Genomic DNA, 115343 nt, shown 5'->3' on the forward strand with positions numbered 1-115343 from the left:
TTATGATCATCCCGACTCCTTCCTCACGCTGGCCCTGGTCTCTAAACCAGACATAGTCTACGGGCTTCACTTGAGCCTTCGCCCTTATCTAATCAACCTTTAGCGGAGTGTACGACTCCCGGCTAGGATGGAATGCGCTACGCCCTCTTCCTATTTAGCTTTTCAGTCTTGAGGGACTGCTGGCGCATCAGGCTAGGAGAGCGTCGGGATCGACCGTTGTGCCATCTCATTGTTCGCCAGCAGACCTGGCAGGGAAACTTGTTCAAGCGTCGTGGGTGGGTTGCGGAGAATCGCAAGGCTATTTCCAATAGCCTGCCTCAAGCAGGCGTCATGTGCAGACCACGCGGCTTGGGCTCTTCATCCACGAGCAGAGCGGGCCGGTAAGCCTCTCCTTTTGACAAAACTACCCAGGCGATTCGGGCCATTTTGTTCGCGAGAGCCACTGCCGCGACGTTATGGTGCTTCCTTAGTGCGATGTTCTCAATCCAAGTTCTGAGGCCAATCGATTGCTTGGTCCCTCGCAGCATGACTGCCCGGGCTCCCTGGATGAAGAGCTTTCGCAGGTAGGGATTGCCCCGTTTGCTGATCCCCAATAGCTTCTGCTTTCCTCCTGTGGAGGATTCACGCGGCACCATGCCAACCCAGGCCGAGAACTCTCGACCCTTGCGAAACGCTGCTCCGTTTCCGATCGCCGCGATGAGCGCTGTTGCAGTCGGGGCCGATGCCGGGAACGGCGAGCAAGCGCCGACAGGATTCGTTCTCACGCGATGTCCGCTCCATGGCGCCGTCCGCCTCCCCGATGAAGTTCGCCAGCTCCTCCAGTTCGTGCTCGAGTTGCGAGATCAGCATGCGAAGTGCGCTGGAAAGCTTTGCTGTGGCATCTTCTAAAATTCCAGGTAAAGCCGCCTCAAGGGGACACCTCAAGAAAGGGAAATTTATGTACGCTAAGGGCCCCACCGCCTCGCGGCCTGTTCCCTAAAGCGAACGCCTCCGGAGTCTTAGGTCGGGCAAGCAACTGAGCTACTGGTTATGAGTCCGTCGGCCGGGGCTTTCGAGAACGGCTTTCCACGTACGCCAAGGGACCGTCTTAGGGTCACCAGATAGCCGATTATTCCAAGCTAAGCATCATACCGTGAAAATCGAGGGTGATCACATGAGCCTGGTTGAGTAGATCCATGCCGAGATTCCCCGCCGCCCAACTGCTCGTGTCGCTGCTCTGTTTGACCAGCACATGAGCAGGCTCCAAGCTCACATTGTGCCCACCTACCTGAAGGGTCACCGAGGGCAGCAAAACGGAATCGTAGCTGGAACTCCCACCCACGCCCGTCAGCTTGTGAGATTCTTTTTGCCCTGAAGACTTCAGGAGAGCGGGAAACTCCATGGCAAACGGAGGGCTCAGTACGGTGTGCGTAGCTCCGGTATCGAGAGTGAAGTCGAGCGACTTGCCTTGGAAGAAGACTTGCGTAACGGGAAACGATTCCTCGAAGGATAAATTTGAGGTTGAGAGATCAGTGTGTCTTGGGTTAAAGCCAAAAGCAAAAGTGCCATTTGGTTCCCAACGCAAAGTCTGCATCGCAAGCAGAACAGGAATTCCAAGAATACCGCGCTTGCCCTCCGGTAATTCGGCGAATGGCTCCTGCGTATCCGGCAGAACGCCAAAGGCAACGTTCTTCAAATGAAGTCCGCCGATGGTGACGTCCTTCGCCACCGCAACGCGAACACCGAGGTGCGCTCCGCTACTGTCACCAAGTTGGGTGTCTACATTCCGCACCATTAGGCTAAGTCTCTTGGCCTCTGATTCGCTCATGATGGAGAAGTTGGCGCCGGAGTCGAATACATAGTTCGCCTCTTTCCCAACAACGGCCAGCGGGAGGTACAAGTTTCCGTCTTCCATACGCATCTGAAGCGTGGATGCCTTTTTTCTGAGCACGATCTGGTTGGACTGACTCAGTGCGCTGAATAATGGGCGCATATTCTTCACGTCTTCCTCGGCAGGTTTTTCAGCAAGCATCGCGTCGATCTGGGTGAATGCTTTGCTATACAAGCCGTTTCTGAAGTAGAGGCTTGCCAGCAGTTCATGTGCTTTGTAGGCGTCCGGGGAATGTGGAGCGGCCTGGATCACGGCATCTAGATGCTTCTGTGCTGGCCCTATCCGATTGAATGCGGCTTCAACAGCAGAGCGATAAAAAAACGGAGCCTTGGTGTGTTCAGTCGCTTTGCGCAGCGAGAACCATTGATGCGACTCATATAGTGCTTGTAGCTGCGAGGCCGGGGCAGCCTGGCCGAAACAAGTGGAGATCAGAGGCACTACACAAAAAGCCATCCAGGCCCTTCTCGCGAGGCGCTTGCAACTTATACTGCCATTACAAGGAACATTTAGCATATTCGAATTCCTCGGGTGACAACAATGGACTCAATCGTTACTGGACGGAAACGGCGCGGTACAGTGTAGACCGGGCGACGCGGAACCGGGCAGCGATCTCAGCGACCGGAATATCAGCGGTTTTGAGCAGAGCACGGATGGTCTTCACCTCTTTGGGGGAGAGTTTTGCTGGACGGCCTCCCTTGCGACCGCGAGCACGTGCCGCTCTGAGACCAGCACATGTCCTCTCGCGGATCAGATTGCATTCAAACTCGGCGAGCGCCGCAAAGACGTGGAACACGAGTCGGCCTGCCGGTGAACCGGTCTCAATTTTTTCGGTGAGCGACACAAAATTGATCTTGCGGTGCTCCAGATCGGCGATGAGCGTCACAAGATCGGCCAGATTTCTGCCCAGCCGGTCCAATCTCCAAACGACCAGCATGTCGCCTTCACGCAGGCTCTTGAGACAACTTTCAAGATGTGGCCTGCCGGTGTTCTTTCCGCTGGCCTGCTCTTCGTAAATCTCGGCATTTGGCTCGCTTCAATGCGTCTCTTTGCAAGTCGAGAGTTTGGTCGTCTGTCGAAACGCGGGCGTAGCCGATGCGCATGTCTCGAATCTTATCAAGGCCGGGGTATTTCGGACACAGTTTATCGGACAAGTTGTGAGACACTTCTGAGCAGCGAAACAGCGCTTATCGTGGCGTGCTGCTCTTGTCCTGAAAACCTCCGTATTCGCTACACTCCTCGATCATGCCCCGTCGCGAGCTGCTGACCTCTTCAGAGCGCCTTGAACTGCTCGCCTTCCCAACGGATGAGGGAGAGCTGATTCGCCTGTACACGTTGACGAAGACTGATCTGGCCTTTGTCAGACAGCATCGCGGGGACCACAACCGCCTTGGCATTGCGGTGCTGATGAGCTATCTCCGCTACCAGGGAAGAGTGCTGGCGGGTGACGAAAGGCCGCACGGTCCTGTTCTCGATATCGTCGCCGGACAGCTCGGAATTCCGGTCGATGTGTGGGATGTCTATGCGGAGCGCGATGCGACGCGGCGAAGCCATCTGCTTGAGCTGCTGCCTCGGTTGGGAATGGAGCAGTTCGGGACCAGGCACTACCGATCCATCTCGGTCTGGCTTGATCCGACAGCCTTGCAGACGACGCGGGGGATCGTTCTCGCGCAAACCGTTGTAAATGAGCTTCGGAGACGGCTGATCGTTCTTCCTCCGGTTGCGGTGATCGAACGTCTCTGTGCCGAAACGATGACACGTGCACAGAGGAAGGTTTTCGCTCTTCTCACCGAGGACCTCAACCTTGAACAGCGCACCAAGCTGGATCAACTACTGGAACAACGCGAGGGAAGCCCGTACAGTGCGCTCTCGTGGTTACGGATGCCGCCGGGAGCGCCCACCCCGAGAGCCGTACTCGGCCATATCGAGCGGCTCAATGCGATCCGGGATCTTGGGTTATCTTTGGAGGTAGGTCATAAACTGCATCAGAACCCTCTCCTGCAGCTCGCCCGTGAAGCCGGCCAAACTGCGGTGTATCAACTCAAGGAGTACGAGCAGGCTCGGCGTCACGGCACACTGGTCGCGCTGATGATAGAAACGGCGGCGACGCTGATCGACGAAATCATCGACCTCAATGACCGACTGATCGGCAGTTTCTTTACCAAGTCGAAGAACAAATACGAACGAGCCTTTGCCGAACAGGGCAAAGCCATCAACGATAAGGTTCGGCTCTACGCGAGAGTTGGCGCGGCTCTGGTCGATGCCTGGGAGCAAGGGCGCGACCCGTTTGCGGCGATTGAAGCGATCGTACCCTGGGACTCTTTCTCTGCCAGCGTGAAAGAGGCAGCGGAACTCGCGCGGGATCAGGACTTCGATGCGCAAGACTTACTAGTTGAATTTCGGCGCCTGGAGAAAGAAGCAGAAAAACTGCTGACGGGCACTACTTAACTGTCAGGTGGACCTTTGTTTCACAGTTCATGCTGCCCTCACAATGTGGTCTCTCGAAACTGCCCCTATTGGGGTCAGCGGGTAGGTGTCGATAATCGACAAGACAGCAGCTCATGATATTTCGGAGCCGAGCTTTTCATATAGCAACCTGCGATGAACGCCCAGCGCCCGGGCCGCCTCTGCCTTGTTGCCCCCTGCTGCTTTCAGAGCCCGCTCAATCAACAGCCGTTCCCAAGCTTGTATCGACTCTCTGTATGGCAGTTCCAGCAGTTTTTCTAACCCGCTTCCTATTGATAATTCAGTTGTCGCCAGTTCATCGACCACGATAAGGTCGCAGGTGATGGCTCTCCCTCCGGCTCTCACCACCGCTCGTTCTACAATGTGCTCCAGTTCCCGGACATTGCCGGGAAATGCGTGACGCTGGAGCTTGAGAATTGTATCCTCCACAAAACCCGTAGCTCTCAGGCCGTGTTTCTCGCTGTATGACTGAAGAAAATGCTCTGCGAGCGGCAGGATATCCGAGCGGCGTTCTCGGAGTGAGGGCAGTCGAATAGGAACAACGCTCAATCGAAAATACAAATCGCTGCGAAAGTGGCCTGCTGCAACCTCTTCTTCCAGGTCGAGGTTTGTTGCTGCGATTACTCGAAAGTCTGCGTCAACCGATTGCGTCCCTCCCAGCCGCTCGAAGGTATGCTCCTGGAGAACCCGCAAGAGCTTCGGTTGAGTTTCGAGAGGAAGTTCGCCGACTTCATCGAGAAAAATCGTTCCGCCCTGTGCGCTCTCGAACTTACCGACCTTCCGATTGAGTGCTCCCGTGAAAGCACCCTTTTCGTAGCCAAACAGCTCTGATTCAATCAGGTTCTCTGGAAGGGCTGCACAGTTCACGACGACAAAAGCTGCATTGCGTCTTTCGCTGTGCGCGTGGATTGACTTCGCAACTAACTCCTTACCCGTGCCGGATTCTCCCGTTATCAGCACGGTGGAGTTGGTCTGGGCGACTCTCCCTATTTCTTTAAACACGTTGAGCATGAGTGGGGAAGTTCCAATGATCTCTCCTCTACGCGGACTTGGGTCGCCGACTTGCCGACGCAATTGCTTCACTTCCTTTTGAAGTGAGGAGTGTTCAAGCGCGCGGCGAATAGTCACAATCACGTCGTCCAAATCAAAAGGCTTGGTTACGAAGTCATAGGCGCCAAGCTGAATCGCATCGATCGCATTGTTGCTCGTGCCGTGGGCCGTGATGACAAGTGCGGGGAGATCAACGAGTCTTCCTTCTTCGCGAAGAAGATTCAGGAGCGTAGCTCCGTCCATCTCCGGCATTCTCCAGTCGCAGAGGAGGAGGTCGAGCTCTTGCTCCTGGATCATCGAGTAAGCTTCCTTGCCGTCCGAGGCCGTCAACACCTGATAACCGGCCTGGCTTAATGCTTCGGAAAGACTTTCTCGCAAATTGCGCTCATCATCGACGATGAGGATTCTTTCTGTCATACGCTGGCTCCACTTCGTTCCGATGCAATTGGTTCGCGCGGATGCTCCGCGAAACGAGGCAGAAGGAGGTCTGCAACTGTACCTCCGCCCGGCGCGCTCTTCAGCGTCAACGTCCCTTGGTGCGCACGGACCATTTCGTTGGCGATCGAAAGACCGAGTCCTGTGCCTCGTGCTTTCGTCGTAAAGAACGGGTCGAACGCTTTTGCCGAGATGTTGTTAGGCAAACCAGCCCCGTTGTCCTTGACCGTTATCCTGACATTCGTTGGAGTTGACGTTATGGATACTAGAATCCTCTTCTGCAAATCCCTCGTTCCCTCGAATGATTCCATCGCATTGCGGACGAGATTTTCCATGACCTGGCGCAACTTCAACGCATCGCCAAACAGATCGGCGCTGTCCGAATCGTTGCACACGAGTTCAATGGACGCACTTTCGGCCTCTGGCCGCAATGCCGCCAGCAAGTCTTCGCACATTTGCGCCGGATCGAAGCGCTTAACTTGAAGCTGAATTGGCTTGGCGAAGTAGAGGAGCCGGTCGAGGACTCCGCTGAGTCTGTCGATCTCTTCTAAAGTCAGCTTTGCGGATTGGTCTAGTTGCTCGGGGTCTTTGCTACGGAGAGACATCTGTGCGCGAAGGCGGATGGTCGCAAGAGGGTTCCGCAACTCATGCGCCACGCCTGCTGCGACTTGGCCGAGAGCAGCGAGACGTTCTTTGTGATGAAGCTGCTCGATGAGCTGACGTTCTGTCTCGATCTTCTGTTGCAGTGAAACTCCGAGCACATCTATTCCGCTCAGGATGCCATCCAATTCGGCGGAGCTTACACTACCCCGACGAGGCTGATTCAGATCCACTTCTAAATCCTTAAGGCGTCCTTGGATTGTCGAGACATCCGCCTGTACATTCCGGGTAATCCAGAATGCAACGCCAACACAAGCGATCGCGGCAAGCGCGAGACAACTCACTCCGAAGAGAGCCTGAAGATCTCTTCCAGTGTCCACATCGTGAATTCGCTGCATAGCCCAAACGCTTCCCAGAACCTGATTATTTCTGGAGAGGGGGACAGCTTGAAAGAGGATTACGTCCTTTTGTCCTCGGAAAACGAAGGATGACGGTTTGTCGCTGGATGCTGCTTGTTGGGCGACAGACAGGATCGTAGGGTGTTCGCGCGGGGGAATGTCGTTCTTCGGCCCTGGCCCGTCATTCGTCGGAAATGCGTATCCAAGCAAACTGTCCGTTGTCGAAGAGTAAAAACCTCCCTCCACTCCGGGGTCCCGGCGGAAGGCGCTCACGCTGAAGGCCGCGAGGATAGAATTTGCGCGGGGATTCGGTTCTGCCGCCAGAGCCTGAACGGCCTCACTGTTATTCGAGGAGCCCGTTGCGGTGAGATAGTCTTTCGCAAACGTGTTGACTACGGTGAAGAGGTGAGTAGCCGAACCACTGATGATCGTGGATTGCGTATGACGAAGGAGCAGGAAGAAGCCTGTCAGTGCCGACGCCAGCAAAACGCAGACCAGCAGAGTAAGCAACAAAATACGACTGCGAAGGCTGCGAAGCAGGCGAGTTGGAGTTAGCTGGCTCATTCACGGATTGCGTCCACGACATTCAATGCTGCCGCCCTCCTTGCAGGATAGATGCCGTAGAGGACAGCTACCATTGTCGCGGATAAGAGAGCGGTGGCGATACCGCCAAGCTGAACTGGCGTGTGCCATTGTAGTGCAAGGCCTGCTACGCCAACGGTGATGACAGCCAGAGCGACGCCGACCATCCCTCCGGCCAGGCTCAGGACGATGGATTCCAGGAGAAACTGCAATAGGATGCTAGTTCAATCTGCCCCAACAGCTCTTCGCACTCCTATCTCCCGCGTTCGTTTCGATATTGCGACGAGCATGATATTCATGATGCCGATCCCTCCCACCGCAAGCGAACCGCCGGCTGGAACATGATCCCCTTCCTTCACCTTGAGACCTTCAACGATCTCCTGTCCGTCAAACTTGATGTCTACACTATGGCTTGGATAGAGAGTGCCCGTAGACTTGACTGCGGTTTGAAGGTTGCCCACAACCGGCTTCACAACAGCCAGCACGGTTGTCGATTTCTTGTGGGTCGTGTTCAACCGCCTTGCCGTGAGCGCGACGATTGAACAGATGAGCGCAAGGATTGTCAGCGATCGTTTCATAGGGATGCCGTTATGAAGCCTGCTCATGCGTTGACCGTTGAAGCAGCTTGTGGGGCTTCCATCGACTGCGTATTTGGTACCAATAGTTGGAAAATTGCAGCGGCGAGTAGCGCGAGCACTGCAAAACCGAGAAAGGTCATGTTGAAGCCGAAGTGCTGCAGCACGAGTCCCGAGACGATGGGGCCGACGACTCCGCCGATGGCTTGTGCTGTTGCGAAGATTCCGAGCAGCGAGTTGAACTGTCCCTTGCCGCGCGTCAGATCTGCTGCAAAGGCGACGATGGCGACGCTGTAAATCCCAGCGCCGATGCCATCCAGCGCTTGAAGAGATACCACCATATGCGGGCTGTGGGCCAAGATATAAGAGAAGATTCGGAAGGGCAGAACCCAGAAAGCGATGGCCATGATAGGTTTTCTTCCCCAGGAATCGCAGAGTCTCCCCGTAGCCCAGGCCACAGGCACCATTACCAATTGCGCTGACAGCACGGTGAAGGTGGTGAGAGCGCTCGATCCTCCGAGTTGTTTGATGTAGAGGGCGGTGACTGGAAGGATTGGGGCATTTGCCAAGTGAAACAGCGCGACTGCGGCCAGCAAAAAGAGTACGGGGCGATCATGCAAAATCGTTCCCCATTTCACCTTAGGCTGCTTGCCGTCGCCGGATGCGACCTCCTCATTCAGTTCTTCCTTCCGCATCCAGTAGACGGAGAATGCACCAACCAGCGACGCGATCGCCACCGAATAGAAGATGGATGCGCTGCCGAAGTACCGGACGGCTACGAACGCCAGGAGCGCGGCAACGATATTTCCAACGTGGTTCCAGCCCTGATTTTCGCCAAGTGTGCGATTGAGAGCCTTGTAACCCACGAGTGCGAGAGCCAGCGCACCAAGGACAGGGATGAAGATGCTCTGTGCCACGCCAGAGAGGAAGAGTAACGAGTCAATCCAGAGCGCGCTACGGGGAACAAAAGGGATCACGCCAAAGCAGACACCAACGACGATAGAGGCGACAAAGAAGAGCAGTCGGCGGTTTTTGAACCGGTCAACCAGAACTCCGGCAGGCGTTTGGAAGAGGAGGGTTCCCAATCCAAGCAGTGCAGTGGCAAGTCCGATCTGGTCGTAACGCCAGCGCGCTTCTTTGAGAAAGGTGTTGAGGATGGGCAGGACGACGCCGACAGCTTCGGCCTGAAAGAAGTTAGCGGCATTGAGTCCAAAACGACTTTGGCGCGATGGAGCCCTGTCGGATGGATCGCTTTTTGCGTTCTGAACCATGCCAGTCTAAAAGGCACATTCACAGCCATTCCAGATCCTGTCGATTCGTAGTGTTTTGAGGGGCTTGGTGCGTTGCAGCGCGCCTAGAGTTCTTCAATGTGTTCGCTTTCCGCTCACGTGGTGAGCGCTCAGCGTACACATCGGGCCGTTCTTGGAATCGACCTGAAGTTCGAGATCGAATGATTTGTTGCAGTTGTGGAGGGCACGAGTTTGGCGAGAAGGTTGCCCTTCTCCATCGTGCAAGAAGGAGAAGCCCATGAAATCTACTCGTATATTTCTCATCGCGGCCCTCAGTCCAGCCCTTGTTCTGGCTGCAGCTGCTCAGGCCCCACCTCCAGCACCCCCACCCCCGCCCCCTGGAGCAGCCGCACCTCCTCCACCTCCCGGGGCTTCGGTGCCTGTACAGCAGGGAGTAACCGCAACTCATAACAGCCGTGTGAACGCCGTTGTGTACGGCCCGCAAGGAGAGATCCAAGCCTTCACACTGCGGAATGGCATCGCGGTCAGCCTGCCGCCTGACGTTGGAATGCGACTGCAATCGAGCGTCATCAGGGGAACGCGCGTTCAGGTCAGCGGCATACAACAGGTCATCGCCGGCCAAACGAGCTTGATCGCCCAAAGCATCACCACGAATGGCCAGACCTTTGTAGCGGCGGCGCCTGCGCCTCCTGACCTGGGGCCGGGCGTTGCGCGCGGGACACCGCCTCCTCCGCCTCCCGCAGGGCCGCAGGGGCCAAGAGTACCGCGTGGTCGGCGTGCTCCGGGAGCACCTCCACCTCCGCCTCCGGACGGAGCAGCCCCAGCTCCGCCAGACGGCGCAGTACCACCGCCTGTAGGTACGCCCCCTCCCCCTCCACCTCAGATGTAGAGGAGCAACGTCATGAAAACTCTCAAAGACTTATCGAAGCTTTCTGTTCTGATTCTGTTTGCAGGGTGCGCGGGCCCGATGGGCCCGCTGCTCGGCCTCGGACCGGGATGGGATGAAGTTGCGGGAATAACAGTCGTGGCAATAGTTGTTGCTCTCGCTTATCGACCGATCCGGAAACTCTTCTCGAATCGACTCAACGCAGCTGATTTCGCCTCACCGCAAAACATCGTAAGGGAGCGCTACGCGCGAGGAGAGATTAGCCAAGAAGAGTTCCAGCGCATCATGCAGCTTCTTTCTGAACGGTAGGAGAAATTCGTATGACCGATACACCACCTTTGCAGCCCTTCCATCAACGGTTGCCCGATGCTGCTGGAGTCCTCTCCTGGATTCATATCGGCGATCTCCACATGACCAAAGCCGGCGAGCAGAACCACCTTGACCTTGTCTCTATCGTCGAAGAGATCAATCGAGCCTTCACGGGTTCGTTAGCTTTCGTCTATATTCCCGGCGATGTTGCAGACGACGGGAGCGTAACTGAGTACAGAGTCGTGCGCGAGGCGCTCGACCGCCTTCAGGTCCCGTGGTGCTCCATCATCGGAGACCACGATGTCCATGAAAAGAGCTTCACCAATTATCTTGCCTTCATGGCTCATGCTAAGCACTATTCATTTCAAGTTGGATCGGTTCGCTTCGTTGCTCTTAACGCATTCGATATTCCCGATCCCGGCTCCTTCTGTCTTCTTGACGAACAGCTTGACTGGCTGGAGGAAGACCTTCGACAAGCGGAGCAAGAGAAACAATCCATCGTTCTTCTACTGCATTGCTATCCAACTGACCTCAAGCAAGGGGGAGACAGGTTGCGACGACTTGTCGAACGTCCTTCAGTCCGCCTCATCGACATGGGCCATACCCACTACAACGAGTTGGCAAATGACGGGCGAACCCTCTACACCGCAACCCGCTCGACAGGCCAGATTGAAGAGGGACCGGTAGGTTTCTCGGTGACGAACATCGACGGCCAGGTCATCAGTTGGAAGTTTCTTGCCCTAAACGAACTCCCATCTGTAGTGATTACGTCTCCCGCCGATGAGCGCTTCATCACAGACGCTGCTATGAAAGGCCACATCGCCGACGACGGAGTTTTGATTCGGGCCAAAGCATGGGGAAAGACTGAGATAAAGAATGCAGTCGCTACGCTTGAAGGCCAGTTAGTGCAGTTGTCGCAGATTGCGGAGAGCAACGTGTGGCAGGGCGAATTACATCGCTCAAGTCTTCCCGACGGCGTGTGCTCGCTCACCGTATCGGTAGAAGATGCACACGGCCAAACTGCGGAGGACAGCATTCGCTTAGTTCTTGGCGCTTCTGCTTACAACTCCCCGAGTCGTTCTGAGCGAGACCAGGACAACGCTGTCGCGGCCTGGCCGGAGCGCGGCCTGCTGGCGACCCAGCTCGGACCGAATAAGAACGGGAGGAAATGGTAGGTGCCCTCTCACATTCTTCTCCCCTTGATCGTCGGCGTCAGTATTGTGCTGATGCTCCTTCGACCGCGCGGCATCCCCGAGGTCTACTGGATCGGCGGCGGGGCGTTACTGCTTATCCTCTTGCAGTTGGTTCCTCTCAGGCTTGCGGGAAAGGCGGTCGCCGAGGGTTCAGATGTATATCTTTTCCTGATCGGCATGATGCTCCTCTCGGAACTGGCCCGCGAGCATGGCGTCTTCGATTGGCTCTCCTCCGTTGCGGTTCGAGGAGCAAACGGGTCAACTGCGCGGCTTTTCACCCTCATCTATGGAATCGGCACGCTCGTAACGATCTTCATGTCGAACGATGCCACCGCCGTCGTGTTGACGCCAGCCATCCTGAACGCAGTCCGAAAAGCCAAAGTACGGCCGCTTCCGCACCTCTTTGCCTGCGCTTTGATTGCGAACGCCGCCTCGTTTGTCCTACCCATCTCGAACCCTGCAAACCTCGTCGTGTTCCATCAGGGTATGCCACCTCTCAGTCGGTGGCTCCTTTCCTTCGGTGTACCGTCGATCCTTTCAATCGTCGCAACCTACGCGGTCATGCGTATGGTCTTCAAGAAAGATCTGGCCGCGCAAATTGAAGAGACGGTCGGCGCAAGGCCGCTCACTGGCAACGGAAAGATGGTTCTCATCGGCCTGGGTGTGGTGACTGCGGTGTTGCTGACGGCCTCAGCGCTGAATAAAGATCTCGGCCTGCCGACGTGTCTTGCTGCTCTTGCGATCACAGCAGCCGTTTCCATCAAAGCTCGCAGCAATCCGCTTGCGCTGGCAAAGGAGATCAGTTGGGGAACGATAGCGCTTGTAGCGGGACTCTTCATCATGGTGGATGCTGTCGAAAGCATCGGCGCCCTAAAGTTCACGCAAGCGGCGTTACAGTGGGCGCAAAGACTGGCTCCCGCACTCGGAGCGTTCGTGACAAGCGTCGCTGTAGGCATCGCAAACAACCTCTTAAATAACTTGCCGCTTGGATTGATCGCCGGGGGCACCTTGCAGGCAGCTCATGTAAAGGGATTGATTGCCAACGCTGTAATGATCGGAGTCGATCTGGGACCGAACCTCTCCGTCACAGGTTCATTGGCGACGATTCTCTGGTTGATCGCACTTCGCAGGGAAAAGCTCGATGTGAGCTTCTGGGGTTTTCTCAAGGTTGGAGCGATAGCAATGCCTATTGCGTTGTTTGTCTCCGTTGGAGGAGCCGTCCTCATGCACATGCTGTTCAAAGCATTTTGAACGCTTTGACCCGAAGAAAGTTTGGCTAAGAAAGGAGAATTATGAACTCAGGCTGGATTATCCCCTTCATCATCATCGGAGGTGCGCTGCAGACGTGTGGTGCCGCCATGAATGGACAACTCAACAAGCACATGGTCAACCCATGGCTGGCATCCGCGATTTCGTTCGCACTGATTACGTTTTTCTTCGTCGGAGCGTTCCTCATCATCCCTCATCCATTACCCACTACCGAGAACATCGCTTCGATGCCTTGGTGGGCAGTCATCGGAGGTCTTGTGGGAGCAGTCCAGGTGTATGCCGGATTGACACTAGTGAATCGAGTCGGAGCGGGACCATTCATGGGCTTCACCGTCACCTCGGCGCTTATCATGTCCTTGGTAGTCGATCACTTCGGCTGGTTTCGTATGGACACTCACCCAATCACCCCGCTGCGAGTACTTGGCGGCCTGCTTCTGATTGGCGGGGTGACTCTGATCGCGAAGTTCTAGATGCAATATTCTTGACGTTTGGTGTAGACCCAGATAGCTAAAGATGGATTAGAAAATTGGTGGATGAGGCGATGGCTTGTCATTCCAGCTCTGCGGAATTGAGTCATTCCTTCGATTGCTAAAGGAGCTGAGAATCTAGGCAACCCTGGGATTCAAGTCGAGGATCCAATGCTCCCATTCGTCGTTGCACAACGTGATCAGCATGAGGTCTGTGGCATCGGGTCAGTAGAAGCGGGTTGGTCTTTACGATCAGCAATAAGAGGCGACAGCTTATTGGAGGCCACGCCCAAAAGCTCAGTCGGGTGTACGGGCTTGGCAAATATCTCGAAGGAATGACCGTCCTGCTGCGCTTGCTCCAACATTTGACCTGTTGCCGCCTGCCCGGAAAAAAGGGCTATGTGGCAATCGGGGCATAGCGCTCTGAAAAGAACTGCGAGGTCAATGCCATTCATTCCTGGCAGGCACACATCAATTATCGCCAGCTGCGGGCACCACTCGGCAGATTCCACGATCGCCACTGCCTCTTCTGCGGAATAACCGCCACGGGCTTCATAGCCAGAATTCGAGAAGATTGTCACTAGAGTGTCCGTGATCACACGTTCGTCATCGACGATCAGCACCTTTGGTTTTTGTGAGCCCAACATCTGAATATTCCCCGTTTCTAAAACATTCTTTTGAAGGCACGCTGGTCAGGAGCGCATTTAAAGACTAGGGTCAATCTAGGCCAATCGGGTGAGCCTTTTGAGGAACCGCGCAAGTCAGTTTCGAGGCGGTAGGGATCGTCTCCCCTTCTCCCTGATTGTTTGCACTATTACATATCTCCATACCTCCTTCCTGCTGAACCGAATCCTGAGGTCAACACACACGCGTTACGTGCACCATATAGCCGCTGATAGCATACCGGATGTTGCTTGTAAGCGCTTGATTTCATTGAGTAAATTGCATGAGTGAAATCGAGAGCCGGAAGGAGTTTCGATGTCCGATCAAGGAGTCTCGCTGCCGGAATGGTCGGCCCGAATCCGTGGCCTTCTGGTTCGGTTGAAGCTCTCACAAGCAGGATTGGCAACGCGTGTTGGCGTTTCTCCTGCGACGGTTACGCGCTGGATGAAGGGCAGCCATCAACCGAACAGCGCCGCTTATGCAGCTATCGGAAATCTGGCGGGCGCCCCGGATGGAATCTACTTCTGGGAACGCGCCGGAGTCGATCCGGCTAACTTTCCAGATACGAATTTGCGCATTACGTTATCCTCGCTGCAGGTCAATTTAAAAGACTTCAATCTGGTGAGTTCAAGAAAGCTTTCGAGCAAAGTGATTGCCGAGAGATCTACGGCGGTCGTCCTTCCTCTCCTGTACGTCGTCGCCTATGGAGATCGTGTGCCGCCTAAACCGCATGTGCCGCTTTCCGAAGCAGAAGTTGAAGATGTTCTTATGGCTCCCCTTCGCTGGTGCCCACACCCGGAGAGCATGATAAGCATGCGAGTTGCTGGGGACTCCATGGCTCCCATCATTCCGCCCGATGCCATTATCGCAGTAGATACCGCGGTAACGGAGCGCGACGCCCTCAATCAAAGGCTCACTGTATTTTCTCATCGCGATCTCGGCTTCAAGGTGGCTCGGCTACAAAGACTGCCTTCCTCGGACATTCTTGTGTCAGCAAACCACAAATACCTGCCCGTGGACGTCAGCGATCATTCGAAGTGGAAGGTTATCGGCGCAGTCGTGTGGTGGGTCTCGAAAGATCCTATGGAATCCGACGTTGTAAACGCACAAGAGAACTGAGCAGGTCTTGTGGTCCTTACGAAGAGAACTTTCAGTCGCTACCTAATTGGTCCGATCTGTCGTGCTCTTTAAGAAGGCACGCTGCGGCAGGAGGGCCAACCCAGCCAAATGGAAGCTGAAAACCGTTCCTCTGCCGAGAATGCTTTTTACGTATATCTTGGAGCCGCACTTATTGATGATCTCCTGGCTGAGCCAAAATCCGATGCCATTTCCGGTCGCCTTCTCGGTTGTGTAGAATGCCTCGAAGATCCTTGGTATAACCTCTGCTGGTATGCCCACGCCCGTGTCGGCAACGGTCAGGCGGACCCCCTTTTGGGCATAGCGTCCAGCGCATTTCCAATCAGATTAGTATGACTTGGCGCAACTCACCTGGCGGTGCTTCTACCGAGATGTTTTGGCTCTATTTTTCCGGGTAATTAGGACGACCGGAGTGCCAAACAGGTTTATGATGTCGGGTATACGACATAGAGCCTACCTAAGGCATCTAATCGAAAGGTTGAGCTGCCGTAAAACGCATTCCATTCAGGCTGAGAAGTACGAGAGGCAATGCGATGACCGATCTGTCAGCCACAAAATTCGATGTTGAGATCTTTCTGAAGACAGCAGGAATAGGACGAAAAATCGTCCAATTAAAGGCCAAGCAATCCTTCTTCTCCCAGGGAAATCCGGCCGACTCCGTCTTCTATCTTCAACACGGCCGCGCAAGACTCACTGTTGTCTCGAGCGCCGGTAAAGAAGCCACCATCACGCTCCTGTCCCCAGGCGACTTCGTCGGAGAAGAATCAATTGCGGCGGTGAAAGGTCTGCGTTTGGCGACCGCATCGGCCATTATTGACTGTATTGCGCTCAAGATCGAACGCGATGAGATGATCCGCATCATGCATCAAGAGCACGCTCTTTCTGAGGTGTTCATGGCTTACCTGTTGACCCGCAGTATGCGGGTCCAGGCCGACCTCGTTGATCAACTCTTCAACTCCAGCGAGAGGCGTCTTGCGCGAATCCTCTTGCTGATGGCCGAGTTCGGCCAACCGGGCGAAGAGCAAACGTTGATTCCTCCGATTACGCAGGAAACTCTCGCGGATATGATCGGGACTACCCGCTCTCGCGTCAGTTTCTTCATGAATCGCTTTCGCAAGATGGGCTTCATCGAATACAACGGTCGCATCCAGGTTCACAAATCGCTGCTAAATGTGATCCTCCACGACCAACCGTCCGAAGAAAATGCTACAAGTGCTCCACTTTTGAGCCCTTCAAAGAAGTGACATCAGACAATTCCACGGAGGACTGCACAGATGATCCTTGTAAGCTCCCCGGGTTGTCCTCTCTTAGACTGGGGACGGAAGCGATCTCCGCATCCAGTTTGACGATACGTTTTCGGTACATTTCCTGAAGCCCCCGCAAGCCCTGGACTTGATCCGGCGAGATCGAAGACTCGTTCTGTTTGACGAGGTGCATTTCGGTGGACTCGATATCATGTTTGGCATCTGCAATTCGATCTTGGAGACGCTTAACCACTGTGTTGGGCATACTCATTAAGCTTCGCAGAAATAAAGTGCGCAGCATGAGCAAAACAGAACAGACCAGGGATTTTCCAAAGTGAGATGCTTACCTTGGGTATGTGTCGGAGTGCCCTTGAGGCGTGCGATGTCCAAGATCGAGATTCTGCTTGTGGATGATGACGAAGTTGTACGCTACAGCCTGTGCAAGATATTAGAGGCGGACGGCTTCGTTGTGACCACGGCAGCTAATGTCTCGGAAGCTCTCAAGCATATCAACTCAACTGTCTTCGATGTGCTACTGACTGATCTTCATATGCCTGGAGCAGGAGATGGGTTGACGGTTGTGAGCGCGATGCGTCACTCCAATCCAAAAGCTGTCACGATGGTTTTGAGCGCTTTTCCGGAGATGGAGGCAGCAGCTCGTGCCATTTTGCAGCAGACCGATCAGATTCTGGTAAAACCTATGGAAGTAATGGCGCTCGTCAAGGCGATTAAGCAGAGGGTGAAGACCGGAGCGCCTCTTCCACAGGTGGTGGAGACGGTCGCGGAGATCCTGCAACGCTCGGTAGAGGAGACCATTCAGGCATGGTATGGCCGCATCAAGACTGACAAGAAGGTGATGGCAGTTTCGATGACATTCGAGCAGCGCACCAGTCATCTGCAACAAGTTTTCAGGGATCTGGTGTCTCGACTTGAATCCAGCAAGCCGATTGGGAGCAAGGAACTGGTGTCAAAAGCAGCTAGCGATCATGGAATCAACCGGCAAGAGCAGGGATATACCGCAGCCATGCTGGTGGAAGAGTCACGGATGTTGCAGGTCTGCATCTTCGATACCTTGCAGAAAAATCTGGCAACTATCGATTTCAGTGTGCTGCTGATTGGCGTGATGACGATCGCAGACGAAGTAGATTCCCAGCTAAGCCAGGCGATGGATAGTTTCATCGCGGAGTCGGTTGCAGATGCGCTACCTGCTTAAGGGCCAGACAGGAATGGCGATATTACCTATCCATTCATTTGTGGGAGATCGTGACCTCCACTCCGAAGGGCTGACAGCGTGAACAAACCAAACCCCGTCTCGACAGTGGCACTTATTGAGGTGGTCAACTCAGTCGAAGGCCTGGTCAATTTGGCTTATCTCATCGAGCAGAATCGGCACAATCCCGACGACGTTTTGCGATACATCAGAATGGTAGATGTCACGTTAAAGCGTATGACGAGCCTCATCATTCAAACTCAAATCTTAGAGACGTTGGAAACCGCTACGCAGTAAGACGGGTCGTTAGATTCTGATCGGTATCATGTATGTTCTTAGATTCCAGGGAACCTACTCCCGAATCATCCCCGATCTCCCCACGTCTCAACCAACTGAGGCCACGTCGTCACCGGAAACTTCGTGCCGCCGCAGACCAAACGCATGCCCGCCCTGGGCGTACAAATGCATCTCCCGGAAACCCCCGCCTTCTTCGGCGCAATGTAGTAAGCCAGCGAGTCGTCTACGTTATCGACGTGGTCATCCTCGCTCTGCAGCAAGAACGTAGGCGGCGTCGGGGGTCGCTGGCTTTTCGGGAATTCCTCCGTCCGCTTCTCCGTAAAAAGCTAAATGCGACAAATTCCCGCAGGGAGTTCTCGTGGGACACGTATCTCGTCCCTATTGGAGTTGGGTTCTTCCTCTCCGCTTTGATGGTTTCGGCGTTCTAGGTTCCGCAACTTCGCCTTCTGGATGTGCTCCAAGCGACGATTTATGTGGCTGTTCTCACACTGACTCGACGAAACAACCCTTGGGAGTTTGGCATTGGGGTCATCATATCGATGGCCTGGAACTGCCTCAATTTGTTCGTGACTCATCTCTCCCGAAGGGAGCGGCGCAGTTCTGGTTGTTGGTGCACACGCGCATGTGAGTAAGCCCGATAGGCTGATGGTGATGGTTGGGTGCGTGGCCCATTTTCTGCTCATCCTCGCTTGCATGGCGGGTTTTCTTCGGCTGCAACCTAGTGGGAAGCAATGGGGTCAGTTCTCCGGGGAGGCATTTTGGCTTTGGCCTACTTCGCTCTGATAATCGCCATCGCACGACCAGGGCAGCGTTCATCATGAAGGGCCGGATGAGAAACCAAGTATTGAATTACTATGTCGAAAGTAGGCCGAACGAAGGCGGTCCTTTCCCAAATGCCGCCGCTCTCGCTTGAAACTTGGCCGGGAGGAGCATTCCGATGGTCGCGAACAGACTACATTGTGGGTCGCGCTTTCCAAACGAATGGAAGACTTCGCTCTTTTGGTTCCCCCCTGACGAGAAGCATCCCTACAGCGAGTCGTGCTAGACTTTCGCCCATGCCTCTCATCATCATTCTGATCATTCTCCTGTTGTTATTCGGCGGCGGCGGCTATTATATGGGCCCCGGCATCGGCTATTACGGCGGTGGTGGCATTAGCCTTGTCCTCGCGATTGTGATCATCTACCTGTTGTTTGGTAGAGGCCGAAGCCGCTTGTAGGATTGGCGATAAATCTCTATGGGTCAGTTGACAAAGGGAAAGTCTGCCTAACTGGAGGCTCTCCCAGGGTCGGTACCTCAAACTGTGGACTTTTATTATTCCGGATCGGCTGCACCGCCAACCAGAGGAGTTGGGCGCGCTCGCGTCGTCGATGTCCTGATCAATTTCCCCGTTGCTGCCACTCTTCTCAACGCTTGGATAATTGCAGCAGGACCCGAAGACTACTGACTGTGGCGCCGGCAATGAAAGCCTCGATCTGCTCCTGCGGTTGTTCGCCGTCCCTGCGCTGATCCGAGTGTGCCTATTCCTGTGCGTCGGCCCACCCGCGATGCCAATCCACCGTTTTTCCGTCGCTAGGTTTACCCTCTTTGCCTGCTTGGAACCCTGCTTTGTACTCGGCGGAATCTTCGTTTGCAGAGGGAAGTTCGTCCGCATCTGGAAGTTGATTGATCTTGTCTATCTCTGCCATGCCACACCTCGTTGTATTGGTCGCATAAAGCGCCGTGATGACCAGGGCCACCTAAGCACCATTAATTTCTTTGATGCGGTCCGCGGTTCTTCTGTGCTGATGTTGCGCGGCATCTAAAAGCACCCTAGTTTCGGTTCCGAGCAGAGACGCGAGCGCCCGTGAACGACAACCTGGGCTATGACTAAGGGCCTGCCTGCCGCGCATCGCTCTCTCAGCGCTTGTGTGTTGGCCCACCTGGTTGATGTCGACAAGAACCACCCTCTTGCCTTCGCAGTGTCTCCTTCAATTTCTGGCATCCAACCTTTCATGGAAACGAGGAGAGTGCATCACGGACGCAACACAGGAAACAACACGAAAGAACGACATGGCTCCAGAATCAAATCCAACAAAAATCGAGCGCAATGAATTTGTCGGAGGGGAAACATCACTCGGAAGTAACGCGACACCGTAATCGAGTCAGTACTCTCGGTGCATCCGCAACTTCGCGAGTCTCGTGGCCCTCATGGCATAACATTGCGGGCCCACGCTGAGGTAGGCGCCAAGAATGGTGTGGGCGGGTGCATGGAAATCATAAGTTATCTCGACCGGCTTGATCCCGCATAGGTCGGTAGACTGGACCATCCGCACCCGTCAAACCATTTTGGCTAAAACCTTGCGCTACGGTTCGTCTCCCATCCGCTTGCCGTCGGTGACTCATAGCCCCTCGCGTCCCGTGACAACGGACTCGCCATGATCCCCGCACTGTTCACGAGTATGTTCAGTGGCTTGCCGGAGGCGAGGAACCTCTCGGCAAAGGCATCGATCGAAACCGGATTGAGCAGATCCATCGCCTCGATCTCGACGTCGAGACCGTGCAGGGCGCGTACGGCCTTGTCGTGATCGCGAGTCGGGACGATGACACTGGCGCCGGCGGAACGCAGAACTCGCGCGGTGTCCAGGCCAATACCGGAATAGCCGCCGGTGACGATTGCAACCTTGCTAGACAGGTCGATGCCCTAGATAACCTCGGCCGCAGTAGAAGCGGCGTCAAAGCCGGAATGGATGGGCTTTTGCAAAGGCGGCTTTCACACAGAAACTGGCATTGCAACTTTAACCACGGTACTTCATCGGCGTAACGCCAACCATCCGACGAAAAACCTTTGTGAAATGACTTTGGTCAGCGAAGCCTACCGCAGCGCCCGCCTCGCCGACGCTAAAGGTCGGATCGCGAATGTACTGCTTCGCACGTTCGATTCTGCACTGCAGGACGTATTGATATGCAGTCAGTCCAGTACTCGCCTTGAATAACTCACAGAAGTAATGAGGACTCATTCCCGCTAATTCGGCAAGCTCCCATAGACGAAGGTCCTGGGCAAAGTTCTGGTTGATAAAATCAAGGACTCGATTCAGACGGGCTGTAGGCATACCCCCACGAAATTGGGCGCTATTGTTTGTTCGAGCCGAATAACGCCGGATGAGGTAGAGGCCGAGCGTCAAACCAAGAGACTCACCATACAGAGGGCCAGCCGGAGAGCCATCTTCCAGGTCGGCATGCATAGCGAGCATCAATGATTGAATATGACGATCGCGAAGATTCCAGTGTGTCCTTAACTCTAACTCATTGAGATGCGCAGTGTTCTCAATTGAGCGCGCGAGGAAACCTCGCTCCATGACCAGGACGATCCGAGTTGTTGGACCCGACCAGGTGAGCCGATCACGAGTACCCGCCGGTAACAAATAGATTGTGCCAGGACTGTTGGCTGCACTGTGAGTCCGTCCTTCGGTAGTCCACTGAGCCTTGATTTCTCCCCGAGTAAGAAGGTTCACAAAATGGGTTGGATGCTCATGATCCGGGATGGCGACGCCCGGGATGTCACTGAACGACTCCAGGGCTATTCCATTCCAACCGGCTCCCTTACTTGTAATCGAAGAGCGGGTAGGAAAAGGGCACATGGCGCACCCTCCACGCATCACTTCTACGGCGTCGACAGGAAGAACCCCAGAATTAGCCACTGCTTAACCTCCCCATACGGAAGATCAATAGGAACAGCATACCCCCGTTTCACCATTGACCGGTTCTTTAGACCAATTAAATCGGAATAACTGACCAACACCGGAACATTTGACCAACCTTTTCGCGGTACCGTGTTCCTCATCAGCTGAGAAACCGAAAGGGGTCCAAGATCACCACGGAAGGTTTCCCAAGGGTGCTCGAATACATCCACGCGAACGATAGTGGAAACATCAGCCTGGCAGCCATGGCCAAGATCGCCGAAGTGACGCCGCACCATTTTGCGTCCTTGTTTACGAAAGCGACCGGACTGAGTCCGCACCAGTATGTTCTGCGGGCAAGAATCGAGCGAGCGAAGATCCACTTGCAAGATGAAATGCTGAGCGTGGCGCAGGTGAGCAAGCTCACTGGGTTTAGAACCCAGGAACACTTTACGAAGGTATTTCGGCGAATCGTCGGCGTAACTCCGAGCAAGTTCCGCGAAAGACTAACTAACAAATGCTAGTGGAAACACCCTCTTAGCTTGGGTATCACCAGAGAAACTAGGCGCAACGTAATCAAGAGAGGTCCACCGTGAGTGTCCTATCCACGACCCTCCTAGTGATCCTTTGTCTCTATCTGGAGTATCTGATGAACCGTATAGGCGAAATGATTTACCTGGTGGAAGACGCCCCCCAACTGCGAGAGGCTCTCTCAGGCTTCCTCGCCGCGATGGAGTTTGAGGTGTTGTGTTTCGGATCAGCGGCAGAATACCTCGCTTACGTCAGATCTGACGTAAGCGCATGCCTGATACTTGAAATGGGACTGAAAGACATGCACGGCCTAGAGCTGCAGCGTCGGCTAGCTGGGGAATTGTGCCCGCCGATCATCTTCATCAGCGAACATGGCAGCGTCATATCGATAGTGAGTGCGATGAAGGCCGGTGCGGTGGAGTGCCTAACTAAGCCTGTAGATTATGAGGCATTGCTGATGGCTATTGAGGCAGCCCTCGCACAAGATCGGAGGGTGAGGCAGAAGCAGGCTGATAAAGCAAAGCTCCGAGAACGACTTCGCTCCTTGACTCCTCGCCAACGAGAGGTATTTTCACTTGTTGTCGGAGGGCTTCTTAATAAGCAAGCCGCGGCCATTCTCGATATCAGTGAAGTAACTTTACAAATCCATCGAAGTCAGATCATGCGGAAGATGGCCGCGGACTCGTTCGCAGAGCTTGTCAGGATGGCGGTAAAGCTCCACATCCCATACTGGCGGGCGGCCTCTACAGGTGAATGCCTCCCATCGTTCAAAGATCTTCTCAACAGATAGCTGTGATTGTGCGTACGATGACCTTCGCGAACAAGAATAGGTCCGCATCTAATCGACGGCCCTGTCACCACAGCTAGTGGCGCGACTTAGGCTTTTGTGGATCGGGCACCGTGAACTTCACCGTTTCGCTGGTGATTACCTTTGTGGGTGGGGTCTGCCAGTTCAATCAGCACCTTATGAGGGCCAGGTTCCAGGCCGACCAGGGTGATCGTTTCGCCGCTAGCGTCGACAAAGTGCCAGGGTGCGTCATCAACGGTGATGTGGATATGACCGATGCGCGGCGACACGTCGAGGGCTCCTTTGCCGAAGACCGGCACGACGCGCAGGTTTTCCGTCCGGTACTGGATGAAGACGCGCCCCTGAGCCAGCGGCTCGGGAAGCGGTGGATCGACAATCAGCTTTGGGGGTGGCTCGTTTTCGATGGCGACCAATGGTGATGGACCGCGAATGTCCTTGGCGCTCTGGGGAGAGGCTCCGGCGACAGGCAAGCTGCAGGGCGGCCATGGCGGCTATGTACCTGAGAGATGCGCGCATCATGCTCCTTTCAAAGAGAGTTTGGTGGAGGAGCGTGCCAGCAGAGGCGTCGGGTCACAGCTCCTGAGAATTCGTCGATTTCTTTTTCGCACAGGCTCCAGGGCCGCTACAGCGAACGCTTGCCTCGATCCTTTCGATTGAACCTCGATCCCATCAAAAAGCCGATGTGCGCAGTCTGCAGCTCAATGCTGCCTTCGCAGAGTCTGCAAGTGTCGCCACTGCCGCGGCCAGCATGATGAAATCTTTGACGATCAGCCGGCCTACACCCGAGAGATACGGGAATCCGTGATTGGCATCTCCGAGCGCGGGCACCCAGGCCTCCGGGGTACTAATCAGAAATGACAGGGTCGTACACGACATCAGGATGAGTAGGCCGCTCCCAAGCGCAGATAGCTCCGGTTTGACGGGATAGAGAGCAATAAGAATACCGATGACTATGATGACGGCGCCCAACGCGTGTGAAAACGCGTATGTGCCATTTTCCTGATGCCAGGCTCTATGCTGCAGGTTCAGTTCCCCTTCTTTATTCATGTGGGTTCGATACTCTGACGGCCGATGATAGAGAAAGCTCATCACTGGACTGTTCGCAACGAGAGGAACAATGCTATCCGCTTCGTAATCCACGAATTTGAGTCACCCAATCCAGAGTAGGACGATCACTAAAGCGCCCCGCAGCATGCTCATCGCCACACGATCAAGTTTCGAGGCAGCAGACAAGCCTGACAATAACCAGCGGCCGGGCAACGATGTTTCATCTTGAGGCGATTTCTTGTCCATCGAGGAGGCTCCTGTCCGACGTGCCAAAGTGCAATCATTCCCTAATCAGGCAGAACCGCAGATACTATTCATGCGATGTCAATTTGAGAGCCGGAACTTTTACCGCCGCGGACGCCACAGAAGCGCCTGTAGGTCCCCCACAGAGATGGGTCGTCGTTGCCACTTTGTTCCGCCGGTTGAGGACGGCATTGGTTGAGGAGTACCCCACGGTCATAGCAAGAACCAGGAGCGCTCCGGGAATCATAGGTGGACTTGGAACCGGAATGTCGAAGAACCGGCAACCTGCACCGACTATGAAACTGATCACGAGACCGATCATGACTTTCATTTGACAGCTCCGAGAGCTAAGAATTGCTAGGCCTGGCATGAGCATTCAGAAGTTGTCGGCTCATAGCGCTCCGAACCCGAATCTCATATGCCCTCGCTGCAAGGAACACTAGCCAATAACAGATCGGATTGCTATCACGTATTTACGTTAGGGTCGTCGCGCCAGCACTTTTCCTGAATCGCAGGAGTCCTGGACTAATGATGCGCCGCCGCTCAGTGCGCTCTGGTTCCAAACCGATCCAAATATTCCCTAATACAAACACGTGATAGGCAAGCTCCGAGGTGCTCACTATTGTTGAGAGCGAGACGATCCTTCGTCCGCACATTTTTCCTAAGGAGTTGCTTATGTCCACGACTTTAGTTCCGTCCGTATCAACCTCCGTACACTACAACACGATTCGCATAGGGGACTTGGATATCTTCTACCGCGAGGCCGGCGCTCCGGATGCACACGTGCTGATTCTGCTGCATGGGTTTCCGACCTCATCTAACATGTTCCGCAATCTTGTTCCTCGTCTGGCCGGTTCGTTTCGAGTGATCGCACCCGATTATCCAGGATATGGGTTCAGCAGCATGCCGGATCGCTCGAGCTATTCCTATACTTTCGAGAAGATGGCAAAAATCGTCGAAGAGCTCACAATTAAGCTGGAACTGTCAAAGTATTCTCTTTACGTCATGGACTACGGCGCGCCTATCGGATATCGGCTCGCGCTACTCCACCCGGAAAAGATTGCGGGGCTTATTGTGCAGAACGGTAACGCGTATGAGGAAGGACTTCTGGAGTTCTGGGACCCGATCAAGAAGTATTGGAATGATGCCACACCGGAGAACCGTGCGGCTCTGAATTTCCTGGTGTCGCCCGACGCAACCAAGTGGCAGTATCAGAACGGAGTTAGCGATCTCTCACTTCTCGATCCCACGACATGGACACTGGATCAACTCGGATTGGATCGCCCGGGCAACGGGGACATCCAGTTGGATATGATGTATGACTACCGGACGAACGTACCGCTATATCCCGACTTTCAGGCGTTTTTCCGCAAATATCAGCCCCCGACTCTGATCGTCTGGGGCAAGAATGACCACATCTTCCCGGCAGAGGGTGCAGCTCCTTACAAGCGTGATCTTCCGAATGTTGAGACTCACCTGCTCGACACAGGTCACTTCGCCCTGGAAACTCACGGTGAAGAGATCGCTTCCCGTATCGAGAAGTTTTTCGCACGCCGCGGTTGACTGTTCGTGCCGCCTGACCGGGTATTAAAGGGCGGTCCGCCTACACGCTTCGACAGAAAGAGGCTCTATGAGCTTTGGTTCGCTGCTCTTCACACCCGAGGTCAAGAAGCTGCAAGAGCGTTTTGGGAGCCGGCAGCAGTACGAGCGGATGGAGAGATCCGGCCCGTCGCACGATCGCCTCACCGCTTTTGAGTCGGAGTTTCTGGCTGAACGAGATAGCTTTTACTGGGCGACAACAGGAGCCACCGGTTGGCCCTACGTCCAGCATCGCGGTGGGCCCAAAGGGTTCATCAAAGTGATCGGCGATCGCACTCTCGCACTGGCAGATTTTCGCGGGAACACACAGTACATCAGCACAGGAAATCTGCTTACTGATGGTCGTGTCGCCCTCATCATGGTCGATTATCCGCGGCAGGCCCGTCTTAAGATACTGGGACGCGTAGAAATCTTCGAAGGCGAGAAGGCTGCCGACTGGATAGAGCGCGTTCGTATGCCTGGATACAAGGCAGTCATCGAAAGGGTGTTCGTCATCCATATTGAAGCCTACGACTGGAACTGTCCGCAACACATCACGCCGCGTTATACGGCAGAAGAGGTCCACGACGCTGTGCATGCGACGGAAGAGCGGTTGCGCAGCGTGGAACTGGAAAATGCTCGGTTGCGGAAAGAACTCGCACACTTGCGGGCCAGCTAAACCCGATGGTGAGAACAATTGAGCTGACTTAGGAAGGGCCTAACGTCATGACCTCACGTCCGCCATTACCTCCGTTCACACAAGAGACCGCAATTCAAAAGGTTCGTCTGGCCGAAGACGGCTGGAACACGCGTGACCCCGAAAAGGTCTCTCTCGCCTACACTGTCGATTCAAGTTGGCGGAACCGTGCTGATTTTGCAAACGGTAGAGGGCAGATTGTCGCACTCCTTTCACGAAAGTGGACGAGAGAGTTAGACTACCGACTCATAAAGGAGTTGTGGGCGTTCCATGGAAGCCCTATCGCAGTACGGTTCGCGTACGAATACCACGATGACTCGGGAAACTGGTTCCGCGCCTACGGTAATGAGAATTGAGACTTCGACGAGCAGGGTTTAATGTTTGCGCGACATGCGTTATCAATGAGTTACCGATCACGTCAGCCGATCGCAAGTTCCATTGGCCCCTGGGAAGACGGCCCGACGAACATCCGGGCTTGAGTGCTCTGGGCCTCTAGTAGTCGACCCTGCTGTCAGAGATCCAATTCAACCTCTGACAGGGGAGTCGAACAGCAGATCAAAACGTTCCCCTCAGAAGGCCGATCAAGCGGCTCGGGTGAGTAGTCGACTCTGCCGTCGATCAGCCCGGACTCGCACGTGTGGCATACACCAACCCGACATGACCACCTGACAGGAATGGCGCAGGCTTCAGCGAATTCGAGAAGACTCCCATACCGCGAGTTCCACGGAACTGTGAGACCGCTCCGCGTGAAGGAAATCTTCGGGCCGGCGCCCGCGATTCCGGCAGGTTGATGGGGCGTCAGCGGTATAGTGCTCGCGATTCCCGGCGTCACTGATGGTCCCGCGCCGAATATCTCTGAATGTACGCAGGAATCACCAACATCCCAGGACTTCAACCCAGCAGTGAGATCCGCAAGGAAGGCGACTGGCCCACACAGATAGAAGTCAGCTGTTTTCGGTACGTTACGCTGTTCCAATAACGCGAGATTAAGGTGCCCTCGGACGTCGTAGTCCTTCCCCGCCTGATCTCCATCCTCTGGCTTGCTGTAGGCGACCAACGAACGGCTCCGGGAAAGGCTCTTCAAGAGCTTCCGTGCTTCCGCCGCAAATGGATGTTCTCTGCCATTGCGTGCTCCGTAGCACCACCAGATTTCGCGCTTAGAACCTGCTTCCGTGGCCGCAAGCGAATGAAGCATGGAGAGCACCGGCGTCGCCCCGATACCCGCGCTCAGCAGCACAACGGGTCTATCGTTCGGTGCAAGCGTAAAGCTACCTCGCGGCGCGCTTACCTGAAGTAAATCACCAACCTGAATGCGTTCATGAAAGTAGTTGCTGCCTGCACCATCCGCACGCTTCACGCTGACGCGATAGGTTCCCGCATCCTGTGGACCAGACATCGAATAGCTTCGCAGGATTGGAGCTGAGTTCTTGTCGAGTTCGAGCTTGAAGACCAGAAACTGACCAGCCAGAGGCGCCGGCAACGGGCTCCGATCCTCTGACTCGAGGTTAAACGAGCGCACGTCAACACTCTCTCGTTGCACCGCTGCGACTCGCAGTGGCCGAAACCCACTCCAGGCCGACGGGGGCGCGGAGGATGGGGCGAGGCCGGCATTGCCGCCCTGCTTGTCCGCCTCGACCAGAGCTTCCAACGATCCTCTCCACCCTGCACTAAGTGAAGGAATGCGGAGGGCACGTTCCAGTTGATCGCGCGGATGGCCAGGCAAGTAAAGCAGCGCATCGATCTCTGCGACACTGACTCGTTCCGGCCCATCAGCAACCTTGACGATCTCATCCCCCGCGCCGATTTGCCCTTCTTCAATCACGCGGAAATAGAAGCCCGGTCGCTTGTGCGAAACAAGCAGCGAGGGCATCTGGGGGCTATTCATCCGTATGCCGACGCGATAGCAGGTAACCCGCGGCTGAGTCACCTCGAACAGCGCAGCACCAATTCGATAGCGATCACCAATGCAGACCCCATTATCTGGAAGACCATCGACCGTTAAGTTCTCTCCGAACTGCCCGTACTCAAAATCACGCCGCTGAAAGTACGCCTCCCAGTAGCGATAGGAGTCGAGTTGATACACCATCACTGCTCGATGCTCTCCGCCGTGGCCCGCAAGATCGCCCTGCCCATCGCCGTCGAGGTTAAGACGCCGCGCCATCACCCTGCCAGGCATAGATCGTTTCCATATAGCTGTGCGCACGACCTTGCCTTGCCACTCGATGTCGCGTGGAAGACCGACGTTCACTGAAATGAGCGACGCCATTTGTACTCCCCCTGTGCTCTGAGGCTAAAACAAATTGCTTCTCGCAAATAGCTATGTGTTTCTATGAGTACCCGAACCGCTCCTTCCTTCCTGAGCACGCGCGGTGCACCACTAATAGAAAGACATAATAGGCGGCGCGGGCAATTCACGGCTACGATCCCATTACTGATGCAACAGTCGCGTCGATATCCGATGGTTAAATGGTGTCGATGCGTGCATCGTCAGGAGCGACATGAAGACCATCGGTATGCCGAACACTTCGCGCCGAAATTTTATCGCCGCCGCCAGCGTTTCCACTGCTGCTGCACTATTTTCCCCGCAACAGCTGGTGTCAGAAGACCACGGGGCCGTTCTAACTGACACAACTCCGCCGACAAAGTCGCTAGCGATGAAACTCCAGAGGAGCGACACGGCGGTAGTATTTATCGACCCTCAAAATGATGTGTTGAGCGAAAAGGGTCTCTCTTGGCCTCTGGTCCATGAGAGTCTGAAGGAAAACAACACCATCGAGAACATGGAACGCATCTTCAAGGCCGCGAAGGCTCAGGGATTCGAGGTGTTCATCTCTCCTCATTACTTCTTCCCCACAGACAAAGGATGGAAGTTCAACGGGCCTCTCGAAGCCGATGAGGCTACCTCCGGCTTGTTCGCACGCAAAGGGCGTTTGAATCTCGACGGATTCAAGGGGTCCGGGGCAGACTGGTTGGAGCGATTCAAGCCGTACATCGAAGACGGCAAAACCATCGTCGTTTCGCCGCACCGCGTATGGGGTCCAGAGACCAATGACCTCGTGCTCCAGCTGCGCAAACGCAGGATCAACAAGATTATTCTCGGTGGAATGCTGGCCAACATGTGTGTCGAATCGCATCTACGGGAATTGCTAGAGCAAGGATTCGAGGTAGCCGTCGTGAAAGACGCTACGGCGGGGCCGAAACACCCGGAATGGGGCTATGGCTATACGGCGGCTCTCATAAATTACGCATTTCTCGCCCACGCAGTCCTAACAACGGACGAAACGGTCAAGGCGATGGAGAGTGGTCAGCGATAGATTTCAAGCGAAGGTGAAGAAACTCAGTGAAAATTGCTATCGCCTCCGACCACGCAGGCTTTCCGCTTAAGCAGGAGATACTTGAGTATGTTTCACGGCTGGGTCACGATGTGCTCGATCTTGGCGCTCACAATACCGAACCTTCGGACTATCCGGACTTTGCGGCGGCGGTAGGCGCGGCGCTCATGGCCTCGTCAGCCGATCGTGGCATCCTAATATGCGGCTCTGGCGTCGGCGTCTGTGTTGCTGCAAACAAAATGCCGGGAATCCGAGCCGGTATATGTCACGACACGTACTCCGCGCACCAAGGGGTCGAACACGACGATATGAATGTCCTTGTCATAGGGGCCCGTATCCTCGGCTCCGCGCTCGCATTCGAGGTTACGCAAGGTTACTTGAATGCCCGATTTCAAGCGTCCGAAGAGCGCTTTGTCCGCCGCCTCAACAAGATAAAAGCCCTTGAGCGCCTCTACATGCCTGGAGCCAGGAGGCAGTGACCCGACTGGCCGTCAATGGATCTGCAATAGTGACCGCACGCATCCGATCGTTTGCACCTAACTTGCAAAGGGCTCAAACGGCCGTTGGTCGCCGAGCATCAAGAAAAGAGGGGAACTCATGTCGAAGAAGCTTGAAGGAAAGATCGCACTCGTCACCGGTGGAACAAGCGGTATCGGCCTCGCCACGGCAAAACGCTTCGTCTCAGAGGGCGCAAGAGTCATCATCACCGGTCGTCGCAAGGATGTGCTCGACGACGCCCTAATAGAAATCGGGCCCAGTGCGACCGGTGTCCAGGCTGACGCCAGCAACCTCGCAGACCTCGATAATCTCTACGCACAGATCAAGGAGCAGCATGGCCGTATCGATGTCCTGTTTGCCAATGCTGGAGGCGGCGAGTTTGCCACCATCGACAAGGTGACCGAAGAACATTTTGATAAAACCTTCGACACGAATGTGAAGGGCGTCTTCTTCACCGTACAGAAAGCGCTTCCACTTATGCCCGATGGCGGGACGGTCGTACTCAACGCCTCTATCGTTTCCGTCAAAGGAATGCCTGCGTTCGGCGTCTATAGCGCTACCAAGGCTGCGGTCCGCTCCTTCGCGCGCACATGGACCAATGAGCTCAAGGAGCGGCAGATCCGCGTCAATGTCGTGAGCCCCGGTCCCATCGACACACCGGGAGTCGACGGCCTCGCCCAGGATCAAGAGCAGGCGAAACAGCTGAAGGCCGGTCTGGCTTCACAAGTCCCTCTCGGTCGCATGGGTCATCCCGATGAGATTGCAAAGGCGGTCGTCTTTCTCGTCTCAGACGACTCCAGCTTCGTCGCCGGCGTCGAGCTTTTTGTCGACGGTGGTATGGTGCAGGTCTAGTTGTCGCATAAGGTCCGAACGTTTCTCCTGCTAATTCGCGTCACGGGATTTTTCTTTTCGAGAACAAAGTGCTGGCTCAGATAACAGGCTCACTTCTCACACAATCCACCTAATAACTGAAAAGGCAATAGGCGCACCTAAGCTGTCCGTCTACACATCTGACGACGATCACTAGTGCCTGGCTCCGTCTGAGGGATCGTCCGAGGCCTCGATTTTCGACGTCGAGACCATCCATTGAATGTCATAGACTCAACTACTGATGCGTCAATGTAGCAACAGCTTTAGCTCTTAAGGAACGCCAACAGGTCGGCATTGACCGTGTCCGCTTGCGTCGTGGGCATGCCGTGCGGGAAGTCTTTGTAAGTTTTCAGAGTTCCATTCTTCAACAACTTCACAGACAGCGGCCCTGCCGCGACATATGGCACGATCTGGTCGTCTTCGCTGTGCATGACCAACACCGGCACGGTGATCTTCTTGAGGTCTTCCGTGAAATCGGTCTGGGAAAAGGCCACAATGCCGTCATAGTGTGCCTTGGCGCCACCCATCATACCCTGTCGCCACCAATTTTGGATTACCGCCTCCGAGGACTTCGCGCCCGGTCGGTTGTAGCCATAGAAAGGACCGACCGGCAGGTCGCGATAAAACTGCGAACGATTGGCGGCGAGCTGCGCCTGGAGATCATCAAAAACTCCCTTAGGAAGGCCGACCGGATTGGACGCCGTCTTCAGCATGAGTGGCGGGACTGCGCTGATCAGTGCTGCCTTGCTCACGCGGCTTTCACCATGCCGACCCAGATAGCGGGTCACCTCGCCCCCGCCGGTGGAATGGCCGACATGGATGGCATCCTTCAAATCGAGATGTGCCGTAAGAGCAGCCAGGTCGTCCGCATAATGGTCCATATCGTGGCCATCCGCGGTCTGGGTCGAGCGACCATGGCCGCGCCGGTCGTGCGCGATCACACGATAGCCCCGGTGCAGGAAGAACAACATCTGATTGTCCCAATCGTCGGCGGACAACGGCCAGCCATGACTGAACACAATTGGCTGGCCCGAACCCCAGTCCTTGTAGAAGATCTCCGTGCCGTCCTTGGTTGTGATGGTGGGCATGTGGGCTCCTTTGAAGATTGGCAGTTAATGCTGCCAATTAAACCATAATCTCGTGCTTCAAGAGAAGAAGGCCATCAATGCTACCCGTAAGGTGATCACCAGTGAGACGGTCAAGTTCATAGTGCCCGAGGTCCTTGCTTCGAAGCCGGTTGAGAAGTTAATTTGCGCGTTTGCTGAGAAGGGCGCGCTCGTCTGGACCGAAATTGAAATGAGATCGCCTTGTCAACAGCGCGGCATCGGAGGTGTACCGTTGACCCGCAACGCGCGGGGCTATGAATCACACTTCGCTTGAGTTGGCGCAGATAATCTCGATGTTCAGCTCGGCCAGCGCACGTCCGAACGGCGTCATGCCTGCGCCACCCTTCGCGTCCCGGTTGATCCGGAACACGGTGTGCTTATCCGAGTAGAAGGCAACAGGGCAGCCGTGAGCGTCAAGATATTCGCGGAGGCAGTCGAATTAGGAGGACGTGCTCTCGCTCGGCACGAAGCGCAACTGCATCAGCTTGCCGGTGGCATCATCGATGAACACCAGCAGCGAACACGCCGCGCCACGCTCTTCGAACCAGCGATGGTCGCTGCCATCGATCTGGATCAGTTCGCCGTAGCTCTCGCGCCGGAGACGGGGCTGATGAAAGCTCCGGCGCTGCTTGCGCGACAGCCACAGTCCATCCTCCACCATCCACTTGCGTAGGGTCTCGCGCGAGACCTTGACGCCGTCCTTCGTAGCAGAACCTCCGCCGCCAGGCTCGGACCGAAGTGCGGCGCCTCGCCAAGACCTCAGAAAGGACTTCTATGCGTCGCAGTTCGTGTCCACTCATGCTGAAAAGATCCAATCTCCGCCTCCGTCATCTGTCGGAAGGGTAGTTTGGACATTTCAACTTTGCGCTTACAAATCCACTGTACATAAATTGCGTTATTAGACAAATCTCTTTTATATTCAATAGCTTACTAATGTTCTGGATCGCGCATTATCGGATTTGTCCCCCTAGTTATGGCTCAGGCTCTCCAAAGCTCCCACGAACCGTCCGAACGCCTGACAGCTCCAGCTACCAACGAAGGGTCCTTCCAAGGGAAGCTGGCGACGGTCAGCATGCCGTCTGCCAGATCGATGCGTTTCTCCATCCCGACACAGACCGCCTTAGAGGGCCTGCCCCAGAGCCATCTCCGATACGGGCCGTCCGAGAGACTGCGAAAAATCAACCGCGGCGGACTTGCTGACATCGTGGCTGAGATTCTCCGCGAGTGAGGCCGCACTGTTGGTATAAATCTGCGCGTCGTGCGAGGCCCGCGAGACGGACACATAGGCAAAGCGGCTGTTGATGAGTTCCGGGTGAACCTCCGTATCCACATTGATCAAGACACGCCCTGCCGTAAGTCCTTGTGAGCTGTGCGAGGTCACGGCGTATCCGTGGTCGAAGTGCCGCATCTCCCTGGGGTCGAAGGCAACTGTTTTCTCTTTGTCGTTATCCATGCGAACGATCATCCTCCCGCCCGCGTCGATCTGCTGGAGGGTGCCAAGGTCGCGGTTAGCGACAAGCAGCTCACGATTCGGCGCGGTGAACTGGATGCGGTCGCCTACAGCGAACTCCCGTTCGATCTCGCGGTACGCGCTGATACCACGCAACCGTGAAGGGTCATAGGCCACTTGCTCTCCGTTCTGCTTTTGCACGGTGAGGAGATTATCTTTCAAGTTCGCGGTAACGACCTGAGCATAGCTCCCGCCTCCAATGCCAAGCTCCTTGCTCCCACGGGTGTAATGCAAGACATCTCCGGCCTGATAGCGGGCGGCCCACGCTCGATCCGCGCCGGTCATATCGGAGCGCGGCGCCAAAACGCGCATGGAACGGTTTTCCATGTCCAATGCGCCAAGCGCCTGCAACTCTCGCCGCACGGCTTGGTTGATCTGACGGCGCGAAGCATTGTCAGGGGAGACGATGAGGGTGTTTTCAGGACGGGCGGCGTAGCTTTTTGCAATCGCCTCGATGCGCTGTTGCGGGTCTGTGATTTCGGTCACTCGTCCCTGCTGTTGAAGCATTTCTACACCGATTTTGGTCTCGCCTCTGGACAGGTGCTCCACGGCTTTTAATAGCTCGGGATCTTTCTGGCGCACGATCTGGCCAAGGTGGGCCGTTCGCATTCCCGCGTGCTGCAGCTGCTCGAACGGCTTCCCCGCATCCACACTTTGATGTTGGCGGGTGTCTCCGATGAGCAACACCCTGTCCTGGGGGCCGATCTTTTCGAGAAATTCCCGCATCTGTTTCGTCGATGACAGGGACGATTCATCAACCAAATAGAGATGCCTGTTTGTTCCATCGGCAGGTTGGCGGTTGCCGCGTGCGAGGAAGCCCTGCAGCGTATCGGCTCGGATGCCGGCGTCGCGGAGCTGCTGCGCCGCGCGAGAGGTCGGCGCAAAACCCTCGACCTCATAGCCGTTCCTTTCAGCGCCCTCCCGCACCACGGCCAGGGTCGTCGTCTTGCCGACCCCGGCACGGCCATGCAACCCCTGCACCTGGTCGCGCGACGTGAGGACGTGTTCGACGGCATCGCGCTGGACTCGATTGAGGTAGGGACGAGACTCAGTCAGCGGGATGGCCTGCTGAATTGTCATGATCTGCGGTGCGCGGTTATGGCCGTCGAGCACCTTCCGAATGATTTCTTTTTCCGCCTTGATGGTTTCGGCGGTGGTGAAACGTCGCCCCGTATCATGCTTCTCCCCGGCGATGACACGGAACTCGCCGGATGCGACCCGCGCCTCGAAATTAGCGCGCACCTCCGGGTAAGTCGTCTGTCCCATCCCGCGACGAATGGCATCAACAAAGAGCGCACGCTCATCGTGGACGGCCTCGCGCTCAAAGCTCCGATCGCGGGCGAAGGTCATAGCGGCTTGCGCCTGTCGCTGGCGCTTATCATAGGGCTGTTCTTGCGCGAGTTTCTGACGCCGCCCCTGTGCTTCCGCAACAACTCTGTCGGCCTGATTACCGAACTCAGCGGCGATCTGCCTGTGCGCTGCCATCACTTCGGCGGCCGACAGGATTTCCTTGCGGTCGCGGGTGTTGTGGGCGGCAATCTGCGCCGCTTCGGGGCCGCTGAACCCGCTGCGGGCTACGGCTTCGACGATCTGCTGACGACGGGGACTTGAGGCGTCGAGATATTCCTGAGTGAATCCTTTGATCTCCGGAGCGCCGCTCCTACCCGGTTCGATCTCGTACCCGAGATTGCGGAGTTGATAAGTGAGGTGCGATTGATAGATGGCCGTCGCATAGCTCTGCGAGTCAAAGAAACCGCGCTCCTGCAAAGCGCGTATCTGGCCGTTATCACGTTCGGTCATATTGAACACAACCGCATGGGTGTGAAGCTGAGGCGCTGCGTATCCATCAACCGGACGCGCAGTATCATGTTCGAACTTTGCGACCACAAACTGTCCCGTTGTCTCTGCGGGACGATTACCACCCATCCGGGCGTGCGTGTATCTCTCCAGTTCGTTCAGAGCCACCGTGACTGCTTCGCGGTGCGCCTCCTGCACCCGGTCATCGCCTCCGACAAGCGCGGTCAGTGAAACGGATTTTGGAGCAGAGAAGGTGGCATCCCACCCGGCGCGATGTTCTACCGGAGAAACGGTCTTGCCTGTTTCGGATTCGTACTCCTGCACCTTTCGATGACGCACCAACTGCTGGCCGGTTCGTGGATGTTGCCCTTCGGAGAGACGGGCAAATTCTTCTGGTCCTACAGAGCCCTCAAGCCCAAACTTGTCGACGAGCCTACCTTGCCATTCCCCTTGGATGGCATCGCCCTGCTTCCAATAGTTCTGCACAGCGGCGGTAAACTCTTTGGCGTGATAGCTCTGTGCCTGACTGGCGGACAACGGTTTCGAGATGGTCAGCATGGCAACTCCTCAACCCCGAAGAATGAGATTCTGTGGTTCCAGCGGTTCTGCATCGATGGCCACATCCTGCTTCATCTCGGGCGTTCTCGGTGCTTCTTGTGGTGGCGTGGCGGGCTCTGGCACCTGCATCAGCTCGGACGACGGAAGTTGGGTCTCACCGCCGCGCCTTCTTTGGGGATCGTAGGGAAGCTTATCGTCGGGCCGATGGCGCAGTTGAAAACCCTTGGCGACCTCCGGCATATCGAAGTACGGGAAGGAGAACCGTGTCACGTAGTTCTGATACTTCATATAGGCATGGAGATCGGCGAGGCCGGAAATTTCCGACTCCATGACCAACGGCTCGATCTGTCGGTCGAGCGTGAAGTTTCGTCCGGCGCGCGTGCCGTCGAAATGGGTCTCACGTAGACGCTCGATTTCAACTTTGCCGATGAACTTGCTCACCCACTCCCCGGCATTCGGCTCTTTGGTGGTGAGCCAAACGCTCGTGGCGGGCTGCGACAACATCACCTCGGCCAGATGGCCATAAAGGTATTCAAGCTGGGCCTTGCCCTGAAAGCCGAGTACGACCGGATTCCTGCTCTTGCGGTTCTCAGTGATGGCGGTATGGAGCTGCGGAAGCTTCTGCAGGCTGGCCAGCTCGTCGATGACAAACCAGACTCGCTTCTGGTCTACGGTCGGCTCATTCAACAGGCGCAACACCAGCCAATCAATCCATAAGCTTTGCAAGGGACGAAGTGCTTCGCGCTCCGCTGGGAGTGAGGTACGCAAGCGTGACAACTCGGAAGATCGAGCGTGCGCGATTACGACCAGATTCTCGGATGGGTTGACGTGGTAAATGTCGAAGCATTGATCCTCCGAAACGGCGATGCGTTCACCGTTATGTTTCGGAAGTTAGAGCGAACGCGCCTCGTCGTCTAATACTTCTTAACTATGGTGCGATGCCTTCTGTCTATGGAGCTACCCTGTCTGGTCAAACTTCAGAGGTAGCTGAGGCCGTGTAGCGCTTTTCTCTTTGCGGCGATGTTGCTCAGGCTTGTTAAGCAGAGTTTGGGCTATGAATGGTAACGCAGGATGTCGGGCATTCACTGAATAGACAAAGGCTGTATCACAGGTCCATGTGACCCCGCTAATGCGTCGAGTCGTGAGCTGAGAATCGATCTGCGTATCTTCGCAAACAAGTGCGATTCCATAGCCATCTCGGACCAGCAATTGAATATCATGTGGCGTTATTGCCGAGCACAAGATGTGAATTGTGTAGCCCTCCTCAGCGAACATTTCCTTGAGACGGGCGTGTGCTGATGGATGCCCCTCTGGATCTCGAAATATGGTCAAGCGCGGCACGAGCTCTTCAAGGGATACGGTGTTGTTGATTGCAAGTGAATCATCGCTACGCATACATGCGACCAGACAGGAACTGGAGAATTGATTTACGATCCACTCCGTCCCAATGATTGGCAGGGGCAACACAGCGCAGTCGAGCTCGTTTCGTTCGAGTCTTTGCAGTATCTGTGCCGTGTATCCGCCGGCCATTGACATGCCGCATTGCGGGAATAGCTTGTCATAGTTGGAACGGAACGACTGAAGATGCCTGGAGTTTACAAACGAAGAAAATCCCACCCTCAAGGATGGGATCTTTCCAAGGTAGACCTCTTTTGCGATGTTCAAGATTTGGAGTCTTCCCGATAGAGCGGAGATTGCGTAATCCACGACCATCTGACCAACCGGGGTTATTCGCACTCCCTCTCGCGTTCGCTGAAAGATCGGGAAGCCAATCTCTTCTTCGAGATCTTTGATCTGACGGCTCAGCGATGGTTGCGAAAGAAACAGCCGCTCGGCAGCGCGTGTAAAGTTAGCCGTTTCCGCAATTGCAACGATGTACTTAAGGTGCCTGAATTCGACGATGTCTGACATGTCCCATACCGCTCCGTGGGGGAATGAGAAACAAACTTGATGCGTGCGCGAAAGCTATGCAAATCGTCCATGAGTTCCATCGTTTGACGAGGGAATCACTTCTGTCAATAGGTCACCTTAAGGTGACCGTACGGCAATAAAGGGAATCCACCATAGCCCAAAGGCATCGCACCATAGACAGGAAGTATTGGACTGGCAGGCAAAAATCACAGAATCTGATGAGGAATTGAGGGGTGACCGGCTGTAATAGCCCCTCGTTCTGGCATTGCGAAAGGGCGATCTATGCAACCCTCCTCAATCAACGGCTCACTCCTTGAAATCGATCCGACGATCAAGAAACCGGTGGGCACGGAGTCTTGGGCACCCGCGCCGCTTCTCGACACGGACGCTGCAGCGTCGATCATGGGAATCCACTCAAAGACGTTGCAACGGTACGCACGGCAGAAAATTGTCCGCGGCATTCGCGTGGGCAAACTTTGGCGTTTTCGGGGATCGGACATCGAGGATTGGATTCAGCGTCAAGCTGCAAGTTAACCTTCGATTTCCACTGAACTCTGCCCGGCATAGCGGTAGGCTAGAGATAGCCATCCGTTGCGCCTGAACAGGAGGATTATGTCCAGGCGAACACGCTATCAACAAGGAAGCGTGCAACGCGAAAAGCGGCAAAACGGACCTGATGTTTGGATCTTCAGATGGCGGGAAGTCGGAGCAGACGGAAATAGTAAGTACCGTAAGGCTATCGTCGGAACCGTTGCAACACTGTCGAACGAAGCATCAGCTCTCAAAGCAGCTTTAGCATTGCGCATTGACGCCAACCAGCAAACCCCGCAAGCGGAAGGCGGGCCGAGTACAGTTTCCGATCTCATCGCTCACTATCGACTGAAAGAGTTGGTGAAGGGTGACAAGGAAGGCAAGGCGTACTCGACACGCGCTGCTTACGAATGCTACTTGAAGGTGTGGATCATCCCGCGTTGGGGAACACACCGGCTGGATCAAGTGAAATCCGTGGCCGTTGAAGAATGGCTTCGGAGCATCAAGCGGGCGAAAGGAACCAAGGCAAAGATTCGGAACATCATGAGTGCTCTCTTTACCCACGCGATGCGTTACGAATGGACTGATCGGAATCCGATGCAGCTCGTTCGGCAGAGCGCGAAGCGAGAGAAGATTCCAGAAGTTCTCGATTTGCACGAACTCCAGGTACTTCTTGAGACTTTGGCTCCCAGAGAACGGACGCTGGCTCTCCTCGACGCGGCAACCGGTTTGCGCGTGAGCGAATTGCTGGCGTTGCGTTGGGATGACGTGGATTTCAAGAACCTAGAGATTCGGGTGACCGAATCGATCTGGCATCAGGTTTTAGGTGTCTGCAAGACGGAGGGATCAGCTCGACCCGTTCCGATGGATGCCTACATGGCTGAGGACCTCCTGCGATGGAGAAAGCTCTGCCCATACCCGATGGAATCCGATTGGGTCTTTGCCAGTCCGACTATGCAGGGCAAACAGCCCTACTGGCCGGACAATCTTATGAAGCGCTACATCAAGCCCGCAGCTCGGCGAGTGGGCATCAACAAGAACATCGGTTGGCACACCTTCCGTCATTCCTTCGGAACAATCCTGAAGGCAAATGGGGAAGATGTAAAGACCGTACAGGAGCTCTTGAGGCACGCAAACAGTCGGATCACGCTGGACGTCTACACACAGGCGGTGAACTCCCACAAGCGCGCGGCTCAGAGCAAGGTTGTGAAGATGATGATTACGAATCTGGGTGAAACGAAGGGTGCCGCAGACCCTAAAATTGCTCAATAGGTTCTTATTGAACCCATATCGAACCCGGATTCGATTGTCACTCTGGGTGCCATACTAAGCTAAGTGCTTTGCTGTATGGCGGGGACGACGGGGCTCGAACCCGCGACCTCTGCCGTGACAGGGCAGCGCTCTAACCAACTGAGCTACGTCCCCACATTTCACCTTCGTTAGCGATTATATCTTACTCAGAACGGGCAGATATACGCCATCGCCAAAATCCTGGTTCGTTGTCTTTGAGTTCGGCTAAGGTCCTTTTCGAAGACCAGTACGTCCACTCGACGACAGTTGTAAGTCTATCAGATCAAGCAAGATTTTGATGGCCCGATTCGTTGTTAGCGAGCGTTTTTGTAGATGAGCTCGAGTAGCTCATCGTACATCGCCTGCCTCTCCTCCACCGATCCGCTGCGAATGGCCTGAGTCGCACAGTGAGATAGGTGATTCCGCATCAAGGCCCGAGCCACGGAGCGAAGTGCCTCCTGCACCGACGACACCTGGGTCAGAATGTCGGCGCAGTAGCGATCCTCCTCGACCATGCGCTGCAAGCCCCGAATCTGTCCTTCGAGACGTCGCAGACGGCGCAGGTTGGAGGCTTTGATCTCAGGATCCACTCCAGTAGCCTTGCGTTCCGATTCGCCTATCTCGCAGGCGCAGGAATCCACTACCGCGTTTCTAAATTGAAGATCTGTCTTTTTCGTAGCCATGGTTTTCCTTTTATTCAAGCTTCAGCCGTCGCAATCGGAGGCTATTGGTGACAACACTGAAAGAACTGAGCGCCATCGCCGCGCTGGCTATCACCGGGTTCAACAGCAAACCGAACGCCGGATAGAGCGCACCAGCCGCAACCGGAATCCCAATCACGTTATAGACGAAGGCCCAAAACAGATTCTGCCGCATCACGCGCATCGTGCCCCGCGATAGGGTTATCGCTGCTGCGACGCCAGTAAGATCGCTCCGCATCAGCGTTACGTCTCCGGCTTCCATCGCGATGTCGGCGCCACTGGCCATCGTCAGCCCCACATCAGCCTGTGCGAGTGCAGGAGCATCGTTAACCCCATCTCCGACCATCGCGACAACTCGACCTTCCGCTTGAAGACGTTTGACGGCCTCCACCTTGCCAGCAGGGAGAACGTCCGCAATCACCTCATCGACGCCAACCCTCTGTGCAATAGCATGAGCGGTGCGTTCGTTGTCGCCTGTAAGCATCACCACGCGAAGCCCCTCGTCGTGCATCTTGCGAACAGCGTCGATGGAGCCAGGTTTGATCGTATCTGCAACCGCGAGAACGGCGGCCAGTCTGCCCTCGATCGCAATCCATAGTGGAGTCTTTCCTTCCTCCGACATCCGCTCTGCGCTAGAAACCATCGGCTCAACGAGGACACGGTTCTTGTTCATCCATGCAGTATTGCCGATCAATACAGTCTCCCCATCGACGACTCCCGCCACGCCAAGTCCGGGAAGCGATTCAAACTCCTCAGCCTGAGGCAGATTCAAACCTCGCGCTACGGCGTATTGAACGATGGCTTCAGCGAGAGGGTGTTCGCTGGCACGTTCCAGCGCGGCCGTAACGAGCAGGACATGATCCTCGAAGTCATTCGGGCTTTGCGTGCTCGCCACATCGTCATCGCTAGCAGCGAGAAAAACATCAGTGACCTCGGGACGCCCCGCAGTGATCGTCCCCGTCTTGTCGAGCACAATAGTATCGATCTTCTCCAATCGCTGAAGAGCCTCTCCACCTTTGATCAGAATCCCATAGTTGGCTCCCCGTCCTGTCGCTACCATTACAGCCGTCGGAACAGCCAGACCCATCGCGCAGGGGCATGCGATCACAAGCACGGTGACAGCAGCAGCAAATGCCTGCATCACACCGTAGTGAGGCGCGAACAACCGCCACGCGGCGAAGGTAACGATCGCAATCGCCAGCACCGTCGGAACAAACACCGCGCTGATGCGATCCGCGATGCGTTGAATCGGAGCACGAGATCCCTGGGCCTCGCGCAGGAGGCGCACGATCTGTGCCAGTGTGCTGCCCGCTCCCAGGCTGGTCGCCCTATACTGCAGCGATCCCCGCTGATTCAGCGTTCCTCCCATCACCCTGTCTCGAGCCGTCTTCTCAATCGGCAGTGACTCGCCTGTGAGCATCGACTCGTCCACGCTACTCCTGCCCGCGATCACCTCTCCATCCGTAGGAATTCGCTCGCCAGGCCGCACCAGCACAACATCGCCACTCTGGATCGACTCCAACGGCACGCTGCTCTCAATACCTTCTCGCAGAACAGTCGCAGTCTTCGGTTGAAGCTGCACAAGCTTTCGCAGTGCGCTTGCCGTCTGCCCCTTCGCCCTGCTCTCCAGCGCATTTCCAACCAGCACCAATCCAATGATCAGAGTCACCGCTTCAAAATAAACATCGGGGGCGATGCCGCGTGCCACAAAAAATCCCGGAGCAATCGTACTGGCAGCCGAGTAGAGATATGCGGCGCCGGTGCCAAGCGCCACCAGCGTATTCATATCCGCCGTCTTATGCAGAAGAGCAGACCATGCCTTGGTATAAAACCGTCGCCCCGCCCAGCTCAAAATGAATGTCGCAAGCGCAAAGAGGAACCAGCGAATCACGCCCGGATCAATTCGATACATCCAGGGAAGCGCGCTGCGCAACAGTGGATCAATCACCCGTATGTTCCAACTCATCAGCGGATCTTTCATCCGCTCCATCCCGTCCGCGCTGTCGATCGTCATGAGTGGCGACATTAATGGCATCGACAAGAGCATGGCCACGCCGCCAGCGATCAAGCTTGCCACGGCCTTCACTCGCAGTTGCCGATACTCCCTCAGCTGCGCCTCGTCGTGCTGCTCCTGCTCTTCAAGAACGGACCGGTCTTCGACAGGGAACTCCGCGCCGTAGCCTGTGCTTCGAATCGCATCGACCAGCGCAGAGGTCGAAGTCGCGCCTGGATCGAACGTCACCGTTGCATTGTGCAGCATCAGGTTAACCGTCGCATCCCGCACCCCAGCCTGGCCGGCAAGCTCTCGCTGAAGAAACGACTGACACGCCGCGCACGTCATCCCGGAGACAGGAATAGTGACCTGCTCTACCGGTGTCGTGACTACGGCTGAAGCTGAGGCCAAGACTCCCTTGGCCTCAGCTCCGTCTTTGATCTTCAAACTACCCGACATCGCTTCCTCCCACAGTTACTTTTCACTGCGTACCGTAAAGCCGATCCGGTTGACCGCACCGACGATCTTCTCCACCGTTACCCGCTTCGGATCGAACGCCACCCTGGCCGATCCAACCTCGACCGAGCTCACCTCAACCCCATCGATCTTTCCGAGAGCATCCGTCACCCTGCGAACACAAGCTCCGCAATGCATTCCTTCAATCGACAACCCGAGCGCTTCCCGCATGAAATCACTCCTCTTCAGGGTTAGATGCAAAATACCCCCTGGGGGTATCAAAAATTATAACCTGCGCCAGAAGCGAAATGAAGTGTCAGGCAGCCACACATTGCATCCAGCCCGCCGCTCCCATACACTGTCTAAGGTCCTAAAGAACTTCAACGGGCGGTTAGCTCAGTTGGTTAGAGCGCCTGCCTTACAAGCAGGATGTCGGGGGTTCGAGTCCCTCACTGCCCACCAATAATCAATAATTAGCAGGTCTTCCCAAACATTGGTTCCATGCAAGTGAAAGAAAAAGCCTCCACAAACAATCTGGGAGGCTTCTGAATTGTGCGGGGAGATGTCTGTTATAGTCCGGCACAGTGCCAGTAAATCGGATCGTTGAGCTTCATCTTCTTGTGAAGGCCTTCCTGCCATGTCAAACCCTGAATGCTACAGGACCGAACGCCAGTATGAAGAAGCCACAAGGACGCGGTTAGCTGCCGAAAATGATTTAGAGAGCTCTTCTCCAAACGCATCGCCTTTTGCCGTGCGCAGCGCAAGGTTTCAGACAGCAAAGCGTGAACAGACTGCAGCCATGGAGATTCTTAGAGAGCACCGGCGCAGCTGCTCCATTTGCAACGCCAAGGGCATACCGGACTAAGCTCCTGGAGCGACTAGCAATTAGCTAATGTGCGTCGAACGTTGTCCGGAAGTCAGGAGCTTCGCAGGTTCTCGATCATGGCCAGCACATCAGCCGAGTCCACCACGAAGCGCGAGGTGCCGTCCATTGAATCTGCATCCTCCAACACCCAGCGACGCTCGTGTTGCATACTGCTGGCTTCGCTCCGACGCAGAGAACCATGAAAGTGGCTGGCCCCAGTCGCACGAGCCAGGGCCTTTGCATCCTTAATACGCAGACCGCCGCCGACGGCGATATCAATTCTTCCGTCAGCGAGCTTCACCAGCCGCGCCAGCTTGTCCACTCCCGAGAGTACATCAGGTTCGCCACCGGAGGTGAGAACACGCCTGCAGCCAGTCGCAATCACGTCTTCCAGAGCCTGCTCCAGCGAGTCGGTGTAATCGAAGGCGCGATGAAAGGTGATCTCGAGCGGGGCAGCCAGTTCTACAAGCTCGCGCGTCCGTTCCGAGTCCACCGTGCCGTCGGTGCGAAGTATGCCAAGCACAAAGCCGCTCGCTCCGAGACCGCGCGCATGCAGTAGATCCTCCCGCATGAGGGCGAACTCATCGTCCGTATAGTCGAAGTCGCCGCTTCGAGGCCGCAAGAGAACATGAACGGGAAGTCCGCTGCGTAGAACCGCTGCGCGCGTCAGCGCGTGACTAGGCGTAAGACCGCCTTCACTGAGCGCGGTGCACAGTTCAATGCGATCAGCCCCGCCTTCGCGCGCGGCCAGACAAGCCTGAATACTCTCGGCACAGAGTTCGAAGATAATCTTGCGCATCAACTCACACGAACCACAGGAGTTTTTCCGATCCTTGAATTTTTTAGTTAGCCTGGCCATCCTGCAGAGAGGCATCCTACAAAGTTGCCCTTATTTATATACAGGAAAAATTCATAAAGTGGAAATTTTAGTCTCAAATAATCAAAATTATGAGAGATGTGGATCGAGAAAGTCAACTCATCGCCTTTAGCGTCAAGTCGAAGAGTGTCTAACGCTATTCATCCAGCTTTCGGCAGTTCTCCAATCCTCGCTCGCCATAGCGCACCCAGGATGGGATCGACAGTGCCGGGCAGAACCTTCAGGGAGGAGTACCGGCGTAGCAGAGCTTGAACGATTCCGTCGCGGATCGGTGCGACATGTTCGAGGATGCTGCCGGTGAACGCAAGGTTGGGAACCCATCCCGGACGGTTCTCCGATGCCTCACGCCGCAGCCGCTCGATGACCAGATGCGCAAGGTGGGCCAGCTCTTCTGCTTCGCGCTGAAGAACGTTCTGCGCCACAGCGTCTCCCTCCTCAGCGCACCTCACCACCAGGGGAGCAAGGCGGGTAAAGTCCGGAGCAGGGATCTGGTTGGCGTATCCGATCAGCGACTCGAGATCGGGAAGCTGCCACAGATCAAGAATCGCCGGCAGCAAAGTGGTCTTACGCTCTTCATCGATGGCAAAAAAAGTATCGCGCAGCGCCTGATGCCCGATTCTGTTGCCGGATCCCTGATCAGCCAGCACCGGTCCCCAACCGCCGGCAGTTGTCAGAGCCCCCGATAGAAAGCGCCCGGCGACGTTCGAGCCCGTACCGGCCATCACAAGCACCCCCGGCCCGCCGAAGAACGCAGCATCGAGCGCGATCTCCACATCCCCAACCAGGACCAGCGAGCCCCCAACGCGCTCCGCAAAGGCTTCCCGTATCCAGTCGGTTACCAGCGCCACCGTGACGCCGGCCGCGCCAACACAGCTGCGTGTGACCGATCTCATCGACACGCCGGTCAACGCGGTCAACTCAGCAAGTGCCTTATCCAGATTCTGCGCCGCAGTGTTAGCGTCGGTGCGCATCAGTTTGATGGTGCCGCCCCGCACTCGCGCGAGTTCGCGGGTCTCATCTGCCAGTACATACTCCGTCTTCGTGCCGCCCAGATCCAGTGCCAGATAAAACGCCAAGCGTATTCCTCTTCTCTCTCACTTCAAAAAAATAGTAACAACAGAAGACAGCATATTTGTTTCTGCCCGAGACGGTCTTGCAAAAAGGATGCGGCAACCCCAGCAGAGCCACCCATCAAGAGGCAAGGGCAGAGCCGAAGCCCTGCCCTTATGGTGAGGAATTACTGTTGCCGATACTCCCGAAAAACAGCACCGCAAACCGTGTTAGAACCTGTAGTTTGCCGAGAACTGCAGATGCCGTTCTGAAGATCGTACCGCTTGTTGAATACCGTTCGCGGGACCCTGGTTCGAGATGTTGCCAAAGTTGGCCCCATCGTTGATATTCACATCCGGATTGCCGTAGCTCACGATATTGAACGCGTTGAACGCGTCGAACCGGAAGCCAAGAGTCTGCTCGCGAAACGTGTGAAAGTCCTTGAAGGCGGACATGTCCACGTTCAGGTATCCCGGACCACGTGTGTTGCCGTTCCGTGCGGTGCCAAAGGTATTCGGTGCTGGCACGCCGAAGGCGCACACACCGTTGTCGACACCTGGCGTCGTACATGGGATCGCAGAGGGATCGGTGCCGTACCAGTTGTCGATGCTGCGATGAACAATCCTCAGTTTTCTATACTGATTCGGCCTCGAGTTTCCGAAGCTGTTCGAATTGTTGCCAGGACCGTTCGTAGTCTCAGGGAAGCCCGAATACGCCACACCAGCCACCGAGAGCTTCCATCCCCCGATCGCCTCGTCGGCCCAGCGGTTCACGCCGGAGAGGTATTGTTTTCCATGCCCGAACGGCAGCGCATAGACACCCGTGCCGCTGACATTATGTTTTACATCGTAGGCTGCGGGACCCCAGTCTGCGGCACTGTCGTAGTAGTTCTGAAACGCGCCCTGCCCGTAGTTGGTAGCACCCGAGGTGTTCACAGGATAGTTGCCCGCGCTATTGGTCAGCGCCTTGGCATAGCTGTAGTTCAGCGTGAACTCCAGTCCGTGGCTGGTCCGCTGACGAAGCACTGCCTGGAGCGCCTGATAGTTCGAAGATGCACGAGACTCTGTGATAAGCAGCGAGCCGGATCCGATGCTCACCGACGGATCGATAGCATTGATGCCGATGAAAGGATTGTTGTAGTAGGGAGCCGAGGTCTGATCCCCATTGACCAGGTATTGATTGAGGTTGCCGTAGTCTTCGATGTGCTGTCCCTGTTCGCCGAGATATCCGACCTGAAGCGAGAGAGTATGGCTCACCGCGTACTCAAGGGTGAGGTTCCACTGCTGAACATAGGCAGGCTGAATGTCCTTCGGGTAGACGTTGAAGGTACCGCCAAAGGCGACCGTGCCGCTGGCGAAACCCTGCTCTGCGGTACGCGGGGTACCTGGATTCCCGGGTGTTGGCGCGACGACGTTGACATTGACGGCCTGGATAAACGGTGTGATGGAGGTGAGACGTTGGTTGGACGAGTTGCCCTCAAAGAAGCTGGTCGCGCCGTATCCACCGCGAACGACGAGGCGGTCGTTTGCCTGGTAGGCGAACCCGAGTCGCGGAGTCAGTTGCCGGTAGTTGGCGTCGTAGCAGGCATGGTTGCTGCACAGCCCTGAACCAGCCGGTGCTCCCGCAGGAATATGCCCGGCGTAGATCACCCGTCCCGTAGCAACATCGATGTTGCCCGTCTTGTCATTCGACTCCACCCACGGCTGGTCATACTCGTAACGCAGGCCGATGTTCAAGGTGAGATTCGGCAGGGCCTTGAAGTCGTCGTTGACGAAGCCGGCAGCGCGCCACTGTCTCTGTCCGACGTTTACGCTGGCCAGGGTGGCGGACGCTGAACTCACGCGATCGAGCACAAAGTCCGCACCGCTGTATCCGCCGAGGCCGTCAGGGCTGTCTGGAGAGGGATTGCTTGTGAAGTTTCCGGAGTAGCCAAGTGAACCCAGAAAGCCATTGTTGTTGCTGGTCGGATAGTTATTCTGATACCGGATAGCCTGCACGCCGATACTGAGCGTATGTTTTCCGCGTTGCCAAGTAAGGTTATCGATGTAGCTGTAGGTGTTGTCGATAAGACTGCCGTTGTTGCTCGCATTGTTTCCGAGAGTAGAGAACCCCGCGTCCTGGTTATTCGCCGGACCCTGGGCGGTAAATCCCTGGTAAGCCTGATTGGGAAACGTGATGCCCACCACAGAGTTGCCGTGAGTCCCGAACACGCCCGTAGTGTCGACCGGCAAGCCTTTGCTCCAATTGACGCGCGTATAACCGATACGCGCCGAGTTGACGATCGCCGGGGAGAAGATGTGAACCCAGTTCGCGCCCGTCACCTTGGTGGGATAGACGCTCGCGCCGGGGAAGGAGATCGGCAGAACCGAAGTCGAACCATCATAGGCGGTCGAGATGGAGAAGAATCCCGTGATCTTGTCCGCAGAGCGCGGATCGTACTCGATCTTGATATCCCCTTGGTTGTTGGCCTTGTAGCTCCGGGCCGGTCCCTGAAGGTTGTTATTGATGATGCCGTCCGAGGGGGTCGCATTGGGAAGCGGGTAGAGCTCCGGATGAGCGAAGAGATACTTCGCAACCGGATTCACAATCGGTATACCCAGGTTCCCGGCGTAAGGCGCAAAGTTGTTCTGCGGATCGTAGAGTTGCTTGTTGCCATTGAGCAGAAGCGCGGAGAAGTCCCCGTTCCGCATCGCCTGGGTGAAGACACTGGCTTGGGAGATGCCTCCACTGTGCTGGCGTGATCCGAGGTAGTCGACGAAGAAGAACAGTTTGTCGCGCTTGATGGGGCCACCCAGGGTCCCACCGAACTGCGACTGGGTGAACGGGTTGATCGGGAGGATCGGCGTGGCGTGGTTATTCGTCCAGGAGTTCGCGTTGGTCTTGGAGTCCTGTACGTAACCATACGCAGAGCCATGGAACTGATTCGTGCCGCTCTTCAGTACACTAATGACGCCCGCTCCATTGACGTTCCCATAGTCCGCAGGTGAGTTCGCCGTGATTACCTTAAGCTCCTGCAACGACTCCGGAGCAGGGCTGTAAGCGATCAGGTTGTTGAAGCTCTCGTTCAGGTCAATACCGTCAAGCGTGTAGTTGTTCGCCTGGGCACGGTTTCCGTTCAGATTCACCGAATCCGTATAGAAGAGACTGCGCTCAATGCCAGTCGTGCCCGAGGTTCCGACAGAGCTTACCGCACCTGGAACATACAGAGTCAGCGCAGAGAAATCGAGACCATTCAAAGGAAAGTTCTCAATAGTATTCGTTGTAAACGTACCGCTGAGCGTAGCGTCATTGGTGTTCAGAATTGGAGCCGCCTCAGAGACATTCACTACCTCCGAAGAAGCTCCCAGCGACAGCTTCACATTGAACGTGACCGTCTGCAGAACCTCGAGCTGAAACGCCGGGATCGTCTCTTTATTGAAGCCCTTCGCATCAATCGTCACCTCATAGGGGCCGATCGGCAAAAACTGAACTCGATACAGCCCCGCCGAATTTGTTGTCACAGTCGAGTCCACGCCCGTATCCGTGTTGTGCGCCACTACGCTCGCTCCCCCAACCAGAGCGCCACTCGGGTCCGTCACCACGCCAGTGATCGTTCCGGTGACAGTTTGAGCCAGCAGGGTCTGCGAACAGAGGAGCGCCGCCATGGCAATCACGACCCAGGAGATACGGTTAATAAACTTCATCTTTTGCGCTGCTTTCATCATTTGAACGACTCCAGGGTGGCTGTAGGACATGGGAGGATCCGCGCAGCGTAAAACGGCTGGCCGATGCCGAATATCCGCTTGATGCGGTCATAAAAATCAAATTGTTGCTAGAGCATAGAAATCTATGTAAACATTTGTCAACAGAACTTTTCATAATTCTGAAGAAAACTAGTTCATATACGCAAAATGGAACCGCCAAATTTGCCGAAATTCAGCCATCTGTAGATTTAAGCGTGATTAGAATGGACGAGACATGGCCCAGAAGACCCAGGATCGCGCAAACCAGATACTTCACCTCCTGCTACAGAAAGGCCAGAGCTGCGTTGAGGATCTGGCCGTCACCATCGACGCCTCCCCAGCCAGCGTCCGTCGCGACCTGATCAAACTTGCTCAGCGTGGCCTGGTGAACCGCACCCACGGCAGCGTCGAGCTGGCCGGCAAGATGACCTACGAGCCGTTCCGGTTCGACGCCGCCTTCCCCCTGCGCGAAGAGCGTTTTGCAAACGAGAAGCGCCGCATCGCCATCGCCGCCGCCGAGATGGTCAACGAGGGCGACACCATCGCGCTCTCGCCCGGCACCACCACCACCCAGGTAGCCCGCAGCCTCAGGCACCGTGAGGGCATCCACATCGTCACCAACGCGGTCAATATTGGCATGGAGTTTTCCAGCCTCCCCAACGCCCGCGTCACCCTTACCGGAGGCTCCATCCGCTGGCCCGGCGCGTTTTCAATGGTCGGCGCAACCGCCTTCGACTCGCTGCAGCGGCTCTTCTTCGACAAGGTCTTCATGGGCGCATGCGGAATTCACCCCGACCACGGTCTGACCGTCATCGAATCCGACGAAGCGCTGGTTCTAGGCGAGATGGTCAGGCACGCCAAGCAGGTCATTGCGGTCGCGGATGCAAGCAAACTCGGGATCTTCACCCCCGTCAAAGTCTGCGCTACAAGCGACCTGCACACCATCATCACGGACGACAGCGTCGATCCGGAGCTGGTCGAGGCCTTCCACCGAAAGCAGGTCCGAGTGATCATCGTCTAACGGGCGATCATCGTCCAAATGCGAAGCAAGCCTGATATTCAAAAAGATTGCGGTTACCCTCCCACCAACTCATGAGACTATGAGTTCATGCGTGCAGCCTGGGCCTTTTTCCCGCTTTTTCTAGGAGCGCCGGCGCTCCTGCTGCTCCACGCTCAAAGCAGACCCTCGATGGTACCGCCCAGACTGATCAGCATGCCAACCCCGGATTGCCGGGCAGGGAAGCCCTGCCACAGAACTCATGGCCAGGTCCGTCTGATCGTCGATGTCCTCGAGGATGGCAAAGTGGGCGAGATCAGGGTAGAGATCGGCGACGACGCCAGGTTGGCTGATGCAGCCACCGCGGCTGCTCAACAGGCCGAGTTCGTCGCTGGCTCCTTTCTGGGTAAGCCGCAAAGTATGGATTACGTTATGAACTTTCACTTTTAACGGGCCTCGGAGTCTTTAGCGCATCTGTCAATCTTCGATCTTCCCGCCGATCGACAAAAAAACTGGCAGATTCAGATCTTTTGTCCTACGATCGTCATCCAAAGAACGAAACCCCGGGAGTATCATAATAAAGTGCCAAAGTATTCTATCGTCGTCCCCTTCCATAACGAGGAAGAGAATGTCACCACACTCTACGACCGCCTGAAGGCCGTCATGGAGCACGTCAACGACACCTTCGAGCTGGTCTTCGTCGACGACGGCTCCCGCGATCGCACCTACCGCCTGCTCGAAGAGATCGCCGCCGTAGACAGCCGCGTCCTGGTCATCAAACTCCGCCGCAACTTCGGTCAGACCTCCGCCCTCGCCGCCGGCTTCGACCACGCCCAGGGCGACTTCATCCTCGCCATGGACGGCGACCTCCAGCACGACCCCGACGAAATCCCTGGCTTCCTCGCAAAACTGGAGGAGGGCTACGACGTAGTCAGCGGCTGGCGCTCCCAGCGGGGCGACAACTTCATCATGCGCCGCATCCCCTCTCGCGCTGCAAACTGGCTCATGGCCGCGCTCAGCGGCGTCGACATTCACGACTTCGGCACCACCTTCAAGGCCTACCGCCGCGAAGTTATCCAGAACATCCCCCTCTACGGCGAGATGCATCGGTTCATCCCCGCCCTCGCCTCCTGGTACGGCGCCAGCATCTGCGAAATCCCCATCTCCAATCCCGCCCGCGAGTTCGGAGAGAGTCACTATGGCATCTCCCGCACCTTCCGCGTCTTCTTCGACCTCCTCACCATCCGCTTCCTGCTCCGCTACATGACGCGTCCGCTGCACTTCTTCGGAACCATCGGAGCCTTCGGCATGGTAGCCGGCTTTGGTATGGCCGCCTGGCTTCTCATCCTCAAGATCGTCACCGGCCAGCACATCATGAGCCTCCACGGACCGCTCTTCGTCATTGCCGGCGTTCTCATCCTCGCCGGAATCCAGATGATGGGCATCGGTCTGCTCGGAGAGCTCCAGGTACGCCACTTTCACACCGCCGCCCACCGCGCACCCTACGCCGTAGACCGCATCCTGCGCCTGCGCTCCGAAGAGAGCCTCATCCAGTAACCCGCGTCGTCAGGACAAGCACCTCAGACTCCGATGACAGGGGCAGGCACTACTCGTCGTTGACCGAAGATCGACTTGTATCGGCCATTCAACCACCTGAGTAGCGGCGTTTCCACGAACCAGAAACAGACCATACCACTCAGAATCACGCACACCAGCGCGATCCCTTCTCTCAGAATCATGGGACCGCTTCTGAGGAACCCTATCGGAATCCTGGCCATCAGACGCGAGATCATCTCGGTCGAAATAGCAGATGTCAAATAGATCGAGTAAGATCCGTTCCCTACTTCAACTAGCATCTTGCCCAGTCGAGATCTCACCTGCGGCCCCCAAAAAACCACTCCGCTAACCAGCAGCCACGCCGCAACCCCCCAGGTCCCCACTCGCGGAAGCATATCCACACCCACCAGGACATTCTGTTCCAGGGCGACGTTCGTCGTCACGTAGAAACTGACCAGTCCTACCGCAAGGACTCCGGCAACCAGCATCGCAATGCCGGTACTGCGCTGCCTTCCGAATCTCTGAAATCCAAGTGCCGTAATGTTTCCCATCACAAACTCAAGCAGAATTGGATTCATGACAATCACTAGGCCCGATCGGCGGATGCCCAGAAACTCCCCCACGACCACCAGAAGAACCAGCGCAGCGATCGTATTCCGAACCGCATCTCGTATCGTGATCCGCAGAAACACAGTCAGGACGTAATAGAAGAACATCTCGAAGATCAGCGTCCACGCCAGGCCAATGATCAAGTGGACCCGTGGATAAGAGAGGCCGGGAAGCAGAAACCAGAAGTCCAGGAAGGTGAATCCCGACACCTCACTCGAACGAAGCCATCGAGTCAAAGGGAAGAGAATAACGATCCAGTAGATCGGCAAGATTCGCAGAATGCGCCGTGCGATGAAGTGGAGTGATTCGAATCGGGGCTCTCCCGATACAGCCCGCAACGCAGTGAGTCCTAAAATAAATCCGCTAATGACAAAAAAAATGTCAACGCCGAACATCCCAAGATTTCCAAATCGCACCATCGACAAGCTACCGCTTCCTCCCATCACCTGCATCAGATGGAGCGCAGCCACCAGGCTTACAGCAATCGCCCGGCATATCTGAAGGCCTTCGATTTGATGCGTCTTTGAAAGCGGCATAGCGCTAGAGTTGATCGACAAGCTGATCCTGTGGGGAGATGCCAGGGAGTATGCGGAGCGATGTTGCTCCATCTCCATCCTACCAAAGCACCTGAGCCTCAGTCTCTTCCAGACGGCGTCGGCTCTGCCTTCTGCTGCTCTCTTTTCAGCTCTTCCTGCGCTTCCCTGGTCGAGTCCTTGAACGCCGCAGCGTCCAGATCCTTGGTCAGTTTGTCCTGCTCCACCATCGGATCGGTCAGCGTCTCCAGGTATCCCACAAACTGCTGAACACACTCCCGCTCTTCCGCCGGTTGCTGATTTTCGTTCAACTTCTTCCGCAGCACCTCCTCAAGCCTCAGCGCATCGTCCAGGCCAAATGCGATAGAGACGTACGACGTACGACTACGCAGGGCAAACACGTCCTCGTGCAATCCCGTCTGGCTCACGATCAAGCCGTTGCGCGCATTTTCGAAGGATTGCTTCCCACACGTCTCCGTAATTGCTTCCGAACCTTCAGCCGCTAAATGAATCGGCCCCAGCGTGGTGGTCTTCGGTTGAGTCAAGTTTGAAAGATCTTTCAGCACATCGCTTCGGTCGCCCGAGTGACAACCGGCAATCAGTATCACCATCCCGGCGAGGAGCACCCCCCGCCCTATTGCGGCCCTTTTTAGGCCCTGTACCCATTCACTCACTGTTGGCCCTCAACCGTCCCTCTGATCCACTAGTCACGCAATCAACTAGATCTAAGATAATTCTATGCCTTGATTTACGCAGGGTATATCACCTTTCGGACGCGCTACACTTCAGAAGCCGTCTCCCAACTGCTTTGCCAAATCCTTCCGAAACGCCTGCTCTCGCTCTGACACATAGGCTTTGTACCCCTCCGCATCAACAAATGGGTTGACGGCTCCAGCCTTCATCCTCGCGAACTTCTCTTCCAGATCAAAGTAGCTCCCATGCGCCCCCAGAAACACATCGCAAGGCAGCGACTTCAACCTCTGAAACGTCAACTCATAGTCCTGCGCCATTGTCGGATAGACCGCGCTCCTCACTAACTTATATCCGGGGTTCACATTAGGGCTGCCTACGATCACGATGTTATAAACCGCGCCACCGTCACGCACCTTCATACTCCAGGTCGTACATCCCTTCGTATGCCCCGGCGTCAAATGCGCAACCAGCACAACCTCTCCCAATCGAACCTCATCCCCATCATGAAGCACTCGGTCAACCTTCGTAGCGGGATACCAGTTGCTCGACGACTTGCCATATTGAAAATCAGTCTTGCCGCCTGACTCCACCACCGGCACGTCCCGATCCATCACCATGTACTTCGCACCAGTCAACTGCTTCAACAACTTGCTCCCCGAGCAGTGATCGCGATGCGCATGACTTATGAGCAAAATCTTCACATCGCTGAACTTGAACCCAAGCGCTTCAATATTCTTCCTTATCTGCGGAACGCTGCTCGGCAGATTACTGTTGATCAGAATGTGCCCCTGCGGTGTCGTAACCAAATAAGAAGCCAGATCCTTGCTCCCCACGTAGTACACATTGCCGACTACACGAAAAGGCTCATGATTTGTCGTCCAGTCAGGATCGTTCTGTGCGAAGAGACCGCAGACAAAGACAAAGGTCAGCAAGAGGGAGCGAAGCAGCATGGCAAAGCATAACTCTCCCCCGAAGACGCCGCCAACGCTCCCAACCCTGGCTGCATTAACCTGAGTGGTACATCCTCCAACGCAAAACGAAGAGCTAGACTGCAGCGGTAGTCTTCCTGCTGATCACCTGAGCCCCAAAACGCTCCATTTCCTGCGCCTGCGGACTCGACTGCAGCAACACCAGATCCACCCCCACCGCCGCAAACTCCTCCATCCGCTCCGACACCTGCTCCGGCGTCCCCACAAACCCGCACCTCAGCCCGCGATTCGACACCGAGTAATCCTTCAACGAGATCTCCGTCTGCAGGTTCGACCCCGTCACCCACTGTTCATAGTTCGCATACCCACGCGCCGACTGCTTCACATCCGTAATCCGCTCCACCTCGCGCAGTGCCTCCGCCTCCGAGTCCCGCACCACCGCATACCCCGCAACGCCGAACGTCATCGGCCCCAGCCCCAGCCTCTCGCGTCGCTCCCGCATGTCGGCGATCTTCTTTCCCACAGCCTCCGGAGCATCGCCATGCATCAGGTACGCATCGCACTTTGCCGCAATCAAATTCTTCGCCGTCTCCGACTCGCCACCCGCATACAGCGTAGGCCGCGGCTTGCTTACCGGCTTCGGCGAAAGCACATTCTCCCGCAAATCATAGTAGTTGCCTTTATAAGAAAAACCCTGCGTCTTCCAGCATCCATCAACCACATCGAGCCACTCCGACGTCCGAGCATACCGATCGTCATGCTCGTCGAAGTGAACCCCATACTTCGTCGCCTCATCCTTCCACCAGCTCGAAACCACATTCAACGTCAGCCGCCCATGCGACATCTGATCGATCGAAGCCGCCTGCTTGGCCAGCAGCGCCGGGTTATGAAACGTAGGCCGCACCGCAACCATCAACTCCAGCCGCTCCGTCACCGCAGCCAGCGCAGCTGTTGTCGACCAAGCATCGAGCGAAGGAGCATCCACCCCCTTGATGTCATTCAGATTCAGCTCCGCAATCAGAGTCAGATCGTATCCAATCGTCTCGGCCTTCTTCGCCAGGTCGCGCACATACTCCCAGCTCGCCGCCATCTTCTCGTCCTCGACGTTACGCAGCCACCCACCAAACACAGGCAACCAGAAGCCGTATCGCATCCCCGCCTTTGTGCCCGCTGCCTTTGTGCTCCCTGTCTCTGTACTCAAAGCCGCGCCCCCGCCAATTCAGGCACATTCGTCCGGCGCTCATTCACAATCCGCGCTTCCTCTTCCAGCCAATCCGCCAGCTTCACAAACGGATCGAAGCCCACAACCTTCTGTCCATCGGCCACAAAGTTCGAGAGCGCATTGATGTCGTAGTACATCCTCACGCCGTCGCGATCATCCACCATAAACTCCACGCCACCAAGCTCGATTCCCGCAGCCGCCATCAACCGCTCCACCTCCGCGATCACATCAGGCGGCGCGTCAAAGGCCTCTACCGCCAGCCCATCCTTAGCCGCATCGATCGGGCAAGCCGCACGCTCCAGCTCAACCCCAAGTGGTGTCTTGCAGATATCTGCCGGGCAAAGGTCAAACGTCTCGCCGGTAATATGTATCTTGATCGCGTACAAATACCTCCCGTTCAAAACCTCAACCCGAACGATGTAAGATCCGCGCGCCGGCACAAACTCCTGCACCAGCCCGGTCGAATCCATCCCGAACATCAGCCCATTCTCTGTCGCTGAAGCCTCCGCCAGATGCTCCTTCGTCTGAAACTTCACCACGCCGCTGCCACTGCCGCCGATGTTCGGCTTCACCACAACAGGAAAGCGCAACCCCTCAGCCGCCGCACTAGCCTGCGAAGCCCGATGAATCACCCGAGCCTTCGGATACCCAAGCCCCAACGCCTCCAGCATCGAAAGCTGAGCCGCCTTCGACAACTCACTCCGAAAAGCCCTCACGCCATTCACCACGCGAACCCCGCGGCTTTCCAGGTGCTCCAGAAACCCCAGCGTGTAAAAGATCTGATCCCCATGCCCGCGATTCCACGCCGAAGGGCTCATCTTGTTCAGCACCACCGCGTACTTCTCCTCCGGATGATCCTCCGGCCCATAGCTATGCTCCACCGCACTTAGCTTCACATAGTTCGCCCCGCGACGATCCAACTCCTCAAACAACAGCCTGAACCAGATCGGCTGCTCATAATAGATCGCAATAGGCAAGGGCTGACGGCTGGACATAATCTTCTTTAATCCTCTTTCAAAGGTTCGACTCAAAACTCTTCACGTTGTTACAGCCGCCGGCGGACGGGGCGAAACAACGCCTCGAATCTGATATCTCAAGTTTAGATGAAGAATTGCATCCGCGAGCTTCACAAGCAATTCATCCCAATCACAAAGCTCTTTAGGGCTTTGTGATTTACGACGATAAGCTACGATATTTAAGTGTTCTTCACGGCACCTATATTCGACGTTATTGCCCTAATCTTACTCATCTTGGCAGGAGGTTCGATTGGCGCGGCCGTCGGAAGCCTCACGTCTCTACTCCTGAAGAGCAAACCATTGAAGATCTTCCAAGATGCGTGTATCGGCTCTATAGGATTTGCGCTGGGCGTCTTTGGGTGCGTGTTGATACCTTGGCATCGCAACACTATCTCTTACAGATTGGCCGGTGGAACAGAAGTTACTTCGACCGCGGATATGTACCAACACCCAGTTAGGATCGCTATAATTTTCGCTATTCTTCTTCCACTTTTGTACGAGCTTTACAGGTCGTGGCGATTACGGACAAATAAGACTAGTGCCGCCATGTTGTAACCTGAACCAGCCATGCAAGCCATCCAGATCCACACCACCGGCTCCGCCGACGTCCTCACCCTCACCGACCTCCCCACGCCAACACCCGGCCCCGGCGAAGCACTCATCCGCATCGAAGCCTCCGGCGTCAACTTCATCGACACCTACTTCCGCGAGGGCCGCTACCCCGCCAAGCTCCCCTACACCCTCGGCCAGGAGGCCGCAGGCACCATCGTCTCCGTCGCCCCCGACGTCACCGCCTTCAAGCCCGGCGACCGCGTAGCCTGGTGCCTCATCCCCGGCACCTACGCCCAGTTCGCCGTAGCTCCCGCCGCCCGCCTCGTAGCCATCCCCGAAGGCGTCACCACACAGCAAGCCGCCGCCGCCATCCTCCAGGGCATGACCGCCCACTATCTCCTCCACTCCGCCTACCCCGTCCAGTCCGGCGACGAGATCCTCATCCACGCCGGCGCAGGCGGCACCGGCCTCCTCTTCATCCAGATGGCCAAAGCCCTCGGCGCCCGCGTCTTCACCACCGTCTCCAGCGAAGAAAAAGCCACCCTTGCCCGCGCCGCCGGAGCCGACGAGATCATCTTCTACACCCAAGAGGACTTCGCCGCGAAGGTCAAATCCCTCACCGGCAACCGCGGCCTCCCAGTGGTCTACGACTCCGTAGGCAAATCCACCTTCGAGCAATCCCTTCAGTGTCTCCGCCCCCGCGGTTTCCTCGTTCTCTTCGGCGGAGCCAGCGGAGCCGTCCCACCCTTCGACCTCATCCGTCTCTCCACCATGGGTTCCCTCTTCATCACCCGCCCCACCCTCAAGGATTACATCGCCACCCGCGCCGACCTCGATCACAGCGCGAAGGATGTCTTCGACGCCGTAGCCAACGGCACCCTCAGGCTCCGCGTCGAGCACGTCTACCCTCTGGCCGACGCCGCGCAAGCCCACCGCGAGCTCGAGTCCCGAGCCACCACCGGCAAACTCTTACTAATCCCATAACCCGACCGAAGGGAGGACCGAAACCGCCAGCCTCGCCCAAACAAGGTATACAAGTCACGAAGTGACCGCCGAACCCGGGGTCCCCACAAACAGGTCTTCGTTTGTGGGGTGGCCAAGCGCAGGGCGCCCGTCCGGCAGGACAAGCAACTTACAATCAAACCATGCAGACCCCGGCGCCCCGCAGCGCGATCAGCCTCTTCCTCGCCCTCGCCGCCGCACTCCTCCTCACGCCACCCGCCACAGCCGTTGTAGTAAGAGGCACCGTCACCACTCCCCTGGGCCTCCCCCTCGGCAACGCCCGCATCCAGCTCATCCAGGGCCGCCGCGTCGTCGCCTTCACCTTCTCCCTCATGGACGGCACCTACGAGCTCCGCAGCGGACTCCCCGGCCGCTTCGTCCTCCTCACCTCCGCCTCGCCCTTCACCCCCAGCATCGGCGATGCCTTCTACGGCGGCCGCACCTCCATCGTCACCCGCAACCTAGTCCTCGAGTACGCCACCGTCACCCCGCAACTCGCCACCACCTCCACCGCCATCCCCACGCCCATCCAGCAAGTCCCCGCAGCCGTCACCCTCATCCCCACACAGGCCCTCGAAACCCAGATCAACCTCCTCAACGACCTCCGCCAAGCTCCCGGCACCAACGTCCTCCAGACCGGCCAGGCCGGCGGCCCCATCCGCCTCTACGTCCGCGGCGGCAGCCCCGACGCCAACAAGATCCTCATCGACGGCATCCCCGCCACCAACCTCGGCGGCGACTTCAACTTCAGCCCCCTCGCCACCACCGCCCTCACCGGCCCCGAGATCTATCGCGGAGCCAACAGCGCCCTCCAGGGCACCGGAGCCGAAGCCTCCATCGTCAGCCTCGCCACCACCCGCAGCAACTTCCTCTACCCCACGCTCGACTACACCGGCGACGCCGGAAACCTCCGCACCTACCGCAACGAAGCCATCCTCTCCGGCACCTACAGCAAGTTCGACTATCAAGCCGCCTTTAGCCGCCTCAACACCTCCAACGCCCTCCCGCGTGACCAGTTCCACCTCATCACCAGCACCGCCAACATCGGCTACACCATCCTCACCAACACCACCGTCCGCTTCACCCTCCGCAACGCCGACTCCGCCGCCGGCCTCCCCCAGGCACACGACCTCTACGGCATCTCCGCCTCCGGCAAGCAATCCGATCAGGACCTCTACTCCGGCATCACCGTCGAAAACGTCTTAGCAGGGAACTGGCACAACCTCGCCCGCTACGGCATCAGTCGCAAGCGCGAACAGGAGCAGCAGTTCGATCGAACACCCGACACCATCACGTACGGCAACCTCGTCACCCTCCGCGGAGCCAACGGCTACACCGCCACCGGACAAGCCGCCTTCCTCTCCCCCACCCTCGACAACGTCCACAACCGCGACGAGTTCTACTACCAGACCGACTACACCTTCCCCTACCGCATCTCCGCCCTCTTCAGCTTCCACTACGAAGACGAGCGCGGTCGCCTCTTCAACCCCACCACCGGCTTCAACCAGCAGGCCCAGCGCACCAACTTCCTCTACACCCTCCAGCTCCAGGGAGACCTCCACCACCGCCTCTTCTACTCATTCGGAGGAGCCATCGAGCGCAACCACCTCTACGGCACCGCCGGAACCCCGCGCTTCGGCCTCACCTACGTCCCCGTCCTCCCCGGCCGCCGCGCCTTCCATGGCACCAGCCTCCGCGCCAACATCGCCACCGGCGTGCAGGAGCCCACCCTCGAAGATCAGTTCACCAGCCTCGACACGCTTCTCACACAAACCACCAACGCACTCGCAATCGCCACCTACAACATCCACCCCATTACCGCCCAGCGCTCACGCACCTTCGACGTAGCCGTCGACCAGAACATCCTCAGTCAGAAGCTCATCCTCAAAGCCGGCTACTTCCACAATCAGTTCAGCCATCAGCTTGAGCGCCTCGCCCCCAACGGCCTCGAGCAGTACTTCAACATCCCCTCCAACATCGCCCTGCAGGTCCCCGACGCCTCACTGAACTCCCTCGCCTACCGCACGCAGGGCCTTGAGCTCGAGCTCCAGTACCAGCCCCTCTCGCACCTCTTCCTGCGCGGGGGCTACACCTACCTCGCCTCGCTCGTCGAGCAGTCCTTCACCTCCGACAACGTCTCTCCCGCCTTCAACCCGGACCTCCCCGGCATCCCCATCGGAGCGCTCTCTCCCATCGTCGGCAATCGCCCCTTCAACCGCCCACCCAGCAGCGGCTTCTTCGCTGTTCAATACTCCGCCAGCAGATTCTCCGCCGCCATCAAAGGCGCTCTAGCCAGCCGCAGCGACGACTCCACCTTCCAGCTCCACAACGACCGCAACGGAGGCAACACGCTCCTGATCCCTAACCAAAACCTCGACTTCGGCTATGCGAAGCTCGACCTCAACCTACTCTTCAGCGCCACTCACCACGTCACGGTCTTCACCCAGCTAGACAATCTTCTCAGCCAGCAACACATCGGCCCCATCGGCTATCCGGGCCTGCCCTTCACCATCCGCGCCGGCCTGAAGATCCGCATCGGCGGCAACTGAACCGAAAGATAGGTCCTGCCGGACGGGCCTCCTACGCGGAGGGCGGTCACTTCGTGACGCGTATACCGGTTTTGGCAGGATGAACACCCACGGTCCTCCCGTTGGTCGGCACAATCACCCCCGCGACCAACGGGAGCGCCAACCGAAGGGGTATACAAGTCACGAAGTGACCGCCGCCCGCGCAGGGCGCCCGTCCGGCAGGACCCCGCATCGAAAAACGCAACCAGACCTGTCTTCCGCGTGTTTCTATCTTGTATGTTCTTGCCCGCTCCGCATCGCAGAGCTTCACTGCACCGTCTAACCCAACGAAGGGAAACAAAAATGACCCGATCTCTCCTAGCACTAACTCTCCTGGCAGCGACCACAGCAACCACAACCACAGCAGCCCACGCCCAGGAAGCCCCTGCCACCACCCAGGCCCTCGTCGCATTCGACAGCAAAGCTCCCGTCAACCCCACCGCAAAAGACCTCACCATCAAGATCGACAACCGAGTTACCCCACTCATCAATCTCGCCGCCATCCCCCCGGGCGGAGCCCAGGTTGCTCTCCTCATGGACGACGGCCTCCGCACCAGCGTCGCCCGCGAGATGAACAACCTCCGCGCCTTCATCACCAGCTTCCCCGCAGGCACCGAAGTCTTCGTCGGCTACATGCAGAACGGCACCGTCTTCCCCGGGACCGGAGCCTCAGGCTTCACGTCCGATCTGGCCGCCGCAGCCCAGGGCCTCCGCATTCCCAGCGGCATTCCCGGCTCCAGCGCCAGCCCCTACTTCTGCCTCTCCGAGTTCGTCAAGAACTGGCCCGGCCAGGCCGAAAATCAGATCAACCCCGTCCAGCGCAGCGAAGGCCCCGTCCACAAGCCACGCTTCGTCCTCATGATCACCAACGGCGTAGACCCCTACAACGGCAGCACCAGCCCGCTCAACCAGAACAGCCCCTACGTCGACGCCTCCGTCACCGACGCCCAGCGCGCCGGCGTCCCCGTCTACTCCATCTACTTCAGTGATGCCGGCTTCGCTCGTAGCCGCAGCAGCGCGAGCTTCAGTGGACAAAACTACCTCAGCCAACTCGCAGAAGGAACCGGTGGCCTCTCCCTCTACCAAAGCACCGGGCAAAACCCCGTCTCCATGGAGCCTTACCTCAAGCAGTTTCAGGAGGCCATTGCCCGAACCTACGTCGCCACCTTCCCCGTAGACACCAATAAAAAACTCGTCAGCCTGAGAACGTCAACCGATCTCCCCAAGACCAAACTCCGCGCCCCCAGCCAGGTCCGCCCCGGAACCGTCGTCGCCAACTAACTCAAGGTCCTGCCGGACGGGCGCCCTGCGCGGGCAGCGGTCACTTCGTGACGCGTATACCGGTCTTGGCAGGATGAACCCCCACGCTCCTCCTGTTGGTCGGCGCGAACTCCCGCCTGCGACCAACGGGAGCACCAACCGAAGGGGTATACAAGTCACGAAGTGACCGCCCCACGCGCATTGGACCTGTCCGGCAGGACACAAGCCCTTAAAAAAGAAAAAAATCTTAAAAAGTTGGCGTATTTTTCAACCCCGAACAACCACCATCCAAAACACCACGTTCACCACGCAAACCACCACGTTTCCACCACCAAAAACCACCATCAACTCACCACTTTTTCCAAAACACCCCTCAAAACTTCAGCAAAAACAGCAAAGCCCCGGCTCTCACCGGGGCTCCACTTTTTTTCTGAAACAACTTCTTAGTACATGCCGTCCATACCGCCGCCGCCATGGTTGTGTCCGCCGCCCGCAGCTTCCTTCTTCTCCGGGATATCGGCGATCATCGCCTCGGTGGTCAGCATCAATCCAGCAATCGAAGCCGCATTCTGCAGAGCAGTACGCGTCACCTTCGTAGGATCAATGACGCCAGCCTTCACCAGGTCCTCGTAGGCGCCAGTTGCGGCGTTGTAGCCGTAGTTAGCCTCCTTCGATTCGTGGATCTTGCCGATCACAACCGCGCCCTCTTCGCCGGCGTTCGAGACGATCATGCGCAAAGGCTCTTCGATCGCGCGACGAATGATCGTGGCGCCGATCTTCTCATCGCCTTCGAGGCCCTTGATCACTTCCTCAACCGCAGCTGTGCAGCGAACAAACGCCACGCCGCCGCCCGGGACAATGCCTTCCTCAACGGCCGCGCGCGTCGCATGCATCGCATCCTCAACACGAGCCTTCTTTTCCTTCATCTCGGTCTCGGTCGCCGCACCGACCTTGATCACTGCAACGCCGCCAACCAGCTTGGCCAAACGCTCCTGCAGCTTCTCACGGTCGTAGTCGGAGGTGGTCTTGTCGATCTGTGCGCGAATCTCCTTCACGCGGCCTTCGACATCGCCATCCTTGCCGCCGCCATCAACGATGGTGGTGTTGTCTTTGTCGATCGTCACGCGCTTCGCAGTGCCAAGATCCTCGATCTTCACACCCTCGAGCTTGATGCCGAGGTCTTCCGTGATCGCCTTGCCACCAGTCAGAATTGCGATATCCTGCAGCATCGCCTTGCGACGATCGCCGAAGCCAGGAGCCTTCACGGCCGCGACATTCAACGTCCCGCGCAGCTTGTTCACCACGAGAGTCGCCAGCGCCTCACCGTCCACATCCTCAGCAATGATGACCAGAGGCTTGGCAGTGCGGGCAATCTGCTCGAGCAAGGGAAGCAGGTCCTTCATCGACGAGATCTTCTTCTCGTAGATCAGGATGTAGGGATTCTCAAGAGCAACTTCCATCCGCTCCGCATCGGTCACGAAGTAAGGCGAAAGATAGCCGCGATCGAACTGCATGCCCTCAACCACATCGAGCTGCGTCTCCATCGTGCGAGACTCTTCCACAGTGATAACGCCGTCCTTGCCAACCTTCTTCATCGCCTCGGCAATAATCACGCCGATCTGCGAATCAGAGTTCGCAGAGATGGTTCCAACCTGAGCGATCATGTCGCCCGAAACCGGCTTCGACAGCTTGGTCAGCGCTCCGCCAACGACTGCGCCATTCTCATCGCGCTTGCCGATGATGGCCTCAACCGCCTTATCGATACCGCGCTTCAACGCCATCGGATTCGCACCGGCAGCAACCGTCTTCACACCCTCGCGATAGATCGCCTGAGCCAGAACGGTAGCAGTCGTGGTACCGTCGCCGGCCACATCCGAGGTCTTAGAAGCCACTTCGCGAACCATCTGTGCGCCCATGTTCTCGAGCGAGTTCGAAAGCTCGATCTCCTTGGCAACAGTCACGCCGTCCTTGGTGATCGTCGGCGAACCGAACTTCTTCTCGATAACGACATTGCGACCCTTCGGTCCAAGCGTCACCTTCACTGCGTCGGCCAAAATATTGACACCACGCAGAATAGCCTGACGCGAATCTTCTCCATGCAGAATCTGTTTTGCCATTGTCTTACTCCTGTTGCCAGCGAAAAGGCTGGTGAAATGTTTGTGTGAAGCGCCCGAAGCGCCGATTATGCGGCGAAGCCGCGGTATACGGCACGAAGTGCCTACTTCTTGAGGATTCCGAGGACTTCTTCTTCACGCATGATCAAAAGCTCTTCGCCGTCGATCTTGATCTCGGTGCCCGAGTACTTGCCAAACAGAATGCTGTCGCCGGCCTTTACATCCAGCGGGAATACCTTACCTTCGTCGTTCGACTTGCCCTTGCCGACGGAGATCACCTCGCCCTGCTGTGGCTTCTCTTTTGCCGAATCCGGGATGATGATCCCGCCACGAATGCTTTCGCCCTCTTCAATGCGCCGAACCAGAATCCGGTCGTGCAGCGGTGTAAATGATGTTGTCGCCATTGCTTACATCTCCTTGGTGCGATTTGGCGAACGGCTATCCGTCCGCGTTGTAGAACGCAGCTTCAGCCATCAACCGCTGGCCCGAGCTGCAAATAAAAGAGTGGAATAGGCCAATAAGCCCAGCTCCCAAGCAAAACCCGAGAGCTGTTAGCACTCAAGCCTTCCGATTGCTAACGATAGTCAGCCCGCTTCCAGTTGTCAACCCGGCTATGTGAAATGTGAGTGAAACCCGCGCAAGCATATACCGGCCGCGGGCGGCACACCAAATCCAGCAATCAGACCTCAAAAGTCGTAGAATGAGGCCATGTCGTCACGCCGCACCGTCTGGTCGCTATCGTTTCTGGTTCTCCTCTTCGCTTTCGCATCCAGCCTTCCCGTCAAGGCCCAGGATCAGGACGCCCCTATAAAGCGCGGCCGCAAGTACAAGGCGCCTCCGGCCACCTCCCACATCGAGGTCACCGTCGTCAAGAAGTTCAACGGCAAGCCCATCATGAATGCCGCCGTTATCTTCAACCCGTCGATGGGCGGCAAGGACGAGGGCAACCTCGAGGTCAAGACCGATCCCGACGGCAAGGCCATCATCGACGTCATCCCCACAGGCAGCACAGTTCGCGTGCAGGTTATCGCGCCGGGCTTTGCGACCTTTGCCGAAGAGTATGAAGTCACCGAGGCCACCAAAGAGATCGCCGTCGCAATGATTCGTCCCAGGGCACAGGTCTCCTCCTACGAGAACAATGACGGCAAAGACGCAACCAGGAAGCCAGGTGTTCAGGAGCCAATAAGGCCGACTACGCCGGCAACCAAACCTGTGCCCACCACTCCGCCCGCAACTTCGCAGCAGCCTGCCACTCCCAATTCGACACCCCAGCAGTAACCTAGCAAGAAGGAGTTTATGGACAGGCCGCTAACAGGGAAGACTGTGCTTGTAACTGGGGCGGCCAAGCGTATCGGCCGGTCTATCGCTCTGGCTCTCGCTGAACGCGGGGCAGACGTAGCCATCACCTATCTTGCCTCTCAAACCGAGGCGGAGGAGACCGTTCACGCGCTCGCGGCCCACGACGTCGACGCTTTGGCCATCCGCTGCGATCTTCGCAATCCCGAGGACATCGAGCAGACCGTAGCCGCAGTCGTCAACGATCTGGGTCGCATTGACCTACTCGTCAACAACGCCGGAATCTTTGCCTCCGAAGCGCTCGAGAACATCTCGGCCGACCAGTGGGACGCGATGTTCACCACCAACACCCGCGCTCCTTTCCTCGTGGCCAAGGCTGCGCACCCGCACCTGCGCGCCGTCAAAGGGCGCATCATCAACATCGGCTCGCTTGGAGGCCTGCATCCCTGGGCCACCCACGGGCACTACTGCACCTCCAAGGCTGCCCTGCACATGCTGTCGAAGACCATGGCGAAGGCCTGGGCGCCTGAGATCAGCGTCAACTGCATCGCCCCAGGCATGATCGTCCAGGGTGAGGTCGACGATGCCTATGAGCACTTCGCCCGCAAAACCCCCATGCAGCGCAACGGCACCGCCGAAGATGTAGCAGCAGCAGCCGTCTTCTTTGCCACGGCGCCCCACTTCATTACCGGCCAGCTCCTCGCCGTCGACGGTGGTCTCGGACTGTAAAAGAATATGTCCTGCCGGACTTGCCCACACACACGCAGTGGGCCCGTCCGGCAGGACATATCTTCCAAGCGAATCTACCGCCCCAGCAGTCTCCGCCACCAGCTCTTCTCCTGCATGTCCTCATAGAGGTTCAGCGGCTCCAGCTGCGGCGGCATCGGCTTCCCCATAAATACCGCTAGAGGATTGGAGACGCAGAGCAGATGCGCGTAGTCCGGGCCATACTTCGTCGCCACCAGTTCCAGCGCCTCCCGCATCTTCGGCGCGCGCGAGGTCGTATTGTGCGCATCGGTTGCTAGAAAGTGCACCCACCGATTCTCGAGCAGTTCATGCGCCATCCGTTCCGCATGCTTGCCCATCCGGCCCAGTACAGACCCCGCCGTCACCTGCACCAGCACCCCACGCTGCAGCCACTCTGCGATTCGATCCTGATCGTTCTGCAGGGTAGGGTTTCTCTCAGGATGCGTCAGAATCGGAGTCAAACCGGCAAGCTGCAGTTGATAGAAGATCTCCGTAAGCCCTCGCGGCAGCCCATAGTCCGGCACTTCCACCAGCAGATAACCCAGGCCGTTGATGCTGAACTTCGTTGGGTCAACTTTGGCCTCCTGGATATTTTCATACGACATATGGAAGTCGCATCCGCGGCCCAGCTTCACACCGATCGAGTCGCGATCCAACCGCTCCTGCAACTCGGCAATCTTTGCGTTGATGATTGGAGGGTCGTAAAAGTATTGTCCGTTCGAGTGCGGCGAACACACGATATGGGTGATCCCGTCCGCTGCAGCCATCTTCGCCATAGCCACTGAGGCTTCGAGGGTCGAAGCACCATCGTCCATGCCCCACAGAAGGTGATGGTGAATGTCAATCATTGCGTGATCAGCTTACCACCGCGTCAGTAGGCTGGCTGCGTTATCGCGCCGCGGCCAAAGACTCTGCCATCGCCTGAAATAGCAGCAAGCCGTCGGCTGAGCCGAGCAGTGTCTCACTGGAACGGTCCGGATGCGGCATCAGACCCAGCACATTGCGCCCCTCGTTCAGCACTCCAGCGATGTTCTCGAGCGATCCATTCGGGTTCGCCTCAGCAGTCACTGCGCCCTCGCGCGTTGCATAGCGAAAGGCAACGCGGTCCTGTTTCTTCAGCGCCTCCAGCGTATCGGAGTCGCAGAAGTAGTTGCCTTCCATGTGGCCAATCGGCATCTGCAGCACGTGTCCACGAGACAGTCCATGGGTGAAGGGAGAGTTGTTCGTCTCGGTTCGCAGAAACGTCTGTTTGCAGATGTAGTGCTGGCTGGCGTTGCGCATCAGTGCGCCTGGAAGAAGTCCGGCTTCGCAGAGAATTTGAAAGCCGTTGCAGATTCCCATCACCAGTCCGCCGTCTTGCGCGAACTTCTTTACCGATTGCATGACTGGCGCAAAGCGTGCAATCGCGCCGGTTCTGAGGTAGTCGCCATAGGCGAATCCACCGGGGACGAGGATGGCGTCGCAGCCCTGAAGGTCCTCTGAGGCGTGCCAGAGGTAGGTCACGGGCTGGTGCGCGATCGCGTCCACTACGTGGTGGGTGTCATGGTCGCAGTTGGACCCGGGGAAGACCAGAACGCCGAATTTCATACCTTAAGGATAGCATTCGGCTCTCTCGCCTCTCTGGGGGCTCGAAAAAAATGGGTGCGGATATGGGAAAAAATCTGGTTGTGGTGGCGGGTGCGATTTTACAGGGGGTTTGCGGATTTCCACCGTGCAAAATGATGGTTTTTTGCTGGTGAGAACGTGGTGTTTTGTGTGGCTAACGTGGTGTTTTAGCACCGTGTTTTTTTGTGCTAAAAAATGCGCCACGGGTTGGGACTTTATTTTTAGGGCATCATGTCCTGCCGGACGGGCCCACTGCGCGTGGGGCGGTCACGTGACTTGTATACCGCTTCGCGTGTCGCTCCCGTTGGTCGCAGGTTGGAGCTCGTGCCGACCAACGGGAGGACCCTGGGTGTTCGCCGTGCCAAGACCGGTATACGCGTCACGAAGTGACCGCTGCCCGCGCAGGTCGCCCGTCCGGCGGGACATCTCTTAGACGGGAGCGTAGATGGCAAAGCCACGAGGCGGAGCAGGGAACTCAGAGTTGCCGTTCGCATCAGTGGTCCGTTCGTCCGGGTGAGCGGTGTCGTGGCCATCCCAGGCGATGGGAGCGAACTTCTGATTAGGCCACTTTGTCTTGACGGAGGTGCCAGACCACTTATCGCCAAGATTGTTCAGCACATAGATCAATCCAGGCTGATCGACGCTGTCATCCTTATAGCCCACACGCTGCATGATGTAGAGATCGGGATCAGCGTGGAGGATCTGCGAGTCGCCGCCTGCGTACTTGTGGTGCGCGATGATGAGGGCGTCGATGCCGTTCGGGGTCAGCGGGCGCGCCAGTTCGTTGTTGTAGTAGTCATACCAGAAGATGCTGGGATACCCTTCGTGCACCATGATGAACGAGTAGGCCATCATCTTGTCGTTCACGATCGCGTTGTCGCCCATGTCGTGATTGTCGACAAACGTTGCCGCGTGCATGGGGCGCTTCATCACTACGGCGCCGTCGTCAGTCAGGTTGCGCAGGTCGTAGCTTGGTTTGTCGCAGACATCCTTCAGCTTGTAGCGCAGCGGGAAGTCGAATGCAGCGATCTGCGTGTCCGTAAGTTTGTTTACTTTGTCCAGCCAGTGCTCGATATCTTCGCCGCCGGACCACATCTCCCCGACAACATAGGGCGTGAACTCCTTGCCGTCCTTGACATAGCGATACTTCGCGAGCAGCCCGATGATCCATGCGCCGAAGCCTTTTACGAAGTCGAAGCGGAAGCCGTCGAATCCAAGCTCCTCGATGAGGAAACGGGCGTACTCGAACATCGCCGTGTAGACGACGGGGTTGCGATGGCAGAGGTGGGGGAAACCTGCGAAGTTCTCGCCCTCCATCATCACCTGCTCGTATCGGCTGGGATGAAAGCAGTTCCAGTCGCGGGGAAACTTGCCGCTCTTTGGGTTGAACTTGGTCCAACGCTTCTGTCCGTCGAGAGGGTTGACCTCCTCTTCGTCCGCGCCGGAGTTGTGATTGAGCACCATGTCGGCATACAGGCCCATACCGTTCTTGTGCGCCTTGGCAATCAGCGCTTCGAGCTCCGCACGGTTGCCGTAGAAGGTCTTGGTACCGCCCTTCTGGTCCAAGTCGCCGAGGTCGAAGTAGTCGTAGGGGTCGTAGCCCATCGAGTTGTGGTCGGAGGCCTTCGAGACGGGAGGCAGCCAGAGCGCACTGAAGCCCGCCTTGCCGAGATCTTCAACCTTTTCAGCGACGAAGTTCCACCACTCGCCTTCTTTTTTTTCGTGTTTCGGTGCGTCCCAGTAAAACGCCTGCATCATGACAGCCATCTTGATCGTGCTCCATTCCAGTGCCGTTCGCGCGAGCGTCTACCTCGAGAGCTGCAAGGTTCGCATCGAAGGAAAGTGGCTTGAGTTATAGTTCTGCTTCAGCAGGTCAGATGCGCGTGAGGACGGTCAGGTTGGTATGGAGATCCGAAACAGCAATACGACGACTCATCTCAAAACCGCTGGCGGTGCGCTGGTCAACTGGTGGCGCGCAGCCACGCTCGATGGCCTGATAGTAGGAGTTCTCTGGCTGATCGGGCTGGAGCTGATCCGTGTTCCGTTCGCGCCGCTCTGGGCGATCCTCGGGGGGATACTCCAGATCATCCCAACCTTCGGCGGCATGGTCGCGCTCATCGGCCCGGTGCTGGCGGTTGCGTTCAGCGGCCATGACGAGTGGCGCTTGGGTCTGGTCCTGGGGCTCTATGGGTTGATCGTCATTCTTGAAGGCCTTGTCATCGCTCCTTACATTCTGCACCGCACCACGAAGGTACCGTGGTGGGCCGCGTTCCTCGGGCCGATTTTGCTGGGCATCATCATCCCGTTCTGGGGGGTGCTGCTGGCTCCGCCGCTGCTTGCGGTGATCTTCGCGTTTCGCAAATCGCCTCCGCCGCCTGCTCTGCCTGGGGTTTAGAGATGTCCTGCCGGACGGGCGCCCTGCGCGGGCGGCGGTCACTTCGTGACTTGTATACCTTGTCATGGTCGGGATGTCTTCCCGGTCCTCCCGTTGGTCGGGAGGGAGGATTCGTGGGTACCTGCTAGCCGCCCAGTTTGTAGCGCGTCTCCGCGAGACGGTAGAGCGGACGCCATACGAGTCGGTTGATCGTGACCACCATGATGGCCATCACGATGGTGGCGAGCAGCAGGATCTGGAATTGGCCGCTGTCTGTTGCCGCGCTGATCACGGCTCCGAGGCCAACCGTCTGCAGCGTCTGGTTCTTCAGACGAAAATACTCCGCGATGATGCTGGCGTTCCACGCGCCACCAGAGGCCGTCACCATGCCTGTAATTAAAAAGGGAAAGATCCCAGGCAGAATGACTGTCTTCCACTTCTGGATGGTGGTGAAGCGGAAGAGCGTCGCAACCTCTTTCAGGTCGGAGGGGATCGCCATTGCTCCTGCGATCACATTGAACAGGATGTACCACTGCGTTCCCAGCAGCATCAGTGCGATGGAACCGATGTTCATGCTGCCGCCGATACGGATGAGAGCGAGGAGGATGACGGGGAAGAGTGCAGTTGCGGGAACGGAGGCCGCGATCTGCGCTATGGGCTGTGCGATACGCGCGAGCCGGGGATGGAAGCCGATGGCAACCCCTGCGGGAATCGTCCACGCGGCTGCAAGAATCAGTGAGATGTTGACTCGCAGGAAGGTAGCCATCGCGCCCTTTAGGATCGTGGCAAACTCGCTTCCATGGACCTGCCGCAGAAGGGTCAGTGCCTGCCACGCGGCGTAGAGGACAACACCCGCTGCAACCAGAATAATCAGCCCGCGCAACAGGGTCGATGCGATGCCCGTCTTCGCTTCCTCGCCACGGACCTTTGTAATTTTTGTCGGGGTGCCGACGGTGCGTTCCTCTGCGAGCCGCCGATAGAGACTCTCTCCGAATGGAACGATTGTGTGCTGGCGCAGGCTTTGCAGTCCGCGAGACTGCTGGAGAAGATGCAGCAGAGGCGAGCGCACCCTTGAGCTGCTCTCCACCTGCTCGAATTTGAACTTGTCGCTCCATGCGATGACGGGCCGCCAGACAAGCTGGTCGGTCGCAACGATGATCGCAATCATCGTCAGCAGCCCCCACGTGATGGCCGCGTAGTTTCCTGTGCCTGCCGCGGTCTGCAGATACGATCCCAGTCCAGGAAGCCTGAAGTCGCGTGTGGCCAGGACGAACATCTCGCAGGCCATCAGGAAGAACCATCCGCCCGCGACCGACACCATCGAGTTCCAGACCAGCCCGATGGCCGCGTAGGGAAGCTCCAACTGAATGAGCTTTTGCAGGCGCGAGAACTTGTAGATGTTTGCGGCTTCGGAGAGCTCCCGCGGGATGCTCTTGATGGAGGAGTAAAAGCTGAAGGCCATGTTCCAGACCTGGCCGGTGAAGATCAGCACAATTGCGCCCATCTCCACGCCGATCTGCCGCGTGGGAAAGAGTGCCACCATCGCCAGCATGACGCCGGGAAGAAAGCTGAGGACCGGAATCGATTGCAGGATGTCGAGGCCCGCGATCATCAGCGGCTCTACGCGTTTGCTGTATGCGGCGATGTAGCCGTAGCCGATGGCGAAGACCAGGCTCAGCATGTAGGCGAGGCCGATCCGCACGACCGAATAGAACGCATACTGCGGCAGCGCGCGCGGGCTCTGCGAGATGACGATCTCCGGCTCAGGATGGCCGAACCAGTAACGCGCGATGACGACGACTCCGTAAAAACACGCCAGTCCGATGCCGGCGACGCACAGGTCCAGCACCACCGGCCAGCTGCGCTGCAGCACCTGCGAGCGCGCAAAGGTCTCACGTCCGCGGATGTTGCTGAAGCTATCCGGCAACTTCATCATGCATCGATCTCCGCTGTGGAGCTTGCATCAGCGTCGTGATGAAGCTTTTCAGACTGGATGAAACGGCGGCGGGAGGCGTCGAAGTCGAAGAGCTCTGCGTAGCGTCCCCAGTTGATGGCCGTCTCCAACTGGCGGAGAGTCTCGTCTTCGCTGAACTGCTCGTCGAGCATGTCGTGGAAGAACTCTTCGGGCACGCTGCGGTCGCTCTTGGACTCGATGGCGCGCACGATCTGGCGAAGGAGGAGCACATTTTCGACGGCTGCGGTGCGAAAGAGCTCTTTTTGGCGCAGGATCTCGGAGTTGGCGTACTCTGCGCCGGTGGGTGTGATCGCGGCGTCGCCTTCTGTAACCGTGAGGAAACCTAATAGCTGCGCGGCATCGACGATGGGAAGCAGGTCGTCGATCTGGAAGGCGAGATCGTCGGCGAGACGATAGATGTCGTCCTTGCCGTTGTGGTCGAGCACAAGCTCCAGCAGACCTGCGATGCCACCGGGTCGTGCGTGCGGGAGCATCTGGTAGTGCATCTGCCTTTGATCGCGCACCGTCTTGCCGGTGGAGGTCTGGGGGAGGGCCGGCGGCTGGGCGTCAGGCTGCGTCAGCACCTTGTAGATGTAGTCGACCAGTTGCGTGAAGGCGGTCGCCTTACGGTCGCGCGGGTGGGGGATCGCGACGCGGAAGTCGGTTCGCACGTGGCCTGGGTTGCGTCCGAGGACGATGATGCGATCGGCCAGCTGGACGGCCTCTTCGATGTTGTGGGTCACGATGAAGATCGACTGCGTCGGGATGGTTTTGTTCTGCCAGAGCTCCAACAGTTCGCTGCGGAGGTTCTCCGCAGTAAGCACGTCGAGCGCGGAGAAGGGCTCATCCATGAACAGGACTTCGGGTTCGACGACAAGCGCGCGCGCGAAGCCGACCCGCTGCCGCATGCCGCCGGAGAGCTCCTTGGGATAGGCAGCCTGGAAGCCGTCGAGTCCAACCGTGTCGAGAATCTTCATGCCATGCTTGCGACGCTCTGCGGCGTCCATGCCGCGAGCCTTTAGTGGTGCTTCGACGTTCTCGAGAACTGTGAGCCACGGGAAGAGGGCGAAGCTTTGAAACACGATTGAAACATTGACCTCGGCGGTTGCAATTGGCTTTTCATGCCAGTACACTTCGCCGGCAGAGGGAGTGGACAGACCGGTTAACATCCGCAGCAGGGTCGACTTTCCCGAGCCGGATGGCCCAAGTAACGCAACAATCTCTCCGGCCGTAATCGACAGGTCGGTGGGCGAAATTACCTGGATGCGGTTTTCGCTCGGTTGCGCGTAGTATTTTTCAACACGTTCGGCACGAATGATGGCTGGCTGCATAGGAAATTGAGTGGTACTGGATGCGGCGATTGAATTTGTGGCGGTTTGTTAGTCAACCACCTCTGCGCTCAGCGTATCATTACTAGGTGGGCGAAATATAAATCCGCCGCCTGCGTACGACACATTTAGAACTGAACTTTGAACCTTCTACTTTTGGGGAAACTTAGCATGGCAGATTTAAGCTCTACCGCAACACCCAAGCCCAAGGTACTGGTCGCTGACGACGAGCAGGTGATTGCGAATACTCTGGCGATAATTCTCAACCAGGCAGGCTTTGAGGCGCGTGCCGTCTTCAGCGGCGAGAAGGCCGTCGAGTTACTCGATAGCTTTCAGCCCGATATGCTCATCAGCGACGTCATCATGACCGGAATGACTGGCATCGAAGCGGCCATCATCACGCGCAGCAAACTGCCGAAGTGCAAGATCCTTCTCTTTTCTGGCCAGGCCGCTACTGCGGATCTGCTCGAAAAGTCTCGTGCGCAAGGTCACGAGTTCGAGATCCTCGCCAAACCCGTTCATCCGACCGATCTTCTCGCAAAACTACGCGGATAGCTTCTCAGGCCGCCTCAACACGAACGATGAAAACAGCGGGACTTCGGTCCTGCTTTTCTCTGCCTCCTGCTTTTTCTTTGCTACCTGCTTTTCTCAGCTACAAGGAGCAGCCAACTGCATCAGGCATCGTTGGAAGAAGCGACAGGGAACTGACGGCGCTCCTTCACTTTGACCGCGGGCACTCCAGCGTATACAGTCCAGGCCTCGAGGCTTCGCGTGGCAACCGAACCCAGCCCAAGCACCGCTCCCTCCCCCATATTCACTCCCGGCGCGACCGAGGCTCGGGCGCAGACCCAGGCGTACGCCCCGATATGGATCGCATATGCAATCAATGGAAAAGCCGGATCGTCGTAGTCGTGGGTCGCCCCGCAGACGTACGCTTCCTGAGACAAAATCGCGTGCGACCCCAGTGTGACCGGAGCGGGGTTATAGATCTCAACGCCATCTCCCGCGGTCACCTGATCGGCACAGATCAGATTCCACGGAGCCCACACTTTGGAGCGCGGATAAAAGTGGCAGTTCGGGCCCATCTTCGCCCCGAAAAGACGAAGCAAAAACACTCTCCAGGAATGTAACGGTCTTGGTGACATTCTATAAAAAAGAGCCCAGCAGAGGTTCCAATTCAGCCGCCTCAGACGGTCTCGCAGCGAAAAGGCCGGACGCAGATAGGGGTCCCCCGCCGTCTCCGCCGGGATATGGTCTGCCGCGTTGTAATGAATCTGCTTGGGCATCGCGCCTGCCTACTCCGAATCCACGGCAGTGGGAGTAAGAACCGTAGCTGTTCCAAATAGCCGGATGATCGCCTTCGCGTTCTCGCGCATATCGTAACGGCGATGGAAACACTGATACGCCAGCTCCGCCATACGCTGCCGCTCTGCGACGGTCATCCCGATCCATCCCTTCAGCAACTTCAAGGTGCCGTCGGGAGTGTCCAGCTCCATCAGACCAGCGCCGTCCTCCGCAATCTCTTCTGCGATGTTCACCTTGTCGGCCAGCAGAACGGGCTTTCCGCAAGCCAGCGCCTCGGCGACTGCAATGCCGAAGTTCTCCTGGTGCGAAGGCAGGATGAAAGCCTCCGACCCGTAAAACGCTCCCCACTTCGCATCGCCGGTCACCATCCCCGGCCAGAAGACGCGGTCCTTAATCCCCAGGTTCGCCGCAGTCGCCTTCAACTTTGCGCTCCACTGCTGCTGGTCGGGCCCCGCCATCACCAGGTAAAGATCCGGATCGTCAGCCGCAACCTTGGCGAACGCGTCGATCAGCATATCGCAGCCCTTTTTACGATGAATGCGCCCGAGAAAGACAAGATATCGCTTCCCCTTTGCTTCAGGGCACTTCGCAAAAAAGGCACGCTTCTGAACCTCGGGATCGCCATTTGGCCCGCTCGCACCATAGGGCACCACATAGGCGTTCCAACGGTGCAGCCAGAAGCTCTGCTCCGCCAGCCGCTTCTCAGCCTTTGAGGTAAAAAGCACCCGATAGGCCCCGCGCAAAATCCAGTACTCGGCGGGAATCCAGTACAGCCACTTCTTGATGTGCTTCAACGGAAAGGCGTGCTTGAAGTAAGGGTCCAGCATGCCGTGCGTGAAGACGACATAAGGGGTATTGCCTGCCAGTGTTCGCCACGCCGCGTAGCCGCAGTACTGCCAAAGGCCATTCACCACCACACCGTCGAAGCGATGACGATTATCTCTCAACCAGGGCAGCAGCTTGGAGTTGAAGCCATAGGTCGTATTGGTAGGACCTAACGCATGGACTGGAAACCCGACATCGTTGAGGTATGGCGCTGACGGATCGTCGAGCGTAACCACCTCGCCGGTATAGCCGATGGGTCCGTAACTGAGCAGAACCCGGACCGACTCTGTAGGGCCGCCTGCCTCAGGGTTCAGTGTTCCAATGATGTGCAGAATCCGCATAATTCTTCGACTATCAACTGTTAAGCATAGCAGCAGAGGTTGTCCTCAAAAATCGCTTGCACTTAAGTTGTAGTCACGTCGACAACCTTCCTGGTCACGGCCGCGATCGCTCGGCGAAGACCGATCCTATCCTCCTCATAACTCCATCCCGAGATTCTGTTCAGACCACGTTGTCCCATGATCCTCGCTGTCTCCGGGCTTGCGAGAACTCGTTGCAGCGCCTCCGTCAGCGCGACCACGTTGCCCACCGGAAACACACAACCTTCGACACCATCGGTCACCAGATCGGGTTGGCAACCTACGTCATCGGAGAGGATCACGGCGCGCCCCGAGTTCATCACCTCGTTCACGACCAACCCCCAGGGCTCGTCCTGCGAGGGCAAGACAAAGACTGTGGCGAGACTAAAAAAACCTGGCAGCTCCGATTGATTGCGAAAGCCGCAAAAACGAACTCCACTGGCGCCGTTCTCGGAGACACGCCTCTCCAACGCCACCCGTTCCTCGCCATCCCCCACGATCACGAGGTAGGGAACCGGCTCGGTTCCAGCTTCAGAACAAAAATTGAGATAAGCCTCGAGCAGATCTTCGCATCGCTTCCGTCGCTGCAGCTTTGAGGCAAACAAAATGACGGGGCGGGAGGCGTCAAGGCCAAGCTCCCGCAACAGATCATCTCGCCGCAGATCAGCCTCTCGGCTGCGACTCTGAAAGTAGTTATTGTCCACCGCATACGGCATCGGGAACTGCGGAAGCTCCTCGCCCAGAGCGTGACGCCAGTACGCAGTATTCAAACTCCCAATAGGCAGCACTCCGTCGACGAGTAGCTTCAATCCACTGAAGTAAAAGCGCTTCGCAATCTGCTTCAGAAAACCGATCTGCTTTCTTCCAAGACGCGACTCCGCACGAAGCAGTACCGGAATCCCAAGCGCCTTGGCCACCAACATTGCCTGCAGCGCGTTCAGCGTTGAGTAGCCATGAACCCAAAGCACGTCAAATCCGCGCTCCTCTTTGCGCCCTCGAAGCCGGCTGAAGATGCCGTAGTTCAACTGGCTCGTCGGCCCGGTTCGCCTCTTATCCCATATCGCCGGGAGAAACTCGTAACGATAGCCGTCAAGCAGAGGCACATCCCACTTCACGTCCACGCCAAATCCCTTGTCGACATACTCCTGCACCGAGAAGTTCGAAGCAAAGAAAACGGTCAGTTCAATATCGGGCTCCTGTGCGATTCGCCGCAGCAACGGGGCCTGGTACTGGATGGGATGGCTCACAAGGTAGGCCACCTTCACCTTCTTCTTCGTGTTGCTCTCTCGGCTTGGGTCAGGAGATCTCATGGCGGCGGCCAGCGCTAGGCGATGATCCTTCGTGTCAGTTGCGCGATGGCCTGGCGCAGCGCCTGAATGTCCTCTTCAAAGCTCCAGGCGTTGATTCGGTCGAGTGCGCGCTGACCCATCTGCGCCGCGGACTCCGGCGTTGCCAGCACGCGTCGCAGCGCCTCGGCGAGCGCGCTCACATTTCGCACGGGGAACACATATCCTTCCACGCCATCCGTCACCAGATCGGGTTGACACCCGATATCGTCGGACAGGATCACCGCACGTCCGGCGTTCATCGCCTCATTCACCACCAACCCCCAGGGCTCATGGCGGGCGGGCAGGACAAATACGCTTGCGAGATCAAAGAACCTCGGCAGCTCCGACTGATTGCGAAACCCGCAGAATCGAACGTCCATCAATCCGCGCGATTTGGCCTGTTCTTCGAGTGCGGCTCGCTCCTCTCCATCGCCAACGATCAGCAGATAAGGGCGTGGCCGGTCCGTCTCGTCGTTGATCAAACTCTCATACGCGTCGATCAGATCGGAGCAGTGTTTGCGCTGCTGCAGTTTTGAGGCGAATAGGATGATTGGTCTTCCGGGATCAAGGCCAAGCTCTCTGCGGAAGGCGTCGCGCGTCGTAGCAGCCTCCTGGCTTCGTCGCTGGAAGTAATCATTGTCCACGGCATAGGGCATCAGAAATAATGGCACGTCGTCACCCAGATAGTGCCGCCAGTACTCGATATTCAACGTGCCGACAGGCAGCACTCCATCCACCATGTTCTTCAGAAACTGAAAGAAGAGCGTCTTCAGAAGAAGCTTCGGGCCACTCCGTGCGCGGTCACGCAGCCACATGTCGGCGCGCACCAGCACGGGGATTCCCAGCGCCTTCGCAGCCACCATTCCGTGCAGCGCATTCACCATGTTGTAGCCATGGGTCCATAGCAGATCGAAGCCGGGCTCTCCATTGCGGCCGCGAAGTTCGCTGAAGATGCCGTAGTTCAGCGGGGTGGTCACCGTCTGCGTGCCATCGTCACGGATCACCGGCAGAAATTTATGGCGGTATCCCTCGAGCAGCGGAACGTCCCACTTCACATCCACGCCGAAGCCTTCATCCTGGTAGCTGCGTACCGAAAAATCCGAGCCAAAGAAGACAGTTAGGTCGATGTCCGGCTCCTGCGCGATGCGGCGCAACAGCGGAGCCTGATACTGGATAGGATGGCTCACCAGATAGGCCAGCCTCACTCTCTTCTTCAAGCCTTTTCCAACGTCCGACGAGGGTAAAACCATATCTTGTAGGTTCTCAGGCGAAGCCCGGTCGATGCGTTCTTGACTACTGTTGAATGGCAATAATCAGGATCGAAATGATTCCCAGCAGCGTACCGATGCCGCCATTCTTGATCGCTGATTTCATCGGACTGGACGGCAGGAATACGATGTCTTCGGCCTGCAGGACAGGATCCGGAACCTTACCGTTGATCACCTTGGTGATATCGACGCGAACCACCTGTCGGGTGGTGCCTGTCGTGCGAATGATTCTTAGGTCGTTGAATCTGCCTTCAAAACCCGGGCCGCCTGCAAGGGCTGCCACCTTCATCAGAGTGATAGGAGAGTTTTGTTGTAGCGGGATCGCTCCCTGAACCTTGAAGGCGCCCAGCAGATAGACCACGCCAACCCGTGGAACGATGATCGTATCGCGCGGAAAGATGGGGATGTTGATCAGCGCACTCTTCGCGGGATCGGTGCCAAGGTCGATGACGATCGGCTCCGCTGCGCCGTAACGATTGATCGTGATGACATGGCTTGCGGTCGACGGCAGTCCTCCACCTCCACCCACAACGGTTGTTGCGCCGCCACCCCCCCCTCCTCCTCCCGCAGCCGCCAGTACATCAAACAGGCGGCGCTGGCCAATTACCGGCACGATCCCTTTCACTTCGCCGATAAGGGTAACGATCTGATTTGGAGATTCCGTAATCTGAATCGACACCTGAGGATCACGATACATGCCGGCAGCCACCAGTTTCTGCGCGATCAGATTCTGGGCCTGATGAACGGTAAGGTCGTTCACCACTACACTCCCAATCAGAGGCAGTTGAACGGTGCCGTCAAGACCGATCCGCACGATCGGAGTGTAGTCCGGGTTTCCGTATATCCGTATGGAGAGCACGTCCCCGATTCCAAGATAGGCGTCGCGGCCGGCAGGGAACAGAATTGCAGGATCGGTGGTGATCGTGATCGGGGGATTCACCTCGGCCGTGATCCCGAGCGCCGGTCCGCTGAACTGCGCCTCCGCGAAGCGGCCGCAGAGAGCCATCAGAAGAAAAACAGCGGAAGCAAGCCAGACCTTGCGACAGTCAATTTGATTCACGTGCTTCTCGGCTCCTGTCCGGAGACCTTCCCGTCTCTGTCTCATCGCTTTGTCTCTCCGGCGTTGGTGTGCTCCCTTTCGGCAGCCGTCTGCGACTCCCAACTATCGGAGTCCACACTGGAGTAGGAGTAACCCGAGTAGCCGTAGTAGCCGTAGTACTCCGGCGAGTTCAGATCAACTGCGTTCAGCACGATTCCGGTGATGGCGGCGCCCGAGCGCAGCAGCAGATCCCTGGCCCGGCGCACCACATGCTTGCTCGATTTGCCATGACGCACGACCAGCACCACAGCGTCAGCCTGTCGCGCCAGAATCACGCCATCGGTCACCGACAGGATTGGCGGCGAATCGATCACGATGTAGTCGTATAGCTCTCCACAGCGCTTGAGGATCGTCTCCATCGCCGCCGAACTCAGCATTTCGGTAGGGAATGGCGGAACCGGCCCGCTCGGCAGAATGTCCAGATTTGGAATCTCGGGCACGCTCTGTACCGTCTCCTCCAGCTTGGTTGCTCCGGTCAATACCGTCGTCAGACCGATCTTTCCGTTCAACCCGAACCGATGATGAATATTGGGCCGTCGAAGGTCTCCGTCGATCAGCAGAACCCGCGTGTCCCGTTGCGCCAGGATCGCAGCCAAATTGCTCGCGGCCGTCGTCTTTCCTTCCGACGGCGTTGCGCTGGTCAGCACTATGAACTTCGGCGGTTGGCCGGTACTGGAAAGCAGCAGCGACGTACGCAGGGAACGGAACGCCTCCGCAAACTGCGACTTCGGCTGTGTCAGGATTCCGACGTTGCGTTGCGCAGTGCTCAGGGTCGCGGCCTGATCGACCGACGATCTGCGTGCTCGCGGAATGATTGCCAGCGACGGCAACTCCGTAATGCTTTCAATCTCTGCAATGCTGCGCAACCCGGTATCCAGGCTCTCCATCAGGAAGGCCACCACGATACCCGCCAGAAGCGAAAAGATCAAAGCCGTTATGATCACCGTTGATTGAGGCCGCAACACAGGCTGCGCCGGAGGCAACGCCTGGTCCACAACATCGACATCCAGAGACTCAAGGCCCGATTGAACGCTGGCCGTTCGCAGCCGGGATTTCAGGCTGTCATAGAGGGTTCGGTTGGCCTCGTACTCCCGTTGGCGCAGGGTGTACTCCACCAGTTGATCCCGCAGCTTGTAGGCTTCTGTCTTCTGAGCCTCAAGTGCTGCGGTCGTCTGATCTTCATTCGCCTTTGCGACCACGAAATTCTGCTTCGCCTGCACAATCAGGCGGTTCTGCTCCTCATTGATCTCTTTGACGAACTCGTCGATCTGAGCCTTAAGCGCCTTGGATTGGGGATGATTCGGGCCGAGCGAAGACTCCAGCGTGGCATAGTTCGCTTTAGCCCCGGCCAGTTGCGCGCGCAGTTGCGTCAGCTCTCCAGGTGCCGTTCCAGGAGTCAGCTCGATGGTGCCTTCGATGGTGTTCGGGTCCATTCCGCTTACGACTCGGTAGCGTGCCTCAGCAATGATGCGAGCCAGCTTCGCCGCACCGGACGCTCTGGCGAGGTCATCGAGCGATTCGTTAATCTGATTGTGGTTCGGATCAAATCCAAGGATGCCAAGGCGACGCTGCATGTCCATCGTCTGTTCCTGCGACGACTCTACCTCCTGCCTCAGACCTTCGAGCGTACCGGAGAGCCAGACGGAGGCCCGCTGCGAGGATTCGTATCGGACCTGATAGCTTCGCTGAACGTAGTCCGAGATGATCTTGTTGACGATATCGGACGACAGCTTCGCGTTCAGGCTGCTGTAGCTGATGCGGATAATATCGGTCTTCGCAACGATCGTGACGTGCAGGTTGCTCTGCAGGCGATGGACCGTATCCTGCCTGGTCTCGCCATCCGACAGGTTCGCCCGCGGCTGCGGTGCCGTCGGTTTTTCGAGAAAATCCGCGTTGTTGGCCAGGTCCATCTCGCGGCAAACGTTCAACATCAGCGAATCGCTCTTGATAATCTCAATCTCGCTCAGCAGTTTTGTGCTGGCGTCGCCGCCGTAGGCCGCCACCGCGCTAACCCGGTATTCGTTCGACGAGCCCGAACGCACCTGAATACGTCCATAGGCCTCATACAGCTTCGGCTGCGACTCGGCCTTGTAGATTCCGTATGCCAAACCTAGCAGAACAGCAATAATCAGGACCAGCTTGCGTTTCCGCAGCACAATCAGGGCTTCAGAGAGCGTAGTATCTGTAACCGTTGTACTGAACCCTGCCTGGTTCGTCTCCGGAACACCCACATGCGGCGGCTGCGTATTTTTAGAACCCATTCCCCCTAGTCTACCCGAGCAGCCCTGCCGGAAGCAGGATTAGATGAACAGCAGGCTCCTAATGGTCCAAAAGTGTTACCTCATCCTGCAACGCCCCTGTAACTAGGCAAACTCGGATATCCTCGACCAGGAGCCATAACACCATCAACCGATGGGCGATCCATCGAAATTGAGCCACTGAGACATCCTCGATCCTGCAAGTTTTAGGCCAGCAGGTCTTCCATCCCATGAAAGGTACTACGTCATGTCTCGAAAGATTCTCGTCACAGGAGCCGCCGGCTTTCTTGGGTCTCATCTCTGTGACGCGTTGCTCTCTAACGATGACACCGTCGTCGGAGTCGACAACCTCAGCACCGGCAACCTGGCCAACCTCAGCCATCTCTCGCGCGAAAGCCGCTTCCGCCTCATCGAACTCGACATCTGCAAGCCCTTCGACCTCGGCAAAGCAGACTACATCTTCAACTTCGCCTCCCCCGCCAGTCCAATCGACTACTCCCGCCTCGGTGTCGAAACCTTGCTGGTCGGCTCTGCCGGCACTATCAACACCCTCGACCTCGCTCGCAAGTATGGCGCCGGCTATCTCCACGCCTCCACCTCCGAGTGCTACGGCGACCCCGAGGTTCATCCCCAGGTCGAGACCTATTGGGGCAACGTCAATCCAGTCGGTCCGCGCTCGGTCTACGACGAGGCCAAGCGCTTCTCCGAGGCCGCCGTTACCGCCTACCATCGCTACTATGGCGTCGACACGCACCTGGTCCGCATCTTCAACACTTACGGACCGCGCCTTCAAGCCAGCGACGGCCGAGTCATCTCAAACCTAATGGTGCAGGCCCTGCGCGGCGAACCTCTCACCATCTACGGCGACGGCTCCCAGACCCGCAGCTTCTGCTACGTCTCCGATCTCATCGAAGGGATTCTTCTGCTCTCACGCTCCGGGGAGCATCTTCCTGTCAACCTTGGCAATCCGGTCGAGTGGACCATTCTCGAATGCGCCCGCGAGATCCTCGCCGTTACAGGTTCCAGGGTCGAGATCCTCTTTCGTGACCTGCCGCAGGACGATCCCGCCCGCCGGCGCCCGGACATCACCCGTGCCAGGACGCTCCTCAACTGGGAGCCGAAGGTCACCCTCCGGCAGGGCCTCGAACGCTCTCTCGAATACTTCAAAGCCTGTGTCGCCTAGCGATAGCCCAGACCAAAATGACCTATACGGGAGGTACGCCCTGCGCGGGAGGCGGTCACTTCGTGACGCGTATACCGGTGGTGGAACGAACGCCGTGGTCCTCCCGTTGATCGGAGAGAAAGATGGCTCGCGACCAACGGGAGCGCCAACCGAAGGGGTATACAAGTCACGAAGTGACCGCCGCCCGCGCAGGGCGCCCGTCCGGCAGGACACAGCTTCGACTTAGTGAAAGGACGGGCCATTCCGTAACTTCGGATACCAGGTCAGCTGTACCGCAGTCGAAGTATCCTGCTGCAGTCCCGGCTTATAGACCGGCGCCTTCCAGCCCTCATACTGCACCCATGCGTTCAGCTCCACGTTTTTGTCTTTTCCCAGTCGTTTCACAACGCTCGCCTTGAACTGGTTTTGCGTCGTCCCGCCGGGGATAAAGTTCGCGGGCGTCTTCTTGTTCAGATACTCCAGCTGAATCCACTCATTGCCCGAGAAGTGATAGGTCAGCCATGCCTGGCCGCCCTTGGCCTCGCGCCCTATCCAGTCCCCCATGATGAATCCGTTATTCGTATAGCCCTGCTTCTGGATGGTCTCCCAATAGGCAAGCTGTCCTGAGTGGGCCACCGAGACGCCCGGGTCGGTCGATACCGCCTCCACTCTGAAATCGAGGCCCTTGACTCCCGGAATCTGCGAGAGATACAGCCCCGTCCTATACGACGCGCGGCGAGGCGCGCTGATCGGTGTCACATCGTCATGCGAGATCGAGTCCACGACGAAGGTGACATATTTGCGGAGCAAAGGAAGGCGGTATGAGGCTTCAAAGTCGCTGAACCTTGCCCCCGGATCGTTTCGTCCTGCCTTCTCTGCCGCAGTCGTATCGTTCGGGTCGAAGAAGCCGCGCAGAAACGTGTGCAGCGTCACCGGCGAATGCCCCTTTCCTCCAAAGATGATCGTTCGCTCAAATCCGAACTCAAAGTTTTCCGTAGGCCGGAAAGCAAACTTCTCCGCATGGACCCAGGGGTCTCGCGGAACGTTATGTCCCTTCAGATCGCCGTAGAAAAAGTCATAACGAAGCGGGCCCAACAGCTTTGACACGAACGGGATATACAGCGGTTCAACCCGGTTGATGCGAAACGAATAGATATTCTCTGCGTTGTTAGACCATGCCAGCGAGCCGCCTGCGCCCGGTCCCAGCCATGCATCGCTCTTGCCGCCGGAGACCTCGTGGCCCAGCACGTGCACCGAAGCGTAGGCCTCAACCAGCCGAAACGGATTCTGGTCCGAGATCGGCCCCAGCGGAATCGTGGTCTGAGGTCCCGGATACGGAATGATTAGGTCGACCGTAGACAAAAGCTGCGCCAGATCGAGAGAGTACCCATCAGCCGAGGGGGCGTGCTGATACTCGCCGCGGATATACAGCGAAAACGGTCCCCACTCTCCCAGTCCCGAAGCCCCCACAATGCTGTTGAAGCCGCTCTGGTAGGGACGCCCATAGTCGTTACTGATCGTTTGGCCAAGGTGGTAGCTGTCCCGCAGAATCGGCCCGCTGATCCCCAGCAGGCGCGTATAAGAGGAGGCCAGCCCATACACAACGCCACGCGCAATCAGCCCGCCGTCAGGATCCTCCTCACTGATCTCGTTCTCCAGCTTTGCGAGGATCGACTGTGCCTCTTCGTTGCCGCTGTTGACGATGTCGCCCCGGGAGTCCTCCAGCATATGCAGGATGCTGCGGCGCGTATAAGGCCGCATGCCGAGAAACATCGTGTTGAGGAAGCCCATCGAGTAAAGCCGCGTCATCGCCGGATACACCCAGCTATCGTCCGGAATGTAGGTCGATCCCAGCCGGTCCGGAGGTGGCTTCAGATCGTCAGGAGCATAGCCGGGATAACCGATAAACGGTCTCTCCTTGCTCGTCTGCTCCGGCGGAACGACTGGCTGAGCCGTCTGCGTAGGAGGAGGCAGCGAGGGGTTTGCCACAGGAGGAGTTGCAGAGGGTGCCGGCTGCGAAGGAACCGGCGCAGGCGCTGGCGACTGTTGCGGCGCCGCATAAGGCGCAATGCCATTCGTGGTTCCCTCTGGCGCTGGAATTGGAGTTGGAGCCGGGGCAGAGTCCGAGGCTGGTGGGGGAGCCGGAGGGGGCGTTGGCGTCTGCGCGATCGCTGTCGATGCGGCACATAAACTCAGTGCTGCAAAACAAAGAGAAACTTTGGTCCGCACTTACACCTCAATCTGGAGCTTTGAAACGCCAATACCAGTGTAACTGCCGACAGGGTCCAGTCCGAAGTTACCAACTGATGACGGGAAGTCCCTGTTCAGTAGATGAAATACAGTTCAGCAGAGGAAATACAGTGGCAACAAATATATCTGGATATCTGGCTCACCCTTGTTTACTTGGAATTTGCGATAACCCAGCCGTAGATCGTCTCGAGATCCGCTGTTCGCTGGCGTGTTAGTTCTTCAAGGCAAGCTGAATAGGCCGGAGCAGACGCAGTTCCACCGTTGTAGAGATTGCTCTCTGCCGTGCAGGTCGCGTCTCGAAACTGTATCCAAAGACGTTGCGCCACTTTTAGCCGTTGCAGGTCATCCGCTTGCAGCACCTTCGATATCTGGCTGAACCTCTGATTCAGTCCACCATCAGCGGCTTTGTACGCTTTATCGAAGCAGTTTTCCATGGCCACGGTCACCACTTCGTTCCGGCAGGGCGCGCTTGCGGAGTTCATGTGCTGGGCTTTGGCGACGGTGCCGAAACAAATGAAGGTTGCGAGCAAGATCAGCCAGGAACGGACAAGAGGGATCATGGCCCACGATAACAAACCTCAGGGTGCCTTTCCGGTTGCGGGCATGAAAATGACGTGGTGAGTGATGTATCTTGCTGCGAATACAGTTCAGTGAGGACACGCCGTTCAGCGCATGAAATACGCTTTGCGAAGCCGCTCTCCGGCCCGCTTCAGCCACGCCCTTGTGCAGACCTTGCGCCCCAGCAGAAATCCCTGCATCTGCACCAGCGGATCCTGCGCGGCGTCTCCTCCCGCGCCCTCCACCCGATATCCTTTGCATTCAATCAGAACCGGCCCCCCGCCCCCCCGGATCCTCCCCAGCGACTCCTGGGTCACGCGATACAAGGCCACCGCATCGTTCACGTCCACCGGCATTCCCGGCATCCCCCACCTGCGAACCTTCGCGCTCAGTTGGCTCACACCAACTTTATCTTTGCCTTTGGATGGTAAGACCACAAAGATCATCGGCAGATCCAACTTCGCAGCGGACTCGATGATCTCCCGCCACTGCCTCTTGTCCAACTCCGAGTGGCCGGCATAGGCGACCACCACGCTGCCCCGCTTCAGCGTCTTGAACGAGAGTGCGGAGCCCATCGCCATTCGCAGCCGGTCGCTCACATCGTCCACCCAAGGCAAAACCCGCGCCAGGGCACCCTCCCTGGCCAGCTTCGCTCCGTCGATCTTGCCTTCGTGAAACTTCGCAACACGCCCCAACAGAGAATCGATCTGCGCCTTCGACTGCGGGCCCGTGATCAGATCCATCACCACGCCAGGCTGCGAGTCGCTCACCAGATCGCCCGGCAGCAGCTCCAGCGCCGTGCTCACCCGGCAGGCCTCCTCTCCAAGCGTAGAACCCAGCCGCCTCCGCGCCTTCACGCTTTTCTGCAACCCGGCAACGTGCTCGTCCAAAGCTCTCGCGTCGGCCATCACGCTATACATCTGCAGCAACTTCTTGTTCGGCACCAGTGGATTCTCGTACAGCCCCGCGTCGCTCAACCAACCCTCCGTAACACTTCAAGTTACAAAAACGAGAGGGTTCCCGCGAGGAACCCTCATCGCCATCAAAGCCCTTCAAAAGCTGCTAGGCGCGCGCCGGATCGACCGCTTCGACATCCAGACCAAGCTCGGCCAACGCCTTCTGCGCCGCCTTCGGTTTGAACTTCCCATCACGAGCCAGCTTGGACAGCGTAGCGCCAACGATCGCCTCGGCACTGACCTCAAAGTGCCTCCGCAGATGCTCGCGGTTGTCGCTCCGTCCGAAGCCATCCGTGCCCAGAGTCACCAGACGCGAAGGCAGCCACGGCGACAGCAGATCCGGCACCGACTTCATATAGTCGCTGGTCGCAATGATCGGTCCAGCCGAGCTGCCAAGCGCCTGCAGGACGTAAGGCACTTTCTCCTTCTCCGCCGGATGCAGCCTGTTCCATCGCTCTACCGCCAACGCATCGCGCCGCAGCTCGGTGTAGCTGGTCACACTCCACACATCGGCCTGCACGCTGTACTTCGAAGCCAGAATCTCCTGCGCCCGCAGCACCTCGTTCAGAATCGGTCCGCTGCCAAACAACTGTGCTGTCGCTTCGCCAGCCGCCGGCTTCAGCTTGTACATCCCGCGCAGAATCCCCTCCGCCGAACCCTCCGGCATCGCAGGCATCGCATAGTCCTCGTTGTACATCGTGATGTAGTAGAAGCAGTCTTCGCCCTTCTCATACATCCGGCGAATGCCATCCTGAATCACGACTGCCAGCTCATACACAAACGCCGGATCATAGGTCACACAAGTAGGAACAGTACTCGCCAGCACGATGCTATGCCCATCCTGATGCTGCAAACCTTCGCCAAGCATCGTCGTTCGCCCAGCCGTGCCACCCATCAAGAAGCCCTTGCCGCGCGAGTCCGCAAAGGCCCACACCATGTCCCCGATGCGCTGAAAGCCAAACATCGAGTAGTACATATAGAAGGGAATCGCCGGCACTTTGTAGTTCACATAAGCCGTGCCTGCCGCGGTAAACGAGGCCATCGACCCCGCCTCCGTAATCCCTTCCTCGAGAATCTGCCCGTCTTTATCCTCGCGGTAGTAGAGCAGCATATCCGCATCGTGCGGCTCGTACTTCTGCCCCTCGGGAGCGTAGATTCCAACCTGCCGGATCGCCGACTCGAGCCCGAACGTCCTGCCCTCATCCGGCACAATCGGCACAATCAACTTCCCAATCGCCGGGTCCTTCATCAGGTGCCGCAGTATGCTCACGAACCCCATCGTCGTCGACACCGCACGCTTATTTGACCCCGCCGTCCACTCGCCGAAGTACTCCAGACCCGGAGCCTTGAACTCAGTCTTCGGCACCTCACGCGTCGGCAGATACCCACCCAGTTCCCTGCGCCGCTCCTGCATGTAAACGATTTCGGGAGAGTCCTGCGCCGGCCGGTACGGCGTGCCCGATTTCGCCGCCTCCTCGGGAATTGGAATCTCGAAGCGCTTCACAAACGCCGCCAGCCCATCATCGGCCAGCTTCTTCTCCGAGTGGGTCGCATTGCGCGACTGTGCCGAACCCAGCCCATGACCCTTCACGGTCTTCGCCAGAATCACGGTCGGACCACCCTTATGCTCCACCGCCCGCTTATACGCGTTGTAGATCTTCGTCCGGTCATGCCCGCCACGATGCAGCAACCCAAGCTGCTCATCGGTCATATCCTTCACCAGCTCCAGCAGCTCCGGATACTTCCCGAAGAAGTTCTCCCGCAGGTACGCCCCGCCCTTCGCCTTGAACGTCTGGTACTCGCCATCCACGCACTCTTCCATCCGGCGCAGCAGCAGTCCCGTATGGTCGCGCTCAAACAGCGCATCCCAATCCGAGCCCCAAACCACCTTGATCACATTCCATCCAGCGCCGCGGAAGACGCCCTCCAACTCATCGATGATCCGCTTGTTCCCGCGCACCGGGCCGTCAAGCCTTTGTAAATTGCAGTTGACGACAAAGATCAAATTATCCAGCTTCTCCCGCGCCGCCACCGAGATAGCGCCCAGGCTATCGACCTCGTCCGTCTCGCCGTCGCCCACAAACGCCCACACCTTGCGGTCAGTTACCTCAATCAGCTTGCGATTCTCCAGATACCGCATAAACCGCGCCTGATAGATCGCATTCAGCGGCCCAATCCCCATCGACACCGTAGGGAAGTTCCAGAAGTTCGGCATCAGCCACGGATGCGGATACGAGCTCAGCCCCGGTGTCTCTCTCAGCTCATGCCGAAAGTTCTTCAGCCGATCGTCATCCAACCTCCCCTCGAGATAAGCCCGCGCATACACCCCCGGCGAAGCGTGCCCCTGGAAGTAGATAAAGTCTCCCGGCTGCTCCTGCCCACCGGCCGTGTACTTCGCATGGAAGAAGTGATTGAAGCCAACCTCAAGCAGCGTAGCCAGCGAAGAGTAGGTCGAGATGTGCCCACCGATTCCTGCGTCTTTCTTGTTCTGGCCATGCACCATCGCCATTGCGTTCCAGCGAATCAGGCTCTCCACCCGCCGCTCCAACGCTCTGTCGCCCGGATACGCAATCTCGTCATGCTTCGGAATCGTGTTGCGATAGGGAGTCGTCAGCTCGCTCGGCGTTGGTACTCCTGCTTCGTGGGCGCGCTTTCGCAGAGCCTCCAACAGCTCCGAGCCCTGCTCCCAGTCTGCGGCGACGACGTCGTCGAACGCCTCAATCCACTCGGAGACTTCGGCGGTAAAGTCCTGCTTGGCGGCTTCTTCTAGTTTCGTTGTCATAGGTCTTCTTATGCTCCCACGCTTATAACGATATAAGGCTTAGGCTAAAACGTAAAACCTGGGTCCTGCCGGACGGGCCTCCTGCGCGGAGGGCGGGCGTTCACACGCCTTTTTAGAGCTTCGCGTGGTCCTCCCGCTGGTCGGCACAAGATCCTGTTCGCGACCAACGGGAGGACCACGCGAAGCGGTATACAAGTCACGAAGTGACCGCTGCCCGCGTAGGGCGCCCGTCCGGCAGGACACCGCCTTTAAGTCGAGTAATCCGCATTAATCCGCACATACTCTTCCGTCAGATCACAAGTCAGAAACCGGCACTCCGCCTCGCCCAGCCCCAGATCGATCGTGATTGTGTAATCCCGAGCCTGCATCTCCGCATGCGCCGCCGACTCCTGGAACGCAGCCGACCGCACCCCAAGCTCAAACACCGGCTGGCTCCCAATCGTGATATTCACCAGCGCCGGATCAAACACCACCCCACTGTACCCAGCCGCGGCCAGCAGTCGCCCCCAGTTCGGGTCCGCACTCGACCACGCCGTCTTGCACAACGGCGAGTGAGCAATCGCCTTCGCCACCTGCTTCGCCTCAGCCTCAGTCCGCGCACCGGTAATATGCAGCGTGACGACATGACCTACGCCCTCGCCGTCATCCACAATCTGGTACGCCAGCGACCCGCACACCAGCTTCAGAGCATTCGCAAACGGCTCCTGCGTGCGTGCATCGAGCTTCACGCCACTCACTCCGCTGGCCAGCAGCAACACCGTATCGTTAGTCGAAGTATCGCCATCGATCGAGATCGAATTGAAGCTTCGCTCCACCGCAGGCTCCAGCACCCCGCGCAGTTGTTCACTCTCCGCAGCAATATCGGTAAACAGATAAACCAGCATCGTCGCATGCGCTGGCCCCACCGGCGCACCAAGCTGCGGATGAATCATCCCCGCGCCCTTCGCCACACCAAAGATCCGCACCTCAACTCCATCGACATCGATCGAAGCTCGCGCCACCTTCATCTTCGTATCGGTCGTCATAATAGCTTGGGCAAACGAGTCCGCATGCTCCGGCGTCGCACCCATCTCCTGCTCCAACTCAGGCAGCGCGGACACTACCTTCTCGGAAGGGAACGGCACACCGATAATCCCCGTCGAAGAAGGGAAGACCTCATCAAAGATGCAGTGAAACCTCTCCGCCGCCGCGACACACGTCTGCACACAAGCCTCTACTCCAGGCTGCCCGGTCGCGCAGTTTGCATTCCCCGCATTGACCAGCACCACGCCCACGCGCCCGCCGGTAGAAGCCATATGGCGCCGTCCCACTGTCACCGGCGCCGCCACAACCTGGTTCTTAGTAAACATCGCAGCAGCATTCGCACCCTTGGCCGCGACCGCAATCGCAACATCGGCATTGCCACTCGCCTTGATTCCGGCCCTCACCGCGCCCCACGCAAAACCCAGCGGCAGCGTCTGCGACTTCATTATCTCGTCACTCTGCATATCCTCTACTCTACAATCTCCCTGCATCCAAACTTTTGTTTGTCATTCCGCAGCGCAGCGGAGGAATCTGCTGTTGTCGTTGCGCTACTGGGTGCCCCATTTCTCGATTTTGAGATGTGGGCCTTCGCGCAAGACGCGAACCGTTTTTTCTCTCAGAAGGAGACAGGCAGCGTCCGCCCCTCCAGAGAACTCTGCCGCGCCATCTCCAGCAGCTTGATCGTCCGATAACCATCTTCCGGCTTCACGGCCAGCTCAGCCGTACCGTTAATCGCATCGCGAACATTGGCGTAGTAGAAGCGGTAGTCTCCCAGCTCAGTCCTCACCTTGGTCCGGGTCAACGTGCCGGGATCGTTCGGGTCCGGAGCAACGGTCAGCGTGCCCCAGTGCTCCTCGGCATCAGCCAGCCACTCACCCTCACCCATGCGAGGCAGCTTCGCTCCGCCAAGAAGCGCAGGCTCCTGCGGATCGAGTCCGAACTTCTTGAAGCTCCCCCGCGTCCCATGCAGCAGGAACCTCGGTGCAGCATCGCAGGCCAGCATGCTCGACCGGCAGTGCGCCCGCATCTTCGGATACTCCAGCGTAATGTCGAACGCATCTTCGATATCGGTCAAGTCCCGATCCATCCGAACGCTCGCCGTGATCCCCTCCGGCGCGCCGAACAGCGTCAGCACCTGGTCCACGAGGTGAGGAGCAAGGTCGAACAGCAGTCCATTGCAGCCGCTCGCTCCCTCCTTCCAGGTATTCTCGCGAGGCACAGGCCGGAACCGGTCGAAGTGCGACTCATACGTCACCAGCCGCCCCACCGACTCGTCCTTCAAAATCTTCTTCACCGTCAAAAAGTCCCCATCCCACCGCCGATTATGAAACGGAGCCAGCACTCGCCCCTGCTTCCGCCCGAGCTCCTTCAACTCCAGCGTCTCTTCGCTGGTCGCAGCAAATGGCTTGTCGACGACCACATGCTTTCCGGCCAGCAAAGCCTGCTTCGCCAGGTCGAAGTGAGTCTCGTTCGGCGTTCCCACCACCACAAGCTGCACCGCAGCGTCGCTCAACGCCTCCTCAAACGACCGCAGAATCCGCGCCGAAGGATAGGCGTTCCCAGCCTCGTCGCCCCTGCGCTGGACGATCGCCTCCAGCTTCAACCCGGGGACAGCACTCACAAACGGAGCGTGAAACACCTGCCCTGCCAATCCAAACCCGATTACCGCAACACCAATCTCAGCAGCCATTCCCAACTCCTCGCAATCTAGCGCAACGCCGATTCGATCCGGCGATACGGTTTATAAACCTCATCCACTACAGCTCGCTCTTTGCCACTAATTTGAGCAAAAAAGCAACAAAAACTTCTTCACGGAAGCTGAAATCCTGAAACAAAGGTGATGAGAGTGTACCGAATGCATCTTTTGAAGATTTTTCACAACCGAACGCATCAGTAACTCATACAAGTAGTTTGCGACAAAGCTAACGAGCTCCTACCGTTATGACGGTGTTGCCATAAACTAGTCCGTGAATCTATCAAGATGCAGGTTACGATTAACCGTATGAGCAAAAGCAAAACAGCGGGCGCTGCCAGGGCGTCAGTTCGTTATCTCGGGTTCTGCCTCTTTCTCGCCTGCAGTCTGCCGCACGCACAAGGGCAGGGCAGTCAGCCGGCGCAGACCCCAGCCAGCGGCCCCGGCACAGCCACCAACAGCTCTGCCGTGGCGAACGCCCAGCAAAATCTGTACACCGCCTCCGGCCAGAACGGCGCCCAGCCCACGCAGGACTCCTTCAAGGGCAGCGTGGTCACCGGCAAGGCGACCGACGGGGTTCTCGACCTCTCGCTCGATGACGCCATCCAGCGCGGCCTGCGTCAGAACCTCGGCCTCATCCTGCAGACCTCATCCGTCAAGAACGCCGCCGGCCAGCGCCTCGAGGAGCTGCAGCCGCTCCTACCCACCGTCACCGCATCGGCAAGCATCGAGGTCGAGCAGGTCAACCTCGCCGCCTTCGGCCTGAGGTTTCCTGGCCTCCAGCCCATCATCGGACCATTTCAAGTGGTCGACTTCCGCGCCTACCTCACCCAGAACCTGGTCAACGTCTCAGCGCTCAAAAACTACCTCGCCGCGAAGCATAACTTCCAGGGCGCACGCCTCACTGCGGAGGATGCACGCGACCTCGTAGCCCTGACCGTGGGCAACGCCTATCTGCTGTGCATCGCAGACACCGCCCGCATCGAAGCGGTCACCGCAGAGTTGGCAACATCAAAGGTCTCGCTCGATCAGGCCGTAGCCGCACACGACGCCGGCACCAGCCCCAAGCTCGACGTCCTGCGCGCCCAGGTGGACTACCAGAACGAGGAGCAGACGCTGATCTCGTCGAAGAACAACCTCGAAAAGGATAAGCTCGCTCTGGCGCGAACCATCGGGCTGCCCCTCGACCAGGTCTTCCGCCTCACCGACCTCGTCCCCTTTCAGGCGCTCGACAACGTCGATCCGCAGGCCGCATTTGTGCAGGCGCTCAAGACGCGGAAAGATCTGAAGGCCTACGCCGAACAGGTGAAGTCCGCCAGCGATGAGAAGACGTCTGCCTGGGCCTACCAGCTTCCCGTTGCCAGCTTCTCAGGCGACATCGGCGACATCGGCACCACGCCAGGCCACTCCCACGGAACCTTCACCGCAACCGGCCTGGTCAGCGCCCCCATCCTTCAGATCGCGAAGACCAAGGGACAGGAACAGGTAGCCGACGCCCAGTATGAGCAGGCCCGCGCGAAGCTCTCCGATCAGGTCCAGCAGGTCAATCAGGATGTGCGGGACAGCCTGCTCGATATTCAGTCGGCCGCGAAGTTGGTCGAGTCCACGCACTCCAATGTAGATCTTGCCAACGAGGCTCTCAGCGAGGCGCAGCAGCGCTTTCACGCCGGGGTTTCCGACAACCTGCCCGTCTCGCAGGCGCAGTCCCAGACCGAACAGGCCAACGACCAATACATCAGCGCGCTCTACCAGCACAACGTCGCCAAGCTCGCCCTGGCCCGTGCCCTCGGCATAGCGCAGTCCAACTACAAAGATTATCTCGGAGGAAAGTAAACTTGCCAGACCAATCAGATCAGCAGCAGGAAGGCCAGACCGCGCAGATCAGCGGCACAGTGCAGATCAAGCCGAACATAGGGGACAAACAGCCTCCCGCCGACTCCCATAAGCAGGAAGAGGAGGACGCGCCGGAGAAGAAATCCGGTCGCAAATTCATCATCATCGCGGTCATCATCCTCCTCGTCATTGGAGCCGGAATCTTCTACTGGCGCTCCACCTTCAGCGAGGACACCGACGACGCCCAGGTAGACGGCGATCTCTACCAGGTAAGCTCCCGCGTCACCGGTCAGGTTATCAAGGTCTACGTGGAAGACAATCAGCAGATCAAAGTAGGCGATCCCATCGCCGAGATCGACCCCCGCGACTATCAGGTAGCCCTCGAGCAGGCACAGGCTAACCTCGCCAGCTCGCAGGCCGCTGCTATTCAGGCTACGGTTAACGTGCCCATCATCGGCGTCAATGTAAACACCAGTGTCAGTACCACCGGTTCGGACGTTACTGGCAGTACTGCAGCGGTCGAGCAGGCCCGTAAGCAGGCTCAGGCCGCAGAGGCCCGCGTCGTCGCAGCCAAGGCTACCGCGGTCAAATCACACCTCGACGTAGAGCGCTACACGCCGCTGGTAGAAAAAGACGTCATCTCGAAGCAGCAGTATGATGCTGCCGTAGCCACCGATGCCGCCAACCAGGCCTCTGTCCTCGAGGCCGAAGCGACGGTCATTGGCCAGCAGGCTGCGGTCAATCAGGCGATCCAGAAGCTGGCGCAATCGCGTTTTTCGGCCGCGCAATCGGTCAAAACCGGCCCCGATCAGGTACGGGTCCAGCAAGCCAAGGCTAACTCCGCCCTCGCTGACGTCAAGCAGGCCCAGGCCAGGGTCGATCAGGCCCTGCTGAACCTCGGCTACACCCACATCACCGCTCCCACCACCGGTATCGTCAATAAAAAGAACGTTCAGGTGGGCGCAAATCTCAGCATCGGGCAGGACGTCCTGACCATCATCCCCTTGACCAACCTCTGGGTCACAGCAAACTTCAAGGAGACGCAGCTCTCCAAGATGAAGCCCGGCCAGTCGGTCACCCTCAAGGTGGACGCACTCGGAGGACGCAAGTTCCACGGCAAGGTGACGCAGATCGGCGGCGCTACCGGCTCCAGGCTCTCCCTCTTTCCCCCTGAAAACGCCACTGGAAACTACGTCAAGGTCGTCCAGCGAATTCCTGTTCGTGTCGATTTCACGAATCTGCAACAGGAGAACGGCGACTACGCCCTGCGTCCAGGCATGTCGGTTACGCCGGACGTAGAGGTCAAATAATCGAGGGGAAACCGACGCCGTCGCCACGGCATCTGAGAACTGAAAGGTTCTTACGAGGTGGAAGATGGCAGTTGTAATCAAGAAGGCAAGTTCGAGCGCCGCGAACGTAGCGCCGCACTGGCACGCACATGCGAAAGAGATCCAGAAGTACGGCTCGGTGGTCGAGGACATGCCTCACCCATTGAGCGCGAAGGTCCGGGCCGACATGGTCGCCCAGTTGAACCAGCTCCTGGCCGACTCTATCGTCCTGCGCGATATGTACAAGAAGCATCACTGGCAGGTGGCAGGACCGACCTTCTACCAGCTTCATCTTCTCTTCGATAAGCACTTCGACGAGCAGGTCGAGATGGTCGATACCATCGCCGAGAGGGTTCAGCTTCTGGGTGGCGTCACCATTGCTATGGGCGGCGACGTGGCGGAGATCACTCGTATCCGGCGTCCGCCCCGCGGCAGGGAAGAGGTGCCCGTACAGATCTCCCGCCTCCTGGAAGCCCACAAGGTCATTATCCAAAGCTGCCTCGACATCTCCGAGGCAGCCGATAAGGCGGGCGACCAGGGCACCAACGATCTCGTCGTCAGCGATATTCTTCGTCCCAATGAACTGCAATCCTGGTTCATCGGCCAGCATCTGGTAGAGATGCCTTTGATCCTGGAAAAGTAGAACTTCGAAAAATAGGCCTCCTCGAATAAATAGGACGAGGAAAATAGACGAGGAGTGCCGGGAAGTCGTGGAATCCTGGCTTTACGCTTCACGAAAACAGCCCGGTCGCGCGAAGCGTCCGGGCTGTTATGTTTAACGCAGCGGAGTCGCATCCAACGGTCGGCTCCAATCATCTGTAGTAAGTACACTCCTATGCCGATCGCACTCGCATTCTTCGTCCACTACGCCTACCTGATCGTATTCCTATGGGTACTGGTGGAGCAGATCGGCATCCCGATTCCAAGCATCCCGGTTCTGCTCACCGCAGGGACCCTTAGCGCGACTCACACGATTAGCCATCTCTATGTCGTGATTGCGGTTCTGTTCGCCTGCCTCATAGCAGACACCATCTGGTTCGCTCTCGGCCGGCGCTTCGGAAACAGTGTCCTGAAGCTGCTCTGCCGCCTGTCGTTTGAAGCCTCCACCTGCGTCAGCAAGACCGAGGGCTACTTCACCCGCCGCGGCCCAGTCACTCTGCTCTTCGCGAAGTTCGTCCCCGGCCTCAGCACCGTAGCGGCGCCCATTGCCGGCCAGACCGGGATGCCCTACCCCAAGTTCCTCATGTGGGATCTCGCCGGCTCTCTCATCTGGGGAGAGACCTTCATCCTCGCCGGCCGATTCTTCGGCGATGTAGCCAAGAAAAGCGCGCCCTTCCTGCACTGGCTCGGCCACTTTGCCTTCTTCATCTTCGCTCTGATGGTCCTGGGCTTCTTGGCTCACCGTATCTGGAAGCAGCGCAAGTTCCTTCAGCAGGTTCGCGAGCTGCGCCTCGAGCCGACCGAACTGAAGGCGATGCTCGACGCAGCCGAAGCCAGTGGCAATACCCCTCCCTTCATCGTCGATCTGCGCCACCCCCTCGACTATCTCCCCGACCCGCGCGTGCTGCCCGGAGCACTTCGCATCGGACCGAACGAACTCAAGGCTCACAGCGAGATCATCCCCCGCGATCGCGATGTCATCCTCTACTGCACCTGCCCCAGTGAAGAGACCAGCGCCAAACTTGCCTTGCAGCTGCACAAGATGGGCGTCTACCGCGTCCGGCCCCTCCGCGGCGGCTTCGATGGCTGGAAGGAAGCAGGCTTCCCGCTGGTCGATTACGTCACCGAGGCGCCAAGTGCAGATGTCGTCCAGCAGATTCTTCCGGCTGACTCCAAAACCGCCGTCCCCTCCATGTAGTCGAGCGGGGAGTATCCCGACCAACGGGAGGGCCTAAGCCGCTCCGGGCTGCAGGACAAGGTACACAAGTCACGAAGTGACCGCCCCACGCGGAGTGGGCCCGTCCGGCAGGACCGGGTGTTTCAACCCCCCATCCGAAAATTGACTGTAATCGTCGTCTGCACCTCCACAGCCTCCCCATTCAATAGGTAAGGCCGGTATCGCGCCGCTCGTATCGCATCCATCGCCGCGCTTTGCAACATCACCGGTCCGCTCAGCACGTGCAGACTCTCGATGGTTCCACCTCGCGAGATCACCGCCTCCACGACCACCGTTCCCTCCACATGTGCAGCCCTGGCAATCGCCGGATACACCGGACGAATCGGCGCAATCAACAATCCCTGCGAGACCCCTGTCGAGACGTGAATCGTCTTAGACGGAGCTTTCCCGGAACCCAACCCCGGCCCCACGGACACTCCAGAATGCGGCCCACACTCTCTCACGCTAAGCCCAATAGGCAACCCATAGGGCATCCCCATGCTGGCGGGATCGAGGAGCGAAGGCTCTTCCTCCGCCGCAACCCCTCTGCCCGGTAGCCGCGCCTGGAGGATCGCCGGCTGAGGAGGAGCCGCCGCAAAGCTCGATGCGGCCTCTGTAACGTGCTGTACTCGCAACGGAGGCGCAGGCGGCTTCGGCACCAACGGCAGCAGCATCTTCGGCGCTTCGATAGAAAACGGCAGCGTCTCCGGATGCAGCAAGGGCAAAGCGATCACCAGGCCGGCAACGGCAAACTGCAAGGCGATCGACGCCACGGACGTCCAGCGTTTGCTCGACGACACTTCACCAACACGCGACTCAACAAGACTCTCCTCAAACATGGAAGCACCTCCAACGTTCGGATCTGGTCGGATCTGGTTCCGATCCAGGGTGCGCATCCAGCGAGGAATACGGCTGTACCTTGTTAGACACCCATGCCGTGCCCGTATGTTCCCGAAGCGGGAGCCTGCGCAGCACAGCCTGGAATGCGGTCGTTCGTGGCTCAACCCTTCCAAAAGCAGGCGAGGACGATCGTCCTCTGAAACTCAAGGCGCGGTACTTGACACAACCATCCCCTCCCAGCAGCTAAACTGAAAAGAGAACAAGTCTCTAAGTCCACATGAAAGTACAAGAAGTCCACCCTTAAGGTGTTTCGTTCGAAGACTTTGCACACTTTTCACGGGGGAGGGGGGACACCTCCCGTCCCAACACACAAGGCATCAGCAGGAGAGGGAATTGGCCTACAACGATCTACGCGAATGGATTAAGCAGCTTGAGAAGGCCGGAGAGCTGAAGCGCATCACCATCGAGGTCTCGCCCGACCTCGAGATGGCCGAGATCGCCGACCGCACCGCCAAACTAGGTCGAGGCACAGCCAGGGCAGGCGGCCCCGCGCTCCTCTTCGAAAACGTAGAAGGCTATCCCGGCGCTCGCGTCCTGATGAACCAGTTCGGCAGCGAACGCCGCATGAGGCTTGCGCTCGAGACCGACTCGCTCGACGCCATTGCCGACCGCATCCGCACCCTCATCAAGCCACAGACCCCAACCAGCTTCATGGACAAGCTCAAGCTCCTGCCGACGCTCGCCGAAGTAGGCAGCTTCTTCCCGAAGGTCGTCTCCGCCAAAGACGCCCCCTGCAAACAAGTCATCCATCGCGGCGAAGAAGTAAATCTCCTCGAGCTACCCATCCTCAAGACATGGCCACAAGATGGCGGCCCCTTCATCACCCTCCCCTGTGTCATCACGCGCGACCCAAAGTCCGGCAAGCGCAACGTAGGCATGTACCGCATGCAGGTCTACGACGGCAAGACTACCGGCATGCACTGGCAGCGCCAGAAGGTTGCCGCAGAGCACATGCGCGAGCGCCTCCGCGAGGCCTCTCCCGACTCCGCCGCCCGCGTCGACCTGATGGCCATCACCGCCGGCGGCACCGCTGCCGCACCCTCTCTCGACACCCTCACCACCACCACCGTCACCAGGATCCGCGAAGACCGCATGGAGGTCGCCGTAGCCATCGGCACCGACCCCGCCACCACCTTCAGCGCCATAGTCCCCGCCCCACCCGACGTCGAGGAGTACCTCATCGCCGGCTTCCTCCGCCAGAAGCCCCTCGAATTAGTCAAAGCCGAGACGGTAGACCTTGAAGTTCCAGCCAACGCCGAGTACATTTTCGAAGGCTACGTTGAGCTGGGCGAACTCCGCACCGAAGGCCCCTTCGGCGACCACACGGGCTTCTACACCATGCAGGACGAGTACCCCGTCTTCCACATCACCTGCATCACCCACCGCAAAGACCCCATCTACGCGGCCACCATCGTCGGCAAGCCCCCCATGGAAGACGCCTGGATGGGCAAAGCCGTCGAGCGTATCTTCCTCCCGCTCATGCAGCTCACCCTGCCTGAGATCGTCGACGTCAATCTTCCCGCCGAGGGTGTCTTCCACAACCTCATGATCGTCTCGATCAAAAAATCCTATGCCGGTCACGCACGCAAGATCATGAACGGCATCTGGGCCATGGGTCAGGCGATGTTCACCAAGTGCATCATCGTCGTCGACGAAGACTGCGACGTGCAGGACCTCGCAGAAGTCACCCTCCGCACCGCCAACAACATCGATCCCGAGCGCGACATCCAGTTCACGCTCGGCCCGGTCGACTCGCTCGACCACGCCAGCCGCCTGCCCAACTTCGGCAGCAAGATGGGCATCGACGCCACGCGCAAGTGGGCCGCCGAAGGCTTCGATCGCCCCTGGCCGCCCATGCTCACCATGGATGCCGAAGTAAAGGCAAAGGTCGATGCCCTGTGGAGGAAGCTCGGCATCGAGTAAAACCAAACAACTCTCGCCGGACAATTCAGCTGACCGTGTGTGTCGCAAGCGCAATCGTCACTACATCGTTAGGCGTCTTTGTGGTGGACCCATCGCTCTCCGGATGATATTCGACCGTCATCGTCGTCGCATTCACAATCACGCGAAGATATCCATAGTCGGTGGCATCGTAGCTCTCCAGCGTCAGCGTGCTGTCGATCTTGTATGGTGTTCGGAACGTGCCCCGCATCGCCGAAAGCGGATTATGCCCTCCGCAACCCGCGACGATAAACGGTATCTGGAGCTTGTTGACCGTGCGCGTGTACCGCTGGTAGTTATGCGCGTGTCCCGAGAAGACCGCATGTGGCCACACTCCCGCCGCAGTGCAAGCTGCATCAATATCCGCCAGCATCAGCGGGCTGCCTCCATGCTCCACGCCCCCGGTGAACGGAGGATGATGCACCGCGATGATCACCGCGCCAGCAAACTTATCGCTCTTTACCCGCTTCAATGCAGCCGTTAGAAATGCAATCTGCCGATTATCCAGTACGGTGTTCTGTCCGTTTTCACCAGAGATGACGCCGGGATCTTCCAGCACATTGCTATACAGGCCGAGGATGCGCACAAACGGAGCCTCCAGCGTGAAGTACACGCCTGGCTGGATCATCGTCGTGCGAAGAAGATTCCCCGAGTCCGGCGATTGAGCCGCTGTAGCCGAACAGAAGTTGCGCAGGAACGCATCCAGCGTTGGCGCCGGATCGTTCGGGTAGACCACGCCATCATGGTTGCCCGCGACCGCAAAGATGGGCGCGGGATAGTCACGGTAGGGCTCGAAGAACTGGTCGTAGTAGTAAGTGCTTTCGCCAAAGTAATAGACCACGTCGCCCAGGTGGAAGAAAAAAGACGGAACATCGGCCGGATTCGCTTCACTGAAGTCCGAAACCATCTTGTCGGCCACCAGCGACTGAGTGTCAGGCCCGGTTACGCTGCCGGTGTCGCCGACCGAGTGGAACACAATCTGCTTCGCCAGGTGAATCGCCTTGACGACTCCAACGCCTGCAAGTCCATAGGCCTGCTCCAGGGTCACGATCGGCTCGACCGTACCTCCGGCAGGTTGCGGCACGGGCTCAACCTTGGCGATTCCTCGATACTTCTGGTCCGTAACCGGATCTTTGAACCCGATCGGATCGGGAGAAGGTTTAGGTTGCGAAAAGATCGGCTGATCGTTTGCAGCGCCCGGCTGCTGGGGCTTGCCATCGGCATCGAAGTTCTTGGTAGCGTACTGCAGTGTCTGACGAGGTGTTTTTTTTCGCATCGGGACCTCCAGCGGTCAGAGAATGCCCCCCAGGATACGCGCCCCTGGGGCGAAGAATTGTGAAACCTGGAATATTTGCCTGTCACCAAAAGCCTGACACGCAAAAGCCTGTCACCTACAAGACACGAGAGCCACGCCTACTCCGCGCTCTTCACCGTAATCGCACTCAGATTCCGCACCCAACGTTGCGGCTTCTTGTCTTCACTATCGACAAGCCTGAACTGCCCATCTTCCCCCAGCGGCTTGCCTCCCATACCGGTCGCAACGATCACAGTGTCGTTATGCTCTGAGCCCTCAATCTCCGTAACCGAATAAAGTACCCAGTACTTATCCGTCCCTTCCGCCACGAGATAGCTTCGCAGCATCTTCTGGTGGGTCGTCTTATCGACCGGCAACCCATACTTCGCCAACAGCGCCCCCAACAACACACCCGAGTAGGTCTCATCCACCTTGGTGTGCTCGTTGTGAACGGTGATCGTCGTCTGCGGCATCGCCGACAGATCTGCAACCGACAGCGTCGTCGCCTTGCCATCCACGGTTAAGACCAGGCTCGTCGAAGGCTGCGCCGGAGCGTGCTGGTGCTCCGCCATCACCCCCATCGGAACCGTCTGCGCGCTTGCCGTGGCGGCGATCACTCCGGCAAAACAAAAACTTACCAGCATCGAGAGGGAAAGGGAGGCGGTTTTCATGGCTTTCAGCCTACCGCGCCCCCGTCGTATACTCAAGGCATGTCTATCGTCCGCGACGCCGCAGCCATTGCCAAGGGTATGAGCATCACGCTGAAGCAGGTCTTCCAGCCGACCGAAGTCGAGAACTATCCCGACGGCAAAGGTCCCATGCGCGGAGCCAAATTTGAGGAGCGCTTCCGCGGCAAGCACCAGTTGCAACGCGACGAGAACGGCCTCGAAAAGTGTGTCGCCTGCTTCCTCTGCGCCGCCGCCTGCCCGTCGAACTGCATCTACATCGAGGCCGCCGAGAACACTGAAGAGACTCGCATCTCCTCCGCCGAGCGTTACGCCAAGGTCTACAACATCGACTACAACCGCTGCATCTTCTGCGGCTACTGTGTCGAGGCCTGCCCCACCGACGCCATCACCCACGGTCACGGCTTCGAACTCGCCAGCCTTAACGCCACGACCCTCGTCATGCGCAAGGAAGACCTGCTCATTCCCACTCCAGCGCTTCCCGATGCCGTGCGGTCCCAGAAGGACCAGGCAGAGATCCTGGCCTAAGAGATTCGCGCCTAAAAGATCCACGCTGATGTTTACAGAACCTGACGGGCGAGCTCTCCGCACTACGACGGGCGCGACAACGCACCGCGCAACCAGTGAAGGACATCAAATAGAGATGAAGACAGCTAACCAGCATCCCCTTGAAAAGATCTTCGAGAGCAGAATTGCCATTATCGATGGAGCGATGGGCACGACGATCCGCACCTACGGCATGAAGGAAGCTGACATCCGCGGCGAGCGATTCAAGGACTCGACCAAGGACCTGCTCAACAACGGCGATCTCTTCTCGTTGACCCAGCCGAAGATGATCTGCGACATTCATCGCCGCTTTCTGGAAGCCGGGGCGGACATCATCGAGACCAACACCTTCGGCGCGACCAGCATCACCCAGAGCGAGTTCTTCGTAGACGATCCGCGCGAGCAGGGCGGCCGCAAAGATCCAGAGTTCTACCAGAAGATCATCGACGATCCGATGCTCAACAATCTCGCATGGGAGATCAACCAACAGTCGGCGCGACAGTGTCGCGAATGGGCCGACCGTGTCGCGAACGAAACCGGACGCCAGCGCTTTGTCGCGGGAGCGATCGGCCCACTGACGGTCTCTCTCTCGAACTCCCCCGACGCCGACGATGCGGGCTTCCGTGTAGTCACGTTCGATCAGGTAAAAAACGCCTACAAGCAGCAGGTACGTGCGCTCATCGCAGGCGGCTCCGATCTCTTGCTGGTCGAGACGATCTTCGACTCCCTGAATGCCAAGGCCGCACTCGTCGCCATTCGCGAGGTCTTCGACCAGGACGGCCTTACTGCAAGCAACAAGGAGCTGCCGGTGATGATCTCCGCAGCAGTAGGACGCGGTGGTGAGACGCTGATCTCCGCGCAGACCACCGAGGCATTCTGGAACGCGGTGCAGCACGTGAAGCCGCTATCAGTGGGTCTCAACTGCTCGCTCGGTCCTGATTTGATGTATCCGTTCCTCGACGAGCTTGCAACGAAGGCGGACGTAGCGATCTCGTGCTACCCGAATGCCGGCCTGCCAAATCCTCTCTCCGAGACCGGGTTCGATCTCGGGCCGCAGGACATGGCCCGTTATCTCGGCGATTTTGCGCGCGCAGGTTTGATCAACATCGCCGGCGGCTGCTGCGGCAACACGCCCGAGCACATCGCAGCGATCGCCAAGGCACTCGAAGGCCAGCCACCGCGACAGTTGGCTCGCCAGATCGAGCGTGCCGCGTGAGTGTGAGCGCAACCGAGCCCACCACCAAGCCGCTCCGTCTCTCAGGATCACAGCCCTTCACCCAGCAGGCTGGCGTCTTCATTATGATCGGCGAACGAACCAACGTTGCCGGCTCGCCGAAGTTCGCGAAGCTCGTGAAAGAGGGCAAGTACGAAGAAGCAGTCAGCATCGCCCGGCAGCAGGTTGAGAACGGCGCCAACGTCCTCGACATTTGCATGGACGAGGGCATGATCGACGGCGTCGCCGCCATGACGCGCTACCTGCAGTTGCTGGCCAGCGAGCCCGAAGTCGCCAAGGTTCCGTTCATGATCGACTCCTCAAAGTGGGAGGTCATCGAAGCGGGGCTCAAATGCCTGCAGGGCAAGGGCATCGTGAACTCGATCTCGCTCAAAGAGGGCGAAGAGAAGTTCCGCCAGAACGCCGCGACAGTACTGAAGTACGGCGCTGCGGTTGTCGTAATGGCATTCGACGAGCAAGGTCAGGCCGCGACCTACGAGGAAAAGATTCGCATCTGCGAGCGAGCCCACCGGATCCTCGTCGACGAGGTCGGCTTTCCGCCCGAAGACATCATCTTCGACCCAAACATCCTCACCGTCGCCACCGGCATGGAGGAGCACAACAACTACGCCGTCGACTTCATCAACGCCACACGCTGGATCAAGGCCAATCTGCCGCACGCAAAGGTGAGTGGCGGCGTCTCGAACATCTCCTTCAGCTTCCGTGGCAACAACAAGGTTCGTGAAGCTATGCACTCGGCGTTTCTCTATCACGCCATCGCCGCCGGTCTGGACATGGGAATCGTGAACGCCGGAATCCTCGAGGTCTACGAGGAGATCGACCCCGAGCTGAAAGTCTTAGTCGAAGACGTTCTACTCAACCGCCGTCCAGACGCGACGGAGCGTCTAGTGGAGTTCGGCGAATCACTGAAGCACGTCGGCTCGGTGGTAAGCGAAAAGAAGGCCGAAGAGTGGCGCAACGGCACCGTCGAGGAGCGTCTCTCCCACGCACTGGTCAAGGGAATCGACACCTACATAGAACTCGACGCCGAAGAGGCTCGCGTCAAGCTTGGCCGTCCTCTCCTGGTCATCGAAGGTCCGCTGATGGACGGCATGGGCGTGGTGGGCGATCTCTTTGGAGCGGGGAAGATGTTCCTGCCCCAAGTCGTCAAGTCTGCTCGCGTCATGAAAAAGGCTGTAGCGCACCTGACACCCTTCATGGAAGCTGAGAAAGCTGAGATGGCCGCCTCTGGCCAGGTTGTCAAAGCTCAGGGAAAGATCCTGCTAGCAACCGTCAAGGGTGACGTTCACGACATCGGCAAGAACATCGTCGGCGTCGTGCTCGCCTGCAATAACTACGAGGTCATCGACATGGGCGTGATGGTCTCCTCTGAGAAGATCCTCGAACGCGCCAAGGCCGAGAAAGTCGACCTTATCGGCCTCAGCGGCCTCATCACGCCCTCTCTCGACGAGATGGTGCATGTAGCCCGCGAGATGGAGCGCCAGGGCTTCAAACTGCCGTTGCTCATCGGCGGCGCAACCACCAGTCGCAGACACACAGCCATCAAGATTGCGCCGCACTACAGCGAGCCGGTGGTGCACATCCTCGACGCCAGCCGCGCCGTGCCCGTCACGACCAGCCTTCTCAGCGACGAAGGCAAGCCAGCGTTCGTCGCGCAGCACCGCACTGAGTATGAGGCCCTCCGCGCCGCCCACTCCGCACCGCGCCAGACGGTGATCTCCCTTGAGGCTGCTCGCGCCAGACGAACTCCGATTGCGTGGCGTGCCGAAGACTTGCCCACACCGGCGTTTACCGGCGTACGCGTGCTCGACAACTTCCCGTTGGCCATACTGCGCGAGTACATCGACTGGTCGCCGCTCTTCCACGCCTGGGGTCTGAAGGGCGTCTACCCTCGCATCCTCGAACACGAACAACAAGGCGAACAGGCCCGTCAGATCTTCGCCGACGCCAACACTCTGCTGGATCGCATCATCGAAAAGAATCTGATCACCGCGCGCGGCGTCTACGGCTTCTTTCCCGCCAGCGCCGTGGGCGACGATGTGGCGCTCTACTTAGACGACACACGCGAGACAGAGCTCGACCGCTTTCACTTCCTCCGCCAGCAGGCAAACAAGGAGGGCAGCGAACCGTGTCGATCACTCGCCGACTTCATCGCACCGAAAGAGACAGGCTTGGCCGATCACATCGGCGCCTTCGCTGTGACCACCGGCATCGGCCTGAAGGAGCTCTGCGACCGCTTCCGGGCCGACAACGACGACTACAACGCCATCATGGCCGAGGCTGTAGCCGATCGCCTCGCCGAAGCCTTCGCTGAGTGTCTGCACAAACGCGTCCGGGATGAGTGGGGTTACGGGCTTAAAGAAGGTCTCACTCCCGCCGATCTCATCCAGGAGAAGTATCGCGGTATCCGGCCTGCCGCGGGTTATCCGGCCTGCCCCGACCACACCGAGAAAGGCACCCTCTGGCGTCTGCTCGACGTGCAGGCCAATACCGGCATGTTGATTACGGAGTCGTTTGCGATGTGGCCCGGCTCGAGCGTAAGCGGACTTTACTTCGCGCACCCAGAGTCGCGTTACTTCAGCCTCGGAAAGATCGACCGCGATCAGGTCGCCGACTATCACGAGCGCAAGGGAATGAGTGTGGCTGAGGTCCAGCGGTGGCTGGGCCAGAATCTAAACTACGATCCCGAGTAAGAAATCTATCAAGGTCGAAGTAGTTGCGCAGCGTGTTCGCCCCTTAAGGTAATCACCATCTTATGAGCGGCTTGAGTCTCGCGATTTGCCCCTGGAATCGGTCAAAACCTCCGGTAAAATAAAGAGGACCCTTTCAAACGCGGTCGGTCTGGGAGAATCTCTTCAACCCCACCCCCAGCGTTGCTTCGAGGATTCGAAGACTGGGCGCACGGTCTAGCTGAAAGTTGTTAAAGAACCAATGGAAACTCCCATCAGCAACACCCGGTCCATCCTGCATATCTGCACCCGCGAGACCATTCGGCCCTTACGCGACCAGGTTCTCCGCCTCTCAGGATTTAATGTTGACTCCACCCTCGACCACAACGAAGGGCTGTCCATGTTTTGGTCGCGCCACTACGATCTTGTTCTGATCGATGTCGAAGGCGAAGAGGGAATCCCGCGCGCCGAACACATGTGCTCCAAGATAAAGACTGCCCAGCATCAACAGCTCGTAGCCTTCGTCTGCAACTGGCGCGTTGCCATCCTCACCGACTGCCCCGACGAGATCGTTCGCACGGAGTTCGATCCCGCCGCCTTCGCCAAGGGAGTCAAGGACATCATCCCGCCGCCGCCGAATACCACTTCAAACTAAATCTGTGGAACCGGAATCGTCCGCTTATCCGCGCTGACCATGGTCTTCGGCTTGGTTGTTGTCGTCGCAGGCGTCGCGGTAGTTGCGGCGGCGGCGCTAGCGTGGCCACTGGCAGCTGGAGCTATCTGCACATTCGCAGCAGGGACCGCGCTCTGAGCCGTGGTGCTCGTCGTCGTGGCGGTCGTCGGTGTAGCCGCAGACTTCTTCGCCTTCGCCGTCGTAGCACTCTGTGCCACCGCGAACGAACCAGCCAGCAGCAGCACGCTCATCGCAAAACTCCCAGCAAACTCGATCTCTCTCTTCATCGGCGATTCTCTCCTCAACCAGATTCGTGCACTTACCACCTGCCCAGTACACTCACCCACCCGCATTTCGTCGATACAACTTCCGCGTCAAAAATCTCCACAAGTTGCGACCCCACGCTAGCTGTGGTACAAACAATACATTCCAGTCTGCTTCGGCAGATTTGAATTTCATGCAGAGTGGTTGAGGGACGAGCCCTTTGACGCCACGACAACCGGACAGAACAAAGGCGTACCGGTGTCAACTCTCTCCTGGGAGCCTTCTTGGCTGCTACAGGGAACATGAGATTCGGAGCACGCAAGCCCGAATTCCAGGTTTGCACCCCGCATTTCACCTTCCCAGCCTATCCGGCGACCCCAAAAAAGAGAGTAAGCGCAAAAAGTTCACCCTTTCCCCTCGGAAAGAGCACGATGAACTACTCCTGTAGCCGGTACGAGCTGAAGTGCAACGAGTGCGGCAAGCGGTTCGGCAACCAACCCCTCTCTGCCTGCCCCGATTGCCTCGCCCCCCTTGAAATCGCCTATGACCTCGAGGCCGTCCGAGGCATCTTCACCAAGGAAAACATCGCAGCCGGCCCGGCCAACATCTGGCGTTACGCCGCTCTCCTCCCCATCCCCGAAGGCTTCGAGCCCGATCTCCCCGTGGGTTTCACCCCACTCGTCCGCGCAAAGAATCTCGGCAAGCGCATCGGCGCCACCAATTTCTACGTCAAGAACGACGCCGTTTGCTTTCCGACCCTCAGCTTCAAGGATCGCGTCGTCTCCGTCGCCCTCGCCAACGCACAGAAGTTCGGCTTTGAGATCGTCGGCTGCTCCTCCACCGGCAACCTCGCCAACTCTGTCGCCGCGCAGGCCGCCCGCCTCGGTCTCAAAGCCACCATCCTCGTTCCTGCCGATCTCGAGCCGGCCAAGATTCTCAACACCCTCGTCTACGGCGCGCGCCTCATCCGCATCGACGGCAACTACGACCACGTCAACCGCCTCTGCACCCAGATCGCGGACGAGTACGCCTGGGGCCTCGTCAACGTAAACCTCCGCCCCTACTACGCCGAAGGCTCGAAGACAGTAGGCTACGAGATCGCCGAGCAGCTCGGCTGGCGTCTCCCCGACAACGTCGTTGTTCCCATGGCCGGCGGCTCGCTCATCCGCAAAATTCGAAAGGCCTTTCAGGAGTTGATCGATCTGGGATTGGTTGACGCCAAGCTCGTCCGCTTCTTCGGAGCACAGGCCTCCGGTTGCTCGCCCATCTCCGTCGCCGTCAAAGAGGGAACTGACTACATCGAACCGCAGCGCCCCAACACCATCGCCCGCTCGCTCGCCATCGGCAACCCAGCCGACGGCCCTGCCGCCGCGAAGATGATCCGCAGCACAGGCGGCTGGGCAGAGGATGTCTCCGACGTCGAAATCGTCTCCGGCATTCAAGAGCTCGCCGAGACCGAAGGCATCTTCACCGAGACCGCCGGCGGCGTCACCACCGCAGTCACCGCGAGACTCTACGCCGATGGTCGCATAACCCCCGACGAGATCACCGTAACCTGCATTACCGGCAACGGACTCAAAACCACAGACGCACTCGCCCAGAGCTACTCGCATCTCAACGCCCGCGCCGTCCGCCCGCGACTAGCAGACTTCGACGCCTACCTCCGCGAACTCGACGGAATCACAGAGCCAGAACTGGCCACCGCAGGAGCCCTCTAATGTCTATCAAAGTCACCCTCCCCACTGCCTTCATACGCCACACCGATGGCCGCAAACACTTCAACTCCGCAGCTGCCAACCTCCCCGGACTTATCGCCGACATCGACCAGACCTTCCCCGCGCTTTCCACGCAGATCAAGGATGAAGAAGGCAAGCTCCGCCGCTTCATCAATATCTACGTCAACGACGAGGACATCCGATTCCTCGGCGGCGAAACCTACGCCTTCCAGGACGGCGACGAGATCATGCTCATCCCCTCCATAGCCGGCGGCACAGGCTAGCCAGCCGCAGCCGACAATAAACCAGACCTAAGCGGAGCCTCTCGCAGTTTCATCACGGGAGGCTTCGCAATAAATCCTCAGATTAATCAGGCCCACGTTACAGCTTTTGCTTTTTTAGAAACTCCTCGATCCGGCCCGCGATCTCTTCTCCGTGCGTCTCCAACGCGAAGTGCCCAGTGTCCAGCAGGTGGATTTCAAGGTTCTTCAAATCGCGTCGATAAGGAGCAGCGCCTTCGGCCGGAAAGATGAAGTCGTTCTTGCCCCATACGATGAGAGTCGGCGGTTGGTACTTCCGGAAGAACGCTTGAAACTCGGGGTAGAGTGGCACGTTCGTTCCATACGAAAGAAAAAGATCCAACTGGATATCGCTATTGCCCGGACGATCCAGTCCGACCTGATCCAAAACCCAGGTCGTTGGATCCAGCAGCGTCTTGTCGGCAACACCGTTCTCGTACTGCCATTGGGTTGACTTCTGATCCACAAGAAAGAGCAGTGCCTTCCGATTCTCCGGTGTGGGAGCAGCCCAGTACGCTTTGATCGGATCCCAGAACTTCAGCAATCCCTCGTCATACGCGTTTCCATTCTGCACGATCAGGGCCTGCACTCGATCCGGCTGTCGCAGCGCGAGACGATAACCAATCGGTGCGCCGTAGTCCATCACATACATCGAATATTTGCCAAGGCCAAGCGTCTCAACAAACCCTTCCACTATATTCGTCAAGTTTTCAAAGGTGTAGGAGAAGTTCTTGTGGTCGGGCATGCTACTCATCCCGAAGCCTGGATAATCAGGAGTGACGACGTGAAAGGAAGACGCAAGCCGTGGAATCAGATTGCGAAACATATTCGATGAAGTTGGAAACCCATGTAACAAGAGGATTGTTGAAGAGGACTTTGATCCAGCCTCTCGATAAAACACGTCCTGATCGTTGACGCGCACCGTCTGGTAGCGAACTGGAAGAACTGCGAGCGAAGGAGCGGAGACTGCTGTCATGGAGTATCTCCATTCAAAATAGAGTTGGAATTTCCTGCGTGAGGAATGGACAAGTCAAACCAGGCGACTCCATTCAAAGTATGTCGCGTGGATCCGGTGCACTCGGCTTACTATTCACGAACAGATGATGCTGTTGTATGGTCTGTGTTCTTGCCGACTGTCAGATGACCTCAGCCTCACTAACGATGCACTCGAATCATGAATTATTGTGTCGGAAGCAGACCAAAGACTGCGACACCGCTCTGCGTCCCAACATAGACCTTGCCGTTGACGATCAGCGGCGTAATAAATTTGTTGCCGTTTCCGAAGCTGTCCCGCTCATTGGGTGCCTGGTTACTGTTATAAAACTCATGCGTCAGGTTCGACGGGTCATACGCATGCAACACGCCTGCCGCGGACAAACCCGACTCGAGCGCCCACACGATACCGTTTTGAGTCCCATTGGCGGAGATTGACGGCGTCGGGCCGGGATGCGAAAACTTTACCGTCGTCTGGCTCGAGGGACTCGTGGCCAGCACTGCATTAGTAAAAGGATACGCCTTAAGTGTGTCCCCGTCGGAGGAGTAGTACAGCGTCCCGTTGAAGTACGCAGGAGTCGAATAGACCAGGCCGGCCATAGCTCCAGGAATCTCCTGGTAGATGTTACTGTCCATCGGTGCGCTCGCCGGATTGAACTTGCCAAGATTGTCTCTGTCCGCGAGATAGATATTCTTATCCTTGCCTGCACCCACAATCAAATGATGCACGTGTCCGCTGGCGTCCGTCTGGTCGGGCAGAAGCATCTCACCACCTGAACCAAGATCCAAATCTTCACTCGACTCCGTGGTCCCGTTATAGGTCTCAAAATAATCTGCCACCGCCAGCTTTCCAGTGGTCGAAAGCTTCACCATTGCATTGCCGTAGTCTCCCGCCGCAGGGAATCCATTCGAGTTCAGCGTCGTATCGAAGGTTCCATTCGCCTGCAGCAGATAGAGGAACCCACTGCTATCGGCCGCCAAACCATCGCCGCTCATCCAGATCGAACCCTCGTTGCCGTTCGGCGTAAGGTTTAACACCTGCGTCTGTGCCAGCGTCGACTCGCTGTAGCCAATCACCCAACCTGTATAAGGTCCGGAGTCGCAGTGAGACGTCCACCCCGTGTAGATGGTGCCGTTTAGAAGCAGCAGGGCAGCGCGTTCCGCATATTGCACAGGGTCGAAGACCACATTGCCATTCTGGCTATTGGCTCCATTGCCAGGATAAGTCGCGGCGATCTCGTTCGGGCTGCCGGTATCCAGGCCAGTTGTGAGGTCAAGGGCATGCAGTCGCTGATGATATCCCCCGTTCGCATCTTTACTCATTCCAATGGTAAACAGGCTCCCATTCGTACCCTGCCTGCGATCGATCACCGGGGTGGAGGTTATACCGATCTCCGGCGTAATCTGTGAACAGCCGCGATCGTCACTCGTTGTCTCTCCGCTTCCAAGGATCGACGTCTTCCAAATCTGCGTTCCGCTATCTGCATCGAACGCGTAGACATTGTTGTGTTCGGTCGCCACATACAGCACATTATGAAGCTGCCCTCCGACAGACACATTGGCAAGAAAAAGAGGCTGCGCGTCTACTTTGCCGTCGACAGCATCGAAGCCGATCTTGCCGAACTGCGTCGAGTTCACGTTACTCTGCGTCAGGATTGTCTCCTGCGCATTCAGTCCATCTCGTGCAATATCATAGTGAAACGTCGTCACGTCCGGTGCATTGGTCATCGCAATGGTCTGCACAGTCAAAGCAAGCGTTGACGAATGGGTAAGGCTGCCGGATGTTCCCGTGAAAGTGACGCTCGCTGTGGCCGCGGCTGCAGTTGGCACTGCCGTAATCACCACGCTTTGCGCCGCTCCCGGTGTCAGGCTCAGAGTCGCGGGATTTGCCGTCACCCCAGAAGGAAGACCCGTGATCGCAACCGCAACCGTGCCCGTAAGCGAGTTGACCGCAGCAGCGGTCACACTCACCGGCAAGCCAGTCGAGCCGCCAACAACCGTCAAGGAAGCCGGCGTTAGCGTCAGTGCGAAGTCTGGAGGTGGCGCAGAGACGTTGGCCGCAACGGTAGAGCTATGAGTCAGCGATCCCGAAGCTCCAGTAACGGTCAACGTGGCGCTTCCAGCAACAGCCCCCGACGATGCCGTAACAGTTATGTTCTGCGCGATCCCCGGAGTCAGCGTAAAGGTGGATGGCTGTGTGGATACGCCCCCAGGTAGCCCGGAGAGGATGATCGTCACCACCCCCGTAAAGCCATTGGCTGCGGTCGCATTTACGCTCACCTGTTGGCCCGGTCCACCCGGAACAAGCGTAATTGCCGTCGGCGCAGCTGACAAAGAAAAGTCCGCCGCAGATGTAGGTAAAGGAGCGGGTGCAGGTGTAGATCTTCCCCCACAAGACATCAAACCCACACAAAGAAGCAACCCGAAACCAGCGTCCGCGATCTTCAGAACAGAACCACCCATCGCAAACCTCCAAAACCAGCAAACACCTACACCCCGCCACGTGGATCACCGGCAGGATCAGATCGAACTTACACCGATCGCCCCGCAAATTTGTCACGCAGATGTCACTTGTTTTTACCTGAGGGAAGCGGCCGCACTTGTTTCACCCTGATCCCAATGCCTTCCATCACCTGTGCTTGATCAATATCTTTGAACCGAAGCAACGGATAGGGAGCATTTTAGCTCTTATGCCTTGTAGACATTCGCGCATTGGCGCAACTCTGTTCTGAGAAAGCAGGTCAACTATGTTCCTCATTCTTGCCGTCGTACTAGTATTGCTTTGGCTGGGTGGCTTTTTCGTTCTTCATGTCAGCAGCTTCCTCATTCATCTGCTGCTGATCTTTGCCTTGATCTCAATCATCATGAACTTCGTCAGTGGCAGACGCGCTGTCTGAGCCGCCTACGAATCCTTAAAAGGAAAAGGCCGAACCTGTTGTCAAGTTCGGCCTCTTGCGTTACAAAAGCTGATCTACTGATGCGCCACAGGCTGAGGAATCTCGATCCCCGCCGCAGGTATTACGCTTGCCAGCGCCTCAGGTGTCTCTTCCTGCAGCTCAGGCAGATTGCCCTCTAGCGCCAGCTTCAGCACCTGATCCATCTCCTCGACAAAGTGCAGCTTCATGCTCGTCTTCAGCAACTCCGGCAGATCCGCCATATCCTTGCGGTTCTCCTCCGGCAGAATCGCCTCGAAGATCCCCGCACGATGCGCCGCCAGCAGCTTCTCCTTCAGCCCGCCAATAGGGAGCACCTTACCCCGCAGCGTAATCTCACCGGTCATCGCGATATCGCGCCGCACCTTGATCTTGGTAAGCGCACTCGCCAGCCCGGTAGCCAGCGTAATGCCTGCCGACGGACCATCCTTCGGAATCGCTCCCTCCGGTACATGAACATGGATATCGACGTTCTTATAAAAGTCCTTCGCCAGCCCGAGATGATGCGAGCGCGAACGAATATAAGTTAGTGCAGCTTGCGCCGACTCCTGCATCACATCGCCAAGCTGCCCGGTCGCCGTCATCTTGCCCTTGCCGTCGAGCACCTGCACCTCGGTCTGCAGAATCGTACCGCCCATCTCGGTCCAAGCGAGGCCCGTCACCAGGCCAACCTCACTCTTCTCGTGCACCTGTGAGTCGCGGAACTTCGCCACGCCAAGAATATCCCCAATGTTCTGCCCGGTGATCGTCTCCTTGTGTTCCGCGCCGTGCTTCACCACTCGTCGCGCAACCTTGCGGCACACATTCCCGATCTCACGCTCCAGGTTCCTGACACCGGCCTCGCGCGTATAACCGCGAATGATCTGCCTCAGCGCATCGTCCTCGAAGACGATTTGCTCTTCTGTCAGCCCGGTGCCTTCCCGCTGCTTCTTCACCAGGTACTGCTTAGCGATCTCCAGCTTCTCGATCTCGGTATACCCATGCAGCCGCAGAATCTCCATACGGTCCTGCAGCGGCCCCGGAATCGTATGCAGCACATTCGCCGTAGCGACAAACAGCACCTGCGACAGGTCGTACTCAACATCCAGGTAGTGATCCTGGAACGAAGTATTCTGCTCTGGATCCAGAACCTCAAGCAGCGCACTCGCTGGATCGCCGCGGAAGTCCGAAGCCATCTTGTCGATCTCATCCAGCATGAACACAGGATTCTTCGTCCCAGCCTTCTTCATCGACTGAATGATCTGCCCCGGCAGCGCGCCAATGTACGTCCGGCGATGCCCGCGAATCTCCGCCTCGTCCCGAACGCCGCCCAGCGACATCCTCACGAACTTGCGACCCGTAGCCTTCGCAATCGACATTCCCAGCGAGGTCTTACCCACACCTGGAGGCCCAACAAAGCAGAGAATCGATCC

General features: G+C 57.5%; 104 protein-coding genes, 2 tRNA genes, 3 pseudogenes and 1 riboswitch (1 of these 110 running past the window's edge). Of the genes and pseudogenes, 45 read left to right on the plus strand and 64 right to left on the minus strand.

Going from position 1 to position 115343, the window contains the following annotated elements; genetic code table 11:
* Positions 1 to 317: 317 nt before the first annotated feature.
* The 5 genes and pseudogenes from HDF10_RS21435 to HDF10_RS21595 form a co-directional block, all read right to left on the minus strand.
* Positions 318 to 698: a transposase gene (locus tag HDF10_RS21435; protein WP_406706545.1), complete on the minus strand. Its 381-nt coding sequence runs from the start codon at positions 696 to 698 to the stop codon at positions 318 to 320.
* A complete protein-coding gene (locus tag HDF10_RS20990; protein WP_260177906.1) occupies positions 622 to 849 on the minus strand; it encodes a hypothetical protein in 228 nt (75 codons plus the stop codon). The genes HDF10_RS21435 and HDF10_RS20990 overlap by 77 nt, the downstream gene beginning before the upstream one ends.
* Before the next feature lie 259 nt (positions 850 to 1108).
* Entirely contained in the window at positions 1109 to 2308 is a 1200-nt protein-coding gene (locus tag HDF10_RS14650) for an aspartyl protease family protein (RefSeq protein ID WP_183814642.1), read from the minus strand.
* A gap of 112 nt (positions 2309 to 2420) precedes the next feature.
* Entirely contained in the window at positions 2421 to 2621 is a 201-nt protein-coding gene (locus HDF10_RS21590; protein ID WP_455685154.1) for a helix-turn-helix domain-containing protein, read from the minus strand.
* Positions 2622 to 2627: 6 nt separating this feature from the next.
* Positions 2628 to 2970, minus strand: a pseudogene (locus HDF10_RS21595) (recombinase family protein); the annotation flags it as partial.
* A 142-nt stretch (positions 2971 to 3112) separates the two neighbouring features.
* Here HDF10_RS21595 and HDF10_RS14660 point away from each other — a divergent pair.
* Positions 3113 to 4315, plus strand: coding sequence for a DUF4158 domain-containing protein (locus HDF10_RS14660; protein WP_183814643.1), 1203 nt, complete (start codon positions 3113 to 3115; stop codon positions 4313 to 4315).
* Between the two features lie 111 nt (positions 4316 to 4426).
* On the opposite strand, the gene HDF10_RS14665 is transcribed toward HDF10_RS14660, so the two are convergent.
* The 6 genes and pseudogenes from HDF10_RS14665 to HDF10_RS14685 all read right to left on the minus strand — a co-directional run bounded on the left by HDF10_RS14665 (position 4427) and on the right by HDF10_RS14685 (position 9244).
* A complete protein-coding gene (locus HDF10_RS14665; RefSeq protein ID WP_183814644.1) occupies positions 4427 to 5800 on the minus strand; it encodes a sigma-54-dependent transcriptional regulator in 1374 nt (457 codons plus the stop codon).
* Entirely contained in the window at positions 5797 to 6762 is a 966-nt protein-coding gene (locus HDF10_RS14670; RefSeq protein ID WP_183814645.1) for a sensor histidine kinase, read from the minus strand. The genes HDF10_RS14665 and HDF10_RS14670 overlap by 4 nt, the downstream gene beginning before the upstream one ends.
* A gap of 42 nt (positions 6763 to 6804) precedes the next feature.
* Positions 6805 to 7380, minus strand: a pseudogene (locus HDF10_RS21620) (hypothetical protein); the annotation flags it as partial.
* Positions 7377 to 7610, minus strand: a complete 234-nt coding sequence (locus HDF10_RS14675; protein ID WP_183814646.1) for an ABC transporter permease — start codon at positions 7608 to 7610, stop codon at positions 7377 to 7379. The pseudogene HDF10_RS21620 and the gene HDF10_RS14675, both read right to left, overlap by 4 nt.
* 12 nt (positions 7611 to 7622) lie before the next feature.
* Positions 7623 to 7976 (minus strand): FtsX-like permease family protein, encoded by a 354-nt coding sequence (locus tag HDF10_RS14680; protein ID WP_183814647.1) that lies wholly within the window; start codon positions 7974 to 7976, stop codon positions 7623 to 7625.
* A gap of 23 nt (positions 7977 to 7999) precedes the next feature.
* A complete protein-coding gene (locus tag HDF10_RS14685) occupies positions 8000 to 9244 on the minus strand; it encodes an MFS transporter (RefSeq protein ID WP_183814648.1) in 1245 nt (414 codons plus the stop codon).
* A 256-nt stretch (positions 9245 to 9500) separates the two neighbouring features.
* On the opposite strand from HDF10_RS14685, the gene HDF10_RS14690 reads away from it, so the two are divergent.
* The 5 genes from HDF10_RS14690 to HDF10_RS14710 are packed head-to-tail and all read left to right on the plus strand — an operon-like array spanning position 9501 to position 13350.
* Complete coding sequence (locus HDF10_RS14690) at positions 9501 to 10112, plus strand: hypothetical protein (RefSeq protein WP_183814649.1); 612 nt, start codon at positions 9501 to 9503, stop codon at positions 10110 to 10112.
* A 12-nt stretch (positions 10113 to 10124) separates the two neighbouring features.
* Complete coding sequence (locus HDF10_RS14695; RefSeq protein WP_183814650.1) at positions 10125 to 10418, plus strand: SHOCT domain-containing protein; 294 nt, start codon at positions 10125 to 10127, stop codon at positions 10416 to 10418.
* A gap of 11 nt (positions 10419 to 10429) precedes the next feature.
* The gene (locus HDF10_RS14700) at positions 10430 to 11593 is read left to right on the plus strand and encodes a metallophosphoesterase family protein (RefSeq protein ID WP_183814651.1); all 1164 of its coding nucleotides are present in this window, start codon (positions 10430 to 10432) and stop codon (positions 11591 to 11593) included.
* The gene (locus HDF10_RS14705; RefSeq protein ID WP_311732765.1) at positions 11594 to 12862 is read left to right on the plus strand and encodes an SLC13 family permease; all 1269 of its coding nucleotides are present in this window, start codon (positions 11594 to 11596) and stop codon (positions 12860 to 12862) included.
* Between the two features lie 41 nt (positions 12863 to 12903).
* Complete coding sequence (locus HDF10_RS14710) at positions 12904 to 13350, plus strand: DMT family transporter (RefSeq protein ID WP_183814652.1); 447 nt, start codon at positions 12904 to 12906, stop codon at positions 13348 to 13350.
* A 197-nt stretch (positions 13351 to 13547) separates the two neighbouring features.
* Here the strand turns inward: HDF10_RS14710 and HDF10_RS14715 are convergent, their stop codons facing one another.
* Positions 13548 to 13994, minus strand: a complete 447-nt coding sequence (locus HDF10_RS14715; RefSeq protein WP_183814653.1) for a response regulator — start codon at positions 13992 to 13994, stop codon at positions 13548 to 13550.
* Positions 13995 to 14325: 331 nt separating this feature from the next.
* Here HDF10_RS14715 and HDF10_RS14720 point away from each other — a divergent pair, with 331 nt between their 5' ends.
* A complete protein-coding gene (locus HDF10_RS14720; protein ID WP_183814654.1) occupies positions 14326 to 15129 on the plus strand; it encodes an XRE family transcriptional regulator in 804 nt (267 codons plus the stop codon).
* A 42-nt stretch (positions 15130 to 15171) separates the two neighbouring features.
* Here HDF10_RS14720 and HDF10_RS14725 read toward each other — a convergent pair whose 3' ends face one another.
* Positions 15172 to 15408 carry an ATP-binding protein gene (locus HDF10_RS14725; RefSeq protein ID WP_311732766.1) on the minus strand — a complete coding sequence of 79 codons (237 nt, stop codon included), beginning with the start codon at positions 15406 to 15408 and terminating at the stop codon, positions 15172 to 15174.
* A gap of 272 nt (positions 15409 to 15680) precedes the next feature.
* Between HDF10_RS14725 and HDF10_RS14730 the strand changes: the two genes are divergently transcribed.
* The 3 genes from HDF10_RS14730 (at position 15681) to HDF10_RS14740 (ending at position 19115) form a co-directional block, all read left to right on the plus strand.
* The gene (locus HDF10_RS14730; protein ID WP_183814655.1) at positions 15681 to 16391 is read left to right on the plus strand and encodes a Crp/Fnr family transcriptional regulator; all 711 of its coding nucleotides are present in this window, start codon (positions 15681 to 15683) and stop codon (positions 16389 to 16391) included.
* Positions 16392 to 16773: 382 nt separating this feature from the next.
* A complete protein-coding gene (locus HDF10_RS14735; protein ID WP_183814656.1) occupies positions 16774 to 17604 on the plus strand; it encodes a response regulator in 831 nt (276 codons plus the stop codon).
* 1349 nt (positions 17605 to 18953) lie between these two features.
* Entirely contained in the window at positions 18954 to 19115 is a 162-nt protein-coding gene (locus tag HDF10_RS14740; RefSeq protein WP_183814657.1) for a DUF3309 family protein, read from the plus strand.
* 301 nt (positions 19116 to 19416) lie between these two features.
* Here HDF10_RS14740 and HDF10_RS14745 read toward each other — a convergent pair whose 3' ends face one another.
* From HDF10_RS14745 to HDF10_RS14755, 3 genes are all read right to left on the minus strand, one after another.
* A complete protein-coding gene (locus tag HDF10_RS14745) occupies positions 19417 to 19584 on the minus strand; it encodes a hypothetical protein (RefSeq protein ID WP_183815211.1) in 168 nt (55 codons plus the stop codon).
* Between the two features lie 644 nt (positions 19585 to 20228).
* Positions 20229 to 20576, minus strand: coding sequence for an SDR family NAD(P)-dependent oxidoreductase (locus HDF10_RS21445; RefSeq protein ID WP_406706548.1), 348 nt, complete (start codon positions 20574 to 20576; stop codon positions 20229 to 20231).
* 97 nt (positions 20577 to 20673) lie between these two features.
* Positions 20674 to 21234 carry a helix-turn-helix transcriptional regulator gene (locus tag HDF10_RS14755; RefSeq protein WP_183814658.1) on the minus strand — a complete coding sequence of 187 codons (561 nt, stop codon included), beginning with the start codon at positions 21232 to 21234 and terminating at the stop codon, positions 20674 to 20676.
* A gap of 536 nt (positions 21235 to 21770) precedes the next feature.
* Here HDF10_RS14755 and HDF10_RS14760 point away from each other — a divergent pair.
* Positions 21771 to 22079: a helix-turn-helix domain-containing protein gene (locus HDF10_RS14760; protein ID WP_183814659.1), complete on the plus strand. Its 309-nt coding sequence runs from the start codon at positions 21771 to 21773 to the stop codon at positions 22077 to 22079.
* Positions 22080 to 22204: 125 nt separating this feature from the next.
* Positions 22205 to 22876 carry a response regulator transcription factor gene (locus tag HDF10_RS14765; protein WP_183814660.1) on the plus strand — a complete coding sequence of 224 codons (672 nt, stop codon included), beginning with the start codon at positions 22205 to 22207 and terminating at the stop codon, positions 22874 to 22876.
* An 86-nt stretch (positions 22877 to 22962) separates the two neighbouring features.
* Here HDF10_RS14765 and HDF10_RS14770 read toward each other — a convergent pair whose 3' ends face one another.
* The 4 genes from HDF10_RS14770 to HDF10_RS21450 all read right to left on the minus strand — a co-directional run bounded on the left by HDF10_RS14770 (position 22963) and on the right by HDF10_RS21450 (position 24560).
* Positions 22963 to 23364: a DUF6130 family protein gene (locus HDF10_RS14770; protein WP_221271766.1), complete on the minus strand. Its 402-nt coding sequence runs from the start codon at positions 23362 to 23364 to the stop codon at positions 22963 to 22965.
* Positions 23365 to 23563: 199 nt separating this feature from the next.
* Positions 23564 to 24034 carry a DUF417 family protein gene (locus HDF10_RS14775; protein WP_311732767.1) on the minus strand — a complete coding sequence of 157 codons (471 nt, stop codon included), beginning with the start codon at positions 24032 to 24034 and terminating at the stop codon, positions 23564 to 23566.
* 9 nt (positions 24035 to 24043) lie between these two features.
* Positions 24044 to 24187, minus strand: coding sequence for a hypothetical protein (locus HDF10_RS20995; protein WP_260177907.1), 144 nt, complete (start codon positions 24185 to 24187; stop codon positions 24044 to 24046).
* Between the two features lie 64 nt (positions 24188 to 24251).
* Positions 24252 to 24560: a DUF1427 family protein gene (locus HDF10_RS21450; RefSeq protein ID WP_406706452.1), complete on the minus strand. Its 309-nt coding sequence runs from the start codon at positions 24558 to 24560 to the stop codon at positions 24252 to 24254.
* A gap of 299 nt (positions 24561 to 24859) precedes the next feature.
* Here HDF10_RS21450 and HDF10_RS14785 point away from each other — a divergent pair, with 299 nt between their 5' ends.
* From HDF10_RS14785 to HDF10_RS14795, 3 genes are all read left to right on the plus strand, one after another.
* Positions 24860 to 25747, plus strand: coding sequence for an alpha/beta fold hydrolase (locus tag HDF10_RS14785; RefSeq protein WP_183814663.1), 888 nt, complete (start codon positions 24860 to 24862; stop codon positions 25745 to 25747).
* Between the two features lie 67 nt (positions 25748 to 25814).
* Positions 25815 to 26441, plus strand: coding sequence for a pyridoxamine 5'-phosphate oxidase family protein (locus tag HDF10_RS14790; RefSeq protein ID WP_183814665.1), 627 nt, complete (start codon positions 25815 to 25817; stop codon positions 26439 to 26441).
* Between the two features lie 47 nt (positions 26442 to 26488).
* On the plus strand, positions 26489 to 26815 hold the full coding sequence (locus HDF10_RS14795) for a DUF1348 family protein (protein ID WP_455685153.1): 327 nt from the start codon (positions 26489 to 26491) through the stop codon (positions 26813 to 26815).
* A gap of 155 nt (positions 26816 to 26970) precedes the next feature.
* Here HDF10_RS14795 and HDF10_RS14800 read toward each other — a convergent pair whose 3' ends face one another.
* Positions 26971 to 28635, minus strand: a complete 1665-nt coding sequence (locus tag HDF10_RS14800; RefSeq protein WP_260177908.1) for an MOSC and FAD-binding oxidoreductase domain-containing protein — start codon at positions 28633 to 28635, stop codon at positions 26971 to 26973.
* A gap of 322 nt (positions 28636 to 28957) precedes the next feature.
* Here HDF10_RS14800 and HDF10_RS14805 point away from each other — a divergent pair, with 322 nt between their 5' ends.
* The 3 genes from HDF10_RS14805 (at position 28958) to HDF10_RS14815 (ending at position 31141) form a co-directional block, all read left to right on the plus strand.
* Positions 28958 to 29773, plus strand: coding sequence for a cysteine hydrolase family protein (locus HDF10_RS14805; RefSeq protein ID WP_183814669.1), 816 nt, complete (start codon positions 28958 to 28960; stop codon positions 29771 to 29773).
* Positions 29774 to 29799: 26 nt separating this feature from the next.
* A complete protein-coding gene (gene rpiB / locus HDF10_RS14810; RefSeq protein WP_183814671.1) occupies positions 29800 to 30270 on the plus strand; it encodes a ribose 5-phosphate isomerase B in 471 nt (156 codons plus the stop codon).
* A gap of 118 nt (positions 30271 to 30388) precedes the next feature.
* Complete coding sequence (locus HDF10_RS14815; protein WP_183814673.1) at positions 30389 to 31141, plus strand: glucose 1-dehydrogenase; 753 nt, start codon at positions 30389 to 30391, stop codon at positions 31139 to 31141.
* A gap of 281 nt (positions 31142 to 31422) precedes the next feature.
* Here the strand turns inward: HDF10_RS14815 and HDF10_RS14820 are convergent, their stop codons facing one another.
* From HDF10_RS14820 to HDF10_RS14840, 5 genes and pseudogenes are all read right to left on the minus strand, one after another.
* Positions 31423 to 32247 carry an alpha/beta fold hydrolase gene (locus tag HDF10_RS14820; protein WP_183814675.1) on the minus strand — a complete coding sequence of 275 codons (825 nt, stop codon included), beginning with the start codon at positions 32245 to 32247 and terminating at the stop codon, positions 31423 to 31425.
* A 283-nt stretch (positions 32248 to 32530) separates the two neighbouring features.
* Positions 32531 to 33003, minus strand: a pseudogene (locus HDF10_RS14825) (transposase family protein); the annotation flags it as partial.
* Between the two features lie 382 nt (positions 33004 to 33385).
* Entirely contained in the window at positions 33386 to 36130 is a 2745-nt protein-coding gene (gene mobF / locus HDF10_RS14830) for a MobF family relaxase (RefSeq protein WP_183814677.1), read from the minus strand.
* A gap of 9 nt (positions 36131 to 36139) precedes the next feature.
* Positions 36140 to 36898 (minus strand): type IV secretion system DNA-binding domain-containing protein, encoded by a 759-nt coding sequence (locus HDF10_RS14835; protein WP_406706457.1) that lies wholly within the window; start codon positions 36896 to 36898, stop codon positions 36140 to 36142.
* Positions 36899 to 37087: 189 nt separating this feature from the next.
* Complete coding sequence (locus tag HDF10_RS14840; protein WP_183814679.1) at positions 37088 to 38041, minus strand: LysR family transcriptional regulator; 954 nt, start codon at positions 38039 to 38041, stop codon at positions 37088 to 37090.
* A gap of 282 nt (positions 38042 to 38323) precedes the next feature.
* On the opposite strand from HDF10_RS14840, the gene HDF10_RS21455 reads away from it, so the two are divergent.
* Positions 38324 to 38575: a helix-turn-helix domain-containing protein gene (locus HDF10_RS21455; protein ID WP_183814681.1), complete on the plus strand. Its 252-nt coding sequence runs from the start codon at positions 38324 to 38326 to the stop codon at positions 38573 to 38575.
* 78 nt (positions 38576 to 38653) lie between these two features.
* Entirely contained in the window at positions 38654 to 39844 is a 1191-nt protein-coding gene (locus tag HDF10_RS14850; RefSeq protein WP_183814683.1) for a tyrosine-type recombinase/integrase, read from the plus strand.
* A gap of 76 nt (positions 39845 to 39920) precedes the next feature.
* On the opposite strand, the gene HDF10_RS14855 is transcribed toward HDF10_RS14850, so the two are convergent.
* From HDF10_RS14855 to HDF10_RS14870, 4 genes are all read right to left on the minus strand, one after another.
* Positions 39921 to 39997 (minus strand) — tRNA-Asp (locus HDF10_RS14855).
* A 179-nt stretch (positions 39998 to 40176) separates the two neighbouring features.
* The gene (locus HDF10_RS14860; RefSeq protein ID WP_183814685.1) at positions 40177 to 40545 is read right to left on the minus strand and encodes a metal-sensitive transcriptional regulator; all 369 of its coding nucleotides are present in this window, start codon (positions 40543 to 40545) and stop codon (positions 40177 to 40179) included.
* 10 nt (positions 40546 to 40555) lie between these two features.
* Complete coding sequence (locus tag HDF10_RS14865; protein WP_183814687.1) at positions 40556 to 43015, minus strand: heavy metal translocating P-type ATPase; 2460 nt, start codon at positions 43013 to 43015, stop codon at positions 40556 to 40558.
* A 15-nt stretch (positions 43016 to 43030) separates the two neighbouring features.
* Positions 43031 to 43243: a heavy-metal-associated domain-containing protein gene (locus tag HDF10_RS14870; RefSeq protein WP_183814689.1), complete on the minus strand. Its 213-nt coding sequence runs from the start codon at positions 43241 to 43243 to the stop codon at positions 43031 to 43033.
* 154 nt (positions 43244 to 43397) lie between these two features.
* Here HDF10_RS14870 and HDF10_RS14875 point away from each other — a divergent pair.
* Positions 43398 to 43474 (plus strand) — tRNA-Val (locus HDF10_RS14875).
* A gap of 455 nt (positions 43475 to 43929) precedes the next feature.
* On the opposite strand, the gene HDF10_RS14880 is transcribed toward HDF10_RS14875, so the two are convergent.
* The 3 genes from HDF10_RS14880 to HDF10_RS14890 form a co-directional block, all read right to left on the minus strand.
* The gene (locus tag HDF10_RS14880) at positions 43930 to 44736 is read right to left on the minus strand and encodes a copper homeostasis protein CutC (protein WP_183814691.1); all 807 of its coding nucleotides are present in this window, start codon (positions 44734 to 44736) and stop codon (positions 43930 to 43932) included.
* 158 nt (positions 44737 to 44894) lie between these two features.
* The gene (locus HDF10_RS14885; protein ID WP_183814693.1) at positions 44895 to 45830 is read right to left on the minus strand and encodes an N-acetylglucosamine kinase; all 936 of its coding nucleotides are present in this window, start codon (positions 45828 to 45830) and stop codon (positions 44895 to 44897) included.
* Positions 45831 to 46034: 204 nt separating this feature from the next.
* Positions 46035 to 49508 carry a TonB-dependent receptor gene (locus tag HDF10_RS14890; protein ID WP_183814695.1) on the minus strand — a complete coding sequence of 1158 codons (3474 nt, stop codon included), beginning with the start codon at positions 49506 to 49508 and terminating at the stop codon, positions 46035 to 46037.
* A gap of 253 nt (positions 49509 to 49761) precedes the next feature.
* On the opposite strand from HDF10_RS14890, the gene HDF10_RS14895 reads away from it, so the two are divergent.
* The 3 genes from HDF10_RS14895 (at position 49762) to HDF10_RS14905 (ending at position 52080) form a co-directional block, all read left to right on the plus strand.
* On the plus strand, positions 49762 to 50547 hold the full coding sequence (locus HDF10_RS14895) for a DeoR/GlpR family DNA-binding transcription regulator (RefSeq protein ID WP_183760276.1): 786 nt from the start codon (positions 49762 to 49764) through the stop codon (positions 50545 to 50547).
* Positions 50548 to 50715: 168 nt separating this feature from the next.
* Positions 50716 to 50973, plus strand: coding sequence for an energy transducer TonB (locus tag HDF10_RS14900; RefSeq protein ID WP_183814697.1), 258 nt, complete (start codon positions 50716 to 50718; stop codon positions 50971 to 50973).
* 132 nt (positions 50974 to 51105) lie between these two features.
* Positions 51106 to 52080: a glycosyltransferase family 2 protein gene (locus tag HDF10_RS14905; RefSeq protein ID WP_183760280.1), complete on the plus strand. Its 975-nt coding sequence runs from the start codon at positions 51106 to 51108 to the stop codon at positions 52078 to 52080.
* Between the two features lie 23 nt (positions 52081 to 52103).
* Here HDF10_RS14905 and HDF10_RS14910 read toward each other — a convergent pair whose 3' ends face one another.
* The 5 genes from HDF10_RS14910 to HDF10_RS14930 all read right to left on the minus strand — a co-directional run bounded on the left by HDF10_RS14910 (position 52104) and on the right by HDF10_RS14930 (position 57061).
* Positions 52104 to 53246 carry an acyltransferase family protein gene (locus tag HDF10_RS14910; protein ID WP_183814699.1) on the minus strand — a complete coding sequence of 381 codons (1143 nt, stop codon included), beginning with the start codon at positions 53244 to 53246 and terminating at the stop codon, positions 52104 to 52106.
* Between the two features lie 77 nt (positions 53247 to 53323).
* The gene (locus HDF10_RS14915) at positions 53324 to 53896 is read right to left on the minus strand and encodes a hypothetical protein (protein ID WP_183814701.1); all 573 of its coding nucleotides are present in this window, start codon (positions 53894 to 53896) and stop codon (positions 53324 to 53326) included.
* Positions 53897 to 54007: 111 nt separating this feature from the next.
* Positions 54008 to 54865 (minus strand): subclass B3 metallo-beta-lactamase, encoded by an 858-nt coding sequence (bla, locus tag HDF10_RS14920; RefSeq protein ID WP_183814703.1) that lies wholly within the window; start codon positions 54863 to 54865, stop codon positions 54008 to 54010.
* A 94-nt stretch (positions 54866 to 54959) separates the two neighbouring features.
* Positions 54960 to 55997, minus strand: a complete 1038-nt coding sequence (locus tag HDF10_RS14925; protein ID WP_183815153.1) for an LLM class flavin-dependent oxidoreductase — start codon at positions 55995 to 55997, stop codon at positions 54960 to 54962.
* A gap of 44 nt (positions 55998 to 56041) precedes the next feature.
* Entirely contained in the window at positions 56042 to 57061 is a 1020-nt protein-coding gene (locus tag HDF10_RS14930; protein ID WP_183814706.1) for an ATP-grasp domain-containing protein, read from the minus strand.
* Between the two features lie 588 nt (positions 57062 to 57649).
* Here HDF10_RS14930 and HDF10_RS14935 point away from each other — a divergent pair.
* The 4 genes from HDF10_RS14935 to HDF10_RS14950 all read left to right on the plus strand — a co-directional run bounded on the left by HDF10_RS14935 (position 57650) and on the right by HDF10_RS14950 (position 62910).
* The gene (locus HDF10_RS14935; RefSeq protein WP_183814708.1) at positions 57650 to 58618 is read left to right on the plus strand and encodes a quinone oxidoreductase family protein; all 969 of its coding nucleotides are present in this window, start codon (positions 57650 to 57652) and stop codon (positions 58616 to 58618) included.
* Between the two features lie 161 nt (positions 58619 to 58779).
* Positions 58780 to 61185, plus strand: a complete 2406-nt coding sequence (locus HDF10_RS14940; RefSeq protein ID WP_183814710.1) for a TonB-dependent receptor plug domain-containing protein — start codon at positions 58780 to 58782, stop codon at positions 61183 to 61185.
* 321 nt (positions 61186 to 61506) lie between these two features.
* Entirely contained in the window at positions 61507 to 62484 is a 978-nt protein-coding gene (locus tag HDF10_RS14945) for a vWA domain-containing protein (RefSeq protein ID WP_183814712.1), read from the plus strand.
* Between the two features lie 162 nt (positions 62485 to 62646).
* On the plus strand, positions 62647 to 62910 hold the full coding sequence (locus HDF10_RS14950; RefSeq protein ID WP_183814714.1) for a hypothetical protein: 264 nt from the start codon (positions 62647 to 62649) through the stop codon (positions 62908 to 62910).
* On the opposite strand, the gene groL is transcribed toward HDF10_RS14950, so the two are convergent.
* Positions 62907 to 64580 (minus strand): chaperonin GroEL, encoded by a 1674-nt coding sequence (gene groL / locus HDF10_RS14955; protein WP_183814716.1) that lies wholly within the window; start codon positions 64578 to 64580, stop codon positions 62907 to 62909. The genes HDF10_RS14950 and groL overlap by 4 nt on opposite strands.
* A 101-nt stretch (positions 64581 to 64681) precedes the next feature.
* Positions 64682 to 64981: a co-chaperone GroES gene (locus HDF10_RS14960; RefSeq protein ID WP_020713919.1), complete on the minus strand. Its 300-nt coding sequence runs from the start codon at positions 64979 to 64981 to the stop codon at positions 64682 to 64684.
* 304 nt (positions 64982 to 65285) lie between these two features.
* Here HDF10_RS14960 and HDF10_RS14965 point away from each other — a divergent pair, with 304 nt between their 5' ends.
* Positions 65286 to 65855 carry a hypothetical protein gene (locus tag HDF10_RS14965; protein WP_183814718.1) on the plus strand — a complete coding sequence of 190 codons (570 nt, stop codon included), beginning with the start codon at positions 65286 to 65288 and terminating at the stop codon, positions 65853 to 65855.
* A gap of 18 nt (positions 65856 to 65873) precedes the next feature.
* Complete coding sequence (locus HDF10_RS14970; protein ID WP_183814720.1) at positions 65874 to 66602, plus strand: SDR family NAD(P)-dependent oxidoreductase; 729 nt, start codon at positions 65874 to 65876, stop codon at positions 66600 to 66602.
* Positions 66603 to 66676: 74 nt separating this feature from the next.
* Here HDF10_RS14970 and HDF10_RS14975 read toward each other — a convergent pair whose 3' ends face one another.
* The 3 genes from HDF10_RS14975 to HDF10_RS14985 all read right to left on the minus strand — a co-directional run bounded on the left by HDF10_RS14975 (position 66677) and on the right by HDF10_RS14985 (position 69992).
* Positions 66677 to 67468 carry a tyrosine-protein phosphatase gene (locus HDF10_RS14975; RefSeq protein ID WP_183814722.1) on the minus strand — a complete coding sequence of 264 codons (792 nt, stop codon included), beginning with the start codon at positions 67466 to 67468 and terminating at the stop codon, positions 66677 to 66679.
* A 40-nt stretch (positions 67469 to 67508) separates the two neighbouring features.
* The gene (gene purQ / locus HDF10_RS14980) at positions 67509 to 68207 is read right to left on the minus strand and encodes a phosphoribosylformylglycinamidine synthase subunit PurQ (RefSeq protein WP_183814724.1); all 699 of its coding nucleotides are present in this window, start codon (positions 68205 to 68207) and stop codon (positions 67509 to 67511) included.
* A gap of 447 nt (positions 68208 to 68654) precedes the next feature.
* Positions 68655 to 69992 carry an alpha-amylase domain-containing protein gene (locus HDF10_RS14985; protein ID WP_183814726.1) on the minus strand — a complete coding sequence of 446 codons (1338 nt, stop codon included), beginning with the start codon at positions 69990 to 69992 and terminating at the stop codon, positions 68655 to 68657.
* Positions 69993 to 70128: 136 nt separating this feature from the next.
* Here HDF10_RS14985 and HDF10_RS14990 point away from each other — a divergent pair, with 136 nt between their 5' ends.
* On the plus strand, positions 70129 to 70620 hold the full coding sequence (locus tag HDF10_RS14990) for an AI-2E family transporter (RefSeq protein WP_183814729.1): 492 nt from the start codon (positions 70129 to 70131) through the stop codon (positions 70618 to 70620).
* Positions 70621 to 70744: 124 nt separating this feature from the next.
* Here HDF10_RS14990 and HDF10_RS14995 read toward each other — a convergent pair whose 3' ends face one another.
* Together HDF10_RS14995 and HDF10_RS15000 are read right to left on the minus strand one after the other, a co-directional pair.
* Positions 70745 to 72535 carry an ABC transporter permease gene (locus tag HDF10_RS14995; protein WP_183814731.1) on the minus strand — a complete coding sequence of 597 codons (1791 nt, stop codon included), beginning with the start codon at positions 72533 to 72535 and terminating at the stop codon, positions 70745 to 70747.
* Positions 72532 to 73884: an ABC transporter ATP-binding protein gene (locus HDF10_RS15000; RefSeq protein ID WP_183814733.1), complete on the minus strand. Its 1353-nt coding sequence runs from the start codon at positions 73882 to 73884 to the stop codon at positions 72532 to 72534. Before HDF10_RS15000 ends, HDF10_RS14995 begins: the two co-directional genes overlap by 4 nt.
* Positions 73885 to 74052: 168 nt before the next feature.
* On the opposite strand from HDF10_RS15000, the gene HDF10_RS15005 reads away from it, so the two are divergent.
* Entirely contained in the window at positions 74053 to 74436 is a 384-nt protein-coding gene (locus tag HDF10_RS15005; RefSeq protein ID WP_183814742.1) for a response regulator, read from the plus strand.
* A gap of 119 nt (positions 74437 to 74555) precedes the next feature.
* Here the strand turns inward: HDF10_RS15005 and HDF10_RS15010 are convergent, their stop codons facing one another.
* From HDF10_RS15010 to HDF10_RS15035, 6 genes are all read right to left on the minus strand, one after another.
* Entirely contained in the window at positions 74556 to 74990 is a 435-nt protein-coding gene (locus tag HDF10_RS15010) for an LbetaH domain-containing protein (RefSeq protein WP_260177909.1), read from the minus strand.
* Positions 74991 to 75176: 186 nt separating this feature from the next.
* On the minus strand, positions 75177 to 76352 hold the full coding sequence (locus tag HDF10_RS15015) for a glycosyltransferase (protein ID WP_260177910.1): 1176 nt from the start codon (positions 76350 to 76352) through the stop codon (positions 75177 to 75179).
* A gap of 62 nt (positions 76353 to 76414) precedes the next feature.
* Entirely contained in the window at positions 76415 to 77629 is a 1215-nt protein-coding gene (locus tag HDF10_RS15020) for a glycosyltransferase family 4 protein (protein ID WP_311732768.1), read from the minus strand.
* Positions 77630 to 77694: 65 nt separating this feature from the next.
* Entirely contained in the window at positions 77695 to 78915 is a 1221-nt protein-coding gene (locus HDF10_RS15025; RefSeq protein WP_260177911.1) for a glycosyltransferase family 4 protein, read from the minus strand.
* A 76-nt stretch (positions 78916 to 78991) separates the two neighbouring features.
* Positions 78992 to 80026: a polysaccharide biosynthesis/export family protein gene (locus tag HDF10_RS15030; protein ID WP_311732769.1), complete on the minus strand. Its 1035-nt coding sequence runs from the start codon at positions 80024 to 80026 to the stop codon at positions 78992 to 78994.
* 41 nt (positions 80027 to 80067) lie between these two features.
* Positions 80068 to 82326: a GumC family protein gene (locus HDF10_RS15035; protein ID WP_183814752.1), complete on the minus strand. Its 2259-nt coding sequence runs from the start codon at positions 82324 to 82326 to the stop codon at positions 80068 to 80070.
* Between the two features lie 244 nt (positions 82327 to 82570).
* Between HDF10_RS15035 and HDF10_RS15040 the strand changes: the two genes are divergently transcribed.
* On the plus strand, positions 82571 to 83506 hold the full coding sequence (locus HDF10_RS15040; protein WP_183814754.1) for a UDP-glucuronic acid decarboxylase family protein: 936 nt from the start codon (positions 82571 to 82573) through the stop codon (positions 83504 to 83506).
* A 222-nt stretch (positions 83507 to 83728) separates the two neighbouring features.
* On the opposite strand, the gene HDF10_RS15045 is transcribed toward HDF10_RS15040, so the two are convergent.
* From HDF10_RS15045 to HDF10_RS15070, 6 genes are all read right to left on the minus strand, one after another.
* Positions 83729 to 85474 carry a capsule assembly Wzi family protein gene (locus HDF10_RS15045; RefSeq protein WP_311732771.1) on the minus strand — a complete coding sequence of 582 codons (1746 nt, stop codon included), beginning with the start codon at positions 85472 to 85474 and terminating at the stop codon, positions 83729 to 83731.
* 410 nt (positions 85475 to 85884) lie between these two features.
* Positions 85885 to 86295, minus strand: coding sequence for a lysozyme inhibitor LprI family protein (locus HDF10_RS15050; protein WP_183814756.1), 411 nt, complete (start codon positions 86293 to 86295; stop codon positions 85885 to 85887).
* A 105-nt stretch (positions 86296 to 86400) separates the two neighbouring features.
* Positions 86401 to 87270 carry a thiamine pyrophosphate-dependent enzyme gene (locus HDF10_RS15055; protein ID WP_183814758.1) on the minus strand — a complete coding sequence of 290 codons (870 nt, stop codon included), beginning with the start codon at positions 87268 to 87270 and terminating at the stop codon, positions 86401 to 86403.
* A gap of 85 nt (positions 87271 to 87355) precedes the next feature.
* Positions 87356 to 90031, minus strand: a complete 2676-nt coding sequence (gene aceE, locus HDF10_RS15060; protein ID WP_183814760.1) for a pyruvate dehydrogenase (acetyl-transferring), homodimeric type — start codon at positions 90029 to 90031, stop codon at positions 87356 to 87358.
* 248 nt (positions 90032 to 90279) lie between these two features.
* Entirely contained in the window at positions 90280 to 91518 is a 1239-nt protein-coding gene (gene argJ, locus HDF10_RS15065; protein ID WP_183814762.1) for a bifunctional glutamate N-acetyltransferase/amino-acid acetyltransferase ArgJ, read from the minus strand.
* Positions 91519 to 91670: 152 nt separating this feature from the next.
* Positions 91671 to 92744, minus strand: coding sequence for a Gfo/Idh/MocA family oxidoreductase (locus HDF10_RS15070; RefSeq protein ID WP_183814764.1), 1074 nt, complete (start codon positions 92742 to 92744; stop codon positions 91671 to 91673).
* Positions 92745 to 93056: 312 nt separating this feature from the next.
* Between HDF10_RS15070 and HDF10_RS15075 the strand changes: the two genes are divergently transcribed.
* The 4 genes from HDF10_RS15075 (at position 93057) to HDF10_RS15090 (ending at position 97766) form a co-directional block, all read left to right on the plus strand.
* Positions 93057 to 94580, plus strand: a complete 1524-nt coding sequence (locus HDF10_RS15075; protein ID WP_183814766.1) for a TolC family protein — start codon at positions 93057 to 93059, stop codon at positions 94578 to 94580.
* Between the two features lie 2 nt (positions 94581 to 94582).
* The gene (locus HDF10_RS15080; RefSeq protein ID WP_183814768.1) at positions 94583 to 95890 is read left to right on the plus strand and encodes an HlyD family secretion protein; all 1308 of its coding nucleotides are present in this window, start codon (positions 94583 to 94585) and stop codon (positions 95888 to 95890) included.
* A gap of 64 nt (positions 95891 to 95954) precedes the next feature.
* Positions 95955 to 96551 carry a Dps family protein gene (locus HDF10_RS15085; protein ID WP_183814770.1) on the plus strand — a complete coding sequence of 199 codons (597 nt, stop codon included), beginning with the start codon at positions 95955 to 95957 and terminating at the stop codon, positions 96549 to 96551.
* A gap of 192 nt (positions 96552 to 96743) precedes the next feature.
* Complete coding sequence (locus tag HDF10_RS15090; RefSeq protein WP_183814772.1) at positions 96744 to 97766, plus strand: VTT domain-containing protein; 1023 nt, start codon at positions 96744 to 96746, stop codon at positions 97764 to 97766.
* A gap of 122 nt (positions 97767 to 97888) precedes the next feature.
* On the opposite strand, the gene HDF10_RS15095 is transcribed toward HDF10_RS15090, so the two are convergent.
* On the minus strand, positions 97889 to 98623 hold the full coding sequence (locus HDF10_RS15095) for an energy transducer TonB (RefSeq protein WP_183814774.1): 735 nt from the start codon (positions 98621 to 98623) through the stop codon (positions 97889 to 97891).
* Positions 98624 to 99017: 394 nt separating this feature from the next.
* Between HDF10_RS15095 and HDF10_RS15100 the strand changes: the two genes are divergently transcribed.
* On the plus strand, positions 99018 to 100607 hold the full coding sequence (locus HDF10_RS15100; protein WP_183814776.1) for a UbiD family decarboxylase: 1590 nt from the start codon (positions 99018 to 99020) through the stop codon (positions 100605 to 100607).
* Between the two features lie 25 nt (positions 100608 to 100632).
* Here the strand turns inward: HDF10_RS15100 and HDF10_RS15105 are convergent, their stop codons facing one another.
* Both HDF10_RS15105 and HDF10_RS15110 read right to left on the minus strand, forming a co-directional pair.
* Complete coding sequence (locus tag HDF10_RS15105) at positions 100633 to 101901, minus strand: metallophosphoesterase family protein (protein WP_183814778.1); 1269 nt, start codon at positions 101899 to 101901, stop codon at positions 100633 to 100635.
* 137 nt (positions 101902 to 102038) lie between these two features.
* Positions 102039 to 102590, minus strand: coding sequence for a molybdopterin-binding protein (locus tag HDF10_RS15110; protein ID WP_183814780.1), 552 nt, complete (start codon positions 102588 to 102590; stop codon positions 102039 to 102041).
* A gap of 39 nt (positions 102591 to 102629) precedes the next feature.
* Here HDF10_RS15110 and nuoI point away from each other — a divergent pair, with 39 nt between their 5' ends.
* The 4 genes from nuoI (at position 102630) to HDF10_RS15130 (ending at position 107709) form a co-directional block, all read left to right on the plus strand.
* On the plus strand, positions 102630 to 103133 hold the full coding sequence (gene nuoI, locus HDF10_RS15115; protein ID WP_183814782.1) for an NADH-quinone oxidoreductase subunit NuoI: 504 nt from the start codon (positions 102630 to 102632) through the stop codon (positions 103131 to 103133).
* 115 nt (positions 103134 to 103248) lie between these two features.
* On the plus strand, positions 103249 to 104367 hold the full coding sequence (locus HDF10_RS15120) for a homocysteine S-methyltransferase family protein (protein ID WP_183814784.1): 1119 nt from the start codon (positions 103249 to 103251) through the stop codon (positions 104365 to 104367).
* Entirely contained in the window at positions 104364 to 107078 is a 2715-nt protein-coding gene (metH, locus tag HDF10_RS15125) for a methionine synthase (RefSeq protein ID WP_311732772.1), read from the plus strand. Before HDF10_RS15120 ends, metH begins: the two co-directional genes overlap by 4 nt.
* A gap of 238 nt (positions 107079 to 107316) precedes the next feature.
* Positions 107317 to 107709 (plus strand): response regulator, encoded by a 393-nt coding sequence (locus tag HDF10_RS15130; protein WP_183814786.1) that lies wholly within the window; start codon positions 107317 to 107319, stop codon positions 107707 to 107709.
* Here the strand turns inward: HDF10_RS15130 and HDF10_RS15135 are convergent.
* Entirely contained in the window at positions 107706 to 108014 is a 309-nt protein-coding gene (locus HDF10_RS15135; protein ID WP_183814788.1) for a hypothetical protein, read from the minus strand. The two genes, HDF10_RS15130 and HDF10_RS15135, sit on opposite strands and share 4 nt — an antisense overlap.
* A gap of 165 nt (positions 108015 to 108179) precedes the next feature.
* A riboswitch (SAM riboswitch) is annotated at positions 108180 to 108300 on the plus strand.
* Positions 108301 to 108422: 122 nt separating this feature from the next.
* Here HDF10_RS15135 and thrC point away from each other — a divergent pair.
* Together thrC and HDF10_RS15145 are read left to right on the plus strand one after the other, a co-directional pair.
* Positions 108423 to 109709, plus strand: coding sequence for a threonine synthase (thrC, locus tag HDF10_RS15140; RefSeq protein WP_183814790.1), 1287 nt, complete (start codon positions 108423 to 108425; stop codon positions 109707 to 109709).
* The gene (locus HDF10_RS15145; protein ID WP_183814792.1) at positions 109709 to 109990 is read left to right on the plus strand and encodes a MoaD/ThiS family protein; all 282 of its coding nucleotides are present in this window, start codon (positions 109709 to 109711) and stop codon (positions 109988 to 109990) included. The genes thrC and HDF10_RS15145 overlap by 1 nt, the downstream gene beginning before the upstream one ends.
* A gap of 97 nt (positions 109991 to 110087) precedes the next feature.
* Here HDF10_RS15145 and HDF10_RS15150 read toward each other — a convergent pair whose 3' ends face one another.
* Positions 110088 to 110981, minus strand: a complete 894-nt coding sequence (locus tag HDF10_RS15150) for an alpha/beta fold hydrolase (RefSeq protein WP_183814794.1) — start codon at positions 110979 to 110981, stop codon at positions 110088 to 110090.
* A gap of 203 nt (positions 110982 to 111184) precedes the next feature.
* Positions 111185 to 113332, minus strand: a complete 2148-nt coding sequence (locus HDF10_RS15155) for a hypothetical protein (RefSeq protein WP_260177912.1) — start codon at positions 113330 to 113332, stop codon at positions 111185 to 111187.
* A 413-nt stretch (positions 113333 to 113745) separates the two neighbouring features.
* Between HDF10_RS15155 and HDF10_RS15160 the strand changes: the two genes are divergently transcribed.
* Positions 113746 to 113895 (plus strand): lmo0937 family membrane protein, encoded by a 150-nt coding sequence (locus tag HDF10_RS15160; RefSeq protein ID WP_158941405.1) that lies wholly within the window; start codon positions 113746 to 113748, stop codon positions 113893 to 113895.
* 74 nt (positions 113896 to 113969) lie between these two features.
* Here the strand turns inward: HDF10_RS15160 and lon are convergent, their stop codons facing one another.
* Positions 113970 to 115343: the 3' portion of an endopeptidase La gene (gene lon, locus HDF10_RS15165; RefSeq protein WP_183814796.1), read on the minus strand. It continues 1053 nt past the right edge of the window; only the last 1374 of its 2427 coding nucleotides appear in the window; its start codon lies off the right edge, out of view; it ends in the stop codon at positions 113970 to 113972.

Source organism: Tunturiibacter empetritectus (assembly GCF_014201375.1).
Classification (GTDB): domain Bacteria; phylum Acidobacteriota; class Terriglobia; order Terriglobales; family Acidobacteriaceae; genus Edaphobacter; species Edaphobacter lichenicola_D.

Excerpts from the sequence above, each read along its gene's own strand:
- HDF10_RS20990 (WP_260177906.1), bottom strand. The coding sequence starts at position 849 with ATGCTGATCTCGCAACTCGAGCACGAACTGGAGGAGCTGGCGAACTTC.
- HDF10_RS14660 (WP_183814643.1), top strand. The coding sequence starts at position 3,113 with ATGCCCCGTCGCGAGCTGCTGACCTCTTCAGAGCGCCTTGAACTGCTC.
- HDF10_RS14665 (WP_183814644.1), bottom strand. The coding sequence starts at position 5,800 with ATGACAGAAAGAATCCTCATCGTCGATGATGAGCGCAATTTGCGAGAA.
- HDF10_RS14680 (WP_183814647.1), bottom strand. The coding sequence starts at position 7,976 with ATGAAACGATCGCTGACAATCCTTGCGCTCATCTGTTCAATCGTCGCG.
- HDF10_RS14685 (WP_183814648.1), bottom strand. The coding sequence starts at position 9,244 with ATGGTTCAGAACGCAAAAAGCGATCCATCCGACAGGGCTCCATCGCGC.
- HDF10_RS14690 (WP_183814649.1), top strand. The coding sequence starts at position 9,501 with ATGAAATCTACTCGTATATTTCTCATCGCGGCCCTCAGTCCAGCCCTT.
- HDF10_RS14695 (WP_183814650.1), top strand. The coding sequence starts at position 10,125 with ATGAAAACTCTCAAAGACTTATCGAAGCTTTCTGTTCTGATTCTGTTT.
- HDF10_RS14700 (WP_183814651.1), top strand. The coding sequence starts at position 10,430 with ATGACCGATACACCACCTTTGCAGCCCTTCCATCAACGGTTGCCCGAT.
- HDF10_RS14710 (WP_183814652.1), top strand. The coding sequence starts at position 12,904 with ATGAACTCAGGCTGGATTATCCCCTTCATCATCATCGGAGGTGCGCTG.
- HDF10_RS14715 (WP_183814653.1), bottom strand. The coding sequence starts at position 13,994 with ATGTTGGGCTCACAAAAACCAAAGGTGCTGATCGTCGATGACGAACGT.
- HDF10_RS14720 (WP_183814654.1), top strand. The coding sequence starts at position 14,326 with ATGTCCGATCAAGGAGTCTCGCTGCCGGAATGGTCGGCCCGAATCCGT.
- HDF10_RS14730 (WP_183814655.1), top strand. The coding sequence starts at position 15,681 with ATGACCGATCTGTCAGCCACAAAATTCGATGTTGAGATCTTTCTGAAG.
- HDF10_RS14735 (WP_183814656.1), top strand. The coding sequence starts at position 16,774 with ATGTCCAAGATCGAGATTCTGCTTGTGGATGATGACGAAGTTGTACGC.
- HDF10_RS14740 (WP_183814657.1), top strand. The coding sequence starts at position 18,954 with ATGCCTCTCATCATCATTCTGATCATTCTCCTGTTGTTATTCGGCGGC.
- HDF10_RS14745 (WP_183815211.1), bottom strand. The coding sequence starts at position 19,584 with ATGGCAGAGATAGACAAGATCAATCAACTTCCAGATGCGGACGAACTT.
- HDF10_RS14755 (WP_183814658.1), bottom strand. The coding sequence starts at position 21,234 with ATGGAGCGAGGTTTCCTCGCGCGCTCAATTGAGAACACTGCGCATCTC.
- HDF10_RS14765 (WP_183814660.1), top strand. The coding sequence starts at position 22,205 with ATGAACCGTATAGGCGAAATGATTTACCTGGTGGAAGACGCCCCCCAA.
- HDF10_RS20995 (WP_260177907.1), bottom strand. The coding sequence starts at position 24,187 with ATGGACAAGAAATCGCCTCAAGATGAAACATCGTTGCCCGGCCGCTGG.
- HDF10_RS21450 (WP_406706452.1), bottom strand. The coding sequence starts at position 24,560 with ATGCTCATGCCAGGCCTAGCAATTCTTAGCTCTCGGAGCTGTCAAATG.
- HDF10_RS14785 (WP_183814663.1), top strand. The coding sequence starts at position 24,860 with ATGTCCACGACTTTAGTTCCGTCCGTATCAACCTCCGTACACTACAAC.
- HDF10_RS14790 (WP_183814665.1), top strand. The coding sequence starts at position 25,815 with ATGAGCTTTGGTTCGCTGCTCTTCACACCCGAGGTCAAGAAGCTGCAA.
- HDF10_RS14795 (WP_455685153.1), top strand. The coding sequence starts at position 26,489 with ATGACCTCACGTCCGCCATTACCTCCGTTCACACAAGAGACCGCAATT.
- HDF10_RS14800 (WP_260177908.1), bottom strand. The coding sequence starts at position 28,635 with ATGCCTGGCAGGGTGATGGCGCGGCGTCTTAACCTCGACGGCGATGGG.
- HDF10_RS14805 (WP_183814669.1), top strand. The coding sequence starts at position 28,958 with ATGAAGACCATCGGTATGCCGAACACTTCGCGCCGAAATTTTATCGCC.
- HDF10_RS14815 (WP_183814673.1), top strand. The coding sequence starts at position 30,389 with ATGTCGAAGAAGCTTGAAGGAAAGATCGCACTCGTCACCGGTGGAACA.
- HDF10_RS14820 (WP_183814675.1), bottom strand. The coding sequence starts at position 32,247 with ATGCCCACCATCACAACCAAGGACGGCACGGAGATCTTCTACAAGGAC.
- mobF (WP_183814677.1), bottom strand. The coding sequence starts at position 36,130 with ATGCTGACCATCTCGAAACCGTTGTCCGCCAGTCAGGCACAGAGCTAT.
- HDF10_RS14840 (WP_183814679.1), bottom strand. The coding sequence starts at position 38,041 with ATGTCAGACATCGTCGAATTCAGGCACCTTAAGTACATCGTTGCAATT.
- HDF10_RS21455 (WP_183814681.1), top strand. The coding sequence starts at position 38,324 with ATGCAACCCTCCTCAATCAACGGCTCACTCCTTGAAATCGATCCGACG.
- HDF10_RS14850 (WP_183814683.1), top strand. The coding sequence starts at position 38,654 with ATGTCCAGGCGAACACGCTATCAACAAGGAAGCGTGCAACGCGAAAAG.
- HDF10_RS14860 (WP_183814685.1), bottom strand. The coding sequence starts at position 40,545 with ATGGCTACGAAAAAGACAGATCTTCAATTTAGAAACGCGGTAGTGGAT.
- HDF10_RS14865 (WP_183814687.1), bottom strand. The coding sequence starts at position 43,015 with ATGTCGGGTAGTTTGAAGATCAAAGACGGAGCTGAGGCCAAGGGAGTC.
- HDF10_RS14870 (WP_183814689.1), bottom strand. The coding sequence starts at position 43,243 with ATGCGGGAAGCGCTCGGGTTGTCGATTGAAGGAATGCATTGCGGAGCT.
- HDF10_RS14880 (WP_183814691.1), bottom strand. The coding sequence starts at position 44,736 with ATGGCCAGGCTAACTAAAAAATTCAAGGATCGGAAAAACTCCTGTGGT.
- HDF10_RS14890 (WP_183814695.1), bottom strand. The coding sequence starts at position 49,508 with ATGATGAAAGCAGCGCAAAAGATGAAGTTTATTAACCGTATCTCCTGG.
- HDF10_RS14895 (WP_183760276.1), top strand. The coding sequence starts at position 49,762 with ATGGCCCAGAAGACCCAGGATCGCGCAAACCAGATACTTCACCTCCTG.
- HDF10_RS14900 (WP_183814697.1), top strand. The coding sequence starts at position 50,716 with ATGGTACCGCCCAGACTGATCAGCATGCCAACCCCGGATTGCCGGGCA.
- bla (WP_183814703.1), bottom strand. The coding sequence starts at position 54,865 with ATGCTGCTTCGCTCCCTCTTGCTGACCTTTGTCTTTGTCTGCGGTCTC.
- HDF10_RS14925 (WP_183815153.1), bottom strand. The coding sequence starts at position 55,997 with ATGCGATACGGCTTCTGGTTGCCTGTGTTTGGTGGGTGGCTGCGTAAC.
- HDF10_RS14930 (WP_183814706.1), bottom strand. The coding sequence starts at position 57,061 with ATGTCCAGCCGTCAGCCCTTGCCTATTGCGATCTATTATGAGCAGCCG.
- HDF10_RS14935 (WP_183814708.1), top strand. The coding sequence starts at position 57,650 with ATGCAAGCCATCCAGATCCACACCACCGGCTCCGCCGACGTCCTCACC.
- HDF10_RS14940 (WP_183814710.1), top strand. The coding sequence starts at position 58,780 with ATGCAGACCCCGGCGCCCCGCAGCGCGATCAGCCTCTTCCTCGCCCTC.
- HDF10_RS14945 (WP_183814712.1), top strand. The coding sequence starts at position 61,507 with ATGACCCGATCTCTCCTAGCACTAACTCTCCTGGCAGCGACCACAGCA.
- groL (WP_183814716.1), bottom strand. The coding sequence starts at position 64,580 with ATGGCAAAACAGATTCTGCATGGAGAAGATTCGCGTCAGGCTATTCTG.
- HDF10_RS14960 (WP_020713919.1), bottom strand. The coding sequence starts at position 64,981 with ATGGCGACAACATCATTTACACCGCTGCACGACCGGATTCTGGTTCGG.
- HDF10_RS14965 (WP_183814718.1), top strand. The coding sequence starts at position 65,286 with ATGTCGTCACGCCGCACCGTCTGGTCGCTATCGTTTCTGGTTCTCCTC.
- HDF10_RS14970 (WP_183814720.1), top strand. The coding sequence starts at position 65,874 with ATGGACAGGCCGCTAACAGGGAAGACTGTGCTTGTAACTGGGGCGGCC.
- HDF10_RS14975 (WP_183814722.1), bottom strand. The coding sequence starts at position 67,468 with ATGATTGACATTCACCATCACCTTCTGTGGGGCATGGACGATGGTGCT.
- purQ (WP_183814724.1), bottom strand. The coding sequence starts at position 68,207 with ATGAAATTCGGCGTTCTGGTCTTCCCCGGGTCCAACTGCGACCATGAC.
- HDF10_RS14985 (WP_183814726.1), bottom strand. The coding sequence starts at position 69,992 with ATGGCTGTCATGATGCAGGCGTTTTACTGGGACGCACCGAAACACGAA.
- HDF10_RS14990 (WP_183814729.1), top strand. The coding sequence starts at position 70,129 with ATGGAGATCCGAAACAGCAATACGACGACTCATCTCAAAACCGCTGGC.
- HDF10_RS14995 (WP_183814731.1), bottom strand. The coding sequence starts at position 72,535 with ATGATGAAGTTGCCGGATAGCTTCAGCAACATCCGCGGACGTGAGACC.
- HDF10_RS15000 (WP_183814733.1), bottom strand. The coding sequence starts at position 73,884 with ATGCAGCCAGCCATCATTCGTGCCGAACGTGTTGAAAAATACTACGCG.
- HDF10_RS15005 (WP_183814742.1), top strand. The coding sequence starts at position 74,053 with ATGGCAGATTTAAGCTCTACCGCAACACCCAAGCCCAAGGTACTGGTC.
- HDF10_RS15015 (WP_260177910.1), bottom strand. The coding sequence starts at position 76,352 with ATGCGGATTCTGCACATCATTGGAACACTGAACCCTGAGGCAGGCGGC.
- HDF10_RS15035 (WP_183814752.1), bottom strand. The coding sequence starts at position 82,326 with ATGGGTTCTAAAAATACGCAGCCGCCGCATGTGGGTGTTCCGGAGACG.
- HDF10_RS15040 (WP_183814754.1), top strand. The coding sequence starts at position 82,571 with ATGTCTCGAAAGATTCTCGTCACAGGAGCCGCCGGCTTTCTTGGGTCT.
- HDF10_RS15050 (WP_183814756.1), bottom strand. The coding sequence starts at position 86,295 with ATGATCCCTCTTGTCCGTTCCTGGCTGATCTTGCTCGCAACCTTCATT.
- aceE (WP_183814760.1), bottom strand. The coding sequence starts at position 90,031 with ATGACAACGAAACTAGAAGAAGCCGCCAAGCAGGACTTTACCGCCGAA.
- argJ (WP_183814762.1), bottom strand. The coding sequence starts at position 91,518 with ATGCAGAGTGACGAGATAATGAAGTCGCAGACGCTGCCGCTGGGTTTT.
- HDF10_RS15070 (WP_183814764.1), bottom strand. The coding sequence starts at position 92,744 with ATGGCTGCTGAGATTGGTGTTGCGGTAATCGGGTTTGGATTGGCAGGG.
- HDF10_RS15075 (WP_183814766.1), top strand. The coding sequence starts at position 93,057 with ATGAGCAAAAGCAAAACAGCGGGCGCTGCCAGGGCGTCAGTTCGTTAT.
- HDF10_RS15085 (WP_183814770.1), top strand. The coding sequence starts at position 95,955 with ATGGCAGTTGTAATCAAGAAGGCAAGTTCGAGCGCCGCGAACGTAGCG.
- HDF10_RS15090 (WP_183814772.1), top strand. The coding sequence starts at position 96,744 with ATGCCGATCGCACTCGCATTCTTCGTCCACTACGCCTACCTGATCGTA.
- HDF10_RS15095 (WP_183814774.1), bottom strand. The coding sequence starts at position 98,623 with ATGTTTGAGGAGAGTCTTGTTGAGTCGCGTGTTGGTGAAGTGTCGTCG.
- HDF10_RS15105 (WP_183814778.1), bottom strand. The coding sequence starts at position 101,901 with ATGCGAAAAAAAACACCTCGTCAGACACTGCAGTACGCTACCAAGAAC.
- HDF10_RS15110 (WP_183814780.1), bottom strand. The coding sequence starts at position 102,590 with ATGAAAACCGCCTCCCTTTCCCTCTCGATGCTGGTAAGTTTTTGTTTT.
- nuoI (WP_183814782.1), top strand. The coding sequence starts at position 102,630 with ATGTCTATCGTCCGCGACGCCGCAGCCATTGCCAAGGGTATGAGCATC.
- HDF10_RS15120 (WP_183814784.1), top strand. The coding sequence starts at position 103,249 with ATGAAGACAGCTAACCAGCATCCCCTTGAAAAGATCTTCGAGAGCAGA.
- HDF10_RS15130 (WP_183814786.1), top strand. The coding sequence starts at position 107,317 with ATGGAAACTCCCATCAGCAACACCCGGTCCATCCTGCATATCTGCACC.
- HDF10_RS15135 (WP_183814788.1), bottom strand. The coding sequence starts at position 108,014 with ATGAAGAGAGAGATCGAGTTTGCTGGGAGTTTTGCGATGAGCGTGCTG.
- thrC (WP_183814790.1), top strand. The coding sequence starts at position 108,423 with ATGAACTACTCCTGTAGCCGGTACGAGCTGAAGTGCAACGAGTGCGGC.
- HDF10_RS15145 (WP_183814792.1), top strand. The coding sequence starts at position 109,709 with ATGTCTATCAAAGTCACCCTCCCCACTGCCTTCATACGCCACACCGAT.
- HDF10_RS15150 (WP_183814794.1), bottom strand. The coding sequence starts at position 110,981 with ATGACAGCAGTCTCCGCTCCTTCGCTCGCAGTTCTTCCAGTTCGCTAC.
- HDF10_RS15160 (WP_158941405.1), top strand. The coding sequence starts at position 113,746 with ATGTTCCTCATTCTTGCCGTCGTACTAGTATTGCTTTGGCTGGGTGGC.